The organism is Acinetobacter legionensis, from assembly GCF_057165765.1.
On the sequence record NZ_CM169896.1, the window covers coordinates 2,595,216 to 2,710,558 of the forward strand.

88 protein-coding genes and 3 pseudogenes (2 of these 91 cut by a window edge) are annotated in these 115,343 nt (G+C 39.0%); 37 read left to right on the forward strand and 54 right to left on the reverse strand.

The window, feature by feature from the left end:
• A protein-coding gene (locus AC2G3J_RS11980) for a pyridoxal phosphate-dependent aminotransferase (protein WP_004721317.1) crosses the window boundary here: on the forward strand, positions 1-351 show its 3' end. 885 nt of this gene lie to the left of the window's left edge; only the last 351 of its 1,236 coding nucleotides appear in the window; its start codon lies off the left edge, out of view; the stop codon is at positions 349-351.
• A 119-nt stretch (positions 352-470) separates the two neighbouring features.
• Here AC2G3J_RS11980 and AC2G3J_RS11985 read toward each other — a convergent pair whose 3' ends face one another.
• Positions 471-848 carry a hypothetical protein gene (locus AC2G3J_RS11985; RefSeq protein ID WP_336953246.1) on the reverse strand — a complete coding sequence of 126 codons (378 nt, stop codon included), beginning with the start codon at positions 846-848 and terminating at the stop codon, positions 471-473.
• A 228-nt stretch (positions 849-1,076) separates the two neighbouring features.
• Positions 1,077-1,973 carry an AraC family transcriptional regulator gene (locus tag AC2G3J_RS11990; protein ID WP_419820552.1) on the reverse strand — a complete coding sequence of 299 codons (897 nt, stop codon included), beginning with the start codon at positions 1,971-1,973 and terminating at the stop codon, positions 1,077-1,079.
• Positions 1,974-2,175: 202 nt separating this feature from the next.
• Between AC2G3J_RS11990 and AC2G3J_RS11995 the strand changes: the two genes are divergently transcribed.
• On the forward strand, positions 2,176-2,871 hold the full coding sequence (locus AC2G3J_RS11995) for an alpha/beta hydrolase (protein ID WP_483770022.1): 696 nt from the start codon (positions 2,176-2,178) through the stop codon (positions 2,869-2,871).
• Between the two features lie 592 nt (positions 2,872-3,463).
• On the opposite strand, the gene AC2G3J_RS12000 is transcribed toward AC2G3J_RS11995, so the two are convergent.
• The 11 genes from AC2G3J_RS12000 to AC2G3J_RS12050 form a co-directional block, all read right to left on the reverse strand.
• Positions 3,464-4,954, reverse strand: a complete 1,491-nt coding sequence (locus AC2G3J_RS12000) for a surface lipoprotein assembly modifier (protein ID WP_336953250.1) — start codon at positions 4,952-4,954, stop codon at positions 3,464-3,466.
• A 66-nt stretch (positions 4,955-5,020) separates the two neighbouring features.
• On the reverse strand, positions 5,021-5,779 hold the full coding sequence (locus tag AC2G3J_RS12005) for a Slam-dependent surface lipoprotein (RefSeq protein ID WP_336953251.1): 759 nt from the start codon (positions 5,777-5,779) through the stop codon (positions 5,021-5,023).
• A 205-nt stretch (positions 5,780-5,984) separates the two neighbouring features.
• Positions 5,985-9,116 (reverse strand): TonB-dependent receptor, encoded by a 3,132-nt coding sequence (locus tag AC2G3J_RS12010; RefSeq protein WP_483770023.1) that lies wholly within the window; start codon positions 9,114-9,116, stop codon positions 5,985-5,987.
• Positions 9,117-9,390: 274 nt separating this feature from the next.
• Complete coding sequence (locus tag AC2G3J_RS12015; protein WP_419361221.1) at positions 9,391-10,404, reverse strand: FecR family protein; 1,014 nt, start codon at positions 10,402-10,404, stop codon at positions 9,391-9,393.
• Complete coding sequence (locus AC2G3J_RS12020; protein ID WP_419361224.1) at positions 10,405-10,926, reverse strand: sigma-70 family RNA polymerase sigma factor; 522 nt, start codon at positions 10,924-10,926, stop codon at positions 10,405-10,407. It abuts the gene before it with no gap.
• A 284-nt stretch (positions 10,927-11,210) separates the two neighbouring features.
• On the reverse strand, positions 11,211-11,648 hold the full coding sequence (locus AC2G3J_RS12025; protein WP_004820653.1) for a Fur family transcriptional regulator: 438 nt from the start codon (positions 11,646-11,648) through the stop codon (positions 11,211-11,213).
• Between the two features lie 17 nt (positions 11,649-11,665).
• Positions 11,666-12,091: a YbaN family protein gene (locus AC2G3J_RS12030; RefSeq protein ID WP_004721341.1), complete on the reverse strand. Its 426-nt coding sequence runs from the start codon at positions 12,089-12,091 to the stop codon at positions 11,666-11,668.
• Positions 12,092-12,122: 31 nt separating this feature from the next.
• Positions 12,123-12,719, reverse strand: a complete 597-nt coding sequence (locus AC2G3J_RS12035) for a biliverdin-producing heme oxygenase (protein ID WP_004721344.1) — start codon at positions 12,717-12,719, stop codon at positions 12,123-12,125.
• 41 nt (positions 12,720-12,760) lie between these two features.
• The gene (locus AC2G3J_RS12040; protein WP_419328271.1) at positions 12,761-13,618 is read right to left on the reverse strand and encodes an energy transducer TonB; all 858 of its coding nucleotides are present in this window, start codon (positions 13,616-13,618) and stop codon (positions 12,761-12,763) included.
• A gap of 497 nt (positions 13,619-14,115) precedes the next feature.
• Positions 14,116-17,232 (reverse strand): multidrug efflux RND transporter permease subunit, encoded by a 3,117-nt coding sequence (locus AC2G3J_RS12045; RefSeq protein ID WP_483770024.1) that lies wholly within the window; start codon positions 17,230-17,232, stop codon positions 14,116-14,118.
• A complete protein-coding gene (locus AC2G3J_RS12050) occupies positions 17,229-18,473 on the reverse strand; it encodes an efflux RND transporter periplasmic adaptor subunit (RefSeq protein WP_483770025.1) in 1,245 nt (414 codons plus the stop codon). Before AC2G3J_RS12050 ends, AC2G3J_RS12045 begins: the two co-directional genes overlap by 4 nt.
• A 136-nt stretch (positions 18,474-18,609) precedes the next feature.
• On the opposite strand from AC2G3J_RS12050, the gene adeR reads away from it, so the two are divergent.
• Together adeR and adeS are read left to right on the forward strand one after the other, a co-directional pair.
• On the forward strand, positions 18,610-19,341 hold the full coding sequence (adeR, locus tag AC2G3J_RS12055) for an efflux system response regulator transcription factor AdeR (RefSeq protein WP_483770026.1): 732 nt from the start codon (positions 18,610-18,612) through the stop codon (positions 19,339-19,341).
• Complete coding sequence (gene adeS / locus AC2G3J_RS12060) at positions 19,331-20,422, forward strand: two-component sensor histidine kinase AdeS (RefSeq protein WP_483770027.1); 1,092 nt, start codon at positions 19,331-19,333, stop codon at positions 20,420-20,422. The genes adeR and adeS overlap by 11 nt, the downstream gene beginning before the upstream one ends.
• Positions 20,423-20,589: 167 nt before the next feature.
• On the opposite strand, the gene mobR is transcribed toward adeS, so the two are convergent.
• Positions 20,590-22,272, reverse strand: a complete 1,683-nt coding sequence (mobR, locus tag AC2G3J_RS12065; RefSeq protein ID WP_336954769.1) for a phenol degradation transcriptional regulator MobR — start codon at positions 22,270-22,272, stop codon at positions 20,590-20,592.
• 406 nt (positions 22,273-22,678) lie between these two features.
• On the opposite strand from mobR, the gene AC2G3J_RS12070 reads away from it, so the two are divergent.
• The 7 genes from AC2G3J_RS12070 (at position 22,679) to AC2G3J_RS12100 (ending at position 28,519) form a co-directional block, all read left to right on the forward strand.
• Positions 22,679-22,969: a phenol hydroxylase subunit gene (locus tag AC2G3J_RS12070; RefSeq protein WP_336954770.1), complete on the forward strand. Its 291-nt coding sequence runs from the start codon at positions 22,679-22,681 to the stop codon at positions 22,967-22,969.
• Between the two features lie 18 nt (positions 22,970-22,987).
• Positions 22,988-23,989 carry an aromatic/alkene monooxygenase hydroxylase subunit beta gene (locus AC2G3J_RS12075; protein WP_483770028.1) on the forward strand — a complete coding sequence of 334 codons (1,002 nt, stop codon included), beginning with the start codon at positions 22,988-22,990 and terminating at the stop codon, positions 23,987-23,989.
• 12 nt (positions 23,990-24,001) lie between these two features.
• Complete coding sequence (locus AC2G3J_RS12080) at positions 24,002-24,271, forward strand: MmoB/DmpM family protein (protein WP_004721361.1); 270 nt, start codon at positions 24,002-24,004, stop codon at positions 24,269-24,271.
• Positions 24,272-24,338: 67 nt separating this feature from the next.
• On the forward strand, positions 24,339-25,865 hold the full coding sequence (locus tag AC2G3J_RS12085) for an aromatic/alkene/methane monooxygenase hydroxylase/oxygenase subunit alpha (RefSeq protein ID WP_004820631.1): 1,527 nt from the start codon (positions 24,339-24,341) through the stop codon (positions 25,863-25,865).
• Positions 25,866-25,959: 94 nt separating this feature from the next.
• Positions 25,960-26,322 (forward strand): phenol hydroxylase subunit P4, encoded by a 363-nt coding sequence (locus AC2G3J_RS12090; protein WP_483770029.1) that lies wholly within the window; start codon positions 25,960-25,962, stop codon positions 26,320-26,322.
• 11 nt (positions 26,323-26,333) lie between these two features.
• Complete coding sequence (locus AC2G3J_RS12095) at positions 26,334-27,395, forward strand: NADH:ubiquinone reductase (Na(+)-transporting) subunit F (protein ID WP_483770030.1); 1,062 nt, start codon at positions 26,334-26,336, stop codon at positions 27,393-27,395.
• A gap of 242 nt (positions 27,396-27,637) precedes the next feature.
• Positions 27,638-28,519, forward strand: a complete 882-nt coding sequence (locus AC2G3J_RS12100) for a SphA family protein (protein ID WP_483770031.1) — start codon at positions 27,638-27,640, stop codon at positions 28,517-28,519.
• A gap of 504 nt (positions 28,520-29,023) precedes the next feature.
• Here the strand turns inward: AC2G3J_RS12100 and cntB are convergent.
• The 6 genes from cntB to AC2G3J_RS12130 all read right to left on the reverse strand — a co-directional run bounded on the left by cntB (position 29,024) and on the right by AC2G3J_RS12130 (position 36,615).
• On the reverse strand, positions 29,024-29,980 hold the full coding sequence (gene cntB / locus AC2G3J_RS12105; RefSeq protein ID WP_336954775.1) for a carnitine monooxygenase, reductase subunit CntB: 957 nt from the start codon (positions 29,978-29,980) through the stop codon (positions 29,024-29,026).
• Between the two features lie 111 nt (positions 29,981-30,091).
• Positions 30,092-31,543, reverse strand: a complete 1,452-nt coding sequence (locus tag AC2G3J_RS12110; RefSeq protein WP_483770032.1) for an NAD-dependent succinate-semialdehyde dehydrogenase — start codon at positions 31,541-31,543, stop codon at positions 30,092-30,094.
• Between the two features lie 128 nt (positions 31,544-31,671).
• On the reverse strand, positions 31,672-32,787 hold the full coding sequence (cntA, locus tag AC2G3J_RS12115; protein ID WP_336954777.1) for a carnitine monooxygenase subunit alpha: 1,116 nt from the start codon (positions 32,785-32,787) through the stop codon (positions 31,672-31,674).
• A 67-nt stretch (positions 32,788-32,854) separates the two neighbouring features.
• Positions 32,855-33,808, reverse strand: coding sequence for an alpha/beta hydrolase (locus AC2G3J_RS12120; protein ID WP_336954778.1), 954 nt, complete (start codon positions 33,806-33,808; stop codon positions 32,855-32,857).
• Positions 33,805-35,460: a BCCT family transporter gene (locus tag AC2G3J_RS12125; RefSeq protein WP_336954779.1), complete on the reverse strand. Its 1,656-nt coding sequence runs from the start codon at positions 35,458-35,460 to the stop codon at positions 33,805-33,807. Before AC2G3J_RS12125 ends, AC2G3J_RS12120 begins: the two co-directional genes overlap by 4 nt.
• Positions 35,461-35,502: 42 nt before the next feature.
• The gene (locus tag AC2G3J_RS12130; protein ID WP_483770033.1) at positions 35,503-36,615 is read right to left on the reverse strand and encodes a tartrate dehydrogenase; all 1,113 of its coding nucleotides are present in this window, start codon (positions 36,613-36,615) and stop codon (positions 35,503-35,505) included.
• Positions 36,616-36,715: 100 nt separating this feature from the next.
• On the opposite strand from AC2G3J_RS12130, the gene AC2G3J_RS12135 reads away from it, so the two are divergent.
• Positions 36,716-37,696: a LysR family transcriptional regulator gene (locus tag AC2G3J_RS12135; protein WP_419361258.1), complete on the forward strand. Its 981-nt coding sequence runs from the start codon at positions 36,716-36,718 to the stop codon at positions 37,694-37,696.
• Positions 37,697-37,771: 75 nt separating this feature from the next.
• Complete coding sequence (locus tag AC2G3J_RS12140) at positions 37,772-38,605, forward strand: DMT family transporter (protein WP_483770034.1); 834 nt, start codon at positions 37,772-37,774, stop codon at positions 38,603-38,605.
• 111 nt (positions 38,606-38,716) lie between these two features.
• On the opposite strand, the gene AC2G3J_RS12145 is transcribed toward AC2G3J_RS12140, so the two are convergent.
• The 11 genes and pseudogenes from AC2G3J_RS12145 to AC2G3J_RS12195 all read right to left on the reverse strand — a co-directional run bounded on the left by AC2G3J_RS12145 (position 38,717) and on the right by AC2G3J_RS12195 (position 56,519).
• A complete protein-coding gene (locus tag AC2G3J_RS12145; protein ID WP_483770035.1) occupies positions 38,717-39,901 on the reverse strand; it encodes a TonB-dependent receptor in 1,185 nt (394 codons plus the stop codon).
• A 377-nt stretch (positions 39,902-40,278) separates the two neighbouring features.
• Positions 40,279-41,001 carry a tetratricopeptide repeat protein gene (locus AC2G3J_RS12150; RefSeq protein WP_483770036.1) on the reverse strand — a complete coding sequence of 241 codons (723 nt, stop codon included), beginning with the start codon at positions 40,999-41,001 and terminating at the stop codon, positions 40,279-40,281.
• A gap of 153 nt (positions 41,002-41,154) precedes the next feature.
• On the reverse strand, positions 41,155-41,574 hold the full coding sequence (locus AC2G3J_RS12155; RefSeq protein WP_419361265.1) for a hypothetical protein: 420 nt from the start codon (positions 41,572-41,574) through the stop codon (positions 41,155-41,157).
• 734 nt (positions 41,575-42,308) lie between these two features.
• Positions 42,309-42,497: pseudogene (locus tag AC2G3J_RS12160) on the reverse strand (hypothetical protein); the annotation flags it as partial.
• Positions 42,494-42,928 (reverse strand): hypothetical protein, encoded by a 435-nt coding sequence (locus AC2G3J_RS12165; RefSeq protein WP_483770037.1) that lies wholly within the window; start codon positions 42,926-42,928, stop codon positions 42,494-42,496. The gene AC2G3J_RS12165 and the pseudogene AC2G3J_RS12160, both read right to left, overlap by 4 nt.
• 2 nt (positions 42,929-42,930) lie before the next feature.
• On the reverse strand, positions 42,931-43,224 hold the full coding sequence (locus AC2G3J_RS12170; protein WP_336954788.1) for a hypothetical protein: 294 nt from the start codon (positions 43,222-43,224) through the stop codon (positions 42,931-42,933).
• 349 nt (positions 43,225-43,573) lie between these two features.
• Positions 43,574-44,271, reverse strand: a pseudogene (locus AC2G3J_RS12175) (RHS repeat-associated core domain-containing protein); the annotation flags it as partial.
• Between the two features lie 24 nt (positions 44,272-44,295).
• A complete protein-coding gene (locus tag AC2G3J_RS12180; protein ID WP_483770038.1) occupies positions 44,296-45,048 on the reverse strand; it encodes a tetratricopeptide repeat protein in 753 nt (250 codons plus the stop codon).
• Between the two features lie 294 nt (positions 45,049-45,342).
• The gene (locus AC2G3J_RS12185; protein WP_483770039.1) at positions 45,343-50,109 is read right to left on the reverse strand and encodes an RHS repeat-associated core domain-containing protein; all 4,767 of its coding nucleotides are present in this window, start codon (positions 50,107-50,109) and stop codon (positions 45,343-45,345) included.
• Between the two features lie 69 nt (positions 50,110-50,178).
• A complete protein-coding gene (locus AC2G3J_RS12190; RefSeq protein ID WP_483770040.1) occupies positions 50,179-53,763 on the reverse strand; it encodes a type VI secretion system Vgr family protein in 3,585 nt (1,194 codons plus the stop codon).
• Positions 53,764-54,317: 554 nt separating this feature from the next.
• Complete coding sequence (locus tag AC2G3J_RS12195; RefSeq protein WP_483770041.1) at positions 54,318-56,519, reverse strand: TonB-dependent receptor; 2,202 nt, start codon at positions 56,517-56,519, stop codon at positions 54,318-54,320.
• A 476-nt stretch (positions 56,520-56,995) separates the two neighbouring features.
• Between AC2G3J_RS12195 and sbnA the strand changes: the two genes are divergently transcribed.
• From sbnA to AC2G3J_RS12230, 7 genes are all read left to right on the forward strand, one after another.
• Positions 56,996-58,000, forward strand: a complete 1,005-nt coding sequence (gene sbnA, locus AC2G3J_RS12200) for a 2,3-diaminopropionate biosynthesis protein SbnA (protein ID WP_336954736.1) — start codon at positions 56,996-56,998, stop codon at positions 57,998-58,000.
• A 22-nt stretch (positions 58,001-58,022) separates the two neighbouring features.
• Entirely contained in the window at positions 58,023-59,036 is a 1,014-nt protein-coding gene (gene sbnB / locus AC2G3J_RS12205) for a 2,3-diaminopropionate biosynthesis protein SbnB (RefSeq protein WP_483770042.1), read from the forward strand.
• A gap of 17 nt (positions 59,037-59,053) precedes the next feature.
• Positions 59,054-60,748 (forward strand): IucA/IucC family protein, encoded by a 1,695-nt coding sequence (locus AC2G3J_RS12210; RefSeq protein WP_483770043.1) that lies wholly within the window; start codon positions 59,054-59,056, stop codon positions 60,746-60,748.
• A 3-nt stretch (positions 60,749-60,751) separates the two neighbouring features.
• The gene (locus AC2G3J_RS12215) at positions 60,752-61,957 is read left to right on the forward strand and encodes an MFS transporter (RefSeq protein ID WP_336954734.1); all 1,206 of its coding nucleotides are present in this window, start codon (positions 60,752-60,754) and stop codon (positions 61,955-61,957) included.
• The gene (locus tag AC2G3J_RS12220) at positions 61,954-65,481 is read left to right on the forward strand and encodes an IucA/IucC family protein (protein WP_483770044.1); all 3,528 of its coding nucleotides are present in this window, start codon (positions 61,954-61,956) and stop codon (positions 65,479-65,481) included. The genes AC2G3J_RS12215 and AC2G3J_RS12220 overlap by 4 nt, the downstream gene beginning before the upstream one ends.
• Positions 65,474-66,247: an HpcH/HpaI aldolase family protein gene (locus AC2G3J_RS12225; RefSeq protein WP_483770045.1), complete on the forward strand. Its 774-nt coding sequence runs from the start codon at positions 65,474-65,476 to the stop codon at positions 66,245-66,247. The genes AC2G3J_RS12220 and AC2G3J_RS12225 overlap by 8 nt, the downstream gene beginning before the upstream one ends.
• A 159-nt stretch (positions 66,248-66,406) precedes the next feature.
• Positions 66,407-68,635, forward strand: a complete 2,229-nt coding sequence (locus tag AC2G3J_RS12230) for a TonB-dependent receptor (protein WP_483770046.1) — start codon at positions 66,407-66,409, stop codon at positions 68,633-68,635.
• 439 nt (positions 68,636-69,074) lie between these two features.
• Here the strand turns inward: AC2G3J_RS12230 and AC2G3J_RS12235 are convergent, their stop codons facing one another.
• The 4 genes from AC2G3J_RS12235 to AC2G3J_RS12250 form a co-directional block, all read right to left on the reverse strand.
• Complete coding sequence (locus tag AC2G3J_RS12235; RefSeq protein WP_419329241.1) at positions 69,075-70,253, reverse strand: thiolase family protein; 1,179 nt, start codon at positions 70,251-70,253, stop codon at positions 69,075-69,077.
• Positions 70,254-70,404: 151 nt separating this feature from the next.
• Positions 70,405-71,052: a 3-oxoacid CoA-transferase subunit B gene (locus tag AC2G3J_RS12240; protein WP_239045931.1), complete on the reverse strand. Its 648-nt coding sequence runs from the start codon at positions 71,050-71,052 to the stop codon at positions 70,405-70,407.
• Positions 71,053-71,054: 2 nt separating this feature from the next.
• Positions 71,055-71,756: a CoA transferase subunit A gene (locus tag AC2G3J_RS12245; protein ID WP_004721433.1), complete on the reverse strand. Its 702-nt coding sequence runs from the start codon at positions 71,754-71,756 to the stop codon at positions 71,055-71,057.
• Positions 71,757-71,903: 147 nt separating this feature from the next.
• Positions 71,904-72,785 carry a LysR family transcriptional regulator gene (locus AC2G3J_RS12250; protein WP_004820562.1) on the reverse strand — a complete coding sequence of 294 codons (882 nt, stop codon included), beginning with the start codon at positions 72,783-72,785 and terminating at the stop codon, positions 71,904-71,906.
• A 652-nt stretch (positions 72,786-73,437) separates the two neighbouring features.
• Here AC2G3J_RS12250 and AC2G3J_RS12255 point away from each other — a divergent pair.
• The 3 genes from AC2G3J_RS12255 (at position 73,438) to AC2G3J_RS12265 (ending at position 76,845) form a co-directional block, all read left to right on the forward strand.
• The gene (locus AC2G3J_RS12255; protein ID WP_419361410.1) at positions 73,438-74,862 is read left to right on the forward strand and encodes a GntP family permease; all 1,425 of its coding nucleotides are present in this window, start codon (positions 73,438-73,440) and stop codon (positions 74,860-74,862) included.
• Positions 74,863-74,895: 33 nt separating this feature from the next.
• Positions 74,896-75,681, forward strand: a complete 786-nt coding sequence (locus AC2G3J_RS12260) for a 3-hydroxybutyrate dehydrogenase (RefSeq protein WP_483770047.1) — start codon at positions 74,896-74,898, stop codon at positions 75,679-75,681.
• A gap of 207 nt (positions 75,682-75,888) precedes the next feature.
• Positions 75,889-76,845: a 3-hydroxyacyl-CoA dehydrogenase NAD-binding domain-containing protein gene (locus AC2G3J_RS12265; RefSeq protein ID WP_336954726.1), complete on the forward strand. Its 957-nt coding sequence runs from the start codon at positions 75,889-75,891 to the stop codon at positions 76,843-76,845.
• Positions 76,846-78,048: 1,203 nt separating this feature from the next.
• On the opposite strand, the gene paaG is transcribed toward AC2G3J_RS12265, so the two are convergent.
• Entirely contained in the window at positions 78,049-78,837 is a 789-nt protein-coding gene (gene paaG / locus AC2G3J_RS12270) for a 2-(1,2-epoxy-1,2-dihydrophenyl)acetyl-CoA isomerase PaaG (protein ID WP_419360274.1), read from the reverse strand.
• A gap of 41 nt (positions 78,838-78,878) precedes the next feature.
• On the reverse strand, positions 78,879-80,681 hold the full coding sequence (locus AC2G3J_RS12275) for an acyl-CoA dehydrogenase C-terminal domain-containing protein (RefSeq protein ID WP_419360273.1): 1,803 nt from the start codon (positions 80,679-80,681) through the stop codon (positions 78,879-78,881).
• A 331-nt stretch (positions 80,682-81,012) separates the two neighbouring features.
• On the opposite strand from AC2G3J_RS12275, the gene AC2G3J_RS12280 reads away from it, so the two are divergent.
• Complete coding sequence (locus tag AC2G3J_RS12280; protein WP_336954791.1) at positions 81,013-81,447, forward strand: PaaI family thioesterase; 435 nt, start codon at positions 81,013-81,015, stop codon at positions 81,445-81,447.
• A gap of 113 nt (positions 81,448-81,560) precedes the next feature.
• Here AC2G3J_RS12280 and AC2G3J_RS12285 read toward each other — a convergent pair whose 3' ends face one another.
• The 6 genes from AC2G3J_RS12285 to AC2G3J_RS12310 are packed head-to-tail and all read right to left on the reverse strand — an operon-like array spanning position 81,561 to position 88,022.
• The gene (locus AC2G3J_RS12285) at positions 81,561-82,769 is read right to left on the reverse strand and encodes an MFS transporter (protein WP_483770048.1); all 1,209 of its coding nucleotides are present in this window, start codon (positions 82,767-82,769) and stop codon (positions 81,561-81,563) included.
• An 18-nt stretch (positions 82,770-82,787) separates the two neighbouring features.
• Positions 82,788-84,104 (reverse strand): outer membrane trimeric porin-like protein DcaP, encoded by a 1,317-nt coding sequence (dcaP, locus tag AC2G3J_RS12290; protein ID WP_483770049.1) that lies wholly within the window; start codon positions 84,102-84,104, stop codon positions 82,788-82,790.
• A gap of 41 nt (positions 84,105-84,145) precedes the next feature.
• Positions 84,146-84,799 (reverse strand): 3-oxoacid CoA-transferase subunit B, encoded by a 654-nt coding sequence (locus tag AC2G3J_RS12295; protein WP_483770050.1) that lies wholly within the window; start codon positions 84,797-84,799, stop codon positions 84,146-84,148.
• Complete coding sequence (locus AC2G3J_RS12300; protein ID WP_004721455.1) at positions 84,799-85,467, reverse strand: 3-oxoacid CoA-transferase subunit A; 669 nt, start codon at positions 85,465-85,467, stop codon at positions 84,799-84,801. Before AC2G3J_RS12300 ends, AC2G3J_RS12295 begins: the two co-directional genes overlap by 1 nt.
• A gap of 47 nt (positions 85,468-85,514) precedes the next feature.
• Positions 85,515-86,810 (reverse strand): MFS transporter, encoded by a 1,296-nt coding sequence (locus AC2G3J_RS12305; protein WP_336954796.1) that lies wholly within the window; start codon positions 86,808-86,810, stop codon positions 85,515-85,517.
• Between the two features lie 57 nt (positions 86,811-86,867).
• Entirely contained in the window at positions 86,868-88,022 is a 1,155-nt protein-coding gene (locus AC2G3J_RS12310) for an acyl-CoA dehydrogenase family protein (protein ID WP_336954797.1), read from the reverse strand.
• Positions 88,023-88,334: 312 nt separating this feature from the next.
• Here AC2G3J_RS12310 and AC2G3J_RS12315 point away from each other — a divergent pair, with 312 nt between their 5' ends.
• The 6 genes from AC2G3J_RS12315 to AC2G3J_RS12340 all read left to right on the forward strand — a co-directional run bounded on the left by AC2G3J_RS12315 (position 88,335) and on the right by AC2G3J_RS12340 (position 94,976).
• On the forward strand, positions 88,335-89,123 hold the full coding sequence (locus AC2G3J_RS12315) for an enoyl-CoA hydratase (protein ID WP_336954798.1): 789 nt from the start codon (positions 88,335-88,337) through the stop codon (positions 89,121-89,123).
• 29 nt (positions 89,124-89,152) lie between these two features.
• Positions 89,153-89,914, forward strand: a complete 762-nt coding sequence (locus tag AC2G3J_RS12320) for an SDR family oxidoreductase (protein ID WP_483770051.1) — start codon at positions 89,153-89,155, stop codon at positions 89,912-89,914.
• Positions 89,915-90,003: 89 nt separating this feature from the next.
• A complete protein-coding gene (locus AC2G3J_RS12325) occupies positions 90,004-91,527 on the forward strand; it encodes a 3-hydroxyacyl-CoA dehydrogenase (RefSeq protein WP_483770052.1) in 1,524 nt (507 codons plus the stop codon).
• Between the two features lie 14 nt (positions 91,528-91,541).
• Positions 91,542-92,747 carry a 3-oxoadipyl-CoA thiolase gene (locus tag AC2G3J_RS12330; protein WP_483770053.1) on the forward strand — a complete coding sequence of 402 codons (1,206 nt, stop codon included), beginning with the start codon at positions 91,542-91,544 and terminating at the stop codon, positions 92,745-92,747.
• Between the two features lie 121 nt (positions 92,748-92,868).
• Positions 92,869-93,711: an IclR family transcriptional regulator gene (locus tag AC2G3J_RS12335; protein WP_004721464.1), complete on the forward strand. Its 843-nt coding sequence runs from the start codon at positions 92,869-92,871 to the stop codon at positions 93,709-93,711.
• Between the two features lie 89 nt (positions 93,712-93,800).
• The gene (locus AC2G3J_RS12340; protein ID WP_483770054.1) at positions 93,801-94,976 is read left to right on the forward strand and encodes an MFS transporter; all 1,176 of its coding nucleotides are present in this window, start codon (positions 93,801-93,803) and stop codon (positions 94,974-94,976) included.
• A 63-nt stretch (positions 94,977-95,039) separates the two neighbouring features.
• On the opposite strand, the gene AC2G3J_RS12345 is transcribed toward AC2G3J_RS12340, so the two are convergent.
• Entirely contained in the window at positions 95,040-96,011 is a 972-nt protein-coding gene (locus AC2G3J_RS12345; RefSeq protein ID WP_419360255.1) for an NAD(P)H-dependent flavin oxidoreductase, read from the reverse strand.
• A gap of 50 nt (positions 96,012-96,061) precedes the next feature.
• Here AC2G3J_RS12345 and AC2G3J_RS12350 point away from each other — a divergent pair.
• A pseudogene (locus AC2G3J_RS12350) lies at positions 96,062-96,187 on the forward strand (enoyl-CoA hydratase); the annotation flags it as partial.
• A 95-nt stretch (positions 96,188-96,282) separates the two neighbouring features.
• Here AC2G3J_RS12350 and AC2G3J_RS12355 read toward each other — a convergent pair.
• Both AC2G3J_RS12355 and AC2G3J_RS12360 read right to left on the reverse strand, forming a co-directional pair.
• Positions 96,283-97,128, reverse strand: a complete 846-nt coding sequence (locus AC2G3J_RS12355; protein ID WP_004721467.1) for an IclR family transcriptional regulator — start codon at positions 97,126-97,128, stop codon at positions 96,283-96,285.
• Between the two features lie 189 nt (positions 97,129-97,317).
• Complete coding sequence (locus AC2G3J_RS12360; RefSeq protein WP_336954804.1) at positions 97,318-98,535, reverse strand: CaiB/BaiF CoA transferase family protein; 1,218 nt, start codon at positions 98,533-98,535, stop codon at positions 97,318-97,320.
• A 329-nt stretch (positions 98,536-98,864) separates the two neighbouring features.
• Here AC2G3J_RS12360 and AC2G3J_RS12365 point away from each other — a divergent pair, with 329 nt between their 5' ends.
• The 4 genes from AC2G3J_RS12365 to AC2G3J_RS12380 all read left to right on the forward strand — a co-directional run bounded on the left by AC2G3J_RS12365 (position 98,865) and on the right by AC2G3J_RS12380 (position 104,055).
• Positions 98,865-100,016, forward strand: coding sequence for an acyl-CoA dehydrogenase family protein (locus tag AC2G3J_RS12365; protein ID WP_419329234.1), 1,152 nt, complete (start codon positions 98,865-98,867; stop codon positions 100,014-100,016).
• Between the two features lie 61 nt (positions 100,017-100,077).
• Positions 100,078-101,328, forward strand: a complete 1,251-nt coding sequence (locus tag AC2G3J_RS12370) for an MFS transporter (RefSeq protein ID WP_336954806.1) — start codon at positions 100,078-100,080, stop codon at positions 101,326-101,328.
• Positions 101,329-101,502: 174 nt separating this feature from the next.
• Positions 101,503-103,215, forward strand: a complete 1,713-nt coding sequence (locus tag AC2G3J_RS12375; RefSeq protein WP_483770055.1) for an electron transfer flavoprotein-ubiquinone oxidoreductase — start codon at positions 101,503-101,505, stop codon at positions 103,213-103,215.
• Between the two features lie 504 nt (positions 103,216-103,719).
• Positions 103,720-104,055: a tetratricopeptide repeat protein gene (locus AC2G3J_RS12380; RefSeq protein ID WP_483770056.1), complete on the forward strand. Its 336-nt coding sequence runs from the start codon at positions 103,720-103,722 to the stop codon at positions 104,053-104,055.
• 82 nt (positions 104,056-104,137) lie between these two features.
• Here AC2G3J_RS12380 and AC2G3J_RS12385 read toward each other — a convergent pair whose 3' ends face one another.
• A complete protein-coding gene (locus AC2G3J_RS12385) occupies positions 104,138-104,467 on the reverse strand; it encodes a hypothetical protein (RefSeq protein ID WP_483770057.1) in 330 nt (109 codons plus the stop codon).
• Positions 104,468-105,151: 684 nt separating this feature from the next.
• Between AC2G3J_RS12385 and AC2G3J_RS12390 the strand changes: the two genes are divergently transcribed.
• A complete protein-coding gene (locus AC2G3J_RS12390) occupies positions 105,152-106,834 on the forward strand; it encodes an arylsulfatase (protein ID WP_483770058.1) in 1,683 nt (560 codons plus the stop codon).
• Entirely contained in the window at positions 106,831-107,835 is a 1,005-nt protein-coding gene (locus tag AC2G3J_RS12395; protein WP_336954074.1) for an SUMF1/EgtB/PvdO family nonheme iron enzyme, read from the forward strand. Before AC2G3J_RS12390 ends, AC2G3J_RS12395 begins: the two co-directional genes overlap by 4 nt.
• A 127-nt stretch (positions 107,836-107,962) precedes the next feature.
• On the opposite strand, the gene tatC is transcribed toward AC2G3J_RS12395, so the two are convergent.
• From tatC to AC2G3J_RS12430, 7 genes are all read right to left on the reverse strand, one after another.
• Positions 107,963-108,736 carry a twin-arginine translocase subunit TatC gene (gene tatC / locus AC2G3J_RS12400; RefSeq protein ID WP_483770059.1) on the reverse strand — a complete coding sequence of 258 codons (774 nt, stop codon included), beginning with the start codon at positions 108,734-108,736 and terminating at the stop codon, positions 107,963-107,965.
• Positions 108,733-109,251, reverse strand: a complete 519-nt coding sequence (gene tatB, locus AC2G3J_RS12405) for a Sec-independent protein translocase protein TatB (protein ID WP_483770060.1) — start codon at positions 109,249-109,251, stop codon at positions 108,733-108,735. Before tatB ends, tatC begins: the two co-directional genes overlap by 4 nt.
• 17 nt (positions 109,252-109,268) lie before the next feature.
• Positions 109,269-109,493 (reverse strand): Sec-independent protein translocase subunit TatA, encoded by a 225-nt coding sequence (tatA, locus tag AC2G3J_RS12410; protein WP_056512930.1) that lies wholly within the window; start codon positions 109,491-109,493, stop codon positions 109,269-109,271.
• Positions 109,494-109,641: 148 nt separating this feature from the next.
• On the reverse strand, positions 109,642-111,405 hold the full coding sequence (locus AC2G3J_RS12415; protein WP_483770061.1) for an alkaline phosphatase D family protein: 1,764 nt from the start codon (positions 111,403-111,405) through the stop codon (positions 109,642-109,644).
• A 746-nt stretch (positions 111,406-112,151) separates the two neighbouring features.
• Entirely contained in the window at positions 112,152-113,267 is a 1,116-nt protein-coding gene (locus tag AC2G3J_RS12420; RefSeq protein WP_419329205.1) for an NAD(P)-dependent alcohol dehydrogenase, read from the reverse strand.
• A gap of 33 nt (positions 113,268-113,300) precedes the next feature.
• On the reverse strand, positions 113,301-114,755 hold the full coding sequence (locus tag AC2G3J_RS12425) for a benzaldehyde dehydrogenase (protein ID WP_419329206.1): 1,455 nt from the start codon (positions 114,753-114,755) through the stop codon (positions 113,301-113,303).
• Positions 114,756-114,850: 95 nt separating this feature from the next.
• Positions 114,851-115,343 carry the 3' portion of a transporter gene (locus AC2G3J_RS12430; RefSeq protein WP_336954167.1) on the reverse strand. Its footprint extends 389 nt past the window's final position, so the window shows 493 of its 882 coding nt (coding positions 390-882); the start codon falls outside the window, past its right edge; it ends in the stop codon at positions 114,851-114,853.

Genomic DNA, 115,343 nt, shown 5'->3' on the forward strand with positions numbered 1-115,343 from the left:
GAAGCATTCAAACGCCGTCATGATTTAGTTGTGAATGGTTTGAATGAAATTCAAGGGATTAGCTGCTTACCTGCTGATGGCGCATTCTATGCTTATGCCAATATTCGTCCTTTAATTCGTGCAAAAGGTTTAAAATCTTGCACAGAATTCTCAGAATGGTTGTTGGAAGAAACTGGTGTTGCTGTAGTTCCTGGTGATGCTTTTGGTTTAGGCGGCTATATGCGTATTTCTTATGCGACTGCTGATGAAGTACTAGTTGATGCACTTGCTCGTATTAAAAAAGCTGCAGATTCTATTGACGGTGTTGATGCAGCAATTGCTTCAATCGCAGCTGAAAAAGCAGCGCAATAACACGAGATTGGTTTAAATGAAAAATGGGTGTATTGATTACACCCATTTTTTTATCTTTATTTATATTACTTATCAACATGTCACTATTTTTATCAACAAGCTTCTATATTTTTTGTAAATTAATCTTTGAGGAGCAAGCCCGTGGTATTGTCTCCATCATTTCCAGTACCGTAATGATCTATACGTCCAGTATCAACTTGCACAGTAGATGTGTTTGCCGCATAGTACTTTTCATGATCGACTAATAATAACCCTGTGGTATTGTCTCCATCATTGCCTGTGCCATAATGTTCAATTCTCGGCTCCTTATTTTGATCAAGCTTTAAATAAGGCACAAGTTTTATTGGCTCTTTCAATAAAAGACCTGACGTATTATCTCCATCGCTACCTGTACCAAAGTGATCAATGCGTATTTCTTGCGTATTTTGATGTGATGCAAAACTTAAACTTGAAACACTACAAAGACCAATAACAGCTAATCTGATTAAAGTTTTCATGTCATTCTTCCCATTGATGTATCACTTCATTCTAGAGGTCGAAACTATACAATTCACGGTCTTGGGAATTACATTTATGACATTAACCAATTTTTGTTCATCTTCAATAAAACCTGAAATCTAACCTAAATCTTTAAGTTTTATTGCTGTTCTGGATCAGTTTGGCTAAGTACGATTCAGTGTTAAAAAGCATTTAAAGCATAAAAAGCTACAGTTGATTATCTGTATTTATTGATGACTCTGCATCAATGATGCTCTAAATACTTTTGGTGCGCACCCATATGTTTGTGTAAAGGCACGAGTGAATGCTGCTTGTGAGCTATATCCTACTAATTCAGCAATTTGAAAAATATTTTTGTCTGTCTCTTTTAAAAACTGACTTGCCAGTCTCATCCGCCAATTTTTTAAATATTGAATTGGAGAAACACCGACCTGTTCAACAAATTTTTTAGCAAAACTTGAACGTGATTGATGGGTGGATTGAGCCAAATTTTCTACATCCCATGGATAAGCAGGACGATCATGCAGCAAAAATAATGCTTTACTAATCGTGGGGTCACGTAAAGCAACAATCCAGCTTTTATGTTCAATGGTTGCCTTTGCCAACCAAAACCGTATTGACCACACCAATAAAAGATCGATAATCCTTGAAAGCATCACTTGACTACCAAGGCTAGGATGTTCAAGTTCAAGCTTTATCGCAGCAACAGTCATTGGCACCCATTCTGCAATTTTATCCGTATCATTGTGCGATGGGACATGGATATAGCGAGGCAACCCTTCGATTATGGCTTCGCCATAAATCCCACTAAGTTTAAAAATACAGCTAATCACAGCGGCTGCTTGGTTTTCGGCATCCAACAATTCAATCGTGTGTTCTCCTACTGAAGGTAGAACAATAATATCCCCTGCTTTTAAAACGAGATCTAGGTTAGTGCATGCAACTTTAAGTCTGCATGTCGCCTGCTGAACGATATGGATATATGCATAATCCTGTTTAAAGCTTAACTGTTGTTGATCTGTAAATCGCGCGAAGTCATAGATCTCACCTGATATTTTTGCAAATTGATAAATATCAAAGAATATATCCGTTAAAGCACTTTTTTCTGCATATTCATCTCTCATTTTTTTGTCACAATTCCTAAAAAGTGTTTCTGCAAAAACATTGGTGTTTCTGTTATTGTTAAATTGAATTTAAACATGAATAATCGTTTATAGAAGCTTTTTTGAGTATAAAAATTACATTCTGTATATATCCAATCTTTACACAAAAATTCTTCAACCATTTAGCTCAACAAATACAATAGCATTTAGCTAGGAGAGATACATGAGTAATAAACCGACAATTATATTCGTACACGGATTTTGGGGAGGCGCTGCTCATTGGAGTAAAGTCGTAACTGAGCTGTCTCACCGAGGTTATGGATCATTACGTGCAGTAGAACTCCCGCTTAGCTCACTGGCTGAAGATGTTGAACGAACAAGAAAAATGATTGCGCAAGTTAAAGGAGATGTCCTTCTGGTTGGTCACTCATATGGTGGCGCTGTAATTACTGAAGCTGGCAATCAAGCGAATGTCGTAGGCCTGGTTTATATTGCTGCTTTTGCACCTGACTCAAACGAAAGCCCTGGTGGCATTACTCAACAACATTTACCTGAGGCTGCACCAAACTTAGAACCAGACAGTGATGGTTATCTCTGGCTTAAAGCAGATAAATTCCATGAAAGTTTCTGTCAGGATTTAAGTAAAGATGAAGGGTTTGCAATGGGTGTCACCCAAAAAGCGCCAGTAGCAAGCACTTTTGGCGATACGATTTCCACGCCAGCCTGGAAAACGAAACCATCTTGGTATCAAATCTCGACTCAAGACCGAATGATCCACCCTGAAAATCAAAAAGTCATGTCTGCACGCCTAAATGCAAAAAAAGTGATTTCGTTAGATGCAAGCCATGCTTCTTTGGCATCACATCCAAAAGAAATTTCAGACTTGATTGAAGAAGCTCTCAGCTTTCTTGCTCAATAAATGATGAATGAACAGAGGGAATCAAGTGATTTCCTCTATATCTTAGACCCATTTAAAACTTAGATTTATTGAAATTCAATTTGACTATAGTCAAACCACCTAATCATACATACAAGTGATTTGCATCAAGTCATTGATCATAAATGAAGCTTATGTTTTTGTATGAACTTATGGAAGCTATTGGTTATCAATTCGTTTTTCGTATTTTTGAATAATAGATGGTTGTCCTACCGTGGGGCGACATGGATGTCGCCGTTGGGCGGGGGTATATGAGCAAAAATAAAGCACTGCTTTGTTTGCAGCGCAAGAGCCCTGTTAAACGAAAGATTTTTGTCATCTTTTCATCTCTGAAAAGTGAGGCATCGCCTAGGCAAAGCTATTTAAACTTTGAACATAAAGTGTGGCATTGCAAGCATTTTTATAATCAAACAATTTTATTTTTCCATGAAATTGATTTAATTATAAATATTAATTTCTTGTGTATGAATTTTTTGACAAGTTAACTATATAAATGTCTAAATTAGAATTCAGTAAGAAGACCTCTTTGATATGCTTTCAATTCCTCAAATAGAAATAAAACCTCTACAATATTTTAAAACCGATGCTCCAGCTTTAAACTAACATTATGTTTATCATAAGAATATAGCCACTCTACATTGCTGTTATTTTGATTATATTGATAAGTGAGATTAGGTGTTAAACCATAAAAAACCCAGCGTGGTGCACTTAGAATTAAAGTATAATTTTGTTCAAAATCATGTCGTCTAGCCTCCAACACTGGAGTAAATTTATCAAATTGACGCCAACGAAAAGAACTAAATAAATTTGCGTTAAAACCTGACTCAAAGTTCTTGGAAAGCCCTAAACGTACACCTTGTTGTTGATAAGCCGTAAAATATTGTTCTTGGGTATTATGGTCAACAAAATCCAGTCCGCCAAATAGCGTCCAGTTTTTTGGTAAAATTTTCCAAAAGGTTGAATAGACTGAATATTCCATGCCATCTTGGCCTTTATACTGGGAATAATTTATATCTTTCATTTCGGCTTCTAACTTGACAGCTTTGTCGTTAGAGATAAAACGCATCCACTCACCCCTTAGCCCATAGGCACTATACAGCGAGTCGTGGGCATAGTATTTATGTTCAAATACGGGGGCAATCAAGACTTGATTACGTTCGTTGTAATAACTATAACCCGCATTTAAGTTAAAAGTTAATTCATTATAATCAGTCTGCTCTGGATAAACTTGACCATAGAATAATCCACGCAATGCAATGCCATGTTGTCCAGAAAGCGACCATCGTTTAGTTAAGGTGGCTTCATAATCCAAACCTTGCGCACTGATCGCGTCAGGTGTGCCACGCTTTACTTGTTCAATAGGAACGACCTTCTTAGTCTCAGGGTCAATGCCATAATATGTAATGATGTCGTATTTATCGGAAGCATTATTAACATTACTGGCATAACGTGAACCAAAAGCCAATGAACCATGCCATTCATCTCGTTGTTTAAGCCCTTTGATATACATCTCTACGGTTTGACGAACACCTTGGGCAGCGGGATCTGTAGACAGATCCAATTGAGATTGAATCTGCTGAAATAACTGTTGACCTTGCTGATTTTTTTGTTGTTCCGTGTAAACACGAGCCAGTTCAAGTTGAGTCATTAAATTATTCGATTGAATCTCTAAACTGTGTTTTAGTTTGCTCTCAGCTAAACTTAAATTCCCCTGCGTGCGTGCCATGACACCCTCAGCAAATTCCGTCAATGCCTGATCATAATTTGGAAAATTTTTATATTTTTCAAGATAACGTAAAGCGACTTGCCATTGTTTTTGCATCACTGCCAAGTAAAGCGCATAAGCAACTTCCGCGGGTTCATCCTTCACCATATATTCCTGACCTTGTATGATCAGATTCGGCAATGCTTGGTCTTTTTGAGGATCATCTGATTTGAGTAGTTTCTTATCATTTTGATATTGCTGTTGGCTAATTTCCTGATTTAACCTGATACTGGTATCATCCGCTGCATAAACGCATTGTCCACACTGCAATACGGCACCAAGCAATACTATTTTTTTCATCTATAAACTCACCAAATAGAATAAAAAAGAAAGACTTACCGAAGTAAGCCTTTCTCATTCAAATCATTATTTCTTACCACCAAAAGCTACATCATATGTTCTATTACCAGCAAATGTTGCAATACCTGCTAAGCTGGTTTGACTATTATAGAACTGACCTGAAACATCACCACCAGAAGGACCACCTGTCCAAGATGCATTTGAACCACTAATCGTTGCATCATTATTAATGGTTGCAGTACCTAAATTAAAGGTACGTGAACTATCGCTCAATGAACCCGTTAACTGTTTAGTTGCAAAGTTAGCAGTAAACGTACCTGACAATAAATTAGAGCCATTATAATTATTGACACCTTGAACGCTATAATTTGCAGTACCTGTAGATGGTACGCTGGTATCCGCATCTTTACCGTTGTAATAAACAGTATGTGTCGCTGGATCAGCTGTACCTAGACGCTTACCGCTGGCATCTTTGGCTTCTGCATTCCACTCACCAAACCAAACGTCTTGTGTAGGCACTTGTTTATAGTTGGCATAACCAATTCCAGCATGAGACGCTGGAAGCCCTGGTAAGTACGGACTTAGACGTACCACACCATTGCCATCTGCATAGCCGTTAAACCCTGAAAATGCAACTATTGCACCGTTATAAAGGGTTTTAACACCAAAACCAACACCTGAGTTTGGATGATTTGGCCCAAGTGAACCAGTCGAACCAACCAAAACTTTAGTGCCATCACTCGTCTCACCGACTACGGCCGCTTGTGCAACACCGACTAAACCAACAGATAGTAAAACAGCCAATGAGATAGATTGAAGTTTCATTTTAAGTTCCTCGATATGAGTTTAAGTTTTATCATTAAGAATAAAAATAAAAAACTTAATGATTATCATTTAAAATAAAACATGTGCTGCACTGATTTTAATTTTTCAATTCAAGTGTAAAATCAAGGAGTACAAGTCTTATTCTTACCACACATTTATTGCCCACTAAGTGACAATAAATTCAGTTCATTACCTATAAATTCCTTTAAAACTTATGGCTAATGCTTAGCTTAAATGTTCGACCTGGTGCTGCAATTGCCGAACGAGTTAATGGATCAATATAGAATTCATCAGTGAGATTAGTCCCCACCAATTCAAATAAGGTGTCTTGTTTCAACCGATAATTAATATAAGCATCTAAAATGGTCATTGAATTCCATGCCAAAGGCGTATTCGCGTAATAACTCATCTCTAAATCGTTATAGTTTTTCGTTTCAGGATTTTCATACTTATGGTGATAACTTGCACGCGTTCCGACTTCGAGTTTTTGATCAAAGAATCGCCCACCGAGTGTCAAATTTACTGAATATTTTGGGGTTGCCATACTGACCAAATATCCCCCTACAAATCCATCATCTACACAACGATTTAATAAAAACTGGTGATTCGCTCCTAAAAGCATTGCTGAATTTTCATCACACACTTTATTCTTAAAACGATAATTGGCACTTAAGTCAGTAAAGAAACGCCCATTGTCAAAACGAATTTGCAGTTCCAAGCCTTCTGTAGTAAGACTATCGATATTACTAAATGCTAAAGTTGGACTACGCTCAATCGCATTCTTGGTTTTGTTATAGTAATAAGCCAATTTAATATCTGCATAGCTGCTGTTTTTAAATAACTCTGATAAATTATGAACGTAGGCAAGTTCATAATTCGATGCATGCTCTGGTTCTAACTTATAACCACTTAAGGTTCCAGAAAACCCGAGCGTACTTTCAAACATACTTGGCATTCTATACGCTTCGCTATAGCGCAAATACATTCTACTATTGGGGCTAAAGTTTACCGTTGCTGAAGCTGTCGGTGTCCAACCATGATCTTTGCTTTTTTGCACACCTGTTTTGGTTAAATCAATATCTTCATAACCACTTGGAGTGCCATCCGTATAATATCCATAATCCCTACCCTCCACCAAAGTACCATTTAAAAATGGATTATTGGCAATGGTTAATTTTCCACGACTATCCTTTTTATATTCGATCGTATTCTGTTTAGCGTATAGACTTCTTTTTAATTCCTGTTGCTTATATTCTTCCGTCCACCCCTGAGCCAAAGCTTCTGCATCAAACATTTCTCTTAATTGTTGTTCTCGTGCAGGGGTCATATTTGCTCTTTTTGTATAATAAGTCATGTTTAATGCTGTGGCTTTTTTAATCAGGCTGAATTGAGGATCACCCGCATTGACTCGTTCATTGAGAAAATCATCAAATGCCCAATAATTTTGATATCTTGCACCTGCACTTAAATTCAGCCATGAGATAGGTTGGTAGTCAAAGTTAAAATTAAACTCTTTCTCTTCTCGTTTGCCTGCTCGCGGTAGCATCCTATAGCCCAAATTTGTTCCGTTAATATTCGGATCTTTATAAATATCATCTGAACTGAGTTTTTCTTTTTGAAAACTTCCCCCTACTGTTAAGCCCAGATTAGACAGCAATTTAAACTTATTACTCAAGGTCACTCCTTGGCGGGTGTTGTCTGAGTTTGCAGTAGCACTGTTCACAAAAACACCTAAGTTTGTATTGGTATCATTGGGAAATCCACCTGAACTATAGGTATGACTCTTGGTATCTGTTCGCCAAATATTGCCGTAGAAATCGACTAAATTATTATTTTGAGGTTGATATTTGTATTCCATATTATAGGCTTTGGAGTCGATATCACTTAAAGGCCATTGTGGTACCCCTGCTTTATTTTTGACGACTTCACCCCAAGCAATTCGTGAAGGTAAAATTTCTCCATTGATGATTGAACTGTCCCGATAACCGAACTCTAAACGCTGTTCATCTGTAGGTTTCCACGCCGCTTTTAACAAATAAGATTCTGTTTCAAGGGATGTATTGGGAACTTCTGTACCTCCTGGGTAAACTTTGGCAAGGTATGGAATGTAATTAAATCGTCCTGTGGCAGGTTTATCATAAAAATCACTGCCATTTTTCCCTGCAAAATGATTGCCTTTATTACGATAAGCATAAGCAGCCAAAACTTCAAAATTATCACTACGTCCTGCCAAAGCAATACGTGTTGCAACATCATCGCCTGAATAAATATTATTTTCTTTATTTTGTCGTGCTAATTTAAATAAGGATGGATCATAATAAGGCTCGAAAACTGGATTGCCTTGCCAGTCCGTTCCTGTAGCTGGATAATTTGGATTATCGTAAATGCTTTGACCGGTGAGTAATTGCGGTTCTCGAGGTTTCACCGCATTGCTGCTGGTCTCTATTTTTATTTCCCCACCAAAATTTTTGCCCTCTTTTAAAACATCATCTACAGCTAGAGTATGAATAACGACAGCGCCACCGACACCTGTATTTACATTGCGTGTGATGGAAGGCCCTTTAATCACTTGTAGCCCACCAATTAAATTAGGGTCAATATAGCTACGATTGTTTGCACCGTTATAGCCACGCCATACAGTGAGTGCCTGTTCTGTGCCATCAATAAGGACAGGAACGCGGCCCGGTCCTTGAACACCACGGATACTTGGATCTAAAGCACCACTATTTCGGGCATCACCACTGTATACTCCGACCATTCCCTTAAATAAGTCTGCTGGCTGAGCACCTTTATATCGTTCTATTTGCTCTTTGCTGGCATAGACGCTAGAAATATCTTGATCATAAACATCATTCTGCCCTTTTGTATCGCGACTGACTGTGCCAAAAACAGTCATTGGGCTAAGTTGTACGACATTTTCTTGATCTGATGTCATAGACTGAGATTGTACTGGTATGGGTCTAATTTCAGCTTTATCCACATGCCTCAATATATAGCCATTTCCAACTTTCACCACAGTAAACTCGGTTGCTGCTAAAATATGTTGAAAGCCGTTTTCTAAATTATACTGCCCGCTTAAACCTAGACTACGTTTACCTTTGAGCTGATTTGCATCAATTGCAATCGAGGTACCCGCTTGCTCAGCAAAGGTATTTAAAACACTGGCAAGTGAACCCGCTGGAATATGATATGACTGCGTTTCTGTACTGAGCGCATAAGTGCTTTGTGTCGCGAATGTTGTTGCCACACCAACACAAACGAGATGAATCGCCAATGCCAATGATGTCACTTTGAAAGAATATTTTGGATGCTTTTGACCGCAAACAGCTTCACTCATTTTACGCCCCAGTAAATGTAAATAAGAATCATTCAATATATTAAATTAAATGTATTCCTAATATTTGCTTCTACTTACTATGACGTACAAGAAATGAAAAAGTGGAACCGTTTATTCAAAATAAATTTAAATTATCTATCTTTTATTTTCACAAAATTATTATTTGTCATATTTATCAATCATTTTTAAAAACGATATGAATTTTATCCTAAAATTTTAGGTCTAATTTAAAGCTAAACAACATGATTCAAACCAAGTGCTTAAATCATGCTGTTTATTGCAAAGTCACAACTGTGAAATATGGGGTGATTTGATAGACATTTAACTGAGGGAACACACTGCTTAATAGTTGCAAGGCACTTTCGGTATGATCTAAAGGCAATACAGCATTGACCTTAATTTGCTCTAACTTGGTAGCGTTAAATATAATTTTTTCTTTACTATTTCGATTCAACTCATTTAGCACTTTTGACAAAGACATATTTTCAACAATCAAATGCCGTTGATTCCATTTCTGCTGTTCATTGTATAAATTAAAAGTATGTATAGGTTGTATACCATTTCGATCAAGTATGACTTCTTGCCCTGCTGTCACAATCACAGAAGATGCTTTGGTTTGATCTTCGTCTTGCTTCGAGGACTGCACTTTCACTTTGGAATGTAGCATTTTAAGCCCAGTCGCATCTGGCTGATATTGAACACTAAATGCAGTTCCCAATGCTTCAATTTGACCATGTTGGGTTTTGACAATAAAAGGACGGGTTTTGTCTTTGGCCACATCTACAAATATTTCCCCTTGAACCAACTCCACAACACGCTGATTTGCTGAGAAGTCTAGATTAACCGCACTCTGACCACTGAGTTTAAGTTGCGAACCATCTGCTAAAGTTTGGGTTGCCCATTCTCCCGCATGATTTTTAATATCAGCGGTTATATATGACACTGGATGATAAATAAAATAACTATAAATACCCCCTACACAACACAATATCACCGTTAAAATTCCACCATAGCGCATATTTTTTTGCTTACGGGCACTATGTAAACCTGTTTTTAAGACAGATTGGGTCATTTTCTGTTGTTGTGGATTCTGTACCAATTTTTGAATCGAAGTAATATATTGCTCGATATCTTGAGCAATTTTTTGGCGTTGTGGACTCTTGCTTTTCCAAGCATCAAAATCTGATTGCGCTGTTCTTTTGAGTAAATCATCATCGCTACTCAGCAGCACAATCCATTCCGCTGCTTCTTCGATTAATTTTTGCTTACTCTTCTCTTCTTCAATCATTTACTCAAACAAATCCTTCTCTTGTTTCAGTGCGTAGCATTGCACAAGGCAAGTTGCTAGATATTTTTGAATCATCTTGGTTGAAACACCAATGATTTCTGCAATTTCTTTATGGGTTAAACCTTCAAAATAATGGAGCACAAAAGCTTGTTGTGCTTTTTCAGAGACGCGTATCAAAGCCTGACAAATCTGGTCAATCGCTTGAACAACTTGAAGCTGATCTTCTGGTGAAGGAATTGTATCCAGCATATACTCCATCTGACTTAATTCATTCAGATAGGCTTGCTCTATGCGCTTACGACGCACCTGATCAATCATTAAATTTCTGGCAATAGTCACCAGATATGCACGAGGTTCTATTACTCCAAAAAGTTCATCACGCGTTTGCAGAATTTTAATAAAGGTATCTTGTACCAAATCTGCGGCTTGCTCACTATTGCCTACTTTTTTTCTAAGCCATTGATGCAACCAAGATTGGTGGTTACGGTACAATTGATCTACAAATGCAGGATTTTTGTTCACAATAGGATCAACTCTTTGATGGTCTTTTAAATGATAATAATTATCATTTAAAAGTCAAGACACCCTGAGAGAAAATCCCCGTATATATGATTATTTTTTAGTTTATGTACATCCTTATGTTCTATTTGATCATTTAATATACTTAAAAAATAAAGCTAAATTATCAATCGTTAATACACATTGAACCTCAATATCTTGGTTATCATTCAGTGTAAATTCCGATTTATTATTTAATTTTATGGATATTTTAATCATAAAATAATCTTCCCCTTTGACATGTTGTTTTAATGACTACAATAAGGACAAGAGGGTTTTTCTATAACCAGATGATATGAACTTGCACCATGTTCTAAAATAAGTCCTCGAATTTGCTGCTCTAAAGCCTCATCATTAATTTGTTGCAACTGACTACACTTTTTACAATATATTCTCATATTGGTTTGACTTCCCTTGAATGAATATAATGCTTGTTCACTGCCCAGCTTAAATTTAACCAACAATCCTGCTTTAACAAGCTGTTTCAGGGTTTGATAGACACCAGCAAAAGATAATTTTTTCACTTTTAAATCTGGACTATACAAAATTTCGGCTGCTGTCAGCTCTCGTTGTGCATTTCTTAAAATATTCAGTACAGTTAATCGTGTTGTGGTTACTTTTAAGTTTGCTTGCAACAGCAAGCGTTTAAGTTCTTCAGTATTTTTATAATATTCAAAGATTTCCATCCTGAGATTATCCTCATTTATGCTTTTAACCACATCCACAATTGCACACAAACCATCATCAAAACAATGGTCCCTACTGCCCATGGATGAGGCACAGTCCAAATTAAAATGCCAGCAGCCACACTCATACTGGCCAAAGAAAATAGTTTTACTTTTACGGGCAAAGTTCGTTTGAGTTGCCATTGCTGTAAAATCGGAGCAATGACTTTATTATTAACAATCCACTGATGCATTCGTTGCGAACCCTTTGCAGCAAACAACGTTGCCAAAAAATAAAAATCAAACGTAGGCAAACCAGGAACCACCAAACCGATCGTCCCTAAGACCAGACATAACCCCGCCAGTGCAATACAGATCCAGCGAACCAACCATGACTTCGCAAGTCTCGGCTCCGACATAGAAATACTGGTATTTAGATTGGTCTCTGACCCCGTTTGCTTCATTGCTTGATTTCCTTTATCCATCATCAATTATTTATTTCAGTGTTTTTAATTGTGCTAAAAGTTCACCAAAACGATGAAAGCCTTGCATAGCCCCCTCAATAATCAATTGCTGTTCCTCTAAACTAAAATTTGCATCATCTAGGGTTTGCTTGAAACGCTTCCACACTAAACCACGCCCCTCTGGATATGCTGCTAAGTTACGTGCAGCAAAATCAGCATTAAAGCCAAATCTAGCCTGAGCCTCTTTGAGTAAAAATGCTGCGCCTAAGGTTGAACCTTCTGAAACATAAATCCAGCCCAAAGATTGTGGAAAACTAATTTCATCGGTTGCAATACCCTGCTGCTGAGGCGTTAAACCTAAATCAGCCAAGTCTTGTAAAGCTGCATCGGAACGCCCACGCACATCTAAATCGGGAATCAATTGTTCAACCTGTGAATCTTGATAAAGATGTTCAACATCTTTCTGAAAATAATATTGCGACAGGGTGAATTGCGCATAATTTTCTTTACTCTCAAACGCGCCTGATTGCTGCATCAAGATTTCCATACGTTCATGCTCTGCCAGTGTTTCTTGTTTCAAGCGTTGCATTAAACTACTGCTGATCACTTTTTCTGTTGATGCGTTCATAAAAACTCCTAAATAAACCTTTTCATTGTTTAATGATCCAATCAGCGATTACGACCAAGCTTAAGCTGAATGGGAAAATCCACCACGATTGCCAATGCTTCACCATTGACAATATGTGGTTTAAATTTTGCTTTTTGTGCAGCTTGTATAGCTCTTTCGTCCAAACTACTCATGCCTGAGCTTTGCTTTACTCTGACATCTATCGGCTGCCCTTGTGGATTGATTTTGATGGTGAGAACCAACAAGCGCTGCTGGTTTTGCAATTCGCGATCATCGTAATTAAGCTTGCCAAAGCTGAGTACATCGACCCGACTCACGGGAAGCGGTTGCTGTGGTTGAGAAGTAGAGGCAGCGTTTTGTTCTTTTTTATTGTCTTTGCCTGCTTCACCGCCTGCACGTTTGGCTATCTCATTTGACTGACCTGTAACAGTCTGTTCACTATTCGTAGATGATTTCGTTTCCGTGAATGTTTGCGTTGACTGACGATTTGATTCAGATTTACTTTCCGTCTGTTGATCGGTTGGTTTTTTTTCTTGTGCTTTTGTTGTCTGTTGTGTTGTTTGATCCATCTTCAACTTTTTTGACTCAGTACTGTGTATCACTTTTACCTGTTGTTGATGTTGTACCGCTGTTGCTACTGTAGATTGAGGCTGTGCTTTTGATTGCGTTGCAGCTTGCTCTGATGCCTTCTGCAGCTTGGTACTGCTCTGTTGTACAACATCGGTTTTGTTCAAGCTGATAAAACGAATTTGAATCGCATTTTCAACTGAATGTGATTCAATACGAACATCTGTTTTTAAATAAGACAAATACCATAACAACAATATATGACTGATCACTACCCCACAAAGCGTAGAGTATTTTTGCTTATCATTTGAAGCGAGAATTACAGCAGACATAGACTTAGATACAGCGCAAATAAATGTAGCGCATTTGCTGAGTGCTGAATAAGACCCTATGCTTTTCTTGTCTGCTCAATCTATTGTATTGCGTTGTACTGTTCATGAGTCCTTCCTGCTTCGTCTATCAGATCAATTGCTGTGAATTAAAAAACACTGCCTTTATCTATATAGACGAATGAGAAGGCAAAAATGCCTAATGAGAAATGTAATTAAATGTAAATAAGAATGGTTTAGAAGAGGCAATTTGACGATAAAACAGTGGGCCACTGAACGTATTTATTTAAATGAAAAAAATAAACTTATATAAATAATGCAGTTAAAACAACTGAACCGTATATCTAAAAAAAACTATAAGAGATAAAAATAATAGGAAGAAAAATTAGGTCATCTAAATAAATGCATATCATAAATGCAATGGATGGCTTAGAAATATTGTAGAGGACAAATACTTCATCCTCTACAAAACACAAAACTACAAGCTTAACGCAGAGCGCTTAAGGCAGTTTTCCTACAGATAAAACTTTACCACGTAATTTCTCAACTGCGCTGAGAATAAACACAAAAAATACTGGGACAAAAAAGATTGCAAGTATCGTCGCACTGACCATACCACCAAAAACCCCTGTACCAATCGCATGCTGAGTTTCAGAACTTGCACCTGTAGCAATCACCAATGGAATCACGCCAGCGGTAAAAGCCAAGGATGTCATCAAGATCGGTCTTAAACGAAGTTTAGCAGCTGCAACAGTGGCTTCGATCAAAGTCATTCCCTCTTCTTTGAGCATTTTGGCAAATTCAACAATCAAAATGGCATTTTTTGCAGATAATCCAATGATGGTAATTAAACCCACTTTAAAGAAAATATCATTGGGAATCCCTCGAATCCATACTGCAACCACTGCACCAATCATACCTAAAGGTACAACCAGCATCACCGACAATGGAATCGACCAGCTTTCATAGAGTGCAGCAAGGACGAGGAAGACCACTAACATTGACAATGCCAATAAGAAATTGGTTTGCGCTTCTGACTGTATTTCCTCCAAGGATTGCCCGGTCCACTCATAACCAATGCCTTGTGGTAATTGCTCAATCAGTCGCTCTATTTCCTTCATCACTTCCCCTGAAGAAATCCCTTCTGCGCCTGCCCCTGCAATACTCAATGATGGTCGTCCATTATAGCGATTGTATTGCTGCGGAGACTGTGTCCACACAGGTGTTACAATCTCAGACAGTTTAACCAGTGCTCCAGTCTTGTTAACCACATTCAAATTTAAAATATCAGTGACTTTCATCCGTGAATCGGCATCAACTTGAACAATCACTTGCTGCATTCGTCCTTGATTTGGAAAATCATTGACATACATTGAGCCCATTGAAGATGAAATGGTATCTGTCACATCAGCAAAATTCACACCTAAAGCTTCTGCCTTATTGCGATCAATTTTTAAATCGACATTACTACCTGGTGGTAAACCCTCTGGATAAACATAAGCCAGTTTTTTACTGGTTGCTGCAAGACTGATCAACTGCGCTTGTGCCTCATTCAAAGCTTGCATTCCAAGGTTACCGCGATCTTGTAAACGTAAAGTAAAGCCCGAAGTTGTTCCCATTTCTTCAATTGCAGGCGGTAAAACAGACATAATCGTACCTTCTGCACTTTCTGCCATGGCCGCATTTACAGCGTTAACCTCATCTGCAGCGGAGGTATTTCTGTCTTTGAAATCTTTTAAATTTGTAAAGGCTATGGCAGTGTTATTGCCAGAACCACTAAAGCCAAACCCGAGTACAGAGACATTTTCTTTAATACTTTCTCTGCTTTTTAAATGTTCCTCAAACGATTTTACAATGGTCAATGTACGCTCTTGACTGGCATCTGCAGGCAATTGAAATGAGGTAATAAATGAGCCTTGGTCTTCTTCAGGTAAAAAAGCGGTTGGGATCGATTTAAATGCAAATAATAAGAAACCTGTCAGGACAAAAAATACAATCATCACAGTAAAAATGTGTTTCAACAATTTGACTAAAATTGCTTCATACTTTTTATTGACGCGGTCAAAAAAGCGATCAAACCACGCAAAGAAGCCCTTTTTCTGATGATTTACTTCAATCGGTTTTAACAAGGTTGCACAAAGTGCAGGGGTTAAAGTCAGTGCTAAAAATGCTGAGAAAGCAATGGATACCGCCATCGTCACTGTAAATTGTCTATAGATAATCCCGACCGAACCACTGGCAAAGGCCATCGGTAAAAATACCGCCACCAGTACCAAGGTTATCCCGATGATTGGACTGGTTATTTCTTGCATTGCTTTAGAGGTGGCATCAACAGGAGATAAGCCTTCCGTTGCCATGATGCGTTCCACATTTTCAATCACCACAATCGCATCATCGACAATAATACCGATAGCTAAAACCATACCAAACATGGTTAAAACATTGACCGAAAAACCACTGATCAGCATCACCGCAAATGTACCTAAAAGTGCAATCGGTGCAACAATTGAAGGAATCAAGGTGTAACGAATGTTATGTAAAAATAAATACATAACAAGGAAAACTAACACCATTGCTTCTAGCAAAGTCATGATTACTTTTTCAATCGAAATCTTAACAAACGGTGCAGTATCATAAGGAATTGAATATTGCATTCCCTTTGGTAAAACCTTGCTCAGCTCCTCAACTTTTGCTTTGACCGCTTCAGAGGTCTTGACTGCATTACCACCTGGGCTCATTTGAATCGCCAAAGCGGTTGCTGGCTTTCCATTTTCTAAAATAGAAAAACTATAGGTTTGCGCCCCAAGCTCCACCCGTGCAACATCTTTCAGTGTGACTTGTGCGCCACTCTGGTTGGCACGCAAAGTAATATTTTGAAATTCTTCAACTGTACTTAACTGCCCTTCAGCCGTTAATGGCAGTGTAATCATCTGTCCTTGGACCGCAGGCAAACTCCCGACACTTCCCGGAGATATCGGCGTATTTTGTGCTTGAATGGCATTTGTGACATCTTTAATCGACAACTGATAAGACACCAGTTTGTTTGGATCTATCCAAATACGCATGGCTTTTTCAGATCCAAAGGATTGGATACGACCGACTCCTTCAACTCGTTTTAATTCTTCAACCACATTTCGAACCAAATAATCACTTAAATCAATTTCTTTAAATTGATCATTTGGTGAGTTGATTCCAACCATCATCAGAAATCCAGAGGATGCCGCTTCAACAATTAGGCCTTGCTGTCTAACAGATTGTGGCAATCTCGGTTCGATAGACTTTAATTTATTTTGCACATCCACCTGAGCCAACTCTGGATCAGTCCCCGGTTTAAATGTGGCAGTGATACTCGCTTGACCACTGGCATCAGAGGTGGCGCTGTAATAAAGTAAATTCTTTACTCCCGATAACTCTCTCTCAATCAAGGTGACAACACTATCATTCAAGGTTTCTGGTGTTGCTCCGGGATAAGTTGCATAGATGCTAATCGAAGGTGGTGCAACTGAAGGAAAACGTGAAATCGGCAACTTTGGAATACTTAAGACACCAAACAGAATAATAAAGAGTGCAATCACCCAAGCAAAGATTGGCCGTTTAATAAAGAACTGCGATATCATAATTTTTCTCCTGTATTCGGAGAAGACTGACCTGCCGTGCTTTGATCACTGCCCTTATTTTGCGTTTGTAAAGTCCCAACATCGGTTGTGTATTGCGACTTCCACTGGGTTATTTTTAAAGGCTGTTCTGGCTGTTGAATTCGATCATGTCCTTCAACAATGACTTTTTCACCTGCTTTAATTCCACTATTCACCACATAGAAACCTTTGTATAACTGTCCTAAACTCACTGGACGTGTTTCTGCAGTCTGATTTGCTTTTACAATCATCAGTTGTGCTTGACCTGAAATATCTCTTTGCACGGCTTGTTCTGGGACAAGTAAGGCATTGGGTTGTGATGCTCTGTTTAAACCAACTCTGACATACATCCCGGGCAATAATTTCCGTTGAGGGTTATTTACTTCAACACGGATGGTGACATCACCCGTATTAGGATCTACGCTGGTATCTGAGAATAAAATCTTTCCAGTCACTGGATATAATTTACCCTGACTATTGGATATGCTGACCTCAGCACCGCCACGTTGTAACAACGAACCATCACTCAAACGATCTTGCAATTGCTCATATTCAGAGATTGATTGTTTAACATCAACATAGACTTTATCTAACTGATGCACCAAAGCCATTGGATTGGTATCGCTGCTGCTGACCAATGCACCTTCGGTTACCAGCAACTTACCAATTTGACCTGAAATCGGGGCGCGTACAGTCGCATAGCGTAAGTTTAAATTTTGTCGTGCCAATGCCGCCTTGGTTTGAGCAACTTCGGCCAAAGCCTGTTGATAAGCAGCTTCCGTATTATTAAATTCCTGTTTACTAATGGCATTGGAAGGAAGCAGTTGTTGATATCGCTCTTGTTGCGTTTTTAGACGCACCACTTCGGCCTGTGCTTTTGCCAATAAAGCCTGATTACTATTGACATCTGCTTGAAGCATTTCCGAATTGATTTTAAATAAGGGTTGTCCAGCCTTAACTTCACTGCCTTGGGTAAACAGCACCTTTTCAATAATCCCACCAACTTGTGGGCGAATTTCTGAAATTCGAAAGGCTTGTACACGTGCAGGTAAATTTTCAATCAAATGAATATTTTGCTGTTGAACGGTATAAATACTGACTTTGGCTGGCGCTACCTGCTGTGCTTGTTCTGCTTCAGTATTTCCTGAGCGATTACATCCAGTTAACGCACTCCCACTTAAAACAAACAATAAAATAATAAAAAAATAAGGCTTAGGCATCATCTGCACCCAGAGTTCTAGATATGACGATTATTGGCAATATTTGTGTACTTAGCGTCACTAAAGTGTGGATATTGTGTGGATATAGCCACTAAAAATAAATTATGATGGTTCTATATCCATTTTAAAGTATCCAGCAATGGGCAATATTTCTTTTGCGTCTGATCCAGCCAGTAAACAAATTTTAGTCGTTGAAGATGATTATGATATCGGTGATATTGTGGAGCATTATCTGAAAAAAAACGGCTTTAATGTGCTTAGAGCACTTAATGGACAGCAAGCCATCGAAATACATGCGCAGCAGCAGATTGATCTGGTGATTCTTGACGTGAAATTGCCAATCTTAAATGGTTGGGAAGTTTTAAATCATATTCGTCAATCCAAACAAACCCCTGTGATTATGCTGACCGCATTAGATCAAGAAGTGGATAAAGTCACAGCACTTAGAATCGGTGCAGATGACTTTGTGGTAAAACCATTCAATCCAAATGAAATTATTGCCAGAGTTGAAGCAGTATTGAGAAGAAGTGCGATGTCATCTCAGACGAAAGCCCAAATCATTAGCTTTAAATCAATTGAAATTAATACAGAAACACTTTGTGTATACATTATCAAAGAACATTCGAAAGCACTGTTAAACCTTACCTTAACGGAATTTAAAATCCTTGCGTTGATGTCGCAAGCACCCTACAAAGTTTTTACCCGATCAGAATTAATGAACCATTGCTTGCCTGATGGTGATGCCTTAGAGCGTACTGTAGACAGTCATATCAGTAAATTACGTAAAAAACTGGAAGATCATCATCAAACCGACTTATTGATCAATGTCCGTGGTGTTGGCTATCGTTTAAGGCAAAATGATGAAAAATAACATTGGAATTAGCCGCCAGCTGATTATCACCATGGCCAAAGTGAGCTTATTGACCACTTGTTTTTCCTTGATTTTTGGCTATTTAACTTATTTTGTCGCCATCGACTTTAAATTGGTCTCACTTGAACAGTTAAATTCTGAAGATTGGTCATTTAATTTGATTGATCTGATCTGGATTTTACTGGTGACTTTATGCGGTTCATTAACCTCTGTTTATTTAGGATTAAAATTAGCGCAACGCTTTATCGCCCCGCTAAATTCTTTAGCCATTGCAGCAAGAGAAATTAGTTTGGGTAATCTTTCTGTAAGAGCGCAATTGGACAATCCCTCTTCTGTCGCTGAAATCACAAAGATGATCAATGATTTTAATCGTATGGCGGAAAAACTGGAAATCTCAGTCAACAATGCATCTATTTGGAATGCCGCAATTGCACATGAATTAAGAACTCCTGTGACTATCTTACAAGGTCGCTTACAAGGCGTGCTTGACGATATATTTACCCCCGATAAGGCCTTATTAAAAAATTTGCTCAATCAAGTTGAGCAGTTGTCATTTTTAATCGAAGATCTAAGAACCCTAAGTCTGGCGGATAATCAACAACTTCGACTTAACCTAGAATCAGTTTGTCTATCTGACGTCATTACACAATCTGTAAACTTACTTCAAGACCGTTTTGATCAAGCAAAATTAATCATTGAAACCAATTTATCGGATCAAGCCTGCTTTTTTGACCGACAACGGCTTGAACAGATCTTAATTGCATTATTTGAAAATGAAATTCGTTATGCACAGGCAGGGATTTTACGGATTAGCACCCAAAAAAAATCAGAAGGATTGGTTTTAACCATTGAAGATCAAGGACCCGGTATCGCAGATCAGCATATTCCCTTTATTTTTGATGCATTTTATCGACTTGAAGAATCCAGAGGCAAAAAGAATGGTGGTAGTGGTTTAGGTCTATCTGTTGTCAATGCAATTATGATCGCGCATGAAGGTCGCATTGAATATTCCAAGTCACAAGCTTTAGGGGGAAGTTGTTTTAGTATTTTATTTAAGCCCGACGATTTAAATAAAATATGAGATCAACATCCAAGTATAAAATCGACTTCATTTAAACAAACATTCAGCTAATCTATTTTAAATTGACAACTATAGACAGATCACATAGTGGCCAAATGCTGATCAAAAAGCAATCTAAGCACATTTCTATGGCTATTGGTCTATAGTTATTGGGAGCAAATTCGATTTTAGCCTAGCGTAATTTTCTTTAAACGGTAATCCAATGTTGCCCGACTAATTCCAAGCATACGTGCAGCTTCTGATACATTCTGCTGGCTTTTATCCATTGCACTACGAATAATATTTTGTTCAAGTTGATCTAAAGAGAAATTCTCGCTAAATAAATCCTCTACATTGATCGCCGATTGTGCAGTTTCACCTACTGCATCTAAATCTTTATGTTGTGGAAACAAACTTTCCAATTTAATTTCCTGTTGATGATCGGTCAGTAATGTGGCTCTTTCCAACAAGTTTTCCAGCTCACGAATATTGCCAGGCCAATCATATTTCATCATAAAATTTTTCGCTTTATCACTGAGCCCTTTTAGGGTTTTGCTATACATATTTTCAAAGCGTGCTAAAAAATGATTAATCAGCAAGGGAATATCTTCTCTTCGCTGACGTAAAGGCGGAATAATCACAGGAAAAATATTTAAGCGATAATATAAATCTGCACGGAATTTACCATCTTTAACGGCTTGCTCTAAATCCTCGTTGGTCGCAGCAACCAGTCTGACATCGACTTGGCGGGTGCGACTATCTCCTACCCGTTCAAATTCACCTTCTTGCAGCATACGTAATAACGCAGCTTGCGCACGTGGTGAAAGCTCGACCACTTCATCTAGAAAAATTGTTCCGCCATCGGCACGTTCAAATTTTCCCATTCGGGATTGCACCGCACCAGTAAATGCGCCTTTTTCCACCCCAAACAGTTCTGACTCAATCAAATCTGGAGGAATACAAGCACAATTCACTGCCACAAATGGCTGCGCTTGGCGCTGACTGCCATTATGAATACCACGTGCAAATGCTTCTTTGCCAACGCCTGTTTCACCCTGTAATAAAACTGCGACTTTACTCCCTGCTGCTTTTTTAAGTAGATCACAGACTTTGCGATAGGCAACCGACTCACCTACCGCATTAAACATGGTGTAATCACTTTCAGCATCGGTATAAATATTTTTCTTTAATTGATTGAGTTCCGCCTGTAAGGCAATGATTTCGTCCGAGACAGCATCGGGTGACATAAAGCGAATCAACTCATCGGCATTTTCCCATTCACTCAACGGCTTTCCAATGATTCGACAATGTTCATCACCTTGAGCAACGCAATGTGTTTCCTGATAGATAATGGTCTGCCCCATGACAAAGCTGCTATAGCCACAGGCATAGCCCAATAACATCCAGCAAGCAGGTTGATCCGAAGCACCAAATTCACTTAAATGCACTTCTGCTTCAAATGAATTAAGCCAATTAAAATCAGCATAAAATTGTTTTAAATCATGGCTCAAATGCAGTTCATTGACTTCAACCTGCACCATGCCACGGATGCCATGCATTTGCGGTCCAGCCATAAAAGCTTCTGCTTCATTTAAATTTGGTCGTAGTTTTGAGGTTACTTCTGCATCGCGCATGCCAGCTTGATAACCACAACGAATAAAAAAGCGTTTGGTGCGTTCAAGCCCCAACATCTGATAAAGATCTTTTCTTAAAAAGCCCAGAATACTGGTATGCATCAACAACATCCGATTTTCATCAAACCAGATTTGTCCGTGTTGAGCATCAAAAACGATTTTATCGAGTAAATCTTGAATATCTTTGTTCTGTTCCAGTATTTTTTTATATACCTTCACATCTTTGGCTGGGGGCATGATATATCCATCCTTGGCTATATTTCGTTGTAAATACGATCTTGATATTACCTAATTTTGATCCAAAAGCTTCACTACCTATTCTTATATTTTCATACCTTTAAGGTATATTGTTTTAATTTTAATCGATATCAAGTCTTTATTGGTTTTTTATAAGCATTAACTCGACCTTACCTATCAAAATCACTGTTTCATCTTTTGATGAAATCAGCATCTCTTTATGTTCATTATTTGATGAAAATAATGCTGCCATTGTTCATAAAATTATCATCAATAAATATTAAGCATTTGAATTTTAATTAAATTTTAATATTGGCACGACTTTTGAAATATCTAGAGCAAACCTAGCACATGAGCATGAAGCTCTACATCGAAATCTTTTTGATGTTGATAAAAGGATAAGCACATGATTGACGCTAAACAACCTACCGCATTGGTTAAATATATCCGTATTACAGGTGAGCGGAATGCCAAATTTGTAGAGTTCGATTTTGCCATTCAAGACCCGACGCTTTTTGTGGAACTAATTCTCCCCCAACAGGCTTTCCAGCATTTTTGTGAAATTAATCACGTCATTGAAATGACCGCAGAACAACAAGCTTGGAACGATGCGCAGGAAGATAAATGGCGTTATGGCATTGAACCGACTGTTTTAAATCATGTTCGCCAACATTCTGATCAAGAAGATCAGGCTTAATTCTACAAGGAGAAGCTAATGACTTTAGAAATTAAAACATCCAATTTGGAACCGATTCGTCAGACTTATGCGTATATCGAACGCCGATTTGGAGCCAAGCCCGCAACACGCTATCAAGAAGTCAGCTTTGATATTCAAGCTTCAACAAACTTTCACTATCGCCCATTATGGAAGCCAGACAAAACCTTAAATGATAAAACCCATACGGCTTTGCAAATGCAAGATTGGTATGCATTTAAAGACCCTCGCCAGTTTTATTACGGCGCTTATGTACAACATCGTGCACGTCTGCAAGATACAGCTGAAAGTCATTATGCTTTTTTTGAAAAACGTCAGTTGGTCAATAATCTCAGTGATGAAGTAAAACAAAAAATCATCCAGTGTTTACTACCTTTTCGCTATGTCGAACAAACGGCCAACTTACATATGATGTCAGGCAGTGCCTATGGTTATGGCACAGTCATCACCCAGGCATGTATTTTTGCAGCAATGGATCGCCTCGGTATGGCGCAATATATTTCACGTATTGGCTTAATCCTCGATGGCAATACAGGTGAATCCTTACTGCAAGCCAAACACGCTTGGCTAAATAATGAAACTTGGCAACCCTTACGTAAACTTTGTGAACAAAGTCTAACCGAACAAGACTGGTTCAAACTTTATATTCTGCAAAATCTGTTGATTGACAGCATGTTACAAGAGCTGGTTTTTGGACAGCTGGATGAATGGCTGGTTGAAAATGGTGGGCGTGATATTGCCATTCTTACTGAATTTATGAAGGACTGTTTAACTGATTTAGCGAAGTGGTCAGACAGTGTTTTAAAAACTGCGATTTTAGAATCTGAAGACAATAAAACCCTGATTCAATCATGGATCACGGAATTACTACCCCAAGTTAAACAAGCCTTTAGTGCTTGGGCACAAACCGCACTCACGGATTCTGGGATTGATTCCGGTCTAAATAAGATCTCTGAACGTTGCAAAAAAGCCGGCAACATTTTACTCGATTTAGCAGCATAAGGATTTGCCATCATGACCTCTAAAGTTTATTTAGCATTGCAAGACAATGACACCTCACGCTACATCATTGAAGCGATTGAACAGGACAATCCTGAAGCAACAATTCAATATCTTCCCGCCATGATTCGGGTAGAAAGCACTGGCGAACTGGTGGTACGTGCAGAAACAGTATCAGAAAAACTTGGGCAAAACTGGGATATCCAAGAACTACAACTCAACATGATTACCTTGGGTGGCAATGTTGATGAAGATGATGACAGTTTTACCTTGAAGTGGAACTAAGCTGCACTTCCCCTAGATTTAAAGCATAAATAGCAGGCAGCTGCATGTAAGTTAAAGGATGATCAAAATGAATAGCCAAGCCAAAGTAAACAATAAAAAACTCAATGCCAAAGAACGATATCGGATACTCACCCGTGATCTAGATTGGGACTTTTCCTATGCAGATCGTAAAGATGCCTTTCCGTATGAAGAGTTTGAAGGCATCAAAATTACCGACTGGTCGAAATGGGAAGATCCTTTCCGTTTAACCATGGATAACTATTGGAAATACCAAGCAGAAAAAGAAAAGAAGCTATATGCCATTTTTGATGCTTTTGCACAAAACAATGGACAAATGAATGTTTCAAATGAACGTTATGTCAACGCGATTAAACTGTTTTTAACCGCGGTAACCCCGCTTGAGTATCAAGCGTACCAAGGCTATGCCCATGTTGGGCGTCAGTTCAGTGGCATCGGTGCACGTATCGCCTCGCAAATGCAATCGATTGATGAATTACGTCATGTACAAACCCAGATTCATGCCATGAGCCATTACAACAAGTTCTTTGATGGCTTCCAAGACTGGGCGCATATGCATGACCGTGTCTGGTACTTGTCTGTACCTAAATCATTCTTTGAAGATGCACGTTCAGCGGGACCTTTTGAGTTTTTATTGGCAATCAGCTTTGCCTTTGAATATGTCCTCACTAACTTATTGTTCGTTCCATTCATGTCGGGAGCAGCTTACAACGGTGATATGGCGACCGTAACATTTGGCTTTAGTGCACAATCAGACGAAGCACGCCACATGACGTTAGGACTGGAAATCGTAAAATTCTTACTGGAGCAGCACGAAGATAATGTGCCAATCGTACAAGAATGGATTGATAAATGGTTCTGGCGAGGAACTCGCCTGCTGTCCATTGTCGGTATGATGATGGATTACATGCTGCCAAATAAAGTCATGTCATGGAAAGAAGCTTGGGAAACTTATTTTGAAGAAGCGGGTGGCGCTTTGTTTAAAGACTTAAGTCGCTACGGGATTCGTATGCCGAAATATAGTGAAGTGATTAGCAAAGAGAAAGAACATGTTTCGCATCAAGCATGGTGGATTTTCTATAACTTCGGTCATGCAGCAGGCTTCCATACGTGGATCCCAACAGATGAGGAAATGGATTGGCTCTCAGAAAAATACCCCGACACTTTTGATAAATACTATCGTCCACGTTGGGAACTTGCTCGAAAAATGGAAGCTGAAGGAAAACGCTTCTATAGCGCGGGTTTACCTCAATTGTGCCAAGTGTGCCAAATTCCAATGACCTTTACTGAAATGGATGGTGACCCAACACTATTTAGCTATCGTGATTCAATTTACAAAGATGAGCGTTATCACACTTGCTCTGATGGTTGTCATGACATTTTTGAACGCGAACCTGAGAAATACATCCAAGCGTGGTTGCCTGTACATCAAATTTTGCAGGGCAACTGTGGTGGTCCAGATTTAGAAAGTATTTTAAGGGATTACTACAACTTTAATGTCGGTGCAGACAATCTCGATATTGAAGGTTCACCTGACCAACAGCGCTGGAAAAAGTGGAAAGGCAACGCAGCTTAAACCCTCATCCAAAAATTAAAAAATAAGCAATCGATGTTGTCTAACTCGACAGCATCGGTTCAAGGATTTACTCAAAAGTTTAAGGAAATACACCATGACTGTACAAGCGATTGTTGAAAAATATCAATTTGAACCACTAGACCTTCAACAAAATTACGGCGAAAACATGCTGTTGTTTATTGGTTGGGATCATCACACCCTATTTTGTTCGGCACATGCTTTTGTGGTTTCACCAAAACAAAGTTTACAAGCCTTGATTGATGGGCAAATTCAAGCAGGTTTTGAGCAACATCCTGATTTTAAAAATATTGATTGGTCTAAAGTCAAATTCCGTTTAAACCGCAATCTTTTACATCCTGATTTTTCTAAGTCCCTAGAAGATTTGGGTTTTGATCATAAATCTCTCCTGCGCTTTGTAACACCTGATTTAGCGGGTTATCAAGGCACACATGTTTAAGGAGAACACAGATGAGCTATCAAGTCACGATTGAACCAGCAGGAACCATCATTCAAGTTGAAGAGGATCAAACCATTTTAGATGCAGCATTGCGTCAAGGTGTTTGGTTGCCCTTTGCTTGCGGACATGGCACTTGTGGTACATGTAAAGTTCAAGTCACAGACGGTTTTTATGATGTAGGTGAAGCCTCGCCTTTTGCACTTATGGACATTGAACGTGAAGAAAATAAAGTGTTGGCTTGTTGTTGCAAGCCCGAATCTGACATGGTCATCGAAGCGGACGTGGATGAAGACGAGGATTTCTTAGGCTATTTAGTCCAAGACTACCAAGCTAAGGTTATTGAAATAACGGATTTATCGCCAACGATTAAAGGTGTCCGACTTCAACTTGATCGACCAATGCAGTTTCAAGCAGGCCAATACATCAATATCCAACTCCCTAATATTGAAGGAACCCGGGCATTTTCAATCGCCAATACACCGAGCGAAGCAAATCTGATCGAATTACATATTCGTAAAGTGCAAGGGGGTGCTGCAACACGCTATGTGCATGATGAACTGAGTGTTGGTGAAGAAATGGCGCTTTCAGGACCTTATGGACAATTTTTTGTGCGTAAGTCTGATCAGCAAAATGTCATTTTCATTGCAGGTGGTTCAGGACTTTCAAGCCCTCAATCGATGATTATGGATCTTTTAGAACAAGCTGACACCCGTATCATTTATTTGTTCCAAGGTGCACGAGATGTTGCTGAATTATATAACCGTGAAAAATTCGAACAGCTTGTCAAAGAATATCCAAATTTCAGATACATCCCTGCCTTAAATGCGCCTAAGCCAGAAGACCAATGGACAGGGTTTACAGGTTATGTACATGAAGCGGTTGCCAATTATTTTGAAAATAAATGCAGTGGGCACAAGGCATATTTATGTGGCCCGCCACCGATGATTGATGCCGCCATCTCCACCTTGATGCAAAGCCGTTTATTTGAAAAAGACATCCATACTGAACGCTTTTTAAGTGCGGCAGATGGTGCAAATGGGCAATCACGTTCGGCACTTTTTAGACACATCTAAAGTTGAGTGGTTGAACCCTTAAATTATCCAATATAGCAACACCAGCGTGAGTGATCTGCACTGATTCCAGATCGCTCTCAAGATACTCATGCCAAATACTCATATCAGTCAAAGGACGCTGATCAAGTCCCCTCTACAGAGGTTGATCGTCGTCGAGTAGCCGCTTAGTCAAAAATGTAGTGATACTGAATCCGTTTAACTACAGCTACCTGCAATAAAAATATCATTGAAAAGGATTTTCTATGAAACAATTGATGTTCAAACTTTCAGTTCCATTGATGCTCGGTTTAACCAGTAGCATTGCCTGTGCCACAGAAAATGGGGCTGACTCATTTGCCCTCGGTGCTGAAGGTATAATGGCAGGCGCACTACCACCTGCTGGCGTGTATCTATTAAGCTATTATCAAAATTACCATGCTGGAAGTTTTGATAATGGCCCAGCGAATTTTCATTTAGATGTAAATGCCTTTATACCCCGTTTGGTCTGGATGACAGAACAAAACTATCTCGGTGGTCAACTGGGTTTCTATGCCATACAGCCTATGGTTGATCTCAGATTATCTGCGGCGGGGATGTCAGATCATAACAGAGCCTTAGGTGATTTAATGTTGGGGTCAATGTTAGGTTGGCATCAAGGAGATCACCACTGGATTGCTGCGGTAGAAACAGTACTCGCCACAGGTAAGTATGATAAGGCCACAGCACAACAGCCTTTGGTCGCCAATATTGGCAAAAACTATAATACTGTTCGACCGATTTTTGCTTACAGCTATGCGCCAAAAAATGGTTTAGATATTTCAACTAAAATTTCTTATAGCTTTAATACTGAAAATGATGATACCCAATACAAATCTGGGGAATATTTTGCTGGTGATTATAGTCTTGGATATAAACTTACTGATCAGGTTAAAGTGGCTGTTGAAGGCTATGCTTTTAAGCAAACCAAGTCCGATAAGCAACAGGGTGAAAATATTGCGATGCGTGGACAAGTTTTGGCAATTGGTCCTGCAATACAATATCAAGATAAAAACTGGTCAATTGAAGCAAAGTATTTAAAAGAAACTCATGTTGAGAATCGCCCTGAAGGTCAAACGAGTGTATTAAAATTTGTGTGGGCTTTTTAGTGGCTATGCTTTCCACTCAGCTGTATTTGGTTTTTTGTGCTGATGCTCAAATGTAGTCGCTAAATCATATTCTTAATCAGTCATTAACGCCGAATGAAATTCATTCGGCGTTAATTTAGAAACCGTCAATTCGGGTTAAAATAAAGCTGTAATATATAGTCAACCTGTCAAAAAACTCTGACACAAAAATATAATTTTTTATAATCGCTATTTTTAATTAAATCAATTGTATGGGGAAATAAATTGTTTGATTATAAAAAAGTTTGCAATGCCACACCTTACAATAAAAGTTTAAATCACTTTGCGTAGCCGATGCCTCACTTTTCAGAGATGACAAAAATCTTCCGTTGGGCGAGGGGTACGTCCTGTACCCCCGCTCATCTGCGACATCCATGTCGCCCCACGGTAGGATAATCATCTAGGATTCAAAAGTACAAAAAAATGAATTAATATCCAACAATTTCTAAAAGTTCATATAAAAACATAAGCTTCATTTATAATCATTTATAAATCTAATACCAATCTTTTGCCTTTAGCACGAGATACACAGATCATCATCGATTGCTGTGATGCCTTTTCATCATCACTCAAATACTGATCAAAGTGCTCTGCTTCACCCTCTAGAATTGCAGTTTCACAGGTACCACACACCCCTTCACGACATAAACACTCAACATCAATATTCAATGCTTCAATTGCCTGTAAAATAGTCTGGTTGCCTTGAACTTCGACTTGCTGATTGGATTTCGCCAAAACCACAGTAAATGCTTCACCATCTTCAGGTACGGTTGAAGCAAATTGTTCCCAATGAATATATTCATCTCGATAACGATGAAAATTACAACGATCAATCACCGCATCAATCATTGGCTTTGGCCCACAGACATAAACATGTGTGCCCTTTGGCTGTGCAGAAATTAATTGATCGAGGTCAAGGCATTTCCCATCTGAATCGACATAACTAAAAATATGTTCAGCATGTTTTTGTTTGAGCTCTTGCAACAGCGCAGCATGCTCCAGCGAACGATAAGCATAATGCAATTCGTAATCTGCCCCACGTGCTGCCAATTCATCCATTTGCGGCACAAAAGGCGTAATCCCAATCCCACCCGCAATTAAAATATGTTTTGCGCCATTTTCAGCCAGTGGAAATAAATTTTTAGGTTCTGAAATCAGAATTTCACAACCTTCATTGCATTGCTCATGCATATAGACCGAACCACCTTTACCTTCTACATCTTTACGAACGCATACTTGGTAAGTGCTAAGATCCTGAGCACAGCTCATCAGTGAGTAGGCATTGGAAAGCTGATCATTCATTTTAACAATGATATGACTGCCCCCATTAAACTGAGGAAAATTTTGTCCATCCTGACGTTTAAATGTAAACCGTTTGATCAATGGTGTAAGTTGCTCTACCCCTGTGACCACTGATGCAAACATTTCATAATGACTTGCCATGTCTAAATCCTCTTTACCACATATTGCTTTGTTAAGTACTTATTCAAGCGCTTTCTCATTGGGGGGCAGCGTGTTGAATGATCATCAATGAATGTCCAACACGCCTTTATCCTATAGCCCTAAACACATATATTTAATGGTCATGAATTCTTCTAAGCCATACTTAGATCCTTCACGGCCTACCCCTGATTGCTTCACGCCACCAAAGGGAACCACTTCATTTGAAATTGCAGTTGAGTTCATCCCCACCATGCCATATTCAAGTTGTTCTGCGACACGCCAGATCCGTGAAATGCTTTCGCTATACACATAGGCGGCCAAACCAAAAATGGTGTCATTGGCCTGAGCAACCACATCTGCTTCATCACTAAATCGAATCAGTGGTGCAACTGGCCCAAAGATTTCTTCTTTGACAATTTCCATGCTTTGATCCACATCTGTAAGCACAGTCGGTTCAAAAAAGGTCTGTCCAAGTGCATGCTGTTTACCACCACAAGCCACTTGTGCACCTTTTTTACGTGCATCATCGATCAACTGTTGTGCTTTAAGGACGGCTTTTTCATTGATTAAAGGGCCTATCTGTACATTTTCCTCAAGACCATTGCCAATCTTAAATTTTTCAACTTCTTGCACAAATTTCTCAGTAAATGCCTGATAAACCTTGTCATGTACATAAATACGGTTGGCACAAACACAGGTTTGCCCTGCATTACGGAATTTGGCAAAAATTGCACCTTGTACTGCTTTATCTAAATCTGCATCATCAAAAATAATCAATGGCGCATTTCCACCGAGTTCGAGCGCAAGTTTTTTAATCGTGTCTGAACATTGCTGCATCAATAAACGACCAACAAGCGTTGAACCAGTAAAAGTTAGTTTTTTTACTTTTTCATGACTGGTAAATACCGCACCGATTTCTTGTGACTGACCTGTTACAACATTGATCACCCCAGCAGGAATCCCTGCCATTTCTGCAAGTTTGGCAATGGCCAAGGCGCAATAAGGGGTTTCATTGGCAGGTTTAATCACAATCGTACAACCCGCAGCTAAAGCTGGCGCAGCTTTACGGGTAATCATAGCGATTGGGAAATTCCAAGGCGTGATCGCTGCAACCACACCTACAGGTTCCTTGGTAATGATAAAACGCTGTTGATTATTGGTGGTAGGAATCACATCACCATAAACTCGCTTGCCCTCTTCTGCGAACCATTGAATAAATGAAGCAGCATATTTCACTTCACCTAAGGCTTCAGCCAAAGGCTTGCCTTGTTCAATGGTCATGATACGAGCCAGTTCGTCAGCATGTGCCAATACCAACTGATACCAAGCCAATAATAAATCTGCGCGTTTTTGTGCAGTTAAGGCTTTCCACGTTGCTAAGGCTTGATATGCAGCATCAACCGCGAGGCTTGCTTCTGCTGCCCCCATATTGGGAATACGCCCAATCTCTTCACCTGTTGCTGGGTTGGTGACGGGTACAGTGGCCTTGGATTGTGCATTGATCCACTGACCATTTACCCATCCGCGTTGTTGAAATAGCGGACTACCTTGCAAACTTGACATGTCATGATCCTATGGTTTGAAAGCAAGGTACGGCTTCATTTGCCGTACCTTTAACTTGAGAGCTTCTCTAAAAATCACATGATTGAGCTGTTCGCCCCAGTGATGTTTTGAGAGGCTCCTTTAAATGATTACTTGTGATATTGCGCAACGAGGTTTTGGAAATAAGCAATACCGTGTTCACTAATCCCCGAACGTTGCTTATCCGTCATGATTCGCCCTTGACCGCGATAACCACGTGACTTTAAGCCACGTTGCACACTTTCAACCAGATTTAAATCTTCTGGGCGGAAGACATTACGATACCATTCAATCAAATCTTTTTGGTCTTGAGTCAGTTCTTCATTGGTAAAGTAAATATCATAATGTTGTAATGTCGTTTCAGCATCTACAGGAAATTCATAGATCACAGTCATGAAGTTACCGCCTGGTGGTACATTAAACATGGTGCAAGGCCATGTCCAAAAGCCACTAAAGGTTGGATCTTTCACAGATGGATCAAGCTTGAACGATTTTTCCGAAGAGCGTGCATAACCGTACTGCAAAGTCCAGTTTTGATGTGTGGTATGCCAATATTTATCCACTTGAACAGAATCTGCAAAGCCTGGATGTGCAGGTCCACAGTGATAACACTCCATATAGTTATCTACAATCACTTTCCAATTTGCAGGTGTCTCTGTCACAAAGCGTGCTGCAAGTTTTAAATCTTTGATGACAGCACAAGTTTCATTAAGTTTTTGGGCAAATTCAGGCAATTGATCTTCAACACAAGTGGCATTTTCATCCATGTTAATAAAAATAAAACCTGCGTATTCTTCAACTTTTACCGGTACCATCGTTGAGTTTTGTTTATCAAATGATTCAACATGATCACAGTTACGTGCCAACGCCAAACTCCCGTCTAGCTTGAATGTCCATGCATGATAAGGACAGGTAATTACGTTCTTCGCTTTACCACTTCCGCTTAACAATTCATGACCACGATGTGGACAGACATTATAAAAAGCCCGTAATACACTATCTTTACCTCGAATCACGATAATGTTTTCACCAATCACCTTACGAGTAATATAGTCATTGGCTTGCGCCACCTCACTGCCGTGTGCAACGCAAATCCAGCTTTTTGCAAAAATTGCTTCTTTTTCACGCTCAAAAACCTGAGAAGATGTATAGAAGACTTTTGGAAAGGTCCAAGCTACGTCCGGGTTTGAACAGAAATCTTCTGGTAATTTTTCAACTGCATTCATGTCTTTTACTCCATTAAACTCTTTTTTGTCCTAACGACCTTTTGATTAAAATTGGCTGATGTTCAAATCAATTAAACATTGGCTTTAACGAACTCAGCATTTGCTGATATAAATCTTGCACCACAGGACAATCACGGACTAAACGTAAACTGCCATGCAGTAATCCTTTACCGAAATAAAATTCGGTTGCAATATTGGCTTGTTTTAACTTGTCAGCAAAAAAACGCCCGTCATCACAGAGTGGGTCATACTCAGCGACAGCGATAAAACTAGACGGCATATCGGAAAAATCCTGTGCCAACAGTGGCGATAAACGCAAGTCCTGCCAATCGCTTGCATTTGGCGCATAGGCTTTCAAGTAATCATGCATATCTGTTACTGACAGTAACGGTGCATCTGCTTGCTGCTGACAGGATGCCGTATCAAAACGACTACTCAAACATGGATAAACCATTGCAAGACCACAGGCTTGAGCCCCTGTATGTTGTAATTGCACTGCAAGTGCAGCCGCTAAATTACCGCCCGCACTGTCCCCCATCAAAACAATTTTATTTGGGTTTATCTTCCATTGCAGACCATGTTGATAGAGCCAGTGATATACTGTTTCACAGTCTTCATATGCAGCTGGAAAATGATGTTCTGGTGTTAAGCGATAATCCACACTCAACACAGCAACATTTAAATCACGACATAAATAGCGAGTGATAAACTCATGTGAATCAAGATTCCCCACCATCCAACCACCACCATGAAGATATAAAATACATGGCCAACCTGTTGCTGGTGCTTCACCCAGTGGTGAATACAACCGAACATTCACTGGATGATTGAGCTGCGGCACAGTTTTATCTTCAATATTGACCGTACCATCACGCGGTAAGGTGTAATGTAAGCACATCGCATCATACGCAGCCCGAATAGAATCGATATCATCATCCGCAGGCGAATAAATGCTGCTCCAGTACACCAGACTTTGCATTTCTTCACTCAATCTATAGCGCATGCTCGGTTGTTGTGTCATGACAATTCCTTTTGACTGGTTTTATCCGCAGTGGGTTCAATTGCAACATCAATGTGCATATGTTTATTTGAGTCTGTTTGATCTAAAGATTCCAACTCGCTAAAACTCATTTGCTCAATCAGATGGGATGGAACCTTTGAATAATCCTCAATCAACCATTTCACCAAGCCATAGGTCTGTATCAAAATAATCACAATGAATGGCAAGGCAGTCACAATGGTCGCAGTTTTCATGGTGTCCAAAGGCGCTTTAGAGAAAATCATCGCAATCGGAACAAGGGTTAGCATCACACACCAGAACAACCGCGCATTTGGTGATGGGTCTTGCCCCTCACGTAAACCGCGGGTACACGTTGCTGACACCGCATAACCCACAGCATCCATATGTGCTGCAAGAAAAATCACCATAATTCCAAGGAAGATCCACATCATCAGTTTGCCAGCAGGCAATAAACCAAGCAGTTGGCTAATCGCAACTTCACCGCCTTGTTGGCTTAAAACTTGTGGCACATTGACCATACCGTGAATAAAGTTATAGACACTGTAGTTTTCAAACACCCCAAAGATGAACCATAAACCAACGCTACCGCCGATGACCATGGCAAGAATCACTTCTTTGATGGTACGTCCCTTTGAAACACGCGTTACAAATAACGCCACACCCGGTGCATAAGAAATCCACCATAACCAATAAAATACGGTCCATTCACGGGTGAACTTTCCATCGCCCATTGGGTCGGTAAATAAACTCATATCGACAAAATTGGTTGCCATTAAGCCAAAGCTCATCAGCGAGTTATTCATAATGAATTGGGTCGGCCCAAAGCACAGCACATAAATCGCAAACAACACCACACCTAAACACACCATATGGCTGAGACGTTGCATGCCCTTATCCATTCCCACATAAGAACTTAGGGCGAATAAAATCGATACTGCAAAAATAATCACCACTTTGGTCATAAAAGTATTGGGAATACCTGTCAACTGCGACAAAATATTGGTAAAGGTCACCGCAGTCAGCACCAAAGAAATCGTTAAAGCACCGAACATACACAACAAGAACATCAGATCGACAAGACGCCCAACAGGTCCGGTTGCCTTAAAGCCAGTGACCGCTTCAATCATTGAAGCCAAACTCAAGCCTTTATTCTTTCTGACATGGTAGCTATAACACAGTGAAATTGAAGCTAGCGCATAGATCGACCAAGCACTCAATCCCGAATGAAAGAATGAGTAAGCAACGCTATATTTCAATGCTTCCGCAGATTCAGGGGTTAAATTTAAACCCGGTGTTTGATAATAATAAGCCCAGTCTAAGAAGCCCCAATATAAGGTCGAAGAACCAATACCCGATAAAATGAACATGAAAATCCATGACATGGTAGTGTATTGCGGCTTACCTTCACCTAACTTGATTTTTCCATATTTACTAAACGCCAAAGCAAAAGTAAAAATAATTGACAAAAATGTAAATAACAGCACTGGTGTGGTAAAAACAGATGTTGTCCACTTCATCCATTGAGCAGCAAGCTGTATAGATTCAGTTGAGTAAATTGCCAAACCAGCCACCGAAATAAACACTACGGCAAGACTGGTTATTGCAAGTGTCTTATCTGTATAAAGTTTTGTATTTTGATTATCCATATCCATTCAATCCATCTTGGATCCTGATTGTTTATTCCCTAAGGGCGATTACTCCATCGCGAATAAGTCCATTTTTTGATGTGTTACAAATGTTGCAATCGCATCTCCAACTTCGCCCGTTTTGGCTGTTCCACCCACATCTGGTGTTTTCGGGCCATGTAACAATACATGTTCAATCGCCTGCATAATCTCTTGGCCTGCTTGAACCACCTGTTCGTCGCCATCTGCCAAGAAATCCAACATCATTGCACCAGACCAGATTGCAGCAATTGGATTGGCAATTTTTTGACCATAAATATCGGGTGCAGAACCATGTACAGGTTCAAATAACGATGGGAAATTACGTTCTGGATTTAAGTTTGCAGAAGCGGCTAAACCAATCGTTCCTGTACATGCAGGTCCCAAATCCGACAAAATATCACCAAATAAGTTTGAAGCAACCACCACATCAAAACGTTCAGGCTGTAATACAAAACGAGCGGCCAAAATATCGACATGCTGTTTGTCTGCCTTGATTTGCGGATACTGTTTTGCCATCGCATCAACACGTTCATCCCAGTACGGCATACTGACTGCAATACCATTTGATTTGGTTGCAGCGGTAACTTTTTTAGCCTCACGTTGATTGGCAAACTCAAAAGCATATTTCAAAATGCGATCTACACCATGACGGGTAAACACAGCTTCTTGTAAAACAAACTCACGCTCAGTACCTTCAAAAGCCTTACCACCAATCGCAGAGTATTCACCTTCGCTATTTTCACGGACCACGTAGAAATCAATATCTCCTGGTTTTTTACCTGCAAGTGGGCATTTCACCCCAGGCATTAAACGTACTGGACGTAAATTCACATATTGGTCAAAACGACGACGGAACTGTAGCAAAGACCCCCAAAGAGAAATATGATCTGGTACTTTTTCTGGCCAGCCCACAGCACCAAAGAAAATTGCATCGTATTGCTGTAAAATTTCAAACCAGTTGTCTGGCATCATTTTGCCGTGTTCAAGATAATAATCACAACTTGCCCACTCAAATGCATCGAACTGTATCGCTATGCCATATTTGTCTGCAGCAGCCTTTACAACCTTAATCCCTTCTGGTAGAACTTCTAATCCGATTCCATCGCCTGCAATCGTCGCAACTTTATACTTTTTTGCCATAACGCTCCCTAACACCTTTGGTTAATATCCTTAGAAGTAAACATGCTATTTTCAGCAAAAATGATCAATAATAAAACTATCACCCCAATGGACACGGATCGTGAACAATCTACCTAACCTATCGGATTTAAAGGTTTTTTGCACAGTAACGAAACGCAAAAGTTTTGTTGCATCTGCGGAAGAACTGGGTGTTTCACCTGCATTTATTAGTAAGCGCATCAATATTTTAGAAAACAATTTAAACTGTAAGTTGTTTCATCGCAGTACTCGTCATGTCAGTTTGACTGAAGATGGCAAACTGATTTTGGAGAGAGTTGTTCATATTTTGAATGAATTCGATGAAATTAGTGAGTTAGTCAATAACCCATTGAGTACCCCTACTGGACATCTTGATATTGTCAGTAGCTTTGGTTTTGGACGCAAACACGTCGCACCGATCCTATCGAAGCTAATGACCATGTATCCAAAATTAGAAATTCAGTTTGATACGATTGATAATACGAAAGATTTAATTCAACACAGTATTGATCTAGATATTCGGATTGGTAATGAAATTGCACCCAATATGATTGCCAAAAAAATGGTTTCAAACTTCCGAATTTTTTGTGCTGCACCAAGCTATTTAGTCAAAAATGGTATGCCTAAAAGCTTAGATGATTTGCGCAATCATGATTGCTTAACCATCAGTGAGCGTGATCAATCCTCGGTGTTATGGAAATTACGACATGCTTCGGAAGATATGTCCGTACATGTTACTCCTCGCTTTATATCCAATAATGGTGAAATTATTCATCAATTGGCAGTTGAAGGTCATGGCATTATCTTACGTTCAATTTGGGATGTTGCTGATGAGCTGATTAGTGGTCAGTTACAGCATATTTTGCCTGAGTACTGGCAAGATGCCGATGTATGGGCGGTCTATCCTTCACGGCTAAAAAGCTCGTCTAAATTACAGACTTGTATCCTGTTTATACAAAATGAACTGCTCCATCGATTGCAGCATGTTCAGAACCTATCGCGTGGACAACAGGTTCAAGCGGTTGAACTGACTCAACCGAATACAGAAAAAGTATTTCTATAATTACGATAAGCTGCCTGCTTTCTTTTTCCATCAACATCATGCACATTAACCCGATCATGAAAAAGCAGGTAGCATATGAGTACGGCAATATTTGGCCTTATTTTAATCGCAGCGGCATTTCACGCCACTTGGAATGCTATTGTAAAAGCAGGCTCAAATAAATTTTTAACCACTGTATTGGTGACTACATCAGCAGCAGTTTTAGCAGCGCTTCTACTGCCCTTTTTCCCGCTACCACATCGCGCTAGCTGGCCTTATATTTTAGCCTCAACGGGAATACAAATTCTCTATTTTGGCATGGTTGCCAAAATCTATCGTGTCGCTGACATGGGACTAAGCTATCCACTGATGCGCGGTACTGCTCCGCTTATTGTGGCAGTTTTGGGGACATTTTTGCTACATGAAACACTGGAATTCAATGCGTGGGTTGGGATCATTACCATTTCGATTGGCATTTTATCCATGATCTTAGCAAGCTCTCAAACGGGACGAAAAGGGATTGGTTTAGCCTTACTCAATGCGGTCTTGATTGCTGGCTATACCTTGGTGGATGGTCATGGGATTCGTCTCTCAGGATCACCCATTTCTTATATCTTATGGAGCTTTGTGCTCTCAGGTCTGATCTTTTTTATATTTGCCTTGAAAATGCAGTATCGCCAGATGGGTGATTATTTTCGTCATAATTGGCATTTCGGTTTAATCGGTGGGATTGGCTCATTTTTCTCTTATGGACTCGCATTGTGGGCGATGACACTTGCACCAGTTGCGATTGTTGCCGCACTACGTGAAACCTCAATTTTATTTGCTACGCTAATTTCGATCTTTATTCTCAAAGAGCAAGTTAATACGATACGTATTATCTCGTCATGTATTATTTTAATCGGGGCATTGGTCCTAAGAGTCGCCTAATACTAAAAGCCGTTTATTCCTAAGTACCAACTATTCCTAAGAGTAGCTGGCGTAGGCAGAACCGAAAGAACCAGCCTTTTTAAATAGACTGGTTGATCTTCAATGTTAATTTTAGAAGTAATAACCAAGTGATAAGTAAAATAATTTATTCCACTGATTACTGTCGCCTTGTGCTAGACCATTGGCACTCCCGCCTGTCATTGGATCATTACGACTCCAAATATATTCACCCTGAATTCCTACGGCCTTGTAATTAAAATACACCCCCGCAATTAAACGATCTGAATCTTGATAGCTCTTCTGATCTTTAAAGAAACGGCTATAGGACAGATAAGGTTTAATATTTTCTAACTGATAAAAAGGCTGTGCCAAGGTGTAATTAATTTCATTGGCCATAAATTTACCTTTATTGGCCACTTGGTAGGGATAATCAAATGCCCCGATGGTTGAGCTATTTGGCAGTAGATTATCGGCATTTTTAATGTTCTGTTCACCTGCAAGGAAAAGCCATTGCCATGCTTGATAATTGGTTGTACTAAATACACTCCATGTACTTCGATGACCGTCTTGCTGCGTGCGATTATTTTCCAGATCTGAGTACCAGAATGAACCACCAATCTCAGTTGAAAACTTTTGCGCTGGGTCCAACTCAAATTTTTTAGATAAGCGAGTCACCCACATATTTTTTTCATCGATATCTGTGCCTTGGCTTAAATCATCGGCTTGAACAAAGTTGCCACTATAGCGACTTGCGTCTTTGGATGTCCCTGTATAGTTACCACCATCTGTTGGGTAAAAACCTAAAATAAAATTGTATTGATCATTTTTAAACTGATACTTCGCACCTAGATTTTGAATATCTTCTAAGCCAACGGTATTTAGCAAGGTCTCATAATAGCTGTTGCCCCACAGTCGACCAAATCCAAAATCAACTGATTGAAAGCCCACGGTAAAGCGTTGTTGGTCTGAAATTTTATATCCAGTCCAAGCATCTTTTAGAAATAATCCATCACATAAACGGCTGTATTGGTAACAGCGTAGATCTAATGAGGCAATCCAATTTGGATTTTCATAACTCAATACTGTTTTAATATCTGCAAGCTGCCAATCCTTGTTTTTAGAACCTTCATTTGCCTCAACGATATAATCTTTGTACATATATCGGGTACGGATTGCGCCAGAAAGTTTAAGTTCACCTGATTCTGTTTTAGGGTCACCTATACTTAAATCTGCTGCAAAACTAGGCATGCTGACCAAAAGCCCCATTGAACCTATAACTAGAAATATCTTCTTCATTGTTGTACATCCTTGTTTAACCTCATATAAAAATGAAGAGTTTATGTACAACAAACAATGGGCAAACTATAAAGTCGGAATTTACAGACTGTGTTTAATGCGGATTGATTAAATGATAGTAAGGGAGTAAAAAATCTGTGATTTTTAGGTTTTATTGAAAAACCAAACTTATGACAACGATTCAAATCAAAGCGTCTTAAAATCAATAAAATCGTTTTAATTTTGATTACATGCAGCTAACTTTGATGTACTTTTATAAACAGAAATCTGCCAGACATTAATGTCATCATAGCTTAATGGAATACCTGCCGGAGTCTTTGCGAATTTTCCTAATGGATATAAAATAATTAGAGAAAAATCTTCTCTAAAAAACCTAACTATAGGTATTTTTTAATTCTATTTGGCACTTTGCTTAAAAGACCTAATTTTTTCATCTCTGCATAATATAGAGCGTAGTTTTTTCTAGCGATCGGTTCATTTTTTTGTGCGACATAAATATCGGCTATATTTAAGTAAGCTACTGCTCTACTTGGATCTAGCTTTATAACACGGTTTAAAATGTTTAAAGATTCATTATAATAACCTAATTTATATAAATAAAATGCAGAATCATTAAGCTCTTGAACATCATTTTTGCTATATACAGGCAATTGACAATTTATACTTTTAATTATTTCATCTATTTCTAATTTCTCAGACTTTTTCAATTTCTTTAAATTTTGGCTTGTTGAATAATTCATATAAACAACTGTGCCTCTTCCCCCACCTACATCAGCCTCCCAAATAGGTAGATCCTTTTGCTTATCCCACTTTCCAGCACACATACCGCTTAACATTGTTGGAATAGCATCCACAATCACTTTATTTTTATTATTGATAATTAAACAGTAGCGTTGATCATGATCTGAAATCGGTAAGGTCAAAAAGTTATATTTTTTAGTGATGTATGAATATTCAGGAAAGACATCTTTCGATGAAAGACTAAAATTTTCATCACTTAAATTTAGCGAACTACAATTTTTATAGCTTAAAAAATCAGGAGTTGCATATACTGTAAAAATTGTACTACTTAACAATATAAAGAACGTTTTCTTTAGCATTATCGTTGTCCTAGTGTTTATAACTTTATTATAAGTTCAGGTTCATTGATTGGCTCATAGAATTTGTTACTTTATAAAGTAATTTAGAGGCTACATGCTGTTTAAATTTTCTTGAGCTTATAAAGTATAGTCATGGGTTTAAATTGAGATATTTTAATTTTGTTTTAAAATAAAAAAAATGATTGTTGAAATTAGCAAACAAAATGATGAAATAGTGATATTTCTTGTAACAGACTTATACCATTTACCATGATCTCTGAATAATAAATTAAGGTTTTTATCATTGAGATTAGGAGATAAAGGCAAGTATCCTTTAGAAAAAACTGAGTTTCTTTTAAGTATTTTTAACTCCCTAAATCTTAAAGCAGCAATAGCTCCTACAGCCATTTCTATTTGTAAGTGATTCGCCCAATCTAATTTTTTATAATATTTGGGATCTCCAAAAAATAGATTAGAGAGAGAATGAAGATTTTTTTTAACATATTTATAGCTTTTAAATACAGCAATTGGATAGCTAACAAACAAAAGTAAGGTTGTGATAGTTAGTATTATTTTTAAAGTATTTTCCAGCATTTTATTTAGTCATCCATTCTATACTTCGATCAGCACCAGATCCAACCATTTCACCTAGCCAATCTCCGGCTATTCCTCCAGTAACAGCGTAAGCACCAATAACGACTAGCTCAATATCATCTCTATAAATGGGCTACGACAAAGTTGAAGTCTTGGTTTTTGATATAAGTTAATTTTCAATATTATTTTGGCACGAAGAGTAATATCGTTAATATTGATAAGCAAATAGACGAAAAAATTATATTTTGTACAACAGACTTATACCAATCTCCATGATTCTGTAATAATAGATTAAGGTTTTTATCATTGAGGCTAGGTGCTAATGGTAATAACCCTTTAGAAAAAACTGTATCTCTTTTTAATACTTTTAGTTCTCTGAATCTAGCTGCCGCAATAATTCCTATTGTTGTCTCGATCAAAAAAAAATTAGTTAAAGCTAACTTTTAAAATATTTAGGATTTTCGAAAAGTAATTTAGATATAGCACTAAGATTTTTTTTAACATATACATAACTTTTGAAACTAGAAATCAATGCACAAGAGATCCAAAGAGACCCAACTACTGCAAAAATTATTTCCAAATACTTTTCTAACATTCTAATTAATCACTCTTTCTATATTTTTATCTACGCCATTTCCCATAATTTAACCAACCTTACCTCCCCCTATTCAAACAGCAACAATGCAGCATCTCTATAACGATTAATCCAATACCACCTGTTCCGACACTTATAACTATTGCGGTGCAAAGCTATTTGGTTCATAAACATAGAGCTTAGTATAATCAGTTTGAACTTTCGATGATTTCACTGATTCCCATACAATCAGATCACCATCCCGACCAAACAAGTTTAGACTGTAGGCTGATTGGTAATTCTAAAATAATCGGCGACCAAACACATCATAACCATAATCAGTAATTATTTACAAAGATCATCACCCCATTTATTGTAAGAATACAAAACACCATCGACATTATTTTTTGGTAATTTTCCACCTTTAAAATCATAAAGTTCCCCATTCCCAACAATTACTACATTGATACGATTATTCAAACCTAAACAATATGTATTAACGCCTACTCCTTTTCCTTTAAGCATCCATCCATCTTTTTCTAGTAAATTTGTTATTTCTAATATTTTCTGACTATTATTATAACCCTTTAGATCAAAATATGAAACTTGTACTTCTGCTCTTCGTAATGAATCAATAACGTCCAAATTTTCACCTAAAACAGTTTTCATTTTTTCATCAAAAGGGTATTTATCTGAAGGTTCATTATAAATTTTATTACTACTGCATCCTATTAAAGTGATCATAGAACATATTAAAAAACTTAAACTGCAAAATTTCATATTTAATCCCTAATTTTCTCTGTAAGTGAACGACCTTGAGCTTCAACACCATATCCAACATTAAAATCAGCTCCTGGTGTACCAACCCCAATTTCAAAACCTTTCATCGTTTTAGAGGCAAAATAAGCTTTAACTTTTTCACTAACCGATGTAGAACTTGTATCAATAGGTAATACTAAACCTGCACGTACTCCCCATATACCACCACTTGCACTTCCTGCTAAACCAGTTAAAAATGCATCTGTATTATTTACTTCACAATCCTTTACTGGTTTATTAAAAATATAACCTGCCACAACTAGCCGAAAACTTACCTTTTAATTTTGTAAGATCAGAAGCACCTAGTTTTTTACTTCCATCAAGCACCATCACAGCATTCTTACCTATCGCTTTAGCACCTTTTACATCTGGCCTTGATGATGCACCTACTTGAAATACGTTACCATTATGTAGGTTAGTAATCTCCGCGTAAGCAAAGGGGTCTACCCCTCCCGAACAATAAACATAATCGAACAACGGAGGACCTTGAAACCGACAAATACCACCTGTCTTCATCCAACAGTCATAATTTCGATAACCTTCGTATTCTAAATTTGCTGAAGCTTGACGACTTAAACCGATAAATTCTCCACCATAGGTTACTTGCAATCCCAAAGCATCTACCCACAAAGTTGGATTAATTACATAACTGTAGTGATTCAATCCTGCGTATAAATCTATGGGGTCTTTACTCATATATCTTGCACTATACGGTTCGTAATAACGATAACGGTTATAGTGTAACCCTGTTTCCTTATCCTTGCGCTTCAGACCGAGCATTGCTCGATCTTTGCTCATGCCCCCTGAAAACGAATATTACTTTGTTCCAATGGATTGTCTTGGTTTGTTGTATTTATTTCTAAAGCAGTGCCCCATGTATCCTGTTTGATTTCCCAAACACACTCGCCTAGCTCATTACTTAAAGTTTGTGGTGTACCGACTTGATCACAGTGATAAAAAGCAACACGTTCTAATTCAGCTTTGTTCTTTCTGGTTTCAGTTTTCCATACAGGATCTTTATAAATCGAATAGGGTACGTTTTGGAATTGGCGATAGTCAGGTGTTTCTATCAGCTGAATAAAGCCTGTATAACCAGTCTGTAATAACGGTACAAAGCTATTCGGTTCATAGACATAGTGTTTGGTGTAGTCTTGCTGTTTTAATTGATTTTGGTTTGCTTGATATGACTCCCATATCATTAAGTCACCATCCCAACCAAATAAGGTTAGGCTGTGGTCTGTTTGGTTATTCTTAAATAATCGTCTACCAAAAACATCATAACCATAGTTTGTGATTTGACGGTTTTATCACTATAAATAATAGTGTTACTAAAATGTAGTAATACCCTTTTGAATAATAATATTTTTTAAGCGCTTTAAATTTTCAGTAGCTAAACTAAAATCATTTTCTGAAGCTATTTTATACCAATATTCTGCTTTATCTACATTCCTTGCAGTTCCTTCACCATGCTCATACATCCATCCTAAATTATTTTGAGCTAATGGATCATTTTTTAAAGCAGATCTCTCAAAGTAATTAAATGCTTTTTTTAAATCTTTTTTAACTAAAGTGCCATCATAATAAATTACTCCTAATTCTGTAATAGAGGGTGTAAAACCATTACTGTCAGCAAACAATAAATTTTCCATCATTTTTTCTGTTTCTTTTTCATTTTTATAGATAGTGCCTAACTGATGTGCAGCTAAATTATCCCCAAGTTCCTTCGCCGAAGTAAACCATTTTTTAGCACTTATTAAATTTCCTTTTAAATAATACAAATAACCTAGTGAATAGTGGGCTGGTGAAAAACAATAATTAGCAGATTTATTTAAATAAAACTCAGCAAGCTCATAATTTTTCAATCTATCTTTTCCAATCAAATATGAATATCCATCATAACAATCCACATAATAACCAACTTTCATTTTTTTAATATCTTCATCAATTTTATTTTGATTTCCCTGCAAAGAGTATAAACTCATTATCATTATTTCCTTTTCATTCAAATCATCAACTTTAATACATTTAGCATATAAAATATCAGACCAAGTTAAAAAAAACAAAATAACATATAATCTCATAAATCAACTCAGCATTAAAAAAAATGAAAAAACAAAAATTAATAAAAAACAAATCTGTATAAAATATAAAAATTTTAGTCTTTTTGCATAAAAATTATGATTATCAAAATTTTTAAAAACTATTTTATAAAGATACTTAGTATGTTGAAAACTTTTCAAGTTGAAATCCAAATAATCTTTTGCAATATTTTTACTAATAAAATATTTAAACAAATAAAATCGAACTATACAAAATAAAATAACATACAGAAGCAGTGACGATAAAAATAAAAATAAAATAAATCCATCTGACATTTATCTTAATCCCCCAAAATTTAAGGGAGCCCGTGGAAGCATTTGTTGATTTCTTTTTAATTGCTCATGATCGATTACTGTTTTCGGGGCTAAAGGGTCATATGATCTTTTTTCTCCGCTAACTCCACTTAAAGATGCTCCTAACCCAACACCCAAGGCAATATTTCCATAAAAACCACCATTCATTGAGTAACCTCCACATACACTCACTGCCAATCCTGCGCCTGCACTTGCACACGCTTCATAATATTTCCCATCTTTTAAATTACCAGCATTTAATACTTCTCTAGTGGTTGTTGCTTCCAACGCTATCCCATATGTATTCCCACCTTTCACACTATATTTTCCATTTCCATCATATGATGCAGAAGCACTAACTCCAACTAAAGCAGCAGCAGTGACATTTGCATTCATACCAGTTAAAACTCGATCTGTCATTTGAACTGCAGCCGGTTTATTTTTTAATCTACTTGGTACTTGTGAACCAGGTATTCTATCTACAAAAGCCTCTTTCATCGCACTTCCGAGTGATTCATTTAACCCCATCGGATCAATCCATTGATTTGGATCACTTACATAAGTAGAATTGTTTAAACCACCTTTTAACCCAATTGGGTCTTTACTCACATACCTTGCACTATACGGTTCATAATAACGATAACGGTTATAGTGTAACCCTGTTTCTTTATCGTAATATTGCCCTTGAAATCTTAAGTTGGTTTGCTCAAGCAGATTATCACTTGTATTTATTTCTAAAGCTGTGCCCCATGTATCCTGTTTAATTTCCCAGACACATTCCCCTAGCTCATTACTTAAAGTTTGTGGAGTACCGACTTGGTCACAGTGGTAAAAGGCAACACGTTCTAATTCAGCTTTGTTCTTTCTGGTTTCAGTTTTCCATACTGGATCTTTATAAATCGAATAAGGTACGTTTTGGAATTGGCGATAGTCAGGTGTTTCTATCAGTTTAATAAAGCCAGCATAACCTGTCTGTAATAATGGTACAAAACTATTCGGTTCATAGAGATAGTGCTTAGTATAATCAGTTTGAGCTTTTGATGATTTCACTGATTCCCACACCATCACATCACCATCCCAACCAAATAAGGTTAGGCTGTGGTCTGTTTGGTTATTCTTAAATAATCGTCTGCCAAAAACATCATAACCATAATCAGTAATTTGACCATTGTTGTCACTTTGTATCAGACGATTTAAGTTATCCCAAGTGAGTTTTAAGGTCTGACCGGCTTGAGTGGTTTCAATCACATTGCCCTGTGCATCATATTTATAATGTTTGCCTTGATACTGGCTAATCAAGTTATTTTTTACTTGCGCAGCTTGAGTGGCAATCGGATCAATCAAGTTCCCCGCAGGATCAAAACTAAAGCTTTCAGATTTATATGGGTTTTGGCTTTTGATTAAACGCCCGATTGGATCATATTGGTAATTTAACTTACCTAAACGACTATCATCAACTTGAGTCAGCAAATAGTTGTTATCATAGTGATAATGACGTTCTGCTTGAAATTGTACCCTGTCCGTTGTTTCTTGTTCTGGGCGAATGATTTGTGAGCTGAGTAAGCCCACATCATTATAATTCTTAGTTTGCACTAAACCATTGGCCAGCAGTCGCGTGGTTTCACGATGTAAATCATCACGTTGGAATGCCACCATATCTTGTTTGTTAAAAGCAATACCATAAATATGCCCCGATCCATAACTTAGATTGGCTTGTACTTGTCCATCAGGACGAATGGTTTGAGTCAAATTCCCCAATTCATCGTACTCATAACGTAATACTGCTGTGAGTGGCGTTAGATTCGGTACTTTATAGTGTTGATGCTCACGTACCAACTGTCCAAGTTGATTGCGATAAAAATCAATTTGGCTTTCTGTATTGGTCGCTTTGCTGAGTTGGTTATTTAAGTTGTATTCAAATTCTTCAACTTGGCTATGCCGAGTCTGCAAATGGGTATAAGTCTTTGACGCGATCGAACCATCCATATGATAGCCGAATTGAGTCAGAATATTGGGTTGGCGGATTTGAAATAAAAATCCATTGTCATGATATGTAAAATGCTTTTCTTCACCATCAAAGGCTTGTTCACGCACCAATTGCCCAAAACGATTATAGTCAAATAGATATTCGGCATGGTTTTGATTGCTTAGTTTTTGAATTCGACCTTGTTTATCCCACTGGTAGCCGATTTGGTGTCTATTGGCATCGACCCGTTGCGCTAATAGCCCGACTTGATTGTATTTATATTGGGTGATTAAGCCTTTACTATCAGTATGCTTAAGTAAACGCCCTTCTTCATCATGTTCAAATTGTTCTTTTAATCCATCAGGATAAATGATTGCTTGTAACTGCCCTCGGTCTTTACCTTGAGTACTGTAGAGATACTGGACCTGTTGTGCATCCGCAGCAGCTTGTGCGGTCAGTGTACCGTCTTCATCATATTCCCAAGCACTACTTTTCCCTGAACAATCGGTATACGACACCATCTGCCCAAGATCATTATATTGAATTTTCTTTGAGCCGCCTTTGGCATCAACTACTTCAACTAATTGGTTGTCATTATTATATTTATACTGGGTGATATGCCCTAAAGGATTAATGTCTTTGCTGACATTGCCATCAGCATCATATTGTTTTTTCCAGATATTGCCTTCTGGGTCCTTAGTTTCAGTCAGATTACCATTTTCATCATAGGCAAACAGGATAATGCCACCATTTGGCTGTACAATTTTCACCAATTGACCTAGTTCATTATAAGCTTGTTCCGTTTCTAAGCCTGCAAAATCAATTTGACGCGTAATCCGTTTTTGACTATCTCGAGATATCCACTTTTCACGACCATCGGCTAAACGAGTACGATAGGTAAAGCCATCTAAATCAAAATAATAATAGGTCGGAACATCATAAGCGTCATAGACTGCCACTTGACGCAAACGTGGATGCCATTCTAAACGGGTTTTAAAACTGCCATCATCTGCCCACTCCTCAATCGCTTTGGCCTTGGGTGCAGTAGATTCATATCGAATATTTTGCCCACGTCCAGTACGATCTGTATAACGGGTCAATTGATGGGCATGGTTATACTCATAACTGCGTGTATGTCCATTTTGATCAATGGCTTTGATCAGATTGCCTTGTTGATCATATTCATAACGTGCCAATGCTTCCACTTGATCATCGACAAATGCGGCAATGACTTTGGCTTGTTCATTAAAAGCAAATTTGACTAAATGTTTAGCACGCTTCAATTGAAAATCAATCGCCTGTAAATAGGCAAATTGTTCAAACAATAAATAGGTCAGTACTACTTTTTCATCAGTCTGATCATTAAATTGTTGAACGAGGTGATAATGTTTTCCAGCATTAAAACTATGAAAATGGAAATTCCAGTCTGAACCAAAATTCAGCAATAAATCCCCATCGTCATGTGGTGCGACACTAAAGCCTTCAAAGGGTACCTGATATTTTTCATAGACGATCGAAGCAGGCAGTTGGTGTTTACGTCCATTGCTGTCAATAAATAAATACCCATTTTGGTTTTGTATGATCACATTGGAAAATGGCATCATCCAACGTGCGCCGATCATACTGTGATCAAACTCATTCATTTGAGAGTTATATTGACGACTAAAGGCAAAACCAACTTTAGGCAAGTAAAAGTCTGAATGATTAACCCGCTCCGCACCAATCGCATAGCTAATACTTTTATCCGTTTTAGAACTTTGATCGTCAGCCAATGTTGCGCAAATCGGATCATTTAAGGCATCAGGTTGTAAGGTGACAAACTCTAAAATATCACCATTGATATGCTGCTCATGTTTGCCTGTTTGGTTTAACGGCACACTGGCTGTGGCTTTTTTACCTTGAGTTTGGATGGCTTTTAGGGTTTCTTGAATCAACCAAGCAAGGCTATATTGAGTTCCTGCATTACTTTGTTGTTGAATCACTGTAGCAAGTTGTGGTGTCGCCTTAAGCACTTCTTCTGTTAATCGTGTTGCGATATTCGGGGTCATCTTTGCGGTCATATCAGCTTGTGCAGGTGTACCCAACAAATCAATCAATGGCTGTGCCCAGTTGCTAAACTGCTTGCTGGGATCACGTTTTTCAGCTGTGGCTCCCGCTGAAGCAACGCTAGGCAATCCAGCTACAGCACTGCTGCTAAAAGCTTGCAGAATTGAAGTCCCTAGTGTCGTTGCACTCGACAATAAACCTGATAATTTACCTTGTGTTTCTTGTAGGAATTTTTCTAAATCGCCAGCCATCTGCGCATTTAAGTGTAGCTGCATCCGACGTAAGTCAGCTTCTTTGATTTTGCCATTGGCTGGGTATAAACATTCTGCCATTAAACCCAGCATTGGACGTAAAGCCATACGCACATGTGCTTCTGTATTCGGTTGTAAAAATAAACCGATTAAGTTCATGCTTAACAATGCCGATTGTTGTACCCCTGCCTCAGCTTGCTTGGGTTCAGTGGCAAGTAAAATAAGGTCTAATACACTGCCGGATAATGCAAAGATATTGGCGACTGTTGGTACATTGGCGCTTGCTTTGATCTGTTCTAGGCTGGTGTTTCCACAAGCCTGTAAATAGTTTTGGATTTGATGGGCGATAAACTTATGGTCTTCTGTATGCGTCAGGCTGGCCAAATTAAATACTGCCAACTCTACCGCTGGCTTGGTCTCTTTAGCGGCTGGTTGTTGCTGTGTATTTGACCCTGCGGTCTGATTTTTACTGTCTATAAATGCCATAAGCTTAACCTTAATACGTTCTAATTTTTAATTTAATTTCAATCAATTAAAATTCAAAAAAATGTTCAATTATTTATTTCGCGCGTTATATACATCTGCTTGTTCAGCAGCCGTTTTTCGCACAGTCACTTGTTTGGTGACATAACGGGACTCTTCCAGATCCATCCGTACCACATCCTTATCCATATCATAAATCGACTGCGGTTTTCTCACTTCGACAGGTGCTGTCGCTTGTGGAGTCTGCTGAGTCAAAATTGGTGCAGGCTGACTGACTTGTTGAGGAATATTTTGCGGGATCGTGGGTACAGATGCATCACCTTTTCGAGTGGTAATGCTATAAGTTAAGAAGCGAGAGAAATATTCATCTTTTTTAATAAAATCATCCACCACTTTCACTGGGGCATCTAGCCCATTTTGAGTAGCGCCAAATGACTCTGCAACAAAACCTTGCCCCAGTGACGACCCAAATCCTATTCCAGCAGTTATATTAGAAACTAAACCACTGGTCTGTTGAGCAAACAATGCTGAGGCTTGGTCTTTAAAGAAATCGATACCTTGATCTTTAATGTTGTGTAGGGATTGACTTGGATTGGCAATCATCTGCCCCACATTCATCATCTGTGACGGAGATAAATTTAAATTCAATGCCGAAGAGACGAAACCTAATGCACTTTGAGTAAATTGTTCTTTAAATTGTCCCAAGCTTTGTGTGCCTAAGTCTTTTAAAGCATTTTTGCCCATATCTTTCAATGAGTCAGCATTCAAAGAGAATAAATTGTTTTTGAGTTGAGACATCATATTTTGTCCCACTGAATTTAATGTATTTTGTGCAAAGCTTGTGGCACCACCGACCACTTCTTCGGACCAAGTATAATCACGGTTAAAATGACTTGCTTTATCCCATGCACTCCGTGGATCAGTCTCAAATTCAACTTTGGCAGGGCCAGGTGCAATACCTGTCACTTGGGCAAAGCCATTTGCATCCAGCTTGCCAGACACTTGCTTGCCAAATGAGTCAATCACTTTAAAGCCGGTTTGTTTAAAGAAGTCTTGCCCACCATAGCTTTTTAATAAGTCGAGTGCGCCTTTGAGCGGATTCGATGGCGGCAGTTCTACTGATTTACTCACACTGGCACCCGGCTTAAATGTGTGCTGCCCTGCATTGACCTCAAACTTACCGCCTGTTTTTGGGAAAATCCCTGAGCCATTTAGGGCAATCTGTGAGGAACCACCAGTAATCAACACTTCTTTTGGGCTACTGATTTCTATCCGATCTTCTGTAGATGAGATGGTAATCCCCAGTTTAGCAAATACATCTAAAGCGTCTGACTGCGCTTGAATTTCAACTTTACTTTGCGCGGCAATGGCTTTAATGCCACCTTGTGCAGCAAATAGACTCACTTTGCCTAAAGCTTGCCCCAAAAGATTCTTTTGGGTACTGAGGTTAATACTATCGCCCGCAGTATGGTTAATGATGCCTGTGGCTGAAAGATGGATATCTTCAGGGGTACTTAAGGCAATCCCATCAACAGAACTGAGTAATATGATGGCTTTTTTATACTTAGCAACATCTTTTTCAATGTCTTCGGCAAAAGCTTTGAGTTGCTCAATCGATTCTATTTCATCCGTCTTTTGGTTTTTGGCAATATCACTTAAAGCTTTACTGTTGGTCTGACTACCCTCAAGTTGCTTTTTGGCAAACTCTGAATCAAGGTGATCACCTTTGGCTTGGTCTTGTTTGTAGGTCGAAAGCAGTAAACCTTGCCCTGCGCGTAGTGCTCCCCATTGGTCAGTTCTCAGCTCAAAACCTTCTCCACGATCATCACTTTCTGCTTTGTCTTTTGGATGACTCAGTTTGCCCAAGTTGAGTTGGCTGGCCCCATGACTACTCTGTAACTGGCTGCTGATTTGGCCAGTAGTATCGTCAAACCTCAGTTGATTGTAGCCACTGCCTTGATACTCTCGACTTTTTATTCCTGCCAGTTTCTTGGTATCAGGCAGTTTGCCTTTGTCATCAAACTTGCTTGGATGACGTTGTGCTTCATGGATGCGCCCAACCACAAATGGACGGTCAATGTTGCCATCAAAGAAGTCAATTACAACAATCTCACCGATTCTCGGTAAGAACCGCGCACCATAGCCTTCGCCTGCCCATGGGGTCAGGACATCGACCCAAGCTGAATCTGTGTCATTGTCATTAGAACCCGCACCGCCATCATGGGTATTGTCTTCATTACGGCTAAACAGGAAGCGAACTTTGATACGCCCCCATTCATCAACATGAATTTCTTCTCCGCTTGGCCCCACCACTTTGGCCCGTTGTGGTGATGCAATCGGTCGGTGTTGTAATGGGTTATAGGCTGGAACCGTGCTGATATTACGACGTTGAATGGTTAAATTACTGGCTTGACGTTCATCACTCGTGTTGCTGGTGATTTGACTTGTTTGCCAATTGCTTTGTTGGACTAAAGCGGTGACTTGATCGGTGAGATCTTTAGGTAAGTTATTTTGGTTATAAAAGCTTTTAGCCGTGATTAAAAATTCTTTGTCTGCACCTGAGTGTTGATCTATCTCAGGATGTTCATTTAGTTCAAACCAATAACCAACATGTGCATCGCGCACAGTTGATGTTGCTGTAAATTGTTTGGCTTGTGAATCGTAGTAGTTGCTGAGGTTTTGATTAAACTTTTCAATCTGACTGTTGCCCGATGGCGTGGCACCATCTTCGCCATTAAGGTCTTGAATCCATGCAGGGCTAAAGTGCCATGCTTGTTCTAAAGCTAGACTGGCATTGTCATAATTTTCACTATGGCTGTGTTTACTTTGGACACTGCCAGCGCCTTCATCAATATCCAATACATCAGCTTGCCAACGCTGGATATACACTGAAGTCGGTTGAATGGAACGCTGACCAATAAAATTGGTAATTGAATCAGTTTTTTCTACGGCGCTGCTTCTATGAAAGCGAATATTGCGGCGTTCTAAGGCACTAAATTGCGAATTATCATCGATTAAACGAAGCTTTTGTGCTTGGATTTGTTCTGTTGAGCTCGATACTTTAAGCTGAGCTTCATCGATCAACCAGTTAATCCCTTCACTTCTCATCAAACGGGTCAGGAAGTCAAAATCACTTTCAGATGCTTGCATAATGAATGGGCGCACATCATAGTCTTTGCTCAGTCCACTCTTATCTAATGTCAGACTTGAAGCAAATAGTGGGCTGCGTTGTACCCATTCTTGGAACACGGTCTGGATCACATCCACAACCGACTTATTCATAAATACTCTAGAGTTTCTACGGTGTTTCCAAAGTGCTGTTGGGTCTTCTACAGTCAAACGATAGATGGTAAGAGAACCATCAGATGCGCCAATATCGGCTTGGGTCATAATCCCTGAAATACGGGTTAATTCAGATTTATCTGTGACAATATCGATTGCAGCTTGCGTTCCAATAAAGCTTTTTAAAGGAATGCTTGCTGACGTTGCAAGACAGATGAGCTGAAGTCGAACACCTTCATTGATTTGATGTGTTCCATCAATACGTTGTAGGAACACTTGTTGGCTCAACGCCGAATTAGAAAATTGTACGTGGATGGCACGCTTTTGTGCTGATAATCCAAGCTGCTCCAAAGCAGCGTAAATATTGTTAGACATGCTTATTATTAAATTCTAAATTGTGATCGATTATACTAAAAAACTTAAGGGTTTGTCTATACAGACCTGTCTATATTGCGCTCAAATTTTAAGCAAAAATGTAAATATTTTTATTTTTTAATGCATAATAAGTAAAATTTTCTCATTGTTTTATAAAATATTTATTCAAAAATAATTCAAAATCTACAATAAGATTGTTACGCTAGGCGGATGTATGAATATCTCCTTTTCGATTTAGTTTTTGGCAATGATGGGTTTTAAACAGTAAGAATAAACAAAACAACTTCGAACCGATCTTATGGTGCTACAGCATGTACTCATCGTATTTTTATCAATTTTTAATTGTGTAACAATAGTTCAAATACAAGGACTCTATTCATCCTAACTAGTTTTTTCAAAAGCTCTGAATAGCTCATGAATTCTATTGTGCTATATTTTAATTTTTTAATGATAATTCACACTTATATTCAGTTAAAAAACTGATTTATATTAAAATAAAAAACTAGTGATAAGTGACAATCAAACACTCAGCACTAGCTTTTAGCTAACATCAATTAATAATTAAAAGTATAACTCAAACCAAAAGTCCGGCCTTGTGCCCGCATACTAGACACAGGTGAAAAGGTAATTTCTGACTGCTGACTATAAACGGTGCGATAGTCTTTATTCCACACGTTATAAATTCCAAAATCCACCCGCCCCTTATAAGCCGGGAAATTCACGAGGGTATCCATAATCGCATAACCCTTTATTTTTGCAGCCCGGTTTGGAACCACTTTATCATTGTTCACTGCAACCTTATCGTCTTCAAATGCTTTGTCAGTTCCTTTTACAGCAAGCACCTGTACACGGAATCCATAACCATCATCACTATTCCACTCACCAAAAATAGTTCCCTTAGTTGGAGATACCTGATAAGCATTTAACTCACGCCAATTACCCGCCGCATCCTTATATTGTCCACGGGTGTAAGCCAACGTGCCACCAATTTTAAAATCATCCAGAATTGGATATGCCGCAGTCATTTCGGCACCGTAAACACGCTGATCAGTTTCCGCAATATTGACTGAACGATCCGCATTGAACTGAATGACTTTATCAGATGTGTTATAAAAACCAGTAATTCCTAAATCAAGTTTTTGATCATCTTGCAGACGCCAACCCAGTTCATAACTATTGACCGTTAGTGGTTCTATATTCGCAGTTGAAACGGTCAGAATTGAGACATCACGTAACATCCGTAATATATCTGGATAACTAAATCCTTGAGAGAAATTGGCAAATAATTGCTGATTATCAGTAAGTTTATAAACTGCGCCTAAATTAAACAAAAACTTGTCAGCATTTGTTGAATCACTCGCAACGCTTTGTGTTTGTCTAGAAGGTGTATAAGCGTCTGTATCTGCCTTGATATATTGATAGCGCGTTCCCGCTTGAAGATTAAAGCGATCCGTTAATTGATAATCTGCCTGTAAAAAAGCCCCGATATTCTGAATGACAGTATCTGGACCAGCATCTAACCTTCTACCAGTATCCTTGTAAACTATACCGTTATTGCTGACAGACAATACGTCATAATGCTGAGTATCTTTTTCTCGGTCATAATCCAGACCATAGGTCAGATTAAGATCTCGCGCTGCAAGCTTAAAATCTGACTGCACTGTAGACCGCATTCCAGCTACATCAACCGTATATTCTGATTGATTGACCGTAGCGCCACCTGAATAAACTGGGAAAAAACGCCCTTTTTCATTTCTATAATAGGCTTCCAAATTTACCGTCTGCCCCCATACATCCTGATTTTGATATTGGGTATTCAAAGCATAACGATCCGTAAATGGCTGATTACTTAATTCCAGCCCCTTGATGGCTCGTTCAGACTGTGGCCCTTTAGCAATGGTATAGTTCGGTCCATAATCAGGTAGATAACGAGTATCCTGCTTATCCTTATAATACTGCGCACCAAAACTTAAGCTTTGTGTGTCAGTCAAATTAAAATTCAGGCGTCCATTTATGTCTAACGTATCTGTATCATTACGGCTGGTTTGATTGGGTTCAGTTGCAATCCGATCCCCATTCGCATCGAACAATGATCCCCGGCTGGTATAGTTCGCACCCAAAAAACCATCCATTTTATCATTACTGAAAGAAACGCTCTGACCTGCTTCATAAGCCAGACCATCTCCTCGGAAATTATCAGCAGAGGTTATCCCTAATTTCGTCTCAAAACTCAGTGGTTTCGATTTGTCAGCACGTTTGGTAATGATATTAATAATCCCACCCGTTGCACCAGAACCATAAATACTGGTTGCTCCAGAAATGACCTCAATCCGTTCAATCATCCCCGGACTGATACTGTTCAATTGGCGCGCAGGATCACGCGATCCCGTCTGAGATACACCATCAATCATCACCAGTACCGTTCTGCCTCGCATGGTCTGACCATAATTACTTCCAGTACCACTAGACGGCGCCAGTGAAGGAACCAGTTGTCCAAGAACATCTGCTACTTTTCGTCCTGCTCCAGCCTGTTTTTGTACTTCTGCTCCGCTGATGTTCTGTACAGTTCCTGCAATATCTGCAATGCTTTTTTCTGATCGTGTTGCTGTAATAACGATCTGTGGCAATTTCTGGACAGATTCCTGTTGTTGAGCATTGCTCACTGGTGTCTGATTATTCGAGGTTTCATCCTGTGCATATAACTGACTACTGATGGCAATAGATAAAACACATAAGCTGAATTGGGAAAGGCGCATCCTGTTTCCTCAGTTGTAGGTCTGAATTTTATCGATAATAATAATCATTAACATTCTTGATGTAAAACACAATCTTTTAATGGCCTATTCCAACAACCCAAGGAAAACACAGCACAAAAATTATTAATTTAATTTGTCTTTTTATAATTTCAGTTCTGATTAATTTTGAGTTTCTAAGATTTTCTTAGGGTGATTCTCTTTAATAAAAATAAATGTGATAGCGATCTGCTTTATAATTTTTTTCTAGTGATTGATTAACAATTTTAATCAAATGGTCATCTAATTTCACTATAATTTAAGTCAATAATTATATATAATCCATATTTATCAAAAACTTATAAACAAAATCATTACTCACGCCCACAGTTTATTCTTCAATAAAATTACAAAACACAACAAATCCATCGTAAATTTTAATAATAACAAAACCAATAATGATTATCATTTGCAATAGATAAAACCAGAGAATTCTAACGATGATCCATAACAATATTCTCGATTGCATAGGTAAAACTCCTTTAATCAGACTCTCAAGGATGTTTACTGATCAATCCGTCACCGTTGTCGCAAAAATGGAGTTACTCAATCCAGGTGGAAGTATCAAAGATCGACCTGCATTGTATATGTTACAAGAAGGGCTTAAATCTGGCCTCATTCATAAAGATAGCCATATTGTTGAAAGTTCATCGGGCAATTTAGCAATTGCACTTGCAATGGCATGCAAAATTTACGGCCTAAAATTCACTGCTGTGATTGACCCCAAAATTGCTTCAGCCAATTTACAAATGTTGAAGCTCTATAAAGCCAATATCGAAATGGTCTCTGAAAAAGATCAAAACGGCGGTTATTTAAAAACAAGAATCGATACAGTACAACGACTTTGCCGCCAGTTGCCCAATGCTGTTTGGATCAACCAATATGCAAATCCCAACAATTGGAAAAGCCACTATTATGGTGAAGCAGAAGAAATCATAAATCAAATCGATCGCAGTATTGATTACTTGGTTGTTGGTGCAAGTACTTCTGGAACAATCATGGGCGTATCTCGCCGCTTAAAAGAAAAATTCCCGCATTTAAAAGTTATTGCAGTCGATATCGTCGGTTCTGTTCTCTTTGGTGGTCACTCAGGCCCACGTGAAATTCCGGGTATCGGTGCAAGTACCGTTCCAGCCCTACTCTCCCCAGATGAAATAGATGATGTCATCTATGTTGATGATTATGAGTCAGCTTTAGGTTGCCGAGAACTCCTCGAACATGAAGGCATTTTTGCGGGTGGATCTAGCGGCTCATCTATTTCAGCAATAAAAAAACTTATCCCGACCATCCCTTCTGGATCATGCGTTTTAACCCTTTTGGCAGATAGAGGCGATCGTTATTTAGATTTAGTTTATGACGAAGAATGGTTCGAAATGATCAAGAGAAGACATTTCAATAAAAATCATCTCAATCAAGAAAATTTTACTTTGCAATCCGTTGTTTAACTCCACTTTTTAGGAAATATTTATGAGTAATTTGGCTAGCCTTCGTTACCTTAGTCAATCAGATTTACTTCATCTTGGTGCAAATCACAGTAATTCGTTTATCGAAGCAATTACTGAAGGCCTCACACTTCACGCAAATAAACAGTTTGTACAACCCTTAAAACCCTATTTACGTTGGCAAGGTGCGGACCATATTGCCGACCGAATTATTGCCATGCCATGTTATTTGGCTGGAAATGATCCTATTGCAGGGATCAAATGGATTGGTTCTCGCCAACACAATCCTAAGAAATTTAATATTCCTCGTGCCAGTGCCTTAATTGTTTTAAATGACGCTGAAACAAATTACCCCGTGGCAATCATGGAAGGCAGTTTAATTAGTGCGATGAGAACAGCGGCAATTACTGGTGTATCAATTAAATATCTCGCCAAAAAAGACTTCTCAGATATCAGCGTGATTGGTTGTGGTCCGATTGCCCAAATGCAAATCAAAACGGTCTTAGAACAATACCCACAAGTTAAAAAAATACATTTATTTGATCTAAACCCAGAAGCTGCAGAAAAACTTAAAGCTTTATTTATTGCCGAATATCCAAATCTTCAAATCGAAATTCATGAAACTGCCAAGTCGGCGATCCAACAGGCAGATGTATTAATCACTTGCACAGTATCTGACAAACCCTATATCCCGTTTGAATGGCTTAAAAAAGGTTGCTTCGTTTCAAATATATCAATCATGGATATTGAACCAGAAGTTTTCCTCAAAGTTGACAAAGTGATTGTGGATGACTGGGATCAATCCAATAGAGAAAAGAAAGTCATCAATGTACTGGTTGAAGAAGGTTTATTTAGCCGTGAAAAACTACATGCTGAACTAGGTGACATCATTATTGGGCATAAAAATGGCCGTGAAAATGATGATGAAATCATTTTACTCAATCCAATGGGTATGGCGATCGACGATATTGTTTGTGCGAAATGGTTTTTCAATGCTGCACAAAAACAAAATATTGGCACAGTTTTGCCACTTTTATAATTATAGGAACAATGCACATGTTAGATCGGATTTACACAACACAACTTCAGAAAACTATAGATGCGCTCTATATGGAAAATTATGGTGAGTTCAGAAACCATATTGTCTATAAAAAGCCTTATCTTGTAATACATCTGAGGAGTGAGTTGGAACTACATTTCAATTGCTTAAAAGTAAATAGTGTAAATCCTTTCTATATCACAAAAGCAGAAGTTTTACTTCATAACACGTTGAGTCAACAGACCACTGAGATCGCGATTGCTGACGTTTTTAATTATTTAACTCAATCCTCATGGTGGCCATCAATCAACCACCAAAAGGCCATTGCGTATTGGCATGATAATTTGGTGACTGCTGAAAAAATTCCTCAAATCTTACAATCCGCCCTTTCTTTTTCTTCGCCACTCATAATGAGTGAACTACTTTCGCTTGTCGCTGACCGTGCATTTCATCCATTTGCACATGCGAAAGGTGAACTCAGTCCACTCATTACTCAAAAAGAAATTGAAGTGTATTGGTGGGCATTTAAAAAAACAGATGTCATAAATAATATGGAATCCATTCCACATGATGAACTGGCTCTCCCTGCTGAGGAAAAAAATCTTATTATTGAAAAAATGCAGGCTCTCTCAAATGAATACCTTGCAATACCTGTACTTAAAACACAGCATGACTATTTAACATTTCAAGAAAACAAATATCTAGGGATTGACCTCGGCCTCGCCACTGCAATTGGTTGCCCAACATCCTCGCTACGAACTTTAATCAATCACTTAAATTCAAATCAGCACTTAAAGCTCTCGACCAATGCCAAAACTTTGGGTGCTATTCGCTCTATGCCTGCTCGATATTTAGCCAACGGTCATGCGGCATATGATTTTCTCAATGATGTCATCGACAAAACACCATCATTAAAACATCAGCTCTCTTTAAGCAATGAAACCCATTGGTGGGTCTTAGGAAAACAAGAACCGCTGGTACAAAATTTAGGTGTTATCGGCTGTCAAGTGAGGCATTTACCTCATTTTTGCCAAGAAAAAAATATAGCACCCATTAGCATGTCTGCTTTAAGTTGTCCTTATATTGATCCATGGGAAGCTTTAGGTATAACAGGTGACAAATGGAACTTACTTAAAGATTTGAGTACCCATTTTATTCACACTTTTCTCACACTGTGGTCTTTTGGTGTTATGCCTGAGTGTCATGGTCAAAACACCCTTGTATGTTACCAAGACAATCAATTTAAATGCTTTATTCTGCGTGACCATGACACCTTAAGAATATGCACCCCTGCGATTCAGGACAGTGATTTTGTTCCACCAGACTATAAAATTGATACCAGTACGCCAAACAATCTTATCTTTAATAAAAATGAGGATTTATTTAATTATTTTATAACCCTCGGGATACAAATCAACCTATACCCTATCGCATTAGCAACATTGAAATATACCAATCATACTGAAATTGATTTCTGGGAAATGATCCAAGAAATTATTGTCAACTTTATAGAAACTGCCGCACTTTCTGAACAATCGAAAAACTGTATTCAAAAATATGTTTTTGAAAGTAGCCACTGGCCATTCAAACAATTACTCACCCCTTTATTAGCCCAACAAGGTGATTCAACAGGGATGCCAAGTAAAATTGGTATGACGTCAAATCCCTACCATGCTTTATTCCAATCTTGCTATGAGACCATGGATATCTAAATCATGCGTTCCTCTCGCCTAGATCATTTGATTATTTTACTGTGTCAATTTTTTTCGACTTTTGGCTTGATGGTCTTAATACCGATCATGCCGCTATATATGGAAAAATTGACGGCGCAAATGGCAGCACCCGCCATTTGGGCAGGTATAGCGCTGTCAGCACCAGCTCTAGGGAGTCTATTTACAGCCCCCCTTATTGGTCATCTATCAGATACATTTGGGCATAAAAAAGCACTGTTACTTTCCTTGGCTGGTTTCTGCATTTCTATACTGTTAATGGCGGGAGCACAGCATCTATTTGTGTTTATTTTTGCCCGTATTTTATTAGGATTTTGCGGTCTATCCGTGATTCTTTATGCCTATACCTCTTATTTGTCTAGCGAGCGACAAAGAGGTCTTGCCTTTGGACAGCTCCAAAGCAGTGTCGCATTGGCCTGTCTATGTGGTCCGGTACTCGGTGGCATATTTATGGATCATTGGAAAGTTGAAACCTTACTCAGTGCCACAGCATATATTGTCATCGTTTTAATCTTAGTTGCTGCTATTTTATTGAGCCAAACTGTGCAGACATCTGTCACGGGACCCGATAAAAAACCATCAACACTACAATCTTTTGATCGAACAATTTTTTCGTGGCTCAGTGCGGGAACCTTTGTCCAAGCTGGCGGGTTCGGTTTAGTGTCCTGTTTTATCTTATATATCAGTGAAATAAGTCGAAATATAGCTATACCCTTATCTATTGCGAGTTTAACAGGAACAATCCACGCACTTTCATGGGGTGCTGCATTTTTTGCTGCAACCTATTGGGGGAAACGCAACGATGCGAGAGGCGATTCATTTCATAATTTTGTCAGTGCAACACTGATCTGTGGAATCACGGTTCTGGCTTTGACATGGACCACTAATATTTGGTTAGTACTGCTCTTAAGACTCATACAAGGTTTCTGTTTCGCTGCACTTATTCCCTCTATTTTTCATACGATTTCGTTAAAAACTGATGCAAGAAATCAAGGAAAAGTGATTGGTATTTCAAATAGTGCCTTTGTTCTTGGTCAACTGTTTGGACCGATTGCGGTCACCCTCACATACTCATTTTTCAATATCACTGCCGCGTTAATTTGCACTGCATTATTTTTTATTGGTGCTGGATTAATCGTGACTTTAAACAAATTTTTAACCAATACAATTTTAGAAGAGGTACAAGAATGAACCCGATCATTACCACCGATGCATGGTCTTACAAGCTTTTTGAACAATACTTGAATACTTTTTTTCGTGAACTTCAAGTTCAACTCGAACAGCATATTCTCTCAGAACAGGATTCACCTTTAGCAATACATGACGCAAATAATTCACCCTATTTTTCATACCCATTTACTGCATCTAACTCAATCATCTATGGTGCGATACAGCATTTCTCAAGCACAGGTTATCATCGTTACCAGCGCTCTTTTTGTGTATTCAATACTGAGGATAAGACTGTCAAAAGTCTCACTGATCCTAAAGTGTTGGTTAAAATGATAACCGATGAGTTAAAGTTAAATAGCCAATTTAAAGATAAAAAGCAAAATCAGAATCTCTATGCGGAAATCGCAAACAGTATCGAAAATACCAAATTCTTTTTAGAAAACAGCGTAGATCAAATAAAGCCTAAATTGGCCTCTAGTTTTCAATCTGCTGAACAAGGCATGTTATATGGACATCCATTTCATGTGACCTCAAAAGCCAATCTAGGCTTTTCTAAAGAGGATATGAAAAAGTATAGCCCAGAGCTAGGTGCGACGTTTCAGTTACACTACTTCGCAGTGCATTCATCCTTAATCCAAAAACTTGTCAGCGATAATAATATTGATCAACTGATTGAAGAAGACGTTTTGAAGCATGCACAACACCGCCTCAAAGATGACTTCAAAAATTATGAACTTTTGCCTACACATCCGTGGCAGGCAAACTTTTTACTCCTACACCCTTCCTTAAAACGCTATTTAGAAAATCATGAGGTTCGATATTTAGGTGCTTTAGGACAAACCGTTTGGCCTACATCTTCAGTACGAACCGTTTGGTTACCGCAATCTAATATTTTTTTAAAACTCTCCATTGATGTGCGTATTACTAGTTTTATTCGTAACAACCCTATGGATGAAATGGAAAGAGCGATTGATGCCAGTAAAATCATTCTTAAGCATCAGATCAACCAACACTATAAAAATATGCTCATTCTTCCAGAGCTTACAGCCAAAACTGTCAAAATCCCTGAGTTAGAAAGTTCTTTTGGCATTATATATCGCGCAGGATTAGCTACGGAAACGCTTGAAAATACTCGGATGCTAGGTGGTTTAGTCGAAGAAAATGAGCATCATCAGATCCCCTTAATGGCGTTTATTGATCAGGCCGCACAAGCCCAAGGACTTCCAAATAGTCACTCAAAAGCCTTTCTTGCTGATTGGTGGAAACAATATATTCAAGTTTCCTTGGTTCCACTGATTGAATTGTTTGCAAATAAAGGGATTAGTGTTGAAGCCCATATGCAAAATAGTTTAATGGAATTTAAACAAGGCTTCCCTGCTCGACTGATTATTCGTGATATGGAAGGGATTAGTGTGGTTTCTGAGATGCTCAATGATCATTCCTCAGTCTCTGAAGATAGCACTGTTTGGTTTTCTCAAAAGGATGCATGGATTTTTCTGCAATATTATTTAGTCATCAATCATATTGCGCATCTAATTAGTGCGATATCAAGAGTAAGCATTATTGAAGAAAGTGAACTTTGGCAAACCACCAGAAAAACCCTGATCGATGAAAACTTCTCAGATAAAGCACAGCACTACTGCAACCTTTTGCTTAACTCTCTCACTTTACCTATTAAGGCAAATATGATGAACACCTTATATCACAGTGGCGGTAACCCGATTTGGATTGATATTGAAAATCCGATTTATAAATACAGAGGCGCTCAAGCACTGACCCCTCTTCAAGCTACGCAACAAATTGATTATAAAGTCCAAGCGGAAAGACGTGTCATCGGGCAATTATTAGAAGCCTTAATCTTTGAAAATGCCTTTAACTACGAAAAATCAAATGGGCAAATTAAATTCTTTATTTCAGATGATCTTTTTTATAGCTGCGACGCTAAACAACATTTTAGTTTTAACCGAATTAAATTAAATCCATCGAGTTTAGTCCGTTATGATGCTGTTCAAAAGTCATCAAGCAGTCCAAATTTAAAAGCATTATTAGCTGATTTAAAACATATTATTGATGCTGATCCAATCAAATGGCAAAGCTTTAATGATGAGCTCAATCTTAGCTATGTCAAACATGCACAAACACTGGGTCTATCACCCAACCAACCATTAAGAACACTGTCATATATTGAGCAAGAAGCCCGTATAAACAATGCACATCTCTATCATCCAAGTTTTAAATCTAGAATAGGCTTTGATCTTAAGGAAAATCAAAAATACTCACCTGAATTATCCCAAGGATTCTCTGTTCAATGGACTGCTACTCATAAAAGCTTATGCAAATTGGTTTTGAGTGAAACGATCAACTTAAATCAACTGTATAAACAGCATTTTTCAGACAAAGACCTTCACGCAATCCGTGAGGAATTGACAGCGTATCAAGTTGATTTCAATGATTATATTCTTAGCCCCATTCACCCTTGGCAATGGGATAAAATTATTGAATTGTATTATCAAGATGCAATCAGCAATCAACTGATCATTCCATTGAAAATCGCTGGACCTACTTATTTACCGCAACAATCAATCCGAACATTATCAAACATCACGGATATTTCAGCGTTATCACTAAAATTAGCAATGAATTTAGTTAACACGTCGACCTCTCGTGTTTTAGCACCACATACTGTGCAAAATGCTGCAAAAATGAGTGACTGGCTGTATAAAATCGTTGAGCAAGACCATATTTTAGAAAAACAACGTAAACCCGTTATTTTAAGAGAAATTGCTGGACTTTCTATCAATCAGCCGATCGCCTTAGCTGTTCAATATGGCGCACTGGCCTGTATTTGGCGTGAAAGTATTTATCATTATCTCAATGAAGGCGAATCAGCAACACCAGTTACAGGTCTAATGCAACTTGATACTGACCAAAAACCGCTGATAGACCACTGGATCAAACAATACGGGATCGAGTTTTGGTTAGAGAAGTTATTAAAAAATGCCTATCTGCCAATTATGCATATTTTATGGTGTCACGGCTTAGCATTGGAATCACATGCACAAAACATGGTGTTAATTCACAAAGATGGTCTACCTGTTAAAGCGGCTTTAAAAGATTTCCATGATGGTATTCGCTTTAGTCGTCATTTGCTAAGAAATCCAGAGCTATTACCCGATTTACAAGACGCGCCTAAAGAACATGCCAAAATTAACCCAAATTCTTTTTTAGAAACGCACGCAGCAAATGAGTTAAGAGATTTCACCCAAGACGCACTTTGGTTTGTCAATCTAGCGGAATTGGCCATATTTCTAAACACACATTATGAGTTTGATGAAATCAAATTTTGGACAATGTTAAGATCAATCATCAATCAACATAAAGAAAAGCATCCAGAATTTGCACAAAGATATGAATTGTTTAACTTTACAGATGACACCATCGATATTGAACAACTTGCAAGTCGTCGCTTCCTACCAGAAATCCGATTAAGAGTACAAACCACCCCAAACCCGTTGAGTTTAATTAAGGAAATTGAATATGAATAAAACTTCAATTTCCTTTAAAAAACGCATGAAAAATGGTGAGTCGCTTTATGGCATATTCTGTTCTATTGCCTCACCAATTCATGTGGAGCAATTGGGACTGGCTGGTTATGACTTTATTATTATTGACTTGGAACATACTTTATTTAGTACGTCCCAAGTTGAAAGCATGATTATAGCCGCTAGAGCCATACAGCTTGATGTATTGGTTCGAGTCCCCTTAACCGCCAATCACTTGATCTTACCTTTACTCGATGCTGGCGTAACTGGAATTGTATTACCACGTATAGAAAATGCACAACAAGCCCAAGAAGCTGTGAATTATTGCCACTACATGCCCCTAGGACAAAGGGGCTTAAATTCAACTCGGTTAAATCGCTATGGCATGCAGAGCTTAACGGATTTTGTGCAACACGCACACCAAGAAACAGTTGTCGTCGCAATGATTGAAAGTTTAGCTGGTGTAGTAAATATCGATGAAATTTTAGCTATTGATGGGATCGATATTATTCTTGAAGGTTCGGCAGATCTTTCTCAGTCTATGGGCGTTCCTTGGGAAACGCGCCATCCGCAAGTTCAAGCAAAGATCCAAGAGATATATAGCAAAACTCAACAACAGGGTAAATATTTCTGCGCAATTCCGCGCCAGCCTGAAGATATTGCGTTGTGGAAACACCAGTCTGTAAAACTTTTTGTGCTCGGTGATGATCGCAGTATTACCCGTCGAGCACATCAGCTTCATATTGATTCATATAAAGAAATTGTATAGGTCTCTAAACCTTGAGTGGTGTATCAGCTATTCCACTCAATAAAAATTTAAGCTGAATATAAATGTTTTATTGTTTATTTGTTACTGTGAATTACAATCATTCTCAATTATACTTTCGTCAATTTAAAGCAATCTCAGGGTGAGATAAAAGGAAACAAGATGAAAAGCAACAAAATTTTTAATAAGAAGTCTGATGTAAAAAAAATCATTCCACTTATATCAATTGGTGGGTTCATCTTTTTATCACAATCCTCTTTTGCTATTTCACCCACAGAGGCTACAGATACAGAAAACAAAGCTGCGGTGCTTCCAACCATTACTGTCAGTGCATCACGCTCAGATGAATTCTCCTCTTCTGCAAAACAAGTGACCAAATTAGATGAAAAACAAATTGAATTTCTAAAAAATGCGTCTTCTGGAAATATTGCCACAGTTTTAGCCAAAGTTGTACCTGGTTTATCAGACTCAAGTCGTACAATTACCGATTATGGGCAAACTTTACGCGGACGTAATGCCTTGATCTTGGTTGACGGCGTACCTATGAATTTGACACGTGATACATCAAGAGGTCTTTCATCAATCGACCCGCAAAGTATTACGGGGATAGAAGTCATTCGTGGCAGTAATGCGATTTATGGAAGTGGTGCTGCTGGCGGAACGATTTCAATCACCACCAAAGCAGCGGGCGGTGAACCGACTGCAAAAACTGTGATTGGGCTACAAAGCGCTTTGACCAACTTTCGTACAGATGCTTTAAGTGGAGATATTCATCAATATTTTTCTGGAAGCTTAAATAACTTTGACTATGCATTTGATTTTGGCTATCAACGTATTGGTAGTCCATACGATGCCCGAGGCGATCGTGTTGCACCAGAACCAAGTCAAGGTGATTTATTTGATGCGGATGCATATAGCGTAGGCGGTAAACTTGGCTATCACATTGACGATAACCAATATCTACAATTTGCAGCAAATTACTATAACGCTGAACAAGATTCTGACTATGCCTCTGACCCAAGTGTAGCAAAACTTCCTGCAGGTAGCGTACCTGCGAAAGCAATCAAAGGGCTTAAATTAAAAGACCAGAATAAAAATGAAAATCAAATCTACAATTTAACCTATAACAATAAAGATTTATTTGGCAGCAAAGTTGACGCGCAAATCTATTACCGAGACTTTTTTACTCGCTTCTCGCCATTTGATGCCCGTAAAGTCAGTACCCGTGGTGGAAAAGTCGATCAGGTTTATCAAAACAATAATGTTCTTGGCAGTCGCCTAACCGTAAACACCCCACTAGAATTTTTAGGTGATACGTCGATTGTTTGGGGTGGCGATTTTAGCCGTGAAAAAAGCGAAATGCCTCTAGATACGTTTGATCCTACCATTTATGACCAATCTGGTGGCTTAGAATTTGTTAAAAATGGAAAACTAATCTATTTACCTGAATTAACCACCCAAAGTATCGGCGGTTTTGCGCAATTAAAGCATAATTTCAATGAGCAATGGTCTGCTGAAGTGGGTACGCGTTATGAAGACAGTTATGCAAAAATTGATAGCTTTGTTCCATTATCACAATTAGGCAAACCAAATCCCTATACTGTTAAGGGGGGTAAAGTGACGGCCGATGCATGGTTATATAATGCCAATGTCACCTTTAAGCCAACAGATCAGCACTCGATTTACGCATCTTTTAATCAAGGTTTTCAATTGCCCGATGTAGGGGTGGTGATCCGTAATGCAACAGCAGGATTTAACTTAGCATCATCATTCCTTGAACCGGTTAAGGTGGATAATTACGAGCTCGGTTGGAACGGTCATTTTAATAATTTTAGTTCGAGCTTAGCGGTGTTCCAGTCAACTTCCGATCTGGGTGGTGTTCAATCCTTTAACAATGGCTTGATACTGACGCGTACCAAAGAAAAAGTGACTGGTGTAGAAGCGACTCTTGATTATCTTGATGATGCAAAAGTATGGGGAACTGGAGGAAGTGTTACATGGATGAAAGGCCGTGAAACCCCACAGAACACCAATACAGAACAAGACATGACGGGTTACCGTATTCCACCTTTAAAAGTAACAGGATACATTTCTTATAGCCCAACAGACACATGGACAAATCGTTTACAAGCGACATATTTTGGTTCAGAAGATTATCGCTTAAACGGTGTCAACAGTTTTGGACGTTATGATGTGAAGTCATATACCACTGCAGATTTAATCAGTAGTTTTGCCCTCAACAAAAAAGATACCGTTACGATTGGCTTAGAAAATATGTTTAACCGTAAATACTATCCTTTATACAGCCAACTTCTCCGTACCAGTAATAACACCAGCCATCTGCTGGCGTCAGGTGCAACATTGAAAGTGACTTATAGTCATAAATGGTAAGATTTAATGATAAAGCCTTGTGCTTTTGAATCATAAATGGTTGTCCTACCGTGGGGTGACATGGATGTCGCCCCTTGTGTGTGGGAGTAAGGGGGTACAGGACGTCCCCCCGCCCAACATAAGCAAAAACAAAGCACTGCTTTGTTTGCAGCGCAAGGTTTGGCATCCACTACGAAAAATGAGGCATCGCCTACACAAAGGTATTGAAACTTTGAATGTAAGGTGGAGCATTGCAAACTTTTTATAATCAAACAATTTATCTCGTCATATAATTGATTTAATTAAAAATATTCATTTCTTGGGTTTGATTTTTTGACAAGTTGACTATACATAAACTCACATGACAAAGAACAGCAAAAAGCCGGCAGTATTGAAACGACCGGCTTTTTTTAATTTTGAATCACAAACTATTTAGCTATTTATCACGATAAACAATAAATTACGCGCTTAATTCAACTGCAAGTGCTGTAGCTTCACCACCACCAATACAAAGTGTTGCAATCCCTTTGGTTTTACCTAAGCGTTTTAAAGCATGGATCAAGGTCACAATGATTCGTGAACCTGATGAACCCAGTGGATGCCCGAGTGCACAAGCACCGCCATTAATATTGACTTTTTCAGGATCAAGTTTAAATGCATCAATTGCAGCCATAGTGACCATGGCAAAAGCTTCGTTAATTTCCCACAGGTCAACATCGTCTACGGACCAACCTACATTTTTCAGTAATTTTTCAATTGCTCCCACAGGTGCAATGGTAAACTCTTCAGGATGCTGGGAATTGGTTGTATAGCCTTTGATTTCAGCCAACACAGTCAAACCACGCTTTTTCGCTTCTGACGCCGACGTGATCAGTAGTGCAGATGCACCATCACTGATTGAACTAGAGTTTGCAGCAGTAATCGTACCGTCTTTGGCAAATGCAGGTTTTAAGCTTGGGATTTTATCAATCTTGGCATTTTCAGGATTTTCGTCCACATCTACAGTGATCTCCCCCTGACGTAGCGCCACTTTAACAGGTGTGATTTCGTCTTTAAAATAACCTTCTGCAATCGCTTTTTTTGCACGTGTCAGTGAGCGAATTGCAAACTCATCCATTTGCTCACGGCTATAGCCCTTTTTATCCGCCATTTCTTGTGCAAAACTTCCCATTGCACGCCCTGTACCCGCGTCTTCCAAACCATCAAGGAACATATGATCAATCACTTGACCATGCCCCATCCGATAACCTGAACGTGCTTTAGGTAATAAATACGGTGCATTGGTCATAGATTCCATCCCACCGACCACAATAATTTTGGCACTTCCTGCTTTAATGGCATCGCTGGCTTGCATTGCAGCTTTCATCCCAGAACCACAGACTTTATTGATTGTGGTTGCGCCAACATGATCCGGTAAACCCGCTTTTCGCATCGCTTGACGTGCTGGACCTTGTTTTAAACCCGCAGGTAATACACAGCCCATAATTACTTCATCAATATCAGCAACAGGCACATTGGCTTGTTCAACAACTTTTTCAATGACGACTGCACCCAAATCCGGTGCAGATAAACTTGCAAAACTGCCTTGAAAACTTCCCATTGCAGTACGACTAGCTGCGACGATGACAATCTTTTCCATTCGAGTTCACCTTGTATTTTAAATGCGTATACTTTTGAAGCGGGTATTTTTGAAAATAGCATATCCATTGATAACATGTCTAAGCCGCCAAAGCGACTTAGCATTTAAACTTGGCTGCTTACATTAGAATTTTAGCCTTGCTTTGTCACAATCAAGCCACAGCGAGATTTGAGGTGATCAGTTCTACCCCAGTTGCCGCCTGAATCTGTTCTAGGCTTACATCTTTGGCCAATTCAATCAACTCTACACCTTGAGGAGTGATATCCATCACCCCTAGATCCGTAATTATACGGTTTACGACCAGTCTTCCAGTAAGCGGTAATGAACATTCAGCGACGATTTTAGGACTACCATCTTTAGCACAGTGTTCCATCAACACCACGACTTTTTGTACACCAGCAACCAAATCCATTGCACCGCCCATGCCTTTTACTTTTTTCCCTGGGATCATCCAGTTGGCTAAATCTCCTTTTTCGGAAACTTCCATTGATCCTAAAATAGCAATATTGACCTTACCACCACGAATCATGGCAAAAGATTCAGCACTAGAGAAAAACGCAGCACCCTTACGTGCAGTTACGGTTTGTTTACCCGCATTAATTAAATCTGCATCGACAGTAGCTTGTGTTGGAAATTCATCAATTCCCAATAAGCCATTTTCAGATTGAAGCCAGACATTAATATTCTCAGGAATATAGTTGGCAACCAAGGTGGGTAAGCCAATACCTAGATTGACATAAAAGCCATCTTCAAGCTCTTGCGCTGCACGTTCAGCCATTTCATTACGCGTCCAAGCCATGATTAAATCTCCGTCTTCAATGTCAATTGTTCAATTCGTTTTTCAGGCTGCGCATTTAAAACAATACGACTTACATAAATGCCCGGTAAATGAATTGAATCTGGATCTAACTCACCAATTTCAACAATTTCTTCAACTTCGACAATGGTCAATTTGCCAGCCATTGCACACTCAGGGTTAAAGTTTCGTGCAGTCTTACGAAAAATTAAGTTACCAGCTTTATCAGCCTTATAGGCTTTTACCAAAGCAATATCTGCAACCAATGCTTGTTCGAGTATGTAATCTTTACCATCAAATTCGCGAACTTCTTTGCCTTCGGCAATCAATGTCCCAACACCTGTTTGGGTAAAGAACGCTGGAATACCTGCACCACCTGCACGTAACTTTTCAGCCAAGGTGCCTTGCGGTGTCAACTCAACTTCAAGCTCACCATTTAAATATTGACGTTCAAATTCTTTGTTTTCACCGACATAGGATGAAATCATTTTTTTAATTTGTTTGGTTTGTAAAAGCTTGCCTAGACCAAAATCATCCACACCTGCATTGTTAGAAATACAGGTTAGACCCGTTACGCCAATTTCTTTTAAGGCATCAATCAATGCTTCTGGAATACCACATAATCCAAAACCACCCACTGCAAAAGTCTGGTTGTTTGCAACCACATCAGCCAAAGCTTCATGTGCATTCGCGACAACTTTGTTCATCGTTTTAACTCTATGTCCTTTAGAATTATTATTATTAACATCGAGCAAATTATTTTAGAAATTGATTCTTTCAAATGTCTAATGAGTAAAACTCATTAATCTGATTTCATCCTGAAACAGTGGGCTTTATGATGAGGTGACAGTCTCTTAAAACTGATGTGCCAATATCGTTTCAATAAATTGCGAAGAAATATTAGAAAGTTCAAAATCTTTTTTATAAATAATCCCAACCGAAAGATTGACATTGCCCTCTTCAATTTCGACCAAGACATTATTTTCTTTATCGATATAATTTTGAAAATGACGTGGGATCGCACTGACCCCCATACCAAAAGCCACAAAATGCGACAATGAACTAATTTGATGACACTCAAGTTTTAAATCTAAGATCATATTATTTTGTGAACATTTCTCTTCCACCACGTGTCGAATGATCGAAGGTTTCTGTAAAGTGATAAAAGGATAGGCATAAAGCTCACGCCATGTCACACTTTTACGCTGCGCCAACTGATGATCCTTGGGAAGTAGTGCTAAAAAATCTTCATTGAAAAATGGCTTAAAAATTAATTGATCATTGTGTTGCGGTTCAAAACAAATCCCAATTTCAAAAATGCCCTCTTGGACTTTTTCAATAATTTTTTCATTGGGAATATCATGGATTGAAAAATTGATATTGGGATGATTCTTATTAAATTCATGCAGTACAGCAGGTAAAACAGCATGTGTCGCGAAAGGCATCGAGGCAATATTCAATGTGCCACGATGTAATTTAAAACGCTGTTTAACATCTCTTTCCATGTCTTCCCAATTTGCCAAAAGTTTTTTAGCAAATGGAATCAACGAATTTCCCTCAGCAGTAAGATCCACACGGCGGGTATTGCGCTTAAACAGCTTGCCACCCAACTCATCCTCTAAACTTTTGATACTTAAGCTTAAAGCAGATTGACTTAGGCAAAGTTCATTGGCAGCATTGGCATAATTCAATGTCCGAGCAAGAACTAAAAAAGCTTTTAACTGTTTGAGTGTCATACGGCAACCTAACTGATTTATAGCTCTATAATACGCTAAACCAAGCGAGTTTTGATCCTAAAATGAGTCATTTGAGCTATCGATTTGCTTATAGAATTAGATATCAATCCATGCTAGCTGATCTCGCTTTTACTCAGATTGATGTCTTAATGAAAGTTTTTAATTTGTGTGATCTGTAAAAATATGTTTATGCATTTAAATCAAGACAAAATCGATATACGACGTATTTCAAGCAATATACTTGTCAATAAAATCACTGCTGTAAATAAAATTAAAATGCTCAACATATACTCATTCATCTGCACTTCCAATTTGGCTTTTTTCTTTTGCTTATCTATGACCTATTGCGCAAAAACCTCATGAAACTTGTTTCTATTCATTAGTTTTCCATATTGACTCATAAATATTTTCAAACAATGCCTCGAATAATTTGGATTATAGTTTTATCCATCATTTGGAAATGGATATTCCAATTTATAAGTCTGGACGATTTATAAAAGCTAAATTTATTGATCAATATTAATTTCTCTAGATATCCATTTTTATTGGTTTCACTCACTAATGCATTTTTATGATTGAGATAGCCTTGTCGTGATTTGAAATAAAAACAAGGTGGGTTTTGACATATATTCTTTAAGGACGGAGTAAAAATATGTGGGAACTGGGTATAATTTTACTTTCTCTTGGCTTGTTGATGTACACAGCCTACAGAGGGTTTTCTGTAATTCTCATGGCACCGATTTGTGCCTTATTGGCCGTCTTGCTGATTAACCCTGCCAACGTTTTACCATTTTATTCTGGTGTGTTTATGCCAAAAATGGTGGGCTTTATTAAAGATTATTTCTTGGTGTTTTTGCTGGGTGCGATTTTTGGTAAAGTCGTTGAAATGTCAGGTATTGCTGAATCCATTGCCAAAACGATTGTTCAATTAATTGGCTCTAAAAATGCAATGCTTACCGTTGTTCTGCTAGGGGCAATTTTAACCTATAGCGGCGTCAGTTTATTTGTCGTGGTTTTTGCAGTCTATCCCTTTGCAAACCAATTATTTAGACAAGCAAATATCCCTAAGCGTTTGATTCCTGGCACGATTGCACTGGGTGCTTTCTCCTTTACTATGGATGCCTTACCGGGTACGCCTCAGATTCAAAACGTTATTCCAACTACCTTTTTTGGCACCAATATTTATGCAGCGCCATTTTTAGGGATTATCGGTGCAATCTTTGTTTTAGGTGTGGGTTTAACTTATCTGGAATGGCGTCGTCGTGTTGCTGCTCGCAACGGAGATGGTTTTGCATCTGGTATTACTTTAACAGAAGCCGAACTTCAACAATTTGAAAATCAATCTCAGCAACAAGATAATGGTTCTGGTCTACGTCAATTTATGGCATTTGTTCCCTTAATTTTAGTTGCAGTGATGAATAAATATTTATCTACAGCAATTAAAACATGGTATCCAAATGGCTTTGATTTTAATGCGCTTGGACTAGCAAACTACACTGTCGATGTCGCAAAAACGTCAGCGATTTGGGCAGTTGGTTTGGCTTTAATCGTTGGGATTATCACTGCGATTATGTTCGATTATCGTCGTGTTTCAACCAGCTTTAAAGAAGGTGTAAACGCAAGTATAGGTGGTTCTCTACTCGCTGTGATGAACACTGCATCTGAGTATGGTTTTGGTGCAATCATTGCTGCTTTACCGGGTTTTGCCGTGATCAGCCATGCTTTAGGTCATACATTTACCAACCCACTAGTCAATGGTGCAGTCACCACAACCGTTTTGGCAGGGATTACAGGTTCAGCATCAGGCGGTATGAGTATTGCCCTCAGTGCCATGGCTGACCAATACAATACGGCTATTGCTGCAATGGGCATTCCTGCTGAAGTGATGCATCGTATTGTTGCAATGGCATCTGGCGGTATGGACACCTTACCGCATAACGGTGCAGTAATTACCCTACTTGCAGTCACTGGACTTACACATAAACAATCTTATAAAGACATTTTTGCCATTACCATCATTAAAACAGTTGCAGTATTTGTCGCAATTGCTGCATTTACATGGTTTGGTATCGTCTAAGTTTATCTTCAAAATGAACACAGGGAGTCAATAATGAGTCAACTTCTCAAAGATAAAGTTGCATTTATCACAGGTTCAGCAAGTGGTATTGGACTTGAAATTGCCAAAAAATTTGCCCTTGAAGGTGCAAAAGTGGTGATTTCAGATATGAATGCGGACAAGTGTAATGAAGCAGTTTTAGCCTTAACAACTGATGGATTTGAAGCCTTATCTGCACCTTGTGATGTTTCAGATGAAGATGCTTATGCTGCTGCTATTGGTCTAGCACATACCACCTTTGGTCGTTTGGATATTTTGATCAATAATGCTGGTTTTCAACATGTTGCTGCCATAGAAGAGTTTCCAACTGCCATTTATCAAAAACTACTGAATGTCATGCTGGTGGGTTCTTTTATTGGAATTAAGCATGCATTTCCAATCATGAAGGCACAAAACTATGGCCGTATTATCAATATGGCTTCGATCAATGGTTTAATCGGTTTTGCTGGAAAAGCGGGTTATAACAGTGCCAAACATGGGGTGATTGGTTTAACTAAAGTTGCAGCGTTAGAATCTGCTCGTGATGGAATCACGGTCAATGCATTATGCCCAGGTTATGTCGACACACCTTTGGTACGTGGTCAAATTAAAGATTTAGCCAAAACCCGTAATGTCAGCGAAACAAGTGCACTTGAAGATGTCATTTTAGCCATGGTGCCACAAAAGCGCTTACTCAATGTTGAAGAAATTGCAGATTATGCCGTTTTCTTGGCGAGTGAAAAAGCGGCGGGGGTGACAGGTCAAGCAGTGGTTATGGATGGTGGTTATACCGCTCAGTAATACAGTTGATGATTGCAATGAGCATGAATTTGTCTCTATGTAAATCATCTAACCAGATGTAATACATATTCATTTGTAGGGGGAAATCCTCCCCTACTGTTTTTTAGTTTTTCTATCTTTAGTTTTTATCAAAGTGAAAGGCTCACTTTGTCATGTGTCATAGCTAGACAATCCAACGTTCTCAAGTTATTCAAGGAAAATGAATATATGAAACCCATAAATAAAGTTGCCATTATCGGTACTGGTGTTATTGGTGCAAGTTGGGCAGCATTCTATTTAAGTAAAGGATTTCAGGTGAATGCTTTTGATCCTGCAGCTGATGCAGAATTAAATTTAAAAAATAGAGTTCAGACCTATTTACTGGATCTGTTCGAGTTGGCTGAAGAGCAAACCACCTCTTCTGACTGTTATGTTTCAGACACTTTAAAAAATCTCACTTTTTATCAAAATCTAACAGATGCGGTAAAAGATGCCGATTTTATTCAAGAAAATGGTCCAGAGCGGATTGATCTAAAAAAAGACTTATATGCACAGCTCACTCAAAACTGCCCCAAAGATAGCATTATCGCTTCAAGTTCATCTGGATTAAAAATCTCAGATATTCAACATGATTGCCTTTATCCTGAAAGAATCGTACTGGGTCATCCTTTTAACCCGCCACACTTATTACCTTTGGTTGAGATTATTGGTGGAGAAAAAACCCAAGCGAACTATATTCATGATGCTTTTGAGTTTTATACATTATTGGGAAAAAAACCGATTTTAATTCAGAAAGAAGTTAAAGGGCATGTCGCCAATCGTTTACAGTCTGCAATTTGGAGAGAAGCATTTTATCTGGTTTCTGAAGGTGTATGTAGCGCAGAAGATATTGATATCGCCATCACCAATGGCCCCGGATTACGTTGGGCAATATTTGGTCCTTATTTAAATATGCAGTTGGCCAATCAACATGGATTTAAAGCCGCTATGCATCATTTAGGTGAACCGATGTCTGAATGGTGGGCTGATATGCACCCTTATACCTTGTCTGAAGAAAAAATTGAGATGCTGAATGAAGAAACTCAACAGTTTGTTAAAAAACTAGGCGATAAGAATCTTCAATTACTTCGTGATCAGGCATTACTGCGATCTTTAAAGATGCGTAAAGAATTAGATTTGCCTTAATCGGATTTTACAAAAGTGATCTTCATTGATTCTCCAGAATTCTCATCTGGAGAATTTAGTCTTCAAAAGTTTAGCCAAGGGAAACAGGATCATTGACCTTCCCGCTCCAAAATTGAATCAACATTTCAAAGCATCCCAAGCAACAATTTCAGACTGAACCTTGTTGCTTATTTTTGAATTATAGTCAAACCACCTAATTATTCATACAAGTGATTCCCCTCAAATCTTTGATTATAAATGAAGCTTATGTTTTTTATGAACTTTTAGAAACTATTGATTATCAATTTATTTTTTGTATTTTTGAACCCTAGATGGTGATCCTACCGTGCGGCGACATGGATGTCGCCGTTGGGCGGGGGTATATGAGCAAAAATAAAGCACTGCTTTGTTTGCAGCGCAAGAGCCCTGTTAAACGGAAGATTTTTGTCATCTTTTCATCTCTGAAAAGTGAGGCATCGCCTACGCAAAGGGATTTAAACTTTGAATATAAGGTGTGGCATTGCAATATTTTATAATCAAACAATTATATTTTTGTGTCTGAGTTTTGACAGCTTAACCATACATCAAATTGCCCATTAGCTTTTAGATTGTTCGAAAATTCGAATAGACATGCCTAGTTTCATATCATTATTCTTCTACTAAAAACAGTTATCGTTGTCTTATTCGCTACTTTAATCATTAAGTCGCCCAAATAAGGGAAGTATTATGCTCAACAATAAAATAAAGTTAAAACAAATGTGGTAAAGCAATTTCAGTACAACGAATGAAAAATATAAACAATCGCTAATTCATATGGTGACCCAACATGCGAACTTTCTATACGATTCTCATCGGTATAATGCTACTCCTTGCAATTCTTTTTATAAGTCGAATATTACGTGGTCGCTTTAACCAGACATTATTTTTTATTCTGTTCATCTTGATTTGGTTTGTAGCAATGAGCTGGAATATGTATATGGGCATACAAGCAGGATATGCGGTTAAAGAAGAATTCTTAATATTTTTACTTAATTTTGGTATTCCTTCTCTTCTCGCGACTTACTTCATATATAAAAAATAAAAGCTCTATTTAGCTTGCTAAGGTTAAAAACCAGCATGTAAATAACGATCAAAACTAGTGATTACTTATTTTAAAGCACTCTCCAAAAAGAGTGCTTTTTTTGTTAATTTTTACTGGTTAAACATGATTAGGCATAGATTTGATCAATTAAAATTAGCTTTCCTTTTTTCGATAAAGGCCGCAACACCCTCTTTATAATTGTCTGATTGTCCAGCAATACGCTGTAACTCTCGTTCCAACTGTAACTGTTCAGCCAAAGTATTTTGCGAGGCAGTATTTAAGGCCTTTTTAATTAGCGAAATCGAACTGCTTGGTTGCTCTGCCAAACGTTCCGCCAATTCAATCACGCTTTGGTCAAAAGCATCATCTTCATAGACCTCCCAAATAAGCCCCCAACTCAAGGCTTTCTGGGCAGATAACTTATCCCCGAACATGGTCAAACCTTTGGCTCGGGCAAGCCCCACCAGATGTGGCAAATTCCACGTCCCACCTGCATCTGGGATTAAACCGACTTTGCAAAAAGATTGTATAAACGTAGCAGATTGCTTGGCCACAACAATATCGCAAGCCAAAGCCAAGTTCGCCCCTGCACCAGCCGCTACGCCATTGATCGCAGCCACAACAGGTTTAGTCATATTGGAAATTTTAATGACTAACGGATTATAAAATTTTTCTAAGGCAGCACCTGCATCATAATCAGCTGCACTTATCACCTCTTTATTTCTCGTTCTTAAATCCTGACCTGCACAGAAGCCCTTACCTGAACCAGAGATTACAATGGCTTTAATCTCAGTAGAAACCGCCCACAGGTCTAAAATTGCAGCAATTTCACGATGCATTTGCTCATTAAAACTATTGAGCACCTCGGGACGGTTTAAGGTTAAATAGCCCACCCGATTTTCCTGACGAATCAAAATATGTTGAAAATCCATTTATTTTTACTCATTTAAATAAAAAAACATCCTGACCCTGCTTAAAAAGAAAAGTCATCTTGTTCTAATTCCATTACCGCTTCAGCACCCGATGCGATAGAAGCCGCATGGCTTTGGGTACGGTGTAATAATTTTTGAAAGAAAAATTTTGCTGTGGTTAATTTAGCCTGATAAAATTTTTCGTCCGGTGTTGCTTGACTTAACTTTTCATCTGCTACTTGCGCCATACGTGCCCAAAGATAAGCAAACACGACATAGCTAGAGAAATACAGATAATCAACTGAAACAGCGCCAATTTCTTCTGGGTTTTGCTGTGCTTTTTTGGCAACACTGTCTGTAATTGACAGCCACTGTTGCTTGAGTTCCGCCAGTTTTTCCAGATAAGCTGCCAATACGGTATTTGATTGGTTGGCTGCAATAAACTGCTCAATTAAATCAGTCATATTTTTTAATAGTTTGCCATCCGACTTGAGCACCTTACGTGCCAGCAAATCTAAAGACTGAATCTCTGTGGTTCCCTCATACAAGGTTGAGATACGGGCATCACGAACAATTTGCTCCATGCCATGTTCAACAATAAATCCATGCCCACCAAAAATTTGTACGCCGTGTTTTGCCGCTTCATTGCCTGATTCAGTTAAAAAAGCTTTGGCAATCGGGGTTAAAAATGCCAACAATTCATCTGAGATTTTCTGTTGTTCAGGATCATTGGACGTTTCAACAATATCAACATGCTGAGCCAGAAAATATGCCAGTGCTCGACCACCTTCAGAAAAGGCTTTTTGCGTCATTAACATCGAACGCACAGCTGGATGCACAATAATCGGATCAGCATTTTTATCTGGGTATTTTGCGCCTGATAAAGCACGCATCGCCAACCGTTCTTTGGCATAACTCAGCGCACCTTGAAATGAAATCTCCGAAGCCGCCAACCCTTGTACAGCTGTTCCAATGCGTGCTGTATTCATAAAGGTAAACATACAATTTAGCCCACGGTTTTCAGGTCCAATTAAATAGCCCTTGGCCCCATCAAAATTTAAAACACAAGTTGCATTACCATGAATTCCCATCTTATGTTCGATCGCACTACAGATAACATTATTACGATCTTGGCAATCACCTGCATCATCGAGGTTAAATTTAGGCACGATAAACAGTGAAATTCCTTTAGTCCCCGTTGGTGCTTGTGGTAATCGGGCTAAAACAATATGAATAATATTTTCTGACAGATCATGTTCCCCAGCAGAAATGAAGATTTTCTCGCCAGTAATTGCATAACTTCCATCAGGGTTTGGTTCGGCCTTGGTGCGGATCAAACCTAAATCTGAACCCGCATGTGACTCAGTTAGACACATTGTCCCTGTCCAAACGCCACTAATCAGTTTACTTAAAAATTGTTGCTTCTGTTCTGCTGTACCATGATGTTCAATGGTACGCATTGCACCATGCGATAAGCCAGGATACATCGCCCAAGCCCAGTTAGAACCACACAGCATTTCTGAGATTGCAATACGCAATAATGTGGGTAAACCTTGACCGCCATATTCAGGATCTGCTGTGAGTGAGGTAAAACCCAATTCCGTATATTTATGATATGCCTGCTTAAATCCCGCTGGGGTTGTGACGACACCTTGATTTAAGTGACAACCTTCCTGGTCACCATTTTGATTGATGGGTGCAAGCTCATTTTCACAAAAGTCTGCTGCGGCATCTAAATATTGATTGATCAATTCACGACTAACCGTTTCCTGATATTTTGGTAGTTTTTGGTAGTTTTCTTCTGTTTGCAACATTTCATGCAGTACAAATTGCATATCACGCAGTGGTGCTTTGTATAAAGGCATAGTGTTTCCCTTTCAATTCTTCTGCCGATGATGCAGATAGAGATGATTTCCCTTAGATGACAATTTTATTTTACGATTGTTTAAAAATATCAAATAAATTTCTTATTGCAAAATTTATTTTCATTTTAATCAACTAATTTTATTCAAAAATACCGCCAAAAACATGACAAAACGACACACAAAGCTGTATTTTAACAAAAAATATTCAATTAAACCAAAATCCAAGCATAATATTTGATTAAAAAAATAATTTTGTATAGCAAAATATTATTTCGTAAAATTAATTTTTATAGTATGGTAATTAGATCGCTTAACACTCCAAGGATGATTTATGGATAACCCTCAATACACAGGTCTTGAGTTCTTAACGGCTTTAAAAAATGGTGAAATTTCAGCATCACCTATGGCGCAAACCATTCCTATGCAGTTAATCGAAGTTTCTAAAGGCAAAGCGACGTATAAGGTTACGCCAAGTCAAGCGCATCGAAATATACAAGGAACAATCCATGGCGGTTTTTGTGCGACTGCTTTAGATACTGCAACGGGAAGTGCAGCGCATACCTTGCTGGAACATGGCGTTGGTTATGGCACGATTGATCTCAATGTGAAAATGATTCGGCCAATGCAGATCAATACTGCCTACTACGCACAAGCTGAACTGATTAATGCTGGACGTAATATCATTACTACAGAAGGTAAAATTGTGGATGAAAATGGTAAAATTTATGCTTTTGCGACAGCAACTCTGATGATCATACGAAAGTAATAAAAAGACTAAGCCCTCAAAGGGCTTAGGGTCTGATGACATTTCATAAATGGCTTGCGTTCTAAGCCAAAATTGAGCACTGCTTTGTTTACAGCATAAGGTACTGCGTGGGATCAATCTTTTATTACTGTTTTCTTCATTACATAAAAATCTATTCGGTCAATTATAAAACTTAGAATTGCCATGGCTAAACCCACAACCACACAGACACTCCATCCCCAGTGTTTCCATGTGTAGACCGCAACCAACGAACCCAGTGCAGCACCACCAAAATACAGTGTCATATAAATAGAATTAATCCGAGAACGTGCTTGTGTTGAAATTCGATAGACCAGATTTTGGTTAAGTACATGAAAGGCCGATAAACCAAAATAAGCCAAAATCACACCTCCTGCATAAGCCAGCAAAGACTGCTGAGCAAAAAATAGTGGAATCCATGCAAGTACCAAAAACCACATACAAATCAGTGCAACTTTATTTTCCAATCCTTTGGCAATTTGTTTCCCAGCCCACGGGGTTGCAAACACACCAGCCAAACCAACTATGCCAAATAAACCAATTTGGAAATCATTAAAATGATAAGGCGCATTGGCAAGAATAAACGTCATGGTGGTAAAGATCAGCGCCAATATACCAAAGCCGATCCCACCTGCCAAACCGCGGCGGATTAAATGTGGCTGATCAACGGCCAATGTAAACAATGAACGATAAATTTGCATTACTGTTAATTGATGAGATTTTCGAGCAACGGGTAATTTAAGCCACATCACTACTGCAAAAGCTAAAATCACAATACCACTGAGTAAATACACCGCATGCCATGACCAAACAGTCGAAAGCAAGCCTGCGATTGATCTTGCCAAGAGAATGCCTAAAAACAAACCACTCATCAGTGTTCCGACAATTTGCGGGCTTTTTTGAGGGCTCGCCAAACCAGCGGCAAATGGTACCAAGACTTGTGTCGTAATCGAAAAGAAGGTCGCTAAAAAGGTAAAACCATACAATACAGGCAAGCTTTGACTTAAAGAAAGTCCGATCTGGGCAAAACCTGTGCAGCACATCAATAGACAAATATAGCTACGCTTTTCAAAAAAATCACCGAGCGGCACTAAGATAAACAGACCAACTGCATAAGAGAGTTGACCGATTACAATTGTTAAAGCCACTTGCTCTGCATTGACCTGTAAAGCTTCTGCAATAGAATAAATCAAAGGCTGGTTATAATAGTTCGAACCTGCACAAATTCCACATGCCATTGCCATGATGAAAATAAAGCTTTTTGACAAGATATGCGTTGTGTCAGGTTGAACTATTTTTTCCATTGCGCAGCTCACCCTATTTTAGAATTTGTACATCGACACAAAGTTAATGCGAGAGACATCTGCTGTTCTTCCATCAAACACTTCACGCTTACCTTGATGATATTCCATACCAATATCAATTTGCTCAGCAGGTGAATAAAACAGATTGGCAGCATAATCCGTTAAACGCTTATTTGCGTCAGGATTGAGTTTTGCATAAGCTGAATCATCATCAAAATCAAAAATCGATGCAGATAAATTTGCACGCCATTGTGGATTAAATTTATATGAATACCCTATATTTAAGCTATTGAGTTTATTCATCTCTAAATCTGTTTTTTGCGCATTTAAAGAAAAATCACCTGCCGCATTTAAACTGGTTGCATTTGTCAGGCCAGTTTGTGTGGTATATGGCATGAATTTTTGATCACCCACGATATATTGATAATTTGCCTGTACAGATTGTGCTGGGGTCAGCTGGTATTTTAAACCAGCACCCGCGCCCCAACTGACTTTTTTAACCGTATCTTTTGCAACATCTACAGATTTTTCATTGACAAAACCTTGAGCCAAAGCCGTTAAGGCACCTGCTTTTACGGTATATCGACCTGTCAATGTCGGGAATGCTGAAACCCGTGATCCAGTGTATTCCAAGGCAACTTTTAAATCACTCTTGCTATTTATTTTCCAGTCATAGCGCACTTGAGGTGTACGGGTATAAGAGGTTCCCATAAACTGAGTATAATCGACAGACTCTGTTCGTGTTTCCATATTGGACATCAATGACCAGGTTTGACCGAAAGTCCAATCTTTATAAGTAAAGAAAGCATGACGAATACGGAATTTACCATCGCCCGTACCCATATTGGCACTGTCAAAGAAATCGGCTTCAATATTTCCTGTTACAGCCTTATCTGGACTGTTGAAATACACTCCGATTCGACTGGCATTGATCATGGTATCTGAACGGGCATGATCGGAACGTTTGTCATTTTCAAATGGAGTCCGATTTAAGCTATTGGTGGTTCTTCCTCCCGAATCTGGTGAGGACTTAAAATCAACTGCAGCATCAAGTCGAGCTATTCCATAGACTTTAACATTGTCTGTCCATGTCACCCACGAAGGTGCAATTGGTTTCGCTGTTTCAAGTGCTTTATTTTTTTCTACATTTTCTTCAATTTTTGCTTGTTTGACCTGCAAATTATTTTGTGACAGCTTTTGAGCTTCGAGTTCTGCTTTGAGTTTTTGCAGCTCTGTCTCTAACAAATTAATCCGTTGCTCTGCTGTCACTGGTGAATTTGCAAAAATAGTCCCTGAAGCCACAGCGCAAGCTGTAGCTAAAATTAATTTCTTCATCTTTTAATCCTTAAAGAAGCTTTTTTCCCTACGCTTATAAACTAAGCGTCTCGTACATCTATCAATGGGCAGTCCGTTACTGCCTGTAATTCATCAAAACTCAGTCCCGAAACCATTTCAGTGACATAGGCTTTGTGATCTTTTAATTCAATAATGCATAAATCGGTATAAATACGATCTACACACTGTTCCCCTGTAAGGGGATAACTCAGTACATCGACAATTTTAGCTTCGCCCTTTTTGGTGACATGCTCCATATAGACATAAATTGATTTAGCACCCACCGCTAAATCCATTGCCCCCCCTACAGCAGGAACATCATCTGCTTTGCCAGTATGCCAATTGGCTAAATCACCATTCACTGCGACCTGAAAAGCACCAATCACACAGATATCCAGATGCCCACCACGCATAATGTCAAAGGAATCTCCATGATGCATAAAGCAACCACCATCCAGCAAAGTCACTAACTCTTTCCCAGCATTGACCAAGTCCTCATCTTCTTCACCTGCTTTGGGTGGCGGGCCAAAGGCCAAAACCCCATTTTCTGAGTGTAGAAAGATTTCTTTATCTTGAGGTAAATACTTCGCAACATTGGTGGGTAAACCGATACCTAAATTGACATAAGCTCCTTCGGGAATATCCTGAGCAATCAACTGAGCGATATCTTCACGAGAACGTTTTTGAATTGACATTAGATATCTCCTACTTTGACAACATGTTGTACAAAAATCCCTGGGGTGATAATGCACTCAGGATCAAGGCTTCCTAAATCTACCGTATGATTCACTTGAACAATGGTTGTTTTTGCCGCTTTTGCCATAATCGGGCCAAAGTTGCGTGCTGCCTTACGATAGGTCAAATTCCCCCAGCGATCGGCTTGATCGGCATAAATCAAAGCAAAGTCAGCTTCAAGCGGATACTCAAGTACATAGTTTCGACCATTAATGGTTCTGGTTTCTTTGCCTTCTGCGACTTTTGTGCCATAGCCTGTCGGTGTGAATATTGCACCTAGCCCTGCACCCGCCGCTTGAATACGACAGGCTAAGTTGCCCTGTGGAACCAGTTCTAATTCAATCTTTCCTGCACGATATAAGTCTTGAAATACGGTCGAACCCGCTGACTTTGGAAATGAACTGATCATTTTTCTGACACAACCTGCAATGATCAGCTTGGTCAAACCACGATCACCAGAGGCAGCATTGTTATTGACAATGGTCAGCTCTTTTTTACCTAAATCGATCAAGGCTTCAATCAGTTCCGCAGGCTGACCTGTCACACCAAAACCACTGGTCATGATGGTTGCGCCATCAGGAATTGCCTTTAAAATCGGTTCAATGTCACTGGTGATTTTATTTATCATTTCGCTTGTCCCTTTTCATCCTTAAATTGACGTGACAGGTCAAATTGTCACTCTGCCTTTTGCGGGTTAAATAGTCGGTCTTTAATAAATAACAGTGGAATTACACCGCAAATAAAGTACGCCCCAGCCATCACCAACAGTCCTAAACCAATCGAACCATGTTGTGATAAATAACCGATGGTTAATGGAGAGAAAATTGAAAGCACTTTACCGATGTTATACGCACCGCCAACCGCCGAGCCTCGAATTGAGGTTGGAAAACTTTCAGTCATATACGTGGCATTGATTGCATATGGTATGCCGTATAGAAAACCAAAGAACAGCATGAGCCATAAAATATTGGCAGGCGTGTTAAGGTAAACAATCACGGGAATAAATAGAGCTGTGCCAATTGTGCCGAATGCAAATACAGCACGGCGACCTAATTTATCCGCAATAATCCCGGCAATAATTTTGGCAAACATCATGATTAAGAAAGTGCCGACCATATACATCGCCATTTCTTTAAACTTGATTCCTAGATCAGATTCCAAATAAGCCGGTAGCCAATTACTCACCCCATAATAACCAAATTGCAACGCACCGGTACTCAAAATCCACAGTACAAACATGGTGCCGTGTTTCTTATCTTTCAAAATTTCCCAATACGGGTTTTGACGTTTAACAGGCTGTGCATTGTGTGGCGTTGCAACGACTTTTAACTGACGTGCTTTTTTCCATGACTCAGGCTCAGGTACGATAAAATGCATCAGTACTGATAAAATAATCGGGGTAATTGCAAGCCAATATAGGAAACGCCAGCCATGTTCAGGAATAATATGACCTGCCAACAAAGTCGCAAGTAAAGACCCCAAGGTATAGCCCGTCATCAGTGTTGCCAACACTGTAGAACGATGTTTGGTCGGCACCATTTCAGACATTAAAATATTACAGGCAATATAAAGTGCGCCTAAGCCCATTGCACCGAATGTTCTTAAAATCGCAAATTGCATATATGAATGCGTAAAACCCAATGCACAGGTCAGAACAGAAGAAAAAGCAATAAAGAATACGATCACGCGCACTCGGCCAAAGCGATCACAAGCCCATCCACCGACTAATCCCCCCACAGCGGAACCTAACAGTGTCAAACTGCCCAATGTTCCTGCTTGTACACCGCTCAGATGAAACTCAGCCTTTAAACTGGTCAAACTTAACGCTAAAAAGCCTAAATCTGCGCCATCACAAAGCAAAGTAAAAAATGCAAAGATAAAGGCTGTAATCCAAATCTTTTTGGGTGTCTGAATCACCTCTCCAGCACCATTATTACCGCTATTATTTTGTGTAACTGTTTCCGTTGTCATGTCCATATCCTCAGAAGGAATATGAGGCATCCCCTGCCTCATGGCATCTAATTGTTATTAGGCTGTAGCATCCCTAATCATGTTTTTTGCGATAATCAATTGTTGAACTTGCGTGGTTCCTTCATATAAACGGAACAAACGCACATCACGATAAAAACGTTCAATGGCATATTCACTGATATAACCAGCACCACCGTGAATTTGTACGCAACGATCTGCGACCCGCCCACACATTTCAGTGGCAAACATTTTTGAACAAGATGCTTCTGTACTAATGTTTTCACCATTATCACGGCGACGTGCAGCATCGAGCACCATACATTTGGCCGCGTAAATTTCAGCTTTAGAGTCTGCAAGCATGGCTTGGATCAATTGAAAATTAGCAATCGGCTGACCAAATTGTTTACGCTCAATGGCATAGTGAAGTGCGTCATTTAACATCCGTTCAGCCACACCGACGCTATATGCACCAATATGTAAGCGACCTTTATCTAAAACCTTCATTGCGGTTTTAAAACCAATACCTTCAATCCCACCAATCAGTGCTGATGCTGGAATGCGGCAGTTTTCAAAAATTACATCACAAGTATGAGAACCTTTTTGTCCCATCTTTTGATCGATTTTTCCCAAACTAATCCCAGGCGTGTTAGCTTCAACTAAAAATGCAGAAATACCACTGGCACCTTTAATATCAGGATTAGTCCGTGCCATCACGGTAAAAGTAGCAGCATGTGGTGCATTGGTAATAAAGCGTTTAGTACCATTTAAAACGTAAAAATCACCATCTTTGACCGCGCTGGTTTTTAAAGATGCTGCATCTGAACCTGCCTCAGGTTCGGTTAAGCAAAATGAACCAATAATTTCACCGCTGGCATAACGAGGAAGATATTTTTGTTTTTGTTCTTGTGTTCCATCAATCAAAATCGCACTTGAACCAATACCATTGTTGGTACCAATCAGTGAGCGGAATGCCGGTGAAGTTTGTCCAAGCTCAAATGCAACATTCACCTCCTCTTCCATGGTAATCCCCAATCCACCATATTCTTCTGGAATAGTTAACCCAAACAGACCTAACTCACGCATTTGTTGCACAATATCCTCAGGAATTTTGTCCTGCTCGGCAACCTCATGTTCGCGTGGAATCAATTCATTTTTTACAAAGTCACGAATTGTTGAGAGCAACTGTTGCAACATTCCTTCATCACGGATCATCTATGATCTCCCTTCTTTTGTAGCTTCATTGCATCCATCAGCTATTCCAGCTGGGTAATGGATACCCTGTTTTAAATCTTGTTTACTGCGAATGTGTTTCATAGTACGAGATTAAAAACACAAATTTCAAGCTTTTTTGAAAATTAATTTCGTTAAACGAAATTTTAAGATCTACCAATATTAAATATCAATCACTTAGAAAAACTAACCGACGATAAAGTATCAAGACAAGTAAAAAATACTTGAAATAAATTTCAAAACACGCATTATTAAAGAAATATAGTTTTGATCTGCGAAACAAGGAATCAAAAAATGAGTGAAATAACAAGGAACAGTTTCATTGAAGTTGACTATTCTGTTCAGAAAGTAGCAATCGTGAAGATTAATCGTCCAGAGGCTAAAAATGCCTTAAATACACAGGTACGTAAGCAACTGGCTCAAGTGTTTACTGAGTTAAGTTTTAATGACCAGATCCATGCCATTGTGCTCACAGGTGGGGAAGAGGTTTTTGCCGCAGGTGCAGACTTAAAAGAAATGGCAAGCGCAACCTCCACAGAAATGTTACTACGTCATACAGAACGTTATTGGAATGCAATTGCGCAATGCCCTAAACCCGTGATTGCTGCTGTAAATGGTTATGCACTGGGTGGCGGTTGTGAACTTGCCATGCATAGCGACATTATTATTGCGGGTAAAGGGGCAACTTTTGGTCAACCTGAAATTAAAGTCGGTTTAATGCCTGGCGCAGGTGGAACCCAACGTCTTTTCCGTGCAGTGGGTAAATTTCACGCGATGCGTATGATCATGACGGGTGTAATGGTCAAAGCAGAAGAAGCATATAGCATTGGACTGGTTTCCCAAGTTACTGAAGATGACCAGACCATCTCAACCGCTATTCAAATGGCGCAAAATCTGGCAAAAATGCCACCAATTGCCCTACAACAAATCAAAGAAGTTGCATTAATGAGCGAAGATGTTCCATTAAATGCAGGTTTGGCATTGGAGCGTAAATCATTTCAATTGTTGTTTTCAACAGAAGATAAAAATGAAGGCATTCAAGCGTTTATTGAAAAACGAAAACCATCATATCAAGGCAAATAAGTTTAATCGATAACAACAATGGAATAGAAATGGCTAGAAAAGTATTGATTAGTGCAGGCGGTTCAGGAATTGGACGATGTATTGCAGAAGCATTCTTAGCGCATCACGATGAAGTTTTCGTTTGTGATATCAATGCAGAAAGCTTAGCGCAATTCCAAAAGGCCTATCCTGCACTACATATTTATGCATGTGATTTATCTAACCATGATGAAATCAAATCTATGTTTAGTGATGCCATCAGCAAACTGGGGCATATTGATATTCTGGTCAATAATACAGGGATTTCTGGCCCAACCATCGCAGCAGAAGAATTGAGTTTTGCCGATTGGAGTGCAGTATTAAACCTTAATTTAAATAGTACCTTTGCTATCACCCAACTCGCTATCCCCTTTTTAAAACAGTCGGAAGCAGGTGTCATTATCAATATGTCATCGATTGCTGGACGTTTGGGCTATCCATATCGTTTGGCTTACGCGACCTCTAAATGGGGATTAATTGGTTTTACCAAAACATTGTCGATGGAACTTGGTGCAGACAATATTCGAGTCAATGCCATACTTCCAGGTGCAGTGGATGGGGAACGTGTTCAACGGGTGTTACAAGCGCGTGCAGATGTCGCTCAAACTTCTTTGGATGCCGTTACGCAAAATGCACTTAAAAATCAATCGCTCAAATATTTTGTCAATCCAAAGCATATTGCCGATTTGTGTATATTTTTAGCCTCGGAAAGCGGTTGCTCTATTTCTGGACAAATATTACCAATTGATGGTGATAAACAATGTCTGAGTTAACCCACCAGACTGTACTGGTTTCTTTCGTTTCTATTTTTTTCCGTCTCTAATTTTTCGTTTAATCTGGATCAGTTATCAGGATGATCGACATGACTTATGATATTCAAAGCATGGCTGTAATTGGTGTTGGTATTATGGGCAGCGGTATTGCTCAAATTGCCGCACAATCAGGTCATACCACCTATTTATATGATACCAAAGAAGGTGCTGCGCTACAGGCCAAAGAAAAGCTGGCAGCAACTTTTCAAAAGCTGGTCGATAAAAATAAAATCAGCGCTGAACAGGCGGAAAATGCCAACAAACATTTGATCGTTGCAGCGCAACTTGAAGATTTAAAAGCCTGCGACTTGATTGTGGAAGCGATTATTGAGCGTTTAGATATTAAACAAGCGTTGATGCAACAACTTGAAGAGATCGTTTCAGACACCACTATTTTAGCCTCAAATACTTCATCGCTTTCAATCACAGCCATTGCAGCAAACTGTAAAAAACCACAACGTGTAGTCGGTTTCCATTTCTTTAATCCGGTACCACTGATGAAAGTTGTGGAAGTAATCCAAGGATTAAAAACGGATCCACGCATTGTAGATGCATTAAATGAGTTGTCACGTGCATTTGGTCATCGACCTGTTGTTGCCAAAGATACCCCAGGATTTATTATTAATCATGCGGGGCGCGCCTATGGCACCGAAGCGTTAAAAATCTTAAATGAAAACGTCTGTGACATCAGTGAAATTGACCGCATTTTAAGAGATGGTGTTGGTTTTAGAATGGGACCATTCGAACTCATGGATTTAACAGGACTGGATGTATCACATCCTGTAATGGAGTCGATTTATCATCAATACTATGAAGAAGCCCGTTACAAGCCCAATCCATTGACCAAACAAATGCTTGAAGCCAAACAACTTGGGCGTAAAGTTAATCAAGGCTTTTACCACTATGAAACAGGCACAAAAACAGGTGAAAAACCCGCACAGTTTGTTGAGCGTTTAACAGACTATCCAAAAGTTTGGATTGCAGCTGATTTTTCTGAAGATAAACAACAACTGGAAGATTATTTAATCCAGCAAAAAATTGTCTTAGATACAGGTTTAGAACCATTACCTGAGAGTTTATGTTTACTCGCTTGCTACGGTGAAGATACCACCCAAGCAGCGACACGTTTAAAAGTCAATCCACAACAAGCTGTTGCCATAGATATGCTATATGGCATAAGCAAACATAGAACGTTAATGCCGTCACTGGCGACAAACACTGAGTATCGTCAAGCAGCCCACTCTATGTTTAATTTAGATGGTGCTATGGTCAGCATGATCGCTGAAAGTATTGGCTTCGTGGCACAACGTGTTTTAGCCATGGTGATTAATTTAGGTTGTGATATTGCACAACAAAATATTGCCAGTGTCGATGATATCAATGCCGCAGTCCGTTTAGGTTTAGGCTATCCATTTGGCCCTATTGAATGGGGTGATCATATCGGTAGCCAAAAAATCTTACTCATTCTCAATCGTATCTCAACACTGACCTATGACCCACGCTATCGCCCTAGCCCATGGTTACAACGTCGTGTCGCATTAAATTTACCGCTTACTTTTAATTCTGGATTTTGAAAAGGAACTTCTCAATGTTAAATGCCTATATTTATGATGGTTTACGTAGCCCGATTGGTCGTCATGCAGGTGAGCTTGCTTCAGTACGTCCAGATGATTTAGCTGCAGCAGTTTTGCAAAAGCTCCTTGAAAAAACTGGGGTTCCAGCCGCTGATATTGAAGATGTTATTTTGGGTGATACCAACCAAGGCGGTGAAGACAGCCGTAACGTTGCCAGAAATGCCCTGTTAATCGCGGGCTTACCTGTAACTGTTCCCGGCCAAACTGTAAACCGTTTATGTGCAAGTGGTTTGGGTGCTGTGATTGACTCTGCACGCGCCATCACCTGTGGCGAAGGCGACTTGTATATTGCGGGTGGTGTAGAAAGCATGTCACGTGCTCCATTTGTGATGGGTAAAGCTGAAACTGCCTATAGCCGTGAGGCCAAAATTTACGACACCACAATTGGCTCACGCTTTCCAAACAAAAAGCTGATAGCGCAATACGGTGGTCACTCAATGCCTGAAACTGGTGACAATGTCGCAGTTGAGTTTGGCATTACCCGTGAACAGGCAGATTTATTTGCAGCCCAATCACAAGCCAAGTATCAAACAGCCAAACAAGACGGCTTTTTTACTGGTGAAATTACCCCAATTGAAGTCTTTCAAGGCAAAAAGTTACCGCCAAAACTGGTTTCTGAAGATGAGCACCCTCGCCCAAGCTCAACAGTTGAAGCATTAACCAAATTAAAACCATTATTTGAAGGTGGTGTCGTCACTGCTGGAAATGCGTCGGGTATTAACGATGGTGCTGCTGCATTGCTCATCGGTTCCAAAGCAGCGGGTCAAAAATATGGCTTAAAGCCAATGGCAAAAATCTTGTCAGCAGCAGCAGCAGGTATTGAACCTCGTATTATGGGTGCTGGTCCAATCGAAGCAATCAAAAAAGCCGTTGCACGTGCAGGGCTAACTTTAGATGATATGGATATCATTGAAATCAATGAAGCTTTTGCTTCACAAGTATTATCTTGCTTAAAAGGTTTAGATGTTGATTTTAATGATCCGCGTGTCAACCCAAATGGTGGTGCAATTGCCATTGGCCACCCACTTGGGGCTTCTGGTGCACGTCTTGCACTGACAGTTTCGCGTGAGCTGATCCGCCGCAATAAGAAATATGCTGTCGTTAGCTTATGTATTGGCGTAGGACAAGGCTTAGCCATGGTGATTGAAAACGTGTCATAGCATTGACTGTTTAATCACTAACCGAGTATCCATTCATCACAACAGCGCAGTGATGAATGGATTTATTTTGCAGAGCGAAATATAATAGCCAAACTGTTGCTTTATTATATTTGAGTATTGAATGTCTCAGAATTCAGAAACTGAACAACCTATAAATTTTGATGAGATACGCCTTGATCCTATTTCACATATTCATCGGGAAAATAACCCCCAATTTATCGCTTCTTTAGCACGTGGCTTAGAGCTATTACGTTGTTTTTCTGCCAACAATCAAGTCTTGGGTAACCAAGAACTGGCAAAAATGACGGGTTTACCAAAACCAACCATTGCGCGGATAACCAATACCTTAGTGTCATTAGGCTATTTAAAACAACTGCCTAATTCCACTAAATATACATTGGATATCGGTGTTTTATCTTTAGGCTATGCAGCCTTGTCCAATATTTCTATTCGTAATATTGCACATCGCTATATGGAAGAAATGAGCCAATATGTACAAGCACCGGTTGCGATGGCAACTCGTGACCGTTTAAACATGGTCTATATCGACGTGGTTCAGATCGAAACTGCTTTAAATATGCGCCGTCCCATCGGCTCAACCCTACCCATTCACAGCAGTTCCATGGGTCGAGCTTGCTTGGCGGCTACACCTGAACGTGAGCGTAACTTTTTACTGGATGCGCTTAAACAAAAAAATGCTGAAAACTGGCCTGCAATTAAACGTTCTTTAGAACGAGCTTTCCGAGATTATCAAGATTACGGATATTGCCTTTCTTTAGGTGAATGGCATAAAGAAGTAAACTCTGTTGCTGTACCTTTAGTCAGCTCCAAACATGGTCTTTATGTGTTTAACTGCGGTGCACCAAGTTTTCATTTAAACCCTGAAAAACTTGAAGGTGAAATTGGACCCCGTTTAATCCATATGGTGCACAACATTCAAGATGCTTTGAGTGAAACGCCTTAACAACCATGTTTAAAATCAGATGCTTAAAATCAGCAGATACATGGTTGTGTGGATTAAAAGTTCCGATTTCATAATGACAAACCATAGGCATGATGAAAAACACTCTCTATACCCCAACCATTATTTTAATGGCAGTTGCAGCAGGCATCTGTACTGGTGGGAATTATTTTAGCCAACCACTGATTCATTCCATTAGTCTAAGTTTAAATTTAGCAGATACCACCACAGCATGGGTGCCTACTTTAGCGCAAATCACCTATGCAGCAGGTCTGCTGTTTTTAATGCCTTTAGGGGATATTCTCGAAAAGCGTAAGTTGTTGTTTATATTTATGCTGCTTGCCTCAATTGGGCTAATTATTAGTGGTTTTTCCCACAATATTTATCTGTTAATGTTCGGTACCATCATTACAGGGTTATTTTCTAGTTCAGCCCAACTGTTGTTACCACTGGCTGCCAGTCTGGTTCCAATTCAACATAGTGGTCGTGTTGTTGGTTTTTTACTGAGTGGGTTAATGATGGGTGTCTTATTGGCACGCTCATTATCAGGGATGATGTCGACGCTTTTTGCTTGGAATGTTATTTATCTGCTCAGCGGTTTTTTATTATTGCTCATTGCGATTATTTTGTACCGTAATATTGGCTTATTTCCTCCCACCAAATCTGAAAATTATCTCAAAACAATTCACTCACTGCCGCAAATCTTTATTCAAAATCGTCGCCTAAGAATCAGAACCTATATTGGTGGATTAACCTTTGCCTGTGTAAGCTTAACCTTTACCACCATGTCTTTACTCTTAGCTCCTGCGCCTTATTTTTTCAGTGATTTTACGATTGGCTTATTTGGGTTTGTCGGTGTTTTAGGGACATTCGTTGCCAATTTTTCAGGTAAATTTATTGATCAAGGCTATATTCATAAAATTTCGATATGTTGTGGTATCGGTCTGATTTTAAGTTGGCTATTGTTTTTGTTGCTCTCTTATCATTTTATCTTTTATATCATTGCCTTACTTATCCTTTATGCTTCGCTCTCGGCTGTTCATGTCACCAATCAGAGTATTGTCTTTAAGCTTAACCAACAATTGCGTTCACGTTTCAATGCCATCTATATGACAGGTTATTTCGCTGGCGGTGCTTTAGGGACTACGAGTGGAAGCTATGCATGGAAACATTTTGGCTGGACAGGTGTATGTATCTTAGGCTTAGTTTTTGCCCTGCTGTGTTTATATTATTGTCTTGCAGATGTTAAAAATCAGCACAATTCATAGTGTTGTGCTGATCTTTAAAAGCAGTCTTTCATCATCGAGATAAAGCTGAACTCAAATAGATATTTATAAAAGCCCGAATAAACGTCCACGAATAATGTCTTCTGCATCTTTTACAATACGGTTGACCAGTTCATCACATGTCGGAATGTCATGGATCAGACTGGCAACCAAACCACATGACCACGCCCCAGCATTGACATCACCATCGATCATCACTTTAGGATAAACACCTGCAACTTCTTCAATGATATCTTCAAATTTAATCTGGTCACCCAGTGCTTTTTCTTTGGCTATAATTTTTTCTACAGCTGCATTATTCATAACGCGCTCAGTATTACGCAAAGCGCGCATAATTAAACGAGTATCTCTTTCTGTAGCATTCAGGATCGCCTGTTTCACATTTGCATGTACTGGCGCTTCTTGAGTTGCAATAAAACGTGTTCCCATATTAATACCATCCGCCCCCATGGCTAAAGCGGCAGCAAGTGAGCGTCCATCAGCCATACCACCTGATGCAACAAATGGAATTTCTAAGGTATCGGCAGCTAAAGGCAATAAAATCATATTCGGTACATCATCTTCACCGGGGTGCCCACCACACTCAAAACCATCGACAGAAACAGCATCACATCCAATTTTTTGAGCTTTTAGACTATGCCGAACCGAAGTACATTTATGAATCACTTTAATTCCAGCGGCCTTTAAATAAGGCATGACCTGTTCAGGATTACGACCTGCTGTTTCTACAACTTTTACCCCACCCTTAATAATTGCCTCGACAAAACCCGGATAATCAGGTGTATTGACTGTGGGTAAGAAAGTTAGATTGACACCAAAAGGCTTATCGGTCATTTCTCGACATCGGGCAATTTCTTTTGCTAGATTTTCAGGTGTTCGCTGGGTTAAACCGGTAATAATGCCTAACCCACCCGCATTTGAAACTGCAGCAGCCAGCTCGGCAAAACCGACATAATGCATACCGCCTTGAATAATCGGATGTTCAATTTCAAATAATTCTGTAATTTTGGTTTTCATATTCTTTCCACTCACTATTTTATATTTAGAGGCTCATTTCTTAGCATCCTATGCTTATCAATGATTTATTAAATCCGATCGATCATGAGTCCACTGTATTCTCACTTTGTTGGCAAAGTGACGAATTTAAACAAGCACCGAGTGCCTTGATGAAAAAAAACACCCATTTTCCGTAAGCAAACTATTTAACCTGCATCTTATTAACATGCATCTTATTAAAAAGGCCAACAATGTAGATCGTTGCTGGCCTTTCAGTTTTAAAGCAATAAAATTAGCTAATTTCAGTGCGGATATTATTCACCATGTGGAGAAGACGCGGTGCAATATCCTCTTCAAGTTTTTCGCGGTTCATAATAAAGCTTGGTCCGCCGCAGTTAAATACCAGTAGACCATGTTGTTCATGAATCAAGGGGACTGCAACTGAATTGACATCTTTATGCCATTCACCAATTGAAAAACAATAACCAAAATCTTGATAATCTTTAAATGCTTTATCTAAATCACGGTTAATCTTGATCCAATCGTCTTTATGTTTGCTACGGATTGCATCAAGTAAAAACTCTCTTTCATCTTCAGGCATTGCAGCCAGACATGCACGTCCCATTGAACTTAAATGAATCGGCAAATAAGTACCGACTTGACGACGCATGGTCATATTGCCCTTGCCTTGTACCACATCCAAATAAATCATATTTAGACGATCACGCGTTGCCATTGCCACAGCAGCACCTGCATAATCCGCTAAGTTTTTCATATAGGGATGTGCAATATTACGGATAGACACATTAGAAAGCATGGAGTAACCAAACGCCAAAACCCCAACTGAAAGTTGAAATTTGCTTGAATTTGGGACCTGCTTGATATAGCCCAAACGTGACAATGTGTGCGTTAAACGGGTAATGGTCGGTTTAGGCAAACCCGTCATTTGTGATAACTCTTGATTACCCAAATGCTGATGTTTTGGGGTAAAGCAACGTAAGAGTTCTAAACCGCGTCCTAAAGCTGTAATAAATTGACGATCATTTTCATCTTGCATATCTTCAATCGGATGCAATAACTCATGCCTCAAAGGCGCTAATAATTTTTCTGTTTGTTCTGCATCTACGGCATCATTCATGGTTATACCAATTCACATATTTGTTTCGCACTGCGAAAATTATAATCTATTTTTTCTATAAATAGCAAAAAGCAATCATCTGATTCACTTTGAAAATAAAACGATGCATCCATCTCGATGTGAAAAGTCTAAATTTGCTTATTTTACTTAAAAAATGGCTTTAGACTGCTCACATCATCTATTTAAAAACTATCCTATCACGCCTTTGGCTTTTAACTCCTCAAGTTTTGCTGGAGAAATAATACGGCCTAAAATGGTCTGAGTATGTTCGCCTAACAAAGGAGGCGCATTTCTATACTCTACAGGTGTACGTGAAAGCTTAATCGGAGAACCAACCACAGTAAGTTTTTCACGTTGAGGATGTTGCATTTCTACCAGCATCTCTCGCGCAATCACTTGAGGTTCATTAAAAGCTTGTTCTAGATTATTAATCACACCAACAGGCACTTTAGCAGCATAAATTGCACTTACCCACTCATCGGCAGTCTTGCTTAAAAAATGCTTTGATAAAATTTCGATCACTTCATCACGATGCTTAACACGATCTGCATTACGGGTAAATCGAACATCATTGGGTAACTCTGGCAAACCAATACTTCTGCACAGTTGGATAAACTGAGTGTCATTACCACAAGCAATGATAAACTCTCGATCAGCGGCTTTAAATAATTGATAAGGCACAATATTGGCATGTGCATTGCCATAACGTACCGGCACTTTTCCAGATGAAAGATAATTCATTCCTTGATTTGCCATTGTGGCAATTTGCACATCAAGTAAAGCCATATCTATATGTTGCCCTAAACCCGTCATATGACGATTGAGCAAAGCCGCTTGTATGGCAATGGTTGAATATAATCCCGTTGATAAGTCTGAAAATGCGACACCTACTTTTTGCGGACCACCACCGGGTAAATCATCTTTTTCACCCGTGATGGACATGAGTCCACCCATTCCTTGAATGATAAAATCATAGCCTGGCTCTTCTGCTCTCGGTCCATTTTGACCAAAACCCGTAATCGAGCAATAAACCAGTTTAGGATTAATTTCTGATAAAGAAGCATAATCCAAGCCATATTTTTTCAAAGAACCAGCTTTGTAGTTTTCAATGACCACATCGGTATCTTGAATCAGTGCTTTGATGAGTGCCTGCCCTTCCGGATTTGCAATATCTATTGCAACAGAAAGTTTATTGCGATTGGTCGACTGATAATAAGCGGCTTCTCGTGTCTCTTGTCCGGCATCATCTTTCATCCAAGGTGGTCCCCAAGAACGCGTATCATCACCTAGTTTCGGTCTTTCAACCTTAATCACTTCTGCGCCTAAATCGGCAAGAATCTGTCCACACCACGGTCCAGCCAGTACTCGACTTAAGTCAAGTACACGAATTCCATTTAAAGCACCCATGTTTATTCCACTAACCTTTGATTAATTTCCTACAGGAAAATTTATTTAATATAAATTTCGCATAGCGATATATATTTTTAATATACACAGAAAACTTTAAAAATAAAACTTAATTTTTTCATCAAAAGTGATGATTTTTATTCAACAAATATAGATTAATTAAATCAAATAATTAGCCAACTAAAAAACAAGCACAATATACCGCATTGCGAAATTAATTTTCAAAACATATTGTTTTCTACTAATCCTTTGATTACTATCGCATCAATATGCAGGGTTTTAGCAACATCTCCTCGATGTTTTCAACATGTTGTACAAAGGACAAGACTATGATTCGAGATCAGGAAACACTCAAACAACTGGTAGATATGATTCGACAGTTTGTAGATGGTGTCCTTATTCCTCATGAGAATGAAGTCGCAGAAACAGATCAAATCCCTCAAGCCATCATTGAGCAAATGAAAGCTTTGGGTTTGTTTGGACTGACGATTCCAGAAGAATATGAAGGTCTTGGCTTGACCATGGAAGAAGAGGTATCTATCGCTTTTGAACTTGGACGTACTTCGCCTGCCTTTCGTTCACTGATCGGCACCAATAATGGAATCGGTTCGAGTGGTCTGATTATTGATGGTACCGAAACTCAAAAATCATTTTTCTTGCCCCGTTTAGCACGTGGTGAAGTGATCAGTTCTTTTTGCCTAACTGAACCAGATGCAGGCTCAGATGCTGCCTCTTTGAAAACCAGCGCAGTAAAAGAAGGTGAGTTTTATATTTTAAATGGCACCAAACGCTTTATTACCAATGCACCTCATGCAGGGGTATTTACGGTGATGGCACGAACCAATCCAGATATTAAAGGTGCTGGTGGAATTTCTGCTTTTATCGTAGATCGCAAAACTGCAGGAATCTCTCTAGGTAAAACAGATAAAAAAATGGGACAAAAAGGTGCACATACCTGTGATGTGATTTTTGAAAATTGTCGAGTTCCTGCCTCAGCACTGATTGGTGGTATTGAAGGTGTAGGATTTAAAACCGCAATGAAAGTCTTGGATAAAGGTCGCTTACATATTGCCGCAATCAGTGTCGGTGCTGCCCTACGCATGTTAGACGATACCTTAAAGTTTGCCCTTGAGCGGAAGCAATTTGGTCAAGCGATTGCTGAATTTCAGCTGATTCAAGCCATGCTTGCTGACTCCAAAGCAGAAATTTATGCAGCGCAATGTATGGTTTTAGATGCGGCAAGACAACGTGATGCTGGGCACAACGTCAGCACAGAAGCATCATGCGCAAAAATGTTTGCCACTGAAATGTGTGGTCGCGTGGCCGATCGCTGCGTACAGATTCATGGTGGCTCTGGCTATATCAGTGAATATGCCATTGAACGTTTTTACCGAGATGTACGTTTATTCCGTCTCTATGAAGGCACCACCCAAATTCAACAAATGATTATTGCGCGAAATATGATTCGTGCTGCGTCTTAATTAATTTTTAGGCACTTTAAAACGATTTGAAGTGCTGTAAATCAAATGTAGGTAATGGATTATGGCGACAAACTACAATACACATCTCTCTTCAATACAACCTCATACTTGGAAAATTGCATTTATTTTTGCATTTTTAGCCTTGTTGGTGGATGGTGCCGATCTGATGCTGCTGTCTTATAGTCTCAACAGTATTAAGGCAGATTTTGGTTTAAGTTCCGTGCAGGCAGGTATGCTGGGTAGTTTTACCCTGGCGGGTATGGCTGTTGGTGGGATATTTGGGGGATGGGCATGTGACAAATTTGGTCGAGTACGGATCGTGGTTATTTCTATTCTCACCTTCTCACTACTTACATGTGGACTAGGCTTTACCCAAAGCTTTCTTGAATTTGGGCTATTACGTTTTTTTGCTTCTCTCGGACTAGGCTCGCTTTATATTGCCTGCAATACCTTGATGGCGGAATATGTACCTACACGTTACCGTACAACGGTATTGGGTACCTTACAAGCAGGTTGGACGGTTGGCTATATTGTTGCAACGCTACTCGCTGGATGGATTATTCCAGATCATGGCTGGCGTATGCTGTTTTATGTTGCCATTGTACCGGTGTTGATTGCTGTTTTAATGCATCTTTTGGTACCAGAACCACTCGCATGGCAACAGTCTCGTTTACAACAACCAACACGTGATAAAAACTCTGAGGATACTTCGGCATTTAAACTGATTTTTAAAGATAAACGAAATCGAAATATGTTTATCTTGTGGGCGCTCACAGCAGGCTTCTTACAATTTGGTTATTATGGGGTAAATAACTGGATGCCTTCATATCTAGAAAGTGAATTAGGCATGAAGTTTAAAGAAATGACCGCATATATGGTTGGTACTTATACCGCCATGATCCTCGGTAAAGTCCTTGCGGGGATGATGGCTGATAAACTTGGTCGTCGCTTTACTTATGCCTTTGGTGCGATTGGGACTGCTATTTTTCTTCCACTGATTGTTTTTTATAACTCCCCCAGCAACATTTTATATTTACTGATCGCTTTCGGATTTTTATACGGTATTCCTTATGGTGTAAATGCCACCTATATGACGGAAAGTTTCCCTACAGCGATTCGTGGTACAGCGATTGGTGGTGCCTATAACGTCGGGCGTCTTGGTGCAGCACTTGCACCTGCAACGATTGGCTACTTGGCATCAGGTGGTTCTATTGGTTTAGGTTTTGTGGTGATGGGGGCTGCTTATTTAATTTGCGGTGTTATTCCTGCCCTTTTCATCAAGGAAAAACTCTACGATCCGCAAAAATCGTAAAATTAGACCTTATAAAATCACTTATTCCATTTTAAAGCCAGCTAGATTTAGCTGGCTTTTTTGTGGATATCATTTTGAATTTACTCATCAAACCTTCCCCTTTTTATGCTTTTTCATTTGATATTTTTATCTCAATAAACTAAAATACCGCCAAGCGAAATAGGATTTCTTTTTATGAAAGATTTACAACGAGAGTCAATGGAGTTTGACGTAGTCATCGTAGGCGCAGGCCCTGCGGGTCTTTCTGCTGCGATTAAAATTCGTCAATTAGCGCTTGAAAACAATCTTCCAGACCTTTCTGTCTGTGTGGTTGAAAAAGGCTCTGAAGTTGGTGCGCATATCCTTTCTGGTGCTGTACTTGAACCTCGTGCAATCAATGAACTTTTCCCTGACTGGAAAGAACAAGGTGCACCTTTAAATGTACCTGTGACTGAGGACAAAACTTATTTCCTCATGTCTGCTGAAAAGTCTCAAGAAGCACCACACTGGATGGTTCCTAAGACCATGCACAACGATGGTAACTATGTTATTTCATTGGGTAATGTGGTGCGCTGGTTAGGTCAAAAAGCGGAAGAGTTAGAAGTTTCTATCTTCCCGGGCTTTGCTGTCTCAGAAATCCTTTATCATCAAGATGGTTCTGTAAAAGGCATCCAAACTGGTGATATGGGTATTGGTAAAGATGGTGAACCTACTCATAACTTTACCCCCGGCTACGAGCTTCATGCAAAATACACAATTTTTGCAGAAGGTTGCCGTGGACACCTTGGTAAACGTTTGATTGCAAAATACAACTTAGACCAAGATGCTGATCCGCAACATTACGGTATCGGAATCAAAGAACTTTGGGAAATTGACCCTGCTAAACATAAACCAGGTTTAGTGATGCATGGTTCAGGCTGGCCTTTGGCAGAAACAGGTTCTTCAGGCGGCTGGTGGTTATATCACGCTGAAAACAACCAAGTGACCTTGGGTATGATTGTCGATTTATCTTATGAAAATCCACACATGTATCCTTTTGCTGAAATGCAGCGTTGGAAAACACATCCACTGATTAAGCAATATCTTGAAGGTGGTAAGCGTATTTCTTATGGCGCACGTGCAGTTGTTAAAGGTGGTCTAAACTCTCTACCTAAACTGACCTTCCCAGGCGGTTGCTTAATTGGTGATGATGCAGGTTTCTTAAACTTTGCTAAAATCAAAGGCTCTCATACTGCGATGAAATCGGGTATGTTGTGTGGTGAAGCTGTATTTGAAGCAATCCAAGCAGGTCATGAGAAAGGTGGTGATTTAGCGGTTGCGCGTGTCGCTGAAGGTGAAGATTTCTTTGCTAAAGAATTGACTGCATATACTGACAAATTCAACAACAGTTGGTTAAAAGAAGAGTTACATCGTTCACGTAACTTTGGTCCAGCGATGCATAAATTCGGTTTATGGATGGGTGGTGCATTTAACTTTATTGATCAAAATATCTTTAAAGTGCCATTTACTCTACATGACCTTGCACCTGACTTTAGTGCATTAAAAACTGTAGATGCTGCGACATTTAAACCGACCTATCCAAAGCCAGACGGTAAATTAACCTTTGACCGTTTATCTTCTGTATTTGTATCGAATACTGTCCATGAAGAAAATCAGCCAGCTCACTTAAAGCTGACCGATGCTTCGATTCCAGTCAATGTCAACTTACCAAAATGGGATGAGCCTGCTCAACGCTACTGCCCTGCTGGTGTTTATGAAATTATGGAAAATGATGATGGTTCTAAGCGCTTCCAGATTAATGCTGCGAACTGTGTTCACTGTAAGACCTGTGATATCAAAGATCCATCTCAAAACATCACTTGGGTAACACCGGAAGGTGGTGGTGGGCCTAACTATCCAAATATGTAAGCTGGATACTTAGGACGATGCTTTAATGCTGCTCACCACTAAACATGCGAGTGTTTAGATAATTTTGTGTAGTATTAACAGCGTCTTTTACCCCAATTTGTCGAGTGATATAAGCTCTTCATTTTCATTATTTAGGTAAGTTTAGTTCCCTAGGGAGCTAAACTTGAAAGAAAAATAGAATAAGTCTTGGCTCAAATTAAGTTGACTACAACTTAATTTTACTGATTAAAAGACACAAATGATTGAAAAATGATAAAACTAAAAATTAAAAAACGGTTATACCCTCTGATTATAGTTATATTTTTCCCCACTACACTTGTATTTGCAGAAAGTTTTGAAAAGCTACTCGAAAAAGCCAACAATGGAGATGTAAAAGCACAATACCAAGTGGGTTATCTTTATAGTAATGGCAATTAGGGTGTATCCTTCGATGAAGAAAAAGGTGTTTTTTGGTTTAAAAAGGCCGCAGAAGCGGGTGATTCAGAATCTCAACTCAGTTTGGCAATGAGTTATTTATGGGGATCAGGTATCCGCCAAAATACCCGTAAAGGTATTGAGTGGCTAACCAAATCTGCAAATCAGAACAATGCGATGGCGCAATACAATTTATCTGAAGAATATTCAGATGGGAAGAATATCAAACAGGATCAAAATCTTGCACATTATTGGCATCTTAAAGCGGCTAAAAATGGCGATGTATCAGCACAATTTAAATTGGGAACTCTATACTTAGATGGAAATTTAGGCTTGCCTCAAGATATCAATAAAGCGAAAGCATGGTTAAAAAAAACCGCAGACCAAGGCTATGAATTGGCTCAACAGCAATTGGCTGTATTATAATAGAGCCAACTAAATATACGTTTCTTTAAGCAAATGATATAAATTATTTTTCTTAATATTATCTGTTTCAACTAATCTTTTTTTAAATAAGTGATTTTATAATATTAAACACCTCATGACTTTTAACACTTAAACAAATACATTGGTCAAAGGTTGCTTTTGAATTCTGTATAAACTCATCTTCCATAACATCTAAATGTAAATGGCTTTCTTTTTGAACTTTTTTGTATAAGTCAAACAAATCATGCTTGTAACTCGATTTACAATTTAGAATGAAATCATTAAGTTCTCGATCAAGCTCTAAACGCATATTTTCAATGAAATGCTGACGTGAAGCTTTATTATTTTCAGCATAAAATAAGCGTGTTTTTTCATAAGTGCCTTTATGAAATATCATTTCATAAATTTTCATCGTAGATAATTACCTATAGATTCATCTTATGATTCTTAAAAAGTAGAATTCATACATATGTACTATTTCTTAAAATTTATATGTGCTCATATTGAGATGAGCACTTTTCAGTCTTTTATAAACGTATTTATCTGTTGCTTTTAGCTAATCTTAAAAACCCCTATTTCCCTTGGGGAAGGGAAATAGGATCAAGGCATCAAGAATCTTAAAAAAGATTCCCCTCTAATTCTGTAGAATTTATCACATTAATATTCATTTAATCAATACACCATCAACAAAAAAACAGACAGTTCTGTATTCTTTTGATCAATTATTAAGCACTCACAATTCAAGCTATTTTCCCTCAAAATTGAGTCGACATGTGTAATAAATATCTAACACCAATACGAATAAGCAAGCGCAGTTAAGACATGTTTACAAGCCGTTGTCCTCCCATCCATAATATAAGTATATTCAACGCCATGGTATAACGTGATAATTATCATCCTTTTAAATTCTTAAATTATTTTTTATTTTAATTATCCACTGACTAAATATCTTCTTTCAAATAATTTCCACATTCATTTGGGTGAATGTTTGAGGCTTTGCTTTTTTTAAGATTAACAATCAAATTTTAATTATTTTTAGCTTAAAAATTAACACTCTAAACTTAACCTAATTTTTTAGAAAACTCAGTCGACACGTATGTCTCATAAAAACCTTTTCACAACACTTTCTATTGCATTATTCAGTCTTTCAATTTCTGCATGTAATAATAATGATTCAGATCACTCAAATACGGTAGTTGAAACCAAAAAACAACCAAATATTTTATTTATTATGGCAGATGATTTAGGTTATTCAGACTTGGGAGCATTTGGTGGTGAAATTCGAACCCCAAATATTGATGCACTCACCAAAGAAGGTCGGATTTTAACGGACTACCATACTGCCCCGACCTGCTCACCAACGCGTTCACAATTAATTTCGGGGACAGACCATCACTTAGCGGGCATTGGGGCTATGGCTGAGCTCACCCCTGCTCACTTAAAAGGCCAGCCGGGTTATGAGGGCTACTTAAATGAGCGCTCACTCTCAATTGCAGAAGTGCTCAAAGATAATGGCTACCGAACCTATATCAGCGGAAAATGGCACCTCGGTTTAACCGCTGAAACCAACGCACATGTAAAAGGCTTCGATCATTCATTTACGCTATTACAAGGTCTAGATTTACACTTTAAACAAGCGCCTAGTGCCTACAAACGGAATGCCACCTATACGGAGGATGGTCAAGTTGTTCCAATTTCAGCATTACCTGATGATTTCTTCTCAACCAATTATTTCACCGATAAATTAATTAGCTATTTAGAGTCAGGAAAAAATTCAGGCAAACCATTCTTTGCCTATGCTGCTTACACAGCTCCCCATTGGCCCTTACAAGCCCCAACTGAATATCGTGACCGTTATCGTGGCGTTTACGATGCTGGTTATGATGTGATCCGCAATGGTCGTATTGCCCGTCAAAAACAACTTGGTCTGATTCCAGCCAACTTTACTGCAACCGAACCGATTGCAACACAAAATGCACCCCAAAAATATGGCAAATGGAATGAGCTATCCACTGAGCAAAAAGCCTTAGAAGCACGTAGAATGGAAATCTATGCAGGTATGGTCGAAAACCTTGATGCTAATATTGGACGGGTGATTGAGTATTTAAAACGCAATAATTTATACGAAAATACTTTAATTTTCTTTGTTTCAGATAATGGGGCTGAAGGCTTTATTCGCGGTAGTTATGGAGCTGAATCAGGTTTTGATAATCGGGTGAATAATGTCGGTACATCCAGTTCTTATCATTATGTCGGTCCGCGTTGGGCTGAAGTCAGTGCTGCGCCTTTCCACTTATGGAAAGATACTGCAGGTGAAGGTGCAACCACAGCACCAGCCATTGTTAAACTTCCTCATCAAAACAAAGCGCAAGCAACCTATCATGGTTTTGCTTCAGTGCTCGATGTTTTTCCAACTGTTTTAGATTATGCCAATATTGCCGTCCCACAAGGTCAATATAAAGGCCGTCAGATTAATACTCCAAGTGGTTACTCTTGGAGATCAGTGCTTGAAAATAAAGCGCAGACGATTCGCCCTGTAAACTTTAGTTTTGCTGATGAATTGCATGGCAGTAAATATGCGCGTCAAGGCGATTGGAAAATTGCTTTGCAAGGTAAAGCAGAGCTTGGAACGGGAACTTGGGAATTATATAACTTAAAAAATGACCGTGGTGAAACCCAAAACATTGCAGAAAATAACCCAGCAAAACTACAAGAACTGCTTGATGTGTATAACAAATATACCCAAAAAAATGGAGTCAAGGAATACAACATTCAATGAAGTTTAACCCCCTTTTAATTTCACTGTGCAGCCTGTTCCTTGTAACAGGCTGCAATAAGGTTACGCCCGACTCGCATCATTCTCCCAAACAAACCAGCAAAGTTTCTGCACAGCTTGGTTCATTGCAGCAATGCGAACACTATTCAGGTTTACCTAATGCATGGCAAAAAAAGCCAACAGCGGGGATGGTTTGGATTGCCAAAGGCTCATTTCAGCTCGGCTCCGATAAAGCCTATCCCGATGAACTTAATTTTGGGCAAAAACAACGCCAAGTTGAGGGTTTCTGGATCGATCAAACCGAAGTGACTGTGGCGCAGTTTAGTAGTTTTGTAAAAGCAACCGGCTATGTAACCGACGCAGAGCAACAGAAACAGGCAGCTGTATTTTCACCAGATGCCAATAAGCCTAATCAGTGGTGGCAACTCAAGTCTGATTACACTTGGAAAACGCCCAATGGCGCTTCGGGTCAAGCTCCACGCCCTGCTGAACCTGTTCGCTATGTGACCAAAAATGATGCTGAACATTACGCAGTTTGGTTAGGAAGAGATTTACCTACCGAACAAGAATGGGAATATGCTGCAAAGGCGGGCTCAAAAACCGATACGCCACTGCATCAAGCGCCTCAGGATGCCCATCAACATCCACAAGCCAATTATTGGCAAGGTGAATTTCCACTGCATAATTCTGTTGAAGACCATTTTGCAGGTGTGGCACCTGTCGGCTGCTACCCTGCCAATGCGTTCCAATTGTTCGATATGATTGGGAATGTCTGGGAGTGGACCTCTTCTGTATATCAAGGCGCGCATGATCAACATATGGGAAATTATACGGATCTGCGTCAGCAAAGCATCGCAGCAACCCAATATGTGATTAAAGGTGGTTCTTTCTTATGCGCTTCGAGTTATTGCTCTCGTTATCGAAATAGTAGTCGATATCCGCAAGAGTTTGATTTGGCTGCAACGCATGTGGGGTTTAGAACAGTATTACGAACTCACCCATGAGACAAGGATGGGTTAAAATCTAGAGATCTGTCGAATTTATACACTTAAATATGAATTCGCCTGCTTTAAAAAAGAAGGGTTGAATAGAACAAAGCAACACTTAACCACTTTCGCTACAAATCAGCACTTATACACGTTTACGTTTTTCAATCATCTTGCCAAATACCAATCCCAATTCAAACAACATCCACATTGGAATTGCCAACATGATCATCGAAATAGCATCTGGTGGTGTGACAAACATCGCAATAAAAAAACAGCCCACAATAATAAAGCGTCTTTTTTCCACCAATGTTTGAGTGCTGACCAAACCGATTAAAATCAGTACCAGTGTAATAATTGGAATTTCAAAAGTGACCCCAAACACCAAAAAGAGTTTTAAACAAAAACTTAAGTAACTGTTAATGTCCGTCATTGGCGCAACGGTATCAGGTGAAACACTGATAAAAAAATGCAGAATCGAAGGCAAGGCAATAAAATAGACAAAGGCAATCCCTGAATAAAACAAGCAAATACTGCTCAATAACAATGGGAATGCCAGACTCTTTTCTTTTTCATACAACGCAGGTTTAATGAATGCCCAAATCTGATAAATAATAAAAGGCATCGCCAGCATCAGCGCAATAAAGAAATTCAGTTTAAAAGGTGCCATAAATGTTGCAGTTACATCTGTAGCAATCATAGTCGAACTGGCAGGTAATTGGGCACGTAGTGGTTCAGATAACATTGAATAAGTTCTGTTTGCAAATGGCAACAAACAGAAAAAAAGCACAATCAATACCCCGATAATTTTAAACAGATGCTGACGCAACACCATCAAATGTCGGGTGATCGGCATTGCTTCAAGCTGAGTCGCTTCTTCAGAAGCTTGCTCTTGTAGCTGCGGTATCATTGAGGTCATACGGCCACCTTCAATTGCGATATTGATTTGGAATGAACAGGAACAATGCTGAGTTTGTCATCATTAGATTTAGCTTGTTTTAGCCAAATACTTGGCAAATAGACAGTAGGAATAGCACGTGAGACAGGTTGATAAATCTGCTTCACTCTCAGCTGGGCTATTTGCTGTTCTTTTAAGTGCGGTTGCACTAATTGCTGTTTCTCTAATCGTGCTGGCGCTTGCTCTTGCTGTATAGTATCTTCAGGCATAGCCGATAATTGCTGTAGCTCATGCATCTGCGCCTGCATTTTTTGCTCTAACTCTTGAATACGCTGCATCTCATTCTGCATCTGTTCGCGCAATTCAGATAAGCGTAATTCACGGTCAATATCGTTCTGAACATTGCTGATGAGACGTTTCAATTTACTGTACCATTTCGCAACAAAACGCGCAGCTTCAGGGAGTTTATCAGGTCCTAACACCAACAGCGCAATAATCCCAAAAACCAATAATTCAGAAAATCCGACATCAAGCATGTGTTAGTTCTCCAGTTTTAGTGCTTTACCGTAGAGTTCACATCAGCATTGCTATTTTGATGTTCCTGTGTTCTTGGTTCATTCAGTGCAGCAGTGGTTGTTTCATCATCTTGAATTGATTTTTTAAAATCCTTCACCGCACCACCGACATCTTTACCTAAATTTTTTAATTTAGATGTGCCAAAAAGTAAGATCACCACAATTGCAAAAATAAGTACGTGCCAAATCGATAATCCAGCCATGGTTTTTTACTCCTGATATTCTTGTGTTATTTCAATCATTATGTGTACAAAGACAGTTTAGCCATGTACTACTAAAGAAATGATGCGATAGCAATAGCATCAAAATCTTCTTCAGTAGTCAGGCGATATAAAATTAAATAGTCTTTTGTTAAGCAGTTTTCTTAATCGAGCGGGCATTGACCAATTGATTATTCAACACCACTTGATGCCCACGTTTTGTATCCACAGTATATTGCGGCTCTTTAATGGTATCGACATAGATCCAGTCCGCTTGAACCTGCGTTGCAGTAAAGCTGACATTCAGATAACCACGTTGATTTAGGTTGGTATAATCCAATTCATCAATCAGTGTGGTAAACGCCATTTCAAACTGCTGTAACTGTTCCACTGGAATATTGAGATACTTTTCAATTCCCGGCGATGACACTGAACTTGTCGCCAGCTCAACACCGACAAAATCACCCGCCTGACTATACAACTCTGATGACCATGCATTATGGGTATCACCTGCCAGTACCACAACCTTCTTGTTCAATGCTTTTAAGGTACCATACAGAATTTCACGTTCAGCATAATAACCATCCCAAGCATCTAAATTATAAGGTGCGACAGTGGTTAAACGTGCCTTTTCAATTGCTGTCAATGTTGGATCGCCCTGTAGCACACGCATTTTCAGTTGCACTAACTCCATGATCATCGTATTGATTTGATTTAAAACCTCTTGAGTTGCGTTTCCACTCAGAACTGCACTCAACGGTACCAGTAATTCAGCAGGGATTAATATCTTACCCATCAACACTTGCTGACCCAATACATTCCACGTTGCCTTGGATTGAGCCAACTTTTGCTGTAACCATTCACGTTGGGTATACCCCATCAAGGTTCGATTCTGATTGGTTAAGTCAGTCTGAAAACGTTGAAAATCCATACCAGAAGCGGTGATATAATCGGTATATTCCAGTTGCTTATCTCTGGCAAGGATACGGGTATCTAACATGGTCAATTGCACCAGTGAACCAAAGTCAAACTGGCGATAAATATTGAGATGATCATTTGCGGAAATAGGACGAATCGGCATCCATTCAAAGTATGCTTGTAATGCAGCAAGTTTACGATCGAAGAAAGCCCCTTCATTGGATTGGTGATTTTCAGCGCCTTCTCGCCATGTATCATTTGCCAGCTCGTGATCATCCCAAATCACAATAAATGGATGACGGTGATGCAATGTTTGTAAATCTTTGTCTTTACGATATAACGCATAGCGTTTGCGATAATCATCTAACTTGATAATTTCTTGATTATTGTCCGCAGCCAAAGTACGTCCCAACTTCACTGCATCTTCTGTTGCATAACCACCTTGACCATATTCATAAATATAGTCACCCAAATGAATTACCACATCAACATCTTGCTTGGCCATTTCACGATAAACATAGAAATACCCTGCTGGATAGTTCGCGCAAGAACATACCGCAAAACTGACTTTGCTGGGGTTGATTGGTAGCGTTTTGGTTTGTCCAACTGGTGAAACTTTATTGCCAAAGCTAAAACGATAGAAATAGCGTTGATCTGGTTTTAAGTTTGTGGCATCAACTTTCACCGTGAAGTCTTGTGCTTTTGCTGTGGTGACTTTGTCTGTTTTAATGATTTGCTTGAATTGATCATCTAAAGCAATTTCCCAAGTCACTTGCAAACGTGCGCTGCTATCATTGGGCGTCAAGCGTGTCCATAAAATCACGCGATCTTGTAAAGGGTCTCCACTGGCAACCCCATGTTCAAAATTGACTTGTAGTGTTGTTGATTCTCGATCTGAACTGTCATTACATCCCGTAAAACCCGCAGATAAAGACAGTGCACCAAAACCGAATAGGCTTTTTTGAATAAGTTCTCGTCGTGTAATTTTGGCTGTCATACTTTACTCCTTAAACTATGGCTAGATTACAAAAAATTATTTATCTAAATATTGGATAAAACTTAAAATTATTTATTATCAATGATCCCATTAGTTAGATTAATTCACTGAATGAATACAGATTAATTGAGGATTGTATTTCTAGTTTTTTCTAAAAAAATATTTATCTTTGTATTCCTCTCCTTTTCAATCTCATCTATCAATTTCTATAGATTCTTTAGTTTTTAGATCAGTTAATTCTATTCATTTCAATAGATTGTAAAAAATTTTCCATTTTTTAACTAACAAATATTCCTAACTTTTCCTAAAATATAGAATCTAAAAATTTGAGTATTGACATTTCCCCGATAATTCATTGACATATTACGACAGTTCTATAAATTTATGTTTTCAAATTATTTGATTTTCCTCAACGAAGATATTTCAGAGGTGTAATTTATTTTTATTTTAAAAATTAATGCTAATAAATTTTTTAAACTAATTAATCTCGCTTTAAATATGTAATATAAAACAATTTGATGCACTAGATAAAAAGAGCTATAGATTAATGTGCAATAAAACTCTCTTTAAATTTACAGGTATGGTTCATACAGACCGTTTCAATCATGTGATCTCTAAATCTTTTTTAACTGCTGTTTTGAATACGTTTATTCGATAATCAAATTTAATAGTAAAGCTTAATTAGTCATTATTGCTTTCAAAATTCAGCAAAATGGCATGCTCATCAATGAGCATGCCATGCAACATTATGCAATTTTAATAATCGGTTTGAGTGTAATACCCTTATGACTATCTATCGCAGCTTGATTGATTTCATCAAATGCATAGAATTTTACAAGTTGGTCAAATGGAAATTTCCCTTGTTGATATAGACGGACTAACTCAGGGATAAATTTCTTGGGCGAACCACTCCCCTCAACGACACCTAAAATAGTTTTCCCACCCAATAACAGATCATTTACATCAAATTGTGCAGTCGTGCCTAATTGAGGTGCACCTACTACGGCGATTTTACCTAAAATCCCCAGCGCATCAACACCTTGTTTTAATATCTCAGGTCGCCCAGTAGATTCCAATGCAAAGTTGGCTCCACCATCGGTAATCTCTTTAATCACCGCCACAGGATCTTGAGTTTTACTATTGATCACATGGGTTGCACCCAATTTTTTTGCCAGCTCCAAACGAGATTCAACAATATCAACAGCGATAATGATCGAAGCGCCACACACTTTTGCCGCAAGTAAAGCACTCAGACCAACAGCGCCAGCACCCCAAGTCACAAAACTACTGGCGGGTGTCACTTTTAAAGCATTTATACATGCACCCGCACCTGTTTGAATGCCACAACCTAATGGTCCTAATAGTTCGATTGGTACATCTTTGGTCACTTTAACCGTGTTATTTTCACGGCTTAAAGCATAGGTTGCAAAGGAGGATTGGGCAAAAAAATGATCATTAACCACGCCATGATCATGGGTACAAAGTGCATGATTCCCTTCTGAATCTGCCCCACTAAAATTTCGTCCAAAAAACTCTGAACAATAGGCAGGATTTCCAGTATTACATTGGCTACATTTTCCACAATACCCGTAACTTAAAACCACATGATCGCCCACTTGAAGCTCGGTTACATTAGGACCGATCGCCTCGATAATTCCTGACCCTTCATGTCCAAGAACAGCAGGCAGCGGAACCGGGTAATATTGATCACGTACAATCAAATCGGTGTGACACATTCCTGTAGCAACTACTTTTACCAATACTTCATCATCTTGAGGCTGACGTATTTTTAAAGTTTGCAGCTCAAAGTCAGCACCTTTACATGGGGTCACTGCGGCAATAATATCTTTTAATTCACTCATGGTTTAACGTCCTGTAATAATTTATTTAATTGTTTAAAAAGGATAATGTGGCGCTTGAGCCTGTACAGTAATCCATTGCCACTGGGTAAATTCATCGGCATTGGCAGGGCCGCCAATACGCGTACCATTACCTGATGAACCAAAACCACCAAATGGATTGACCGTTTCATCATTTACGGTTTGATCGTTGATATGTAGCAAGCCCACTTTAAGCTGCGCACCGAGTTGCATACCACGTCCTACATTGGAGGTAATAATGCCTGCTGAAAGCCCATAATCGCCATCATTGGCTAATTCAATGACCTGTTCATCTGAGCTAAACGGGATCAACACCGCAACAGGACCAAAAATCTCCTCACTAAAAATCGAATTGTTTGCAGTCACATCGGTCAGTACAGTCGGTTGAAAAAATACCCCATCGGCATGTCCACCGATTTCCAATGTTGCGCCTTCATTAACCGCAGCACTGACCAATTGTTCTACACGTTGTGCTTGTTTGGCATTGATCAATGGCCCAATGGTGACATTCTTGTCACAAGGATTCCCCACCACAAAATTCTGCACTTTTTCAATTACACGCTGTTTGACCTGTTGATAAATTTTTTGGTGAATCAAAATCTTACCTGAGGTCATACAAATTTGCCCCGAATGTAAAAATGCACCCCATGCAATATTTTCTGCAGCCAACTCAATATCCGCATCATCCAAAATAATCAATGAGTTCTTGCCACCCAGTTCTAGGGAAACTTTCTTTAAGGTCTTTGCCGCATTCGCCCCTACAATCCGTCCAACTTGAGTTGATCCTGTAAATTGAATACTGGCAATATTTTTATCCAAAGTCAGTGCTTCACCAACTTCTGCCCCACCTGGCAATACATGTAGTAGTCCCTTGGGCAATCCTGCAAGTTCAAAAATCCGTGCAATCACATAGCCACTGCACACTGCTGTACGCTCATCAGGTTTTAACACCACCGCATTACCAAAGGCCAAAGCAGGAGCCACAGCACGTAAAGCTAAGTACAGTGGAAAGTTAAATGGAGAAATGACCCCAACAACACCTAAGGGCAAGCGTTTCGCTATACTTAATTTGCCATTTTGCGTAGGTAATAATGTGCCCTGTTCAGTTGCAGGTGACGCGATACAATGCTTAAGCACTTGAATCGCTATGCTTACTTCAAAGCCCGCTTTCAGTTGTAACGAGCCACTTTCCTTAACCAGCCACTCAATCACTTCCGCTTGATTTTCTGTCAGTAAAACAGTAGCTCGCTCAAACACTGCCTGACGCTCTTGATAGTTTAAAGCCCACCATTGTTGTTGGGCGGCTTTGGCTTGTTGTGCAGCACTCACCACATCAGCGGCAGTCGCATAACCGATTTCACCAAGCACTTGACCTGTTGCAACCTCAATCACACTGTAGCTATCTTGGGCAGACTGCCATGAACCGTTAAATAATTTTTTATCCCAAAGCTGTTTTGTGAATATAGACATGATGACCTCTTCAAAATTTATTTAGACAATTGCTTTACTGTTCTAACTGCATCCTTGTAAAAATGACGCAATCAATGTGTTACACCTGCTTTAAATTAAAAAATGTAAAAAACACGAAAATTCAGACCGTAATCCTTCCTAAATCCGCTTTCCGTTCGTGTGTCTGAAAGCAACTGCGCACTTAATTGAGTTTTTGCATTCAGCATTTGCTGAAACTCCAATCGCACTTGTTGCTTTTCCATGTTCTGATCCAGTTTGATTCCATCCAATTGTTGTTCACCCCCATAATTTGCGGCATAACCGAGGGCGATTCTCTGTTTAGAATTCAAGTCATAACGTAAGTTAAATTGAGTTTGATAGCTGGTCGCTTGTGAAAGTGTTTGATCGCCCTTTCCCGCTTCATCGTTGTCTCCATACCAAATCACATCTTGATAAAGTTCAAAAGCAAGCTTGCCATATAGTGGCTGTACCCATGCCAGTTGAAGATCATACTTAAATCGATTTTCGCCTAAATTCACCGCATCATTTCGATCATATTGCCCAACTGGCAGATAAATAAATGGGGTAAATGCCAGATAACGACCCGAT

Excerpts from the sequence above, each read along its gene's own strand:
- AC2G3J_RS11985 (WP_336953246.1), bottom strand. The coding sequence starts at position 848 with ATGAAAACTTTAATCAGATTAGCTGTTATTGGTCTTTGTAGTGTTTCA.
- AC2G3J_RS11990 (WP_419820552.1), bottom strand. The coding sequence starts at position 1,973 with ATGAGAGATGAATATGCAGAAAAAAGTGCTTTAACGGATATATTCTTT.
- AC2G3J_RS11995 (WP_483770022.1), top strand. The coding sequence starts at position 2,176 with ATGAGTAATAAACCGACAATTATATTCGTACACGGATTTTGGGGAGGC.
- AC2G3J_RS12000 (WP_336953250.1), bottom strand. The coding sequence starts at position 4,954 with ATGAAAAAAATAGTATTGCTTGGTGCCGTATTGCAGTGTGGACAATGC.
- AC2G3J_RS12005 (WP_336953251.1), bottom strand. The coding sequence starts at position 5,779 with ATGAAACTTCAATCTATCTCATTGGCTGTTTTACTATCTGTTGGTTTA.
- AC2G3J_RS12010 (WP_483770023.1), bottom strand. The coding sequence starts at position 9,116 with ATGAGTGAAGCTGTTTGCGGTCAAAAGCATCCAAAATATTCTTTCAAA.
- AC2G3J_RS12015 (WP_419361221.1), bottom strand. The coding sequence starts at position 10,404 with ATGATTGAAGAAGAGAAGAGTAAGCAAAAATTAATCGAAGAAGCAGCG.
- AC2G3J_RS12025 (WP_004820653.1), bottom strand. The coding sequence starts at position 11,648 with ATGGAAATCTTTGAATATTATAAAAATACTGAAGAACTTAAACGCTTG.
- AC2G3J_RS12030 (WP_004721341.1), bottom strand. The coding sequence starts at position 12,091 with ATGAAGCAAACGGGGTCAGAGACCAATCTAAATACCAGTATTTCTATG.
- AC2G3J_RS12035 (WP_004721344.1), bottom strand. The coding sequence starts at position 12,719 with ATGAACGCATCAACAGAAAAAGTGATCAGCAGTAGTTTAATGCAACGC.
- AC2G3J_RS12040 (WP_419328271.1), bottom strand. The coding sequence starts at position 13,618 with ATGTCTGCTGTAATTCTCGCTTCAAATGATAAGCAAAAATACTCTACG.
- AC2G3J_RS12045 (WP_483770024.1), bottom strand. The coding sequence starts at position 17,232 with ATGATATCGCAGTTCTTTATTAAACGGCCAATCTTTGCTTGGGTGATT.
- AC2G3J_RS12050 (WP_483770025.1), bottom strand. The coding sequence starts at position 18,473 with ATGATGCCTAAGCCTTATTTTTTTATTATTTTATTGTTTGTTTTAAGT.
- adeR (WP_483770026.1), top strand. The coding sequence starts at position 18,610 with ATGGGCAATATTTCTTTTGCGTCTGATCCAGCCAGTAAACAAATTTTA.
- adeS (WP_483770027.1), top strand. The coding sequence starts at position 19,331 with ATGAAAAATAACATTGGAATTAGCCGCCAGCTGATTATCACCATGGCC.
- mobR (WP_336954769.1), bottom strand. The coding sequence starts at position 22,272 with ATGCCCCCAGCCAAAGATGTGAAGGTATATAAAAAAATACTGGAACAG.
- AC2G3J_RS12070 (WP_336954770.1), top strand. The coding sequence starts at position 22,679 with ATGATTGACGCTAAACAACCTACCGCATTGGTTAAATATATCCGTATT.
- AC2G3J_RS12075 (WP_483770028.1), top strand. The coding sequence starts at position 22,988 with ATGACTTTAGAAATTAAAACATCCAATTTGGAACCGATTCGTCAGACT.
- AC2G3J_RS12080 (WP_004721361.1), top strand. The coding sequence starts at position 24,002 with ATGACCTCTAAAGTTTATTTAGCATTGCAAGACAATGACACCTCACGC.
- AC2G3J_RS12085 (WP_004820631.1), top strand. The coding sequence starts at position 24,339 with ATGAATAGCCAAGCCAAAGTAAACAATAAAAAACTCAATGCCAAAGAA.
- AC2G3J_RS12090 (WP_483770029.1), top strand. The coding sequence starts at position 25,960 with ATGACTGTACAAGCGATTGTTGAAAAATATCAATTTGAACCACTAGAC.
- AC2G3J_RS12095 (WP_483770030.1), top strand. The coding sequence starts at position 26,334 with ATGAGCTATCAAGTCACGATTGAACCAGCAGGAACCATCATTCAAGTT.
- AC2G3J_RS12100 (WP_483770031.1), top strand. The coding sequence starts at position 27,638 with ATGAAACAATTGATGTTCAAACTTTCAGTTCCATTGATGCTCGGTTTA.
- cntB (WP_336954775.1), bottom strand. The coding sequence starts at position 29,980 with ATGGCAAGTCATTATGAAATGTTTGCATCAGTGGTCACAGGGGTAGAG.
- AC2G3J_RS12110 (WP_483770032.1), bottom strand. The coding sequence starts at position 31,543 with ATGTCAAGTTTGCAAGGTAGTCCGCTATTTCAACAACGCGGATGGGTA.
- cntA (WP_336954777.1), bottom strand. The coding sequence starts at position 32,787 with ATGAATGCAGTTGAAAAATTACCAGAAGATTTCTGTTCAAACCCGGAC.
- AC2G3J_RS12120 (WP_336954778.1), bottom strand. The coding sequence starts at position 33,808 with ATGACACAACAACCGAGCATGCGCTATAGATTGAGTGAAGAAATGCAA.
- AC2G3J_RS12125 (WP_336954779.1), bottom strand. The coding sequence starts at position 35,460 with ATGGATATGGATAATCAAAATACAAAACTTTATACAGATAAGACACTT.
- AC2G3J_RS12130 (WP_483770033.1), bottom strand. The coding sequence starts at position 36,615 with ATGGCAAAAAAGTATAAAGTTGCGACGATTGCAGGCGATGGAATCGGA.
- AC2G3J_RS12140 (WP_483770034.1), top strand. The coding sequence starts at position 37,772 with ATGAGTACGGCAATATTTGGCCTTATTTTAATCGCAGCGGCATTTCAC.
- AC2G3J_RS12145 (WP_483770035.1), bottom strand. The coding sequence starts at position 39,901 with ATGAAGAAGATATTTCTAGTTATAGGTTCAATGGGGCTTTTGGTCAGC.
- AC2G3J_RS12150 (WP_483770036.1), bottom strand. The coding sequence starts at position 41,001 with ATGCTAAAGAAAACGTTCTTTATATTGTTAAGTAGTACAATTTTTACA.
- AC2G3J_RS12155 (WP_419361265.1), bottom strand. The coding sequence starts at position 41,574 with ATGCTGGAAAATACTTTAAAAATAATACTAACTATCACAACCTTACTT.
- AC2G3J_RS12165 (WP_483770037.1), bottom strand. The coding sequence starts at position 42,928 with ATGAAATTTTGCAGTTTAAGTTTTTTAATATGTTCTATGATCACTTTA.
- AC2G3J_RS12180 (WP_483770038.1), bottom strand. The coding sequence starts at position 45,048 with ATGAGATTATATGTTATTTTGTTTTTTTTAACTTGGTCTGATATTTTA.
- AC2G3J_RS12185 (WP_483770039.1), bottom strand. The coding sequence starts at position 50,109 with ATGGCATTTATAGACAGTAAAAATCAGACCGCAGGGTCAAATACACAG.
- AC2G3J_RS12190 (WP_483770040.1), bottom strand. The coding sequence starts at position 53,763 with ATGTCTAACAATATTTACGCTGCTTTGGAGCAGCTTGGATTATCAGCA.
- AC2G3J_RS12195 (WP_483770041.1), bottom strand. The coding sequence starts at position 56,519 with ATGCGCCTTTCCCAATTCAGCTTATGTGTTTTATCTATTGCCATCAGT.
- sbnA (WP_336954736.1), top strand. The coding sequence starts at position 56,996 with ATGATCCATAACAATATTCTCGATTGCATAGGTAAAACTCCTTTAATC.
- sbnB (WP_483770042.1), top strand. The coding sequence starts at position 58,023 with ATGAGTAATTTGGCTAGCCTTCGTTACCTTAGTCAATCAGATTTACTT.
- AC2G3J_RS12210 (WP_483770043.1), top strand. The coding sequence starts at position 59,054 with ATGTTAGATCGGATTTACACAACACAACTTCAGAAAACTATAGATGCG.
- AC2G3J_RS12215 (WP_336954734.1), top strand. The coding sequence starts at position 60,752 with ATGCGTTCCTCTCGCCTAGATCATTTGATTATTTTACTGTGTCAATTT.
- AC2G3J_RS12220 (WP_483770044.1), top strand. The coding sequence starts at position 61,954 with ATGAACCCGATCATTACCACCGATGCATGGTCTTACAAGCTTTTTGAA.
- AC2G3J_RS12225 (WP_483770045.1), top strand. The coding sequence starts at position 65,474 with ATGAATAAAACTTCAATTTCCTTTAAAAAACGCATGAAAAATGGTGAG.
- AC2G3J_RS12230 (WP_483770046.1), top strand. The coding sequence starts at position 66,407 with ATGAAAAGCAACAAAATTTTTAATAAGAAGTCTGATGTAAAAAAAATC.
- AC2G3J_RS12235 (WP_419329241.1), bottom strand. The coding sequence starts at position 70,253 with ATGGAAAAGATTGTCATCGTCGCAGCTAGTCGTACTGCAATGGGAAGT.
- AC2G3J_RS12240 (WP_239045931.1), bottom strand. The coding sequence starts at position 71,052 with ATGGCTTGGACGCGTAATGAAATGGCTGAACGTGCAGCGCAAGAGCTT.
- AC2G3J_RS12245 (WP_004721433.1), bottom strand. The coding sequence starts at position 71,756 with ATGAACAAAGTTGTCGCGAATGCACATGAAGCTTTGGCTGATGTGGTT.
- AC2G3J_RS12250 (WP_004820562.1), bottom strand. The coding sequence starts at position 72,785 with ATGACACTCAAACAGTTAAAAGCTTTTTTAGTTCTTGCTCGGACATTG.
- AC2G3J_RS12255 (WP_419361410.1), top strand. The coding sequence starts at position 73,438 with ATGTGGGAACTGGGTATAATTTTACTTTCTCTTGGCTTGTTGATGTAC.
- AC2G3J_RS12260 (WP_483770047.1), top strand. The coding sequence starts at position 74,896 with ATGAGTCAACTTCTCAAAGATAAAGTTGCATTTATCACAGGTTCAGCA.
- AC2G3J_RS12265 (WP_336954726.1), top strand. The coding sequence starts at position 75,889 with ATGAAACCCATAAATAAAGTTGCCATTATCGGTACTGGTGTTATTGGT.
- paaG (WP_419360274.1), bottom strand. The coding sequence starts at position 78,837 with ATGGATTTTCAACATATTTTGATTCGTCAGGAAAATCGGGTGGGCTAT.
- AC2G3J_RS12275 (WP_419360273.1), bottom strand. The coding sequence starts at position 80,681 with ATGCCTTTATACAAAGCACCACTGCGTGATATGCAATTTGTACTGCAT.
- AC2G3J_RS12280 (WP_336954791.1), top strand. The coding sequence starts at position 81,013 with ATGGATAACCCTCAATACACAGGTCTTGAGTTCTTAACGGCTTTAAAA.
- AC2G3J_RS12285 (WP_483770048.1), bottom strand. The coding sequence starts at position 82,769 with ATGGAAAAAATAGTTCAACCTGACACAACGCATATCTTGTCAAAAAGC.
- dcaP (WP_483770049.1), bottom strand. The coding sequence starts at position 84,104 with ATGAAGAAATTAATTTTAGCTACAGCTTGCGCTGTGGCTTCAGGGACT.
- AC2G3J_RS12295 (WP_483770050.1), bottom strand. The coding sequence starts at position 84,799 with ATGTCAATTCAAAAACGTTCTCGTGAAGATATCGCTCAGTTGATTGCT.
- AC2G3J_RS12300 (WP_004721455.1), bottom strand. The coding sequence starts at position 85,467 with ATGATAAATAAAATCACCAGTGACATTGAACCGATTTTAAAGGCAATT.
- AC2G3J_RS12305 (WP_336954796.1), bottom strand. The coding sequence starts at position 86,810 with ATGACAACGGAAACAGTTACACAAAATAATAGCGGTAATAATGGTGCT.
- AC2G3J_RS12310 (WP_336954797.1), bottom strand. The coding sequence starts at position 88,022 with ATGATCCGTGATGAAGGAATGTTGCAACAGTTGCTCTCAACAATTCGT.
- AC2G3J_RS12315 (WP_336954798.1), top strand. The coding sequence starts at position 88,335 with ATGAGTGAAATAACAAGGAACAGTTTCATTGAAGTTGACTATTCTGTT.
- AC2G3J_RS12320 (WP_483770051.1), top strand. The coding sequence starts at position 89,153 with ATGGCTAGAAAAGTATTGATTAGTGCAGGCGGTTCAGGAATTGGACGA.
- AC2G3J_RS12325 (WP_483770052.1), top strand. The coding sequence starts at position 90,004 with ATGACTTATGATATTCAAAGCATGGCTGTAATTGGTGTTGGTATTATG.
- AC2G3J_RS12330 (WP_483770053.1), top strand. The coding sequence starts at position 91,542 with ATGTTAAATGCCTATATTTATGATGGTTTACGTAGCCCGATTGGTCGT.
- AC2G3J_RS12335 (WP_004721464.1), top strand. The coding sequence starts at position 92,869 with ATGTCTCAGAATTCAGAAACTGAACAACCTATAAATTTTGATGAGATA.
- AC2G3J_RS12340 (WP_483770054.1), top strand. The coding sequence starts at position 93,801 with ATGATGAAAAACACTCTCTATACCCCAACCATTATTTTAATGGCAGTT.
- AC2G3J_RS12345 (WP_419360255.1), bottom strand. The coding sequence starts at position 96,011 with ATGAAAACCAAAATTACAGAATTATTTGAAATTGAACATCCGATTATT.
- AC2G3J_RS12355 (WP_004721467.1), bottom strand. The coding sequence starts at position 97,128 with ATGAATGATGCCGTAGATGCAGAACAAACAGAAAAATTATTAGCGCCT.
- AC2G3J_RS12360 (WP_336954804.1), bottom strand. The coding sequence starts at position 98,535 with ATGGGTGCTTTAAATGGAATTCGTGTACTTGACTTAAGTCGAGTACTG.
- AC2G3J_RS12365 (WP_419329234.1), top strand. The coding sequence starts at position 98,865 with ATGATTCGAGATCAGGAAACACTCAAACAACTGGTAGATATGATTCGA.
- AC2G3J_RS12370 (WP_336954806.1), top strand. The coding sequence starts at position 100,078 with ATGGCGACAAACTACAATACACATCTCTCTTCAATACAACCTCATACT.
- AC2G3J_RS12375 (WP_483770055.1), top strand. The coding sequence starts at position 101,503 with ATGAAAGATTTACAACGAGAGTCAATGGAGTTTGACGTAGTCATCGTA.
- AC2G3J_RS12380 (WP_483770056.1), top strand. The coding sequence starts at position 103,720 with ATGAGTTATTTATGGGGATCAGGTATCCGCCAAAATACCCGTAAAGGT.
- AC2G3J_RS12385 (WP_483770057.1), bottom strand. The coding sequence starts at position 104,467 with ATGAAAATTTATGAAATGATATTTCATAAAGGCACTTATGAAAAAACA.
- AC2G3J_RS12390 (WP_483770058.1), top strand. The coding sequence starts at position 105,152 with ATGTCTCATAAAAACCTTTTCACAACACTTTCTATTGCATTATTCAGT.
- AC2G3J_RS12395 (WP_336954074.1), top strand. The coding sequence starts at position 106,831 with ATGAAGTTTAACCCCCTTTTAATTTCACTGTGCAGCCTGTTCCTTGTA.
- tatC (WP_483770059.1), bottom strand. The coding sequence starts at position 108,736 with ATGACCTCAATGATACCGCAGCTACAAGAGCAAGCTTCTGAAGAAGCG.
- tatB (WP_483770060.1), bottom strand. The coding sequence starts at position 109,251 with ATGCTTGATGTCGGATTTTCTGAATTATTGGTTTTTGGGATTATTGCG.
- tatA (WP_056512930.1), bottom strand. The coding sequence starts at position 109,493 with ATGGCTGGATTATCGATTTGGCACGTACTTATTTTTGCAATTGTGGTG.
- AC2G3J_RS12415 (WP_483770061.1), bottom strand. The coding sequence starts at position 111,405 with ATGACAGCCAAAATTACACGACGAGAACTTATTCAAAAAAGCCTATTC.
- AC2G3J_RS12420 (WP_419329205.1), bottom strand. The coding sequence starts at position 113,267 with ATGAGTGAATTAAAAGATATTATTGCCGCAGTGACCCCATGTAAAGGT.
- AC2G3J_RS12425 (WP_419329206.1), bottom strand. The coding sequence starts at position 114,755 with ATGTCTATATTCACAAAACAGCTTTGGGATAAAAAATTATTTAACGGT.